Genomic DNA, 113,994 nt, shown 5'->3' on the forward strand with positions numbered 1-113,994 from the left:
GCGCGGCTTCTCATCGAGGGCCGGGCGCCAGTGATGCGTGCCCATCGAGAGCCCGAATACATTGGCGCAAGCCCACTTTGTCAATGTCGTAGATCCACGTTGCAAAAGCCAGGCTGACCATACATTTTTGTTGCCAGGCCTGATTCTCGATCGTTGTCTTCGACGCAGGCCGACGTTTAGCAGTGAGGTGCCAAGGATGTCGTTGAGACTTGCCAACCGTCTTGATGCGGAGCGTTTACAGCGCCTGATCGATGAAGCCTGCGGAACCGAACGGGCTGCCGCCGACCTGCTGGAAGAGCGACTGGAGCGTGCCGAGATTCGCGACCCGGACGAGATGCCCGATGACGTGGTCAGCATGAACAGCAAGGTTGTGCTCAGGGACGTCGACACGGACCGACTTCTGACGCGCACGCTGGTCTATCCTCATGCGCTGGCGACGACCGAAGATGGTCTATCGGTGATGGCGCCGCTGGGCGCCGAGCTGTTGACCCGTCGGGTCGGGGAAGAGTGGACGACCCAGGTGGCATTGGGCAAGCCAGGGCGCTGGCGGGTGGAAGAGATATTGTGGCAGCCGGAGCGAGAGCGTCAGTTTCATCGCTAGGGCTTGTCTGAAAAGTGCCTGCGCTCGGTAATACGGCGTTAAAAATCGGCTGGTGCGCCAGCCCGGTCAAAATGCTCATTTACACCCCGTAAACTGCGCTTTCTCACCGATTTTTGCCTTGTCTAACCTTCGCTCGTCGACTTTTCGGACAGCGCCTAGGTTTGTCTGAATCGCTGGGCTTGTCTAATGGGCTTGTTTAAAAAGCGCCTTCGTTCGTCGACTTTTCGCTCATCGACTTCTCGCTCAAGGCCCAGTGAGCAGCGCAGCCGCAGCCTTTGGCATCGCCTGGATGAGCAAAGGAGGAGGGAGATGGGCCGATTCACTCACCGGTTCTCAGGGTATGTCCTCGGGCTGGGGCTTTTCCTCGCGGGTACAGGCGTTGCCGTGGCCGATATTGTCGTGCGGTTCTCCGGGACTCAGGGCATTCCCTTCACCGCTCAGTGGGAGTGGACGGGCCCGGGGCAGGAGCACAGGAGCGGGACCTGGGCGGGACGAGCGCCTCGGGTAGAGCGCCTGCCCGACGGAAGGTTCAGCATGAGCGTCATCCAGCAGGCGTCCGGAGGCCGGCTGGAGGTGCTGGTCACCGGGCGCGGCAATCGTTCTTCCTCGTCCAGCAGTGGTGCCGGGGCGACGATGTTGTTCTCGTTGCAGTGAGCCTGGCCGCAAGGCCATGTCGTGATCGGTTCAGCGAGGCTCGAGCTCCCGGGGCAGACGGCTGCGATGTGAATTCTTAGTCATGGGGGGCGGGATGCCCAGGTGCTTGCGCGCCCAGTGTGCGGCCTCGGCGCGGTGATGCACCTTGATCTTCTTGAAGATGTTGTACAGGTGAGACTTGACCGTATGCTCACTCAGGAACAGTTGGGTGGCGATATCCTGGTTGGACGCGCCGTTGCCGATGAAGCCGAGAATTTCCAGCTCCCGCTGGGTCAGACCGGCGACGGGACGGTAGGTGTTGAACTGCTGTCGTCGGAAATATTCGAACATCTGCTGTAGCAGCGGACGCGACATCCACAGGGCGCCATCGAGGAGTTGGATGATTCCCTTGCAGATATTGTCCAGTTCGTCGCGGCGATAGAAGATGCCCTGAAGGTGCAATGACGCCAACAATTCAGCGGCTTGTTCCTGGTTGGCCAGGTTGAACGCCGCCAGCAGAATGTCGGGAAACTGTGCCTTGAGCTCGTGGCAGCGATGCATGTCGCTGTGCGATAGCTGATCGGCGTCCAGTAGCCACAGTTGCACACCAGGAGGTGAGTTCGACAGTTCCGCTTCCAGGCCGGACACCGCCTCCGGGGCAAGAGGACTGACCTGGCAGTCGAGTACCTGGCTCAGGTGATGGGTGAACAACTGCGACTGCACGTTGGGGTGCGTGATCAGCCGGACGATCGGACCTTCCTGAAGGGCAGACATCGTCCCCTCCCTGTTCCCATGCGATGATTGATCGTTATCGTTTTTTGGTGATGCCGATTTAGTATCGTTATCGATACTAATATGCTTGTAAATGACCATTGGGCGTGAACTTTGTCATTTCCGAAGAATGGTTTTTTTGATTCAGGTCGCAAAGGATGGCCGCTGAGCGCCGTGGGTCGTAGGTGTCAGCACGCTGAACTGTGCGCCATTCGTCGTCTAGTCCATCGGAATTCTCACGAGGGAGTGTGATGCCGCTGTCATTGTGGATGTCTCTGGCCGCCATCTGTGCCATGGGGGCCATGTCTCCTGGTCCAAGTCTGGCCCTGGTGCTTCGTCATACGCTGGGAGGGGGGCGCAGCTCCGGGGTGGTGGCGGCGATCGCCCATGCGCTGGGCGTCGGCCTCTACGCCTTGCTGACCGTGTGGGGACTGGGGGAGGTGATCGAACGCCATCCATCCGCCTTTCGCGTGATCACGATCGGTGGGGCACTGTATCTGGCCTGGCTTGGCATAAAGGCGCTGAGGGCCGGGCGTGGCGGAGCGCTGGGCGCCCGACCCACCGCCGCCAGTCACCGCGTCGCTGCGAGAGAAGGGCTGTTGGTTGCCCTGGGTAATCCCAAGCTGATCCTGTTCTTCGTCGCGCTGCTCAGTCAGTTTGTCAGCCCCGAAATGTCCTCGATCGAGCGTGCCATCATTGTGCTGACGGCGATGCTGATCGACGGTGGCTGGTACGTCATCGTGGCGTTGGGGCTGTCGCACTCCCGCGTGCTGCCCTGGCTCCAGGCTCGCGCCCACTGGATCAATCGCATCAGCGGGGTGCTGCTGCTGGGGCTGGCGCTGAGGGTGCTGGCGGGATAAGGCCGCCGCCGGCTGCGAGCATTTCGTGGGCGAGGCTGCCGGCGATGCCGGTTCATGCTGGCGCCGAGCGATGGAGGATGGCGTCCAGCGGACTTGCCGTCGGCAACACGCCATAGGCCGGGCTCGGGTGCCGGCCCAGGCGGGTGCGGCAGAAGGTATCCGCCACCTCGTGGGGCGCGTGCTGGACCAGCAGCGCTGCCTGGGTGCACTGGGCCAGCCACTGGGTCAGCCAGCGGGCCCTGGGCACCAGGTCTTCGCTGGTCTGTGGCTGAGGCAGCTGGGCCAAGGCGCGATCCAGATCCGGATGTCCACCTCGGGCATGCTCGAACAGCTGATACAGGGCCGCCATGGCCTCGGGGTGTCGCGCCATGACCCGCAGCACGTCGAGGCAGATCACGTTGCCGGACCCTTCCCAGATGGAATTGACCGGCGCTTCGCGGTAGAGCCGCGCCAGCGGTGCTTCCTCGACGTAGCCGATGCCACCGAGGCACTCCATGGCCTCTGCCATTAAGCCGGGGGCGCGCTTGTTGTGCCAGTACTTGGCCAGGCTCGGCAGCAGCCGGGCCAGGGCGCGCTCCTGCTCCTCCCCGCGGCTGGCGCCGTCGAAGGCCTGAGCGGTGCGCAGCATCAGCGCTACGCCGGCCTCCACCTCCAGCGCCAGATCCGCCAGTACCGCCCGCATCACCGGCTGCTCAGCCAAGGGCGCCCCGAAGGCATGACGCTGACAGGTATGCTGCCAGGCCTCGCGCCAGGCCTGGCGCATCATGCCCACCGGGGCGCTGGCGGCGTCGAGACGGGTCTGCTGAACCATTTCCAAGATGGTGGCGATGCCGCGTCCAGGGTCGCCGAGCGGGTGGGCCCAGGCCCCCCGATATTCGATCTCGGCGGAGCCATTGGCGCGATTGCCGCACTTGTCCTTCAGTCGCTGAATCTCGATGGCGTTGCGCTCGCCATCAGGGGCGAAGCGAGGCACCAGGAAGCAGCTGAGGCCTTCGTCTCGCTGAGCCAGGGTCAGGAAGGCGTCGGACATGGGGGCGCTCATGAACCACTTGTGTCCGTACAGGCGCCAGCCGTCCTCGCCAAGTTCGGCTCGGGTGGTGTTGGTGCGCACATCGCTGCCACCCTGCTTCTCGGTCATCGCCATGCCGAAGGTCAGGGCGTGCTTGTCGCTCGCCGGTAGGGCCCTGGAATCGTAGTCCTCGACGAGCAGCCCAGAGGCCCACCAATCCGGCAGTGAGCGTTCTCGACGCAGCACCGGGTAGGCGGCGTGGGTCATGGTCACCGGGCAGCAGATGCCGGTTTCGGCCTGGGTCAGCAGATAGAGTCCCGCCACGTGCGCCTGATGACCGCCGCGCCCCTCCTCCGTCCAGGCCATGGCGTGGACGCCACGGGTGGTAGCCAGGCGCATCAGCGCGTGGTAGGCCGGGTGGTAATCGACGACGTCGAGTCGGCGACCGTGACGATCGAAAAGTCGCAATGAGGGTGGGTGGCGGTTGGCCTCGTCACCCAGTCGCTGGGTCTCCGCACGACCGACATCCTGGCCCAGCAGGGACAGTCGGCAACTCACCCAGGCCGGCGCCAGATGGGCCAGCCAGAACTGAAGCACGGCGTCGTCGGCGAAGGCGTCGAAGGGAAGAGAGTACGGCTGATTGTCGACCCGGTGGCTCGCCAGGCCCTCTCGCGGAGCTTGGTCATGCATGGCCCTGTCCTGATGACGAAAGACCTGATATTCAGCATGGTGTGCTGTGCCCCTCGGGTCAAACGAGAGGGATGACGCAACGGGACGGGATGGGTAGTCTTGGGGCTTTCTCGGTGGAGCCCTTCGATGTGCCCTGTTTCCTCTTTCGACTCGGCTCCCACGGCCTCTGGCGTGACGAATGCTGGCGAGGCGTCCCCTGACAACCAGCGTGAGGCGCCCGCAGCGGTGATCGCCCGGGAGCGTGTGCAGGTGGTGGATGCCCGCAATCGTCCCTGTGGCAGCGCCTGGCGCGCAGAAATGCGCCGCTATCGGTTCTGGCACCGCGCCACCTACATCGTGGTACGCAATCGCCGTGGTGAACTATGTGTGCAGCATCGAACGCTGACCAAGGAAGCCTTTCCAGGCGGACTGGACCTGGCGGCGGGAGGCGTGGTCGGCGCCGGGGAGGCGGTCCACGTCTCGGCACGTCGTGAGCTGGCCGAGGAGCTCGGTATCCGCGCAGTAGCGCTGCGCCATTGCCTGGAGTTTCGCTACGATGAGGACGGGTATCGCATCTTCGGCAGCGTCTACTGCGTAGAGTGGGACGGCCCCTTGTCGCTGCAGGCCGAGGAGGTCGCCAGTGTGGCCTGGATGTCACCGCGTCGAGCCCTCGAGCTCGCCGGCGTGACGCCGGATACGCGGCTGGCCCTCGAGTTGCTGCTCGAGCGCGAGGGGGACAACTGAATGCCGCTTTGCCGCCAGGGCGTTGCGACTGGCGCAATGACGTCTGGCATGTCATCGTGAAGACAGCAAGCGCGAGTTCATCCCATGACCCTGCATGATGTCGAGTGCCGCACCCATAGCGGCGAGCCCTTCAACCTCCGCGCCCTGCGTGGCCAAGTGCTGCTCGTGGTGAATGTGGCGAGCAAGTGTGGCTTCACCCCTCAGCTGGCGGAGCTGGAGGCGCTCTATCGGGAACACCGCGAGCGCGGCTTCACCGTGCTCGGGTTCCCCTGCAACCAGTTCGCACGGCAGTCGCCGGAGTCCGCCGAGCAGTTCTGCGCTTTCGGTGAGCGTGAGTTCGGTGTCACCTTTCCCTTGATGGAAAAGGTCGAGGTCAATGGCGCCAAGGCCCATCCGCTGTTCAAACGCCTGAAGGCCGAAGCCCCAGGATGGATGGGGACGCGCGCCATCAAGTGGAACTTCACCAAGTTTCTGGTCGCCCGAGACGGCCGTGTGCTCAAGCGCTATGGGCCTCGCGATGGGGGCGACGCCATGATGCTGGACCTCGAGCGGGCACTGGACGAATCCTGACCTCTTTGGCGCTCAGCGTATGTCTCCTCCGCGCGCCACCACCAGCCGTTCCACCAGTTCGTTGTAGCGATGGCGCACCATCATGGTGGTCAGACCCGAGAACAGCGCCCAGAACTTGCGTCGCCAGCCCTTGAGGCGGAGGTTGTGGGCGACCAGACGGCGCATCAATTGGTGGTCATCGAACTTGCGCCACTCACCGGCGACCGACATCTGCTGACGCGACAATACCGGCGCCAGCTCGATCCGAAAGACCCATTCCAGGTCCTTGAGGGCGATACCGTCGCGCTCGATCACCTCGACCATCCGCGCATAGTCGGACTCTCTGGGCTCGCGTTCGAGCCACATGGGCGCCAGGGCAAGCCACAGCTCGCCGCGTTCATCGACCAGGGTCTGTGCATCCATCGGGCGGTCTCCTCAAGCGGTGGGCAGCATCCTGCCCGACCCCGTGCCGGTGGGCAAGAGAGCGACGCGATCGCCAGCAGAGCCGGACAGGGCCCTGGTGTGTTCAGGCGCAATGCGCGGCAAGGAAAAGCGCGGGAAGTCAGGGGCATGTGCACAAAGGCGGACAGGGCGGCGCTGTGCCGCTAGAATATCGCGACCACGCTCTACACATTGGATGGCTCTCCCTCGGGAGCCGCGAGTAACGAAGAGGTCTGTCGTGATCATCAAGCCCAAGGTACGCGGATTCATCTGCACCACCACCCATCCCGTCGGTTGCGAGAAGAACGTCCTCGAGCAGATCGAGGCGACCCGTGCGCGCGGCCTCGATGCATCCAAAGGGCCCAAGAAGGTGCTGGTCATCGGCGCCTCCAGTGGCTACGGTCTGGCCGCGCGCGTCACCGCGGCCTTCGGCTACGGCGCCGATACCCTGGGGGTGTTCTTCGAGAAGCCGGGCAGCGAGAAGAAGCCGGGCACGGCGGGCTGGTACAACTCTGCCGCCTTCGACAAGTTCGCCAAGCAAGAAGGGCTCTACAGCAAGTCCATCAATGGCGACGCCTTCTCCCACGAGGCGCGTGACAAGGCGATCGAGCTGATCAAGGCCGACATGGGCCAGATCGATCTGGTGGTCTACTCGCTGGCTTCCCCGGTGCGCAAGCTGCCCGATTCCGGCGAGCTCAAGCGCTCTTGCCTGAAGCCCATCGGCGAGACCTATCGCGCTACCGCCATCGATACCAACAAGGACACCATCATCGAAGCCCAGGTGGAGCCGGCGACCGAGCAGGAGATCGCCGACACCATCGACGTCATGGGTGGCCAGGATTGGGAACTGTGGATGGAGGCGCTGTCCGAGGCCGGCGTGCTGGCACCCGGCGCTCGCAGTGTGGCGTTCAGCTACATCGGTACCGAGATCACCTGGCCGATCTACTGGCACGGCGCCCTTGGCAAGGCCAAGGAAGACCTGGACCGGGCAGCCTCCGCCATCGATGACTCGCTCAAGCAGAGCGGTGGCGGCGCCAACGTGGCGGTGCTGAAGTCCGTGGTGACCCAGGCCAGTGCGGCGATTCCGGTCATGCCGCTGTACATCGCCATGGTGTACCGCGTGATGAAGGAGCAAAGTCTGCACGAAGGCACCATCGATCAGCTCAATCGTCTGTTCGGCGAGCGCCTCTACGGTGGCGAGGCGACCACCGATGACGTCGGGCGCCTGCGCCTGGACGACTGGGAGTTGCGTGACGATGTCCAGCAGGCGTGCAAGGACCTGTGGCCCCAGGTGACCAGCGACAACCTGTTCGACATCACCGACTACGCCGGCTACAAGCACGAATTCCTGAAGCTGTTTGGCTTTGAGCGCGATGACGTCGACTACGACGCCGACGTTGATCCTGTCGCCGAGTTCGACGTGGTGCAGCTGTAAACCAGAGGACTGCCGTTCGGCGATGAAGGAGGCCGCGACCGAGAGGTCGCGGCCTCCTTCGATGTGAAGCCCGCAGACCTTGGGTGTCGACCTGGTGTAGCCCATGCGCAACGGACATGGGCGCTGAATCTCGCAGATCAGTGGCGTAATATATGCCTCGCGCACACTCCTCGAGACCCCCCATGCCACACACCGTCAGCACAACACGTTCGCCGGATTTGCTTCGACAGGTCGGGGTCGTGGTCATGCCGGGGTTTTCGCTGCTGGCGCACGCCTGTGCCACCGAACCGCTGCACGTGGCCAACTTGCTGCACGGGCGAACCCTGTATCGATTGACCAGCTACGCCAGCGGTGGCGACGCGGTCACCAGCGCCTCCCAGCAGACGGTGTTGCCACGCGCCGCGCTGGGGGAGGCGGAGTCGCAGCCCGACATGGTGCTGGTGTGTGGTCCGGCCAAGCTGCCGGGGGGCATTCCTGATGACTTGGCCGCCTGGCTCAGGCGTCTGGCGGCGTCCGGGGTGGTGCTTGGCGGTATCGGCGGTGGCACCGAAGCCCTGGCCCGGCTGGGCCTGCTGGATGGCTACCAGGCAACGCTACCCTGGCAGCGTTTCGAGGCCTTCGCGGCGGCCCATCCCAGGGTGCGCCTGTCACAGCAGCTGTTCGAGATCGACCGCGACCGGATCACCTGCGGTGGGGGGACCGCCGCCATGGACATGATGATCACCCTGGTGGAAAGCCACCACGGCTCAGGCCTTGCCACTCGTATCTCCGAGTACTTCGTGATGGAGCGCATCCGCATGGGGGACGAGCCCCAGCAGATCCCCCTGCGTTCACGCCTGGCCCATGCGCCGGACAGCCTGGTCGAGGCGGTCCAGCTGATGGAAGCCAACATCGAGGAGCCGCTGTCTACCCATGAACTTGCCGAGCACCTGGGGATCTCTCGCCGTCAGTTGGAGCGGTTGTTCAAGAAGTACCTGAAGTCGGTGCCGAGCCGCTACTATCTGGACCTGCGCCTGCAGAAGGCCCGTCGAATGTTGCGCGATACCGACCAGCCCGCGGGCGAGATCGCCCTGCAGACCGGCTTTTCTTCTGCCGCCCACTTTTCCACGGCCTATCGCAACCACTTCGGCATGACCCCGAGAGAAGAGCGACTGGGCTGACGCTCGAGGCTTTCTGTATCCGGTATGTCTTCAGGCCTTGATGAGCGACGCTTGTCGGAATGGTCTGCTCCTGAGAGTAACGGCTGCTGTCTTCATCGTGCTTATCCCCTCCGTCGCGTTTCAGCTTCTCGCTCCGACCCTCTCGCTTCGCCCCTGCTCACCCCCGCATTTCTAGCCTCGTCTGCACTCGTCCCGTCTGCACTCGCCCCGTCTGTACGTGCTCCACTCGCCTCTGCGCTCTACATCATCTCCAGCACGACTCCTCTCGCTCCTTTCTCGCTCCTTTCTCCCCGGCTTCTGTCGTCCTATCGTTTCGCCTCTTGTTATCTCTACCGTTCACTGCCCGATGTGCCTACCCGCTAGCAATTGGCGTATTTCCTTCTTTTGCGTCGCCGAGTGCATAGACCGGCACAGCATTGGCACGTAAGGAATCTCCAATAAATGCTACATAGATACCGTAACTCCTGGAGCCGTTACGGCTTGTCCGCTGGCTGAGGTCAGGCAACGGCCAAGCAAATGGCTCTGCTTTCGTCCCGGGAATGTCGATGGGCGTGTCGATAGCGGCCCGGGACGAAAAAAAATGAAGAAGGCGTGTAAGAAAGTCGCAGGTAACACCTACCAACCACCATGAACAACAGACGAGTTGCTCGGAAGCCTGCCGCTAGTGAGGTCGGAATTCTGTGCATATTCGAATGAAACGTGAATGAAACGGTAGCAGCAAAGTGGAGGCGTCAGGATGCCATCCACGCAAACTAAAAAAGTGAAGACGGAGAGTTAGACATGAACCACACCACCATTTCTCGACTGGGTTTCTATGTGGCCCTGTACGGCGTCGTCGCCATTCTTTTCTGGATCGGCTTTTTCAAGTATCACCCCGATGAAGCTGCAGCGATCCAGGGCATTGTGGCCAGTTCGCCACTGATGGCCTGGCTCTATGATGTCGCCAGTGTCAATCAGGTATCAGCCGCGATCGGAACCGCCGAGATTATCGTCGGCCTGCTGGTAGCCGCCTATCCCATCTCGAAAAAAGCCGGCCTGGTGGGTGGTGCCTTGGCAAGCGTGATCTTTCTGACAACGACCAGCTTCCTGTTGACCACGCCGGGTGTACTGCACGTCAGCAGCCTGTCCGGTGACACCCTGGCGTTCCCGTCCCTGTTCGGAGGCTTCCTGGCCAAGGATCTGGTACTGCTTGGCGCTTCGCTGGTGATCACCGGCTCAGCCTGGCAGGCAGTGAGTGCAGAGCGTAGTGCACAGCATGCCAAGGACGACGCTCTGGTTGCTGATGCTGCATAGAAATGAAAGGGCTTTTCGGTCTCGGGAGTGTGGCTTTCCCGGGCTGGAAAGCCCGCTCCGCGCCTGGTCCCTTTGTGAAGGGGCGCTGGTGGAGGACATGGCTACCAAGGTGTGTGGGCGCAAGAGTCCGTGTCGGCGCACCTTTCCAATCAAGAAGTTTGGGTGAATTAAATCAGCAGCTTAAACGAATATTGTGCCTGAATGATTAGATGGACATATTTGCAATTGCCAATATGAGGGATGCCGATTAGATTTGATGTTGCCGGGTAACAAAACGTTACGACGAGAGTCGGAAAGACGGAAAGTGGTTAGACCGAAGATAGAAGTAGAGGGCAGAGTGTCGGCGCGTCCAGGAAGATGATCCCAAGGGATGCTCGATAACGCACAAAATATCAGAACGATTCAACGTCGAAACACTATCGACGACTCCAAGGAGAGTGACATGAAAACCAAAATGATCTTTGCCGCAGTGATGGCCTCCATGTTTGCCGCTGGCAGTGTCTATGCCATGGACTCCGACACCCTGCAAAAGCGCATGCAGGAAATCGAAGAGCGCAGCACCGAAGCCTCTGAAGAGCAGAAGGTCGAGGCCCTGGAGCAGGAAGTGGCTGAGCTCAAGGACCTGCTGCAAATGACCGTAGAGAGCCTGGAAGAGTCCCAGTAACACAAGCTGGAGAAAGACACGCTGGAACGCTGACGTAAAGGGCGCTCGCTCTGCAACCCGAGAGGATCGCCCTGGCAGCGCATGAACTAGCCAAAAGGACATGCAAGCGTGAAGGGAAATGTCGGTAAGGTGATAGAAAAGGCGTGCTCATCTTGATGACTCCCTTATCTACAGCGGCAGGGACGCCGTCTTGCCTTGCGGGTTTGAAGCGCTCTTTGGGTTGGTTGTGACAAGACGTTGGGCATCAATACGCTGGCGGTTTCCGCTGGGTAGATGCCGCCAGCCAAAAGCGCTAGTGGTCGAACCAATGTTCGGACTGTGCAAGTCTGGTCATGCAGAGCAAGCGTCGGTTGCGTGCTGAAATGGTGCCCTTTAGATTGATCTTGTCGATTTGTGAACAGTGTTTTTCGAACGGATATCGATGCCTGTTCGCCGACACGTGGACGTTCATGGACCGAGCGCCTCAAGGACTTGAGTCGAAGGATTGGCTCACTGGCCGCAGGGACGCGGTCTTGCAGAGCGATTGAAGCGTGACATTGGATGTCCGGCGGAAGAGCTCGGGAGTGGTCGTCGAAGCGCCTACCTGTCGGTGGCCGTGACGCACCTTGGCTTTCACTAACGTTGGTTGATTACCGCTTCCTGCCACCACCCGGCAGCGCCATCCAGGGGCGGCGGTCAGGACAAGTGGTCGAAGGATGTTCGACGAAAACGAGGAGAGAGACATGAAAACCAAGATGTTGGCAACTGCAGCGCTGGTCTCGATGATGGCCGTCGGCTCAGCCTTCGCCATGGATTCCGATACCTTGCAGAAAAACATGCAGCGGATCCAGGAGAATGCCGAAAGCGCAGAGCGCCAGGCCAAGATTGCAGCCCTCGAGCAGGAGGTTGCAGAGCTGAAGGAACTGCTGCGCGAGACCATCGCGGCGTTCCAGGAAGCGAATATGTAAGTCGTCAGCAAAGACGGCAGCAGTGTTGTCGCGTTTCGCGACCGCTACGTGAAAGGCTCACTCAGGTGGGCCTTTTTAGCGTTTGAAGGATGCTGCGTTCGAATGCCCCTGCGTTCATGACATGCTCAACCGTGGCTACGCTGCTGCGGTCTGCTGGTATCCAGCACTCGTCCATTGATGGGAGAAAGGTCAGGGCAGCCGATACCGATTCCTATGCTGGTGCCGATGGACGGAATCCTCGATAGTAACGTCATGTCCGAATCTGCCCCCTTCAGGGCCGGCCCTGTACTGCGCATCGCTGCTGCGGGGCACTAGTCTGCAATCTCCCCCCTTTGCTGGAGATTGGACATGACCACAGCACTTCTCGTCATCGATGTTCAGGCCTCGTTTCTCGCGCGCCCCTCCTGGGATGCCACTCGACTCGGTGATTGGCCGGAAGCTCAGCGCTCTTTGATCGATCTGGCACGCGAGGCAGGCATGTTGATGGTGCGAATCATCCATACGGAGCCGGGAAGCCAGGGCGCATTTGATCCCGACAATGGGTTGACCCGAGCCATGGAGGGCTTCGAAGACCCCGCTGATGTGACCTTTTACAAGACCGCCCACAACGCCTTCACCGATACAGGGCTGGACCGCTGGCTACGCGGTCGAGGGGTGTCTCGGCTATGGATCAGCGGTATTCGCACCGAGCAGTGCTGCGAGACCACCACCAGGGTGGCCTCCGATCTGGGATACGCAGTGGACTTCGTCAGTGAAGCGACCCTGACCTTTGCCATGCAGCGGGGAGAGCGAACCTTCAGCGCCAGCGACATCCGCGAGACATCGCCGAGCGGGTGGGGGTGAACGACGAACGTCAGCTGCGCCGGCTGTGGAAGCGCTTTGAAGCCGACACGCCTGCCCGGTGGCGCCGCCAGCATCGCCAGTGGACGCAGGCTCAGCCGGACTGATGTTCAGTAGGCCCAGGTTCTGCTGGTCGAGATTCGGCTGGTCGAGGTTCTTCTGGTTGAGGTTCGTCTGGTCGCGGTTTCGCTGGTCGAGGCTCGGCGTGGTCGGCCTTGGCGGCGATCAACGCACGAAACAACGAGCCCATCATCACCGGAGTGTCCCGTTCGATGACGAAGCCTGCCTGGTCCAGCAATGGCCGGGCCTGGCGAGTGATATCGGTGGCGATGGCGGATGTCAGCAGATTGAGCCCCCTGCGCGCCAGTCCCGAGGGTCGCTCGTCGCTCTGGAACTTGTCCATCACGCATAGCTGGCCGTCGCCTTTGAGGACGCGATGGGCCTCGGCGAGCCCCTTTGCCGGATCCGGCATCACCGCCAGGATCAGGTGCATCACCACCACATCGAAGCTGTTGTCGGCGTAGTCCAGCCGCTCGGCGTCCATGGTTCTGGCCTCGACGTCGATGCCAAGCCGACAGGCGCGATCCTTGAGACGCTTGACCATCGCCGGGCACAGGTCGCTGGCGTGGATCTCCAGGTCGCGCGGTAGCCACGGCAGGTCAAGGCCGGTGCCGGCCCCCACCAGCAGCACCTTCATCCCCGACTGCCAGCACACCTGATTCAGAGCGCGCCGCCGCGCCCTGGCAAAGGTACGCTGGGCCACCGTGTCGTAGACGGGGGCATAAAGCGAATAGCGCCAGCGGTTCCAGACGGTGGTGTTGAGCATGGCGGAGCCCCTGGAGGTGGTAGTGATCGGGTCAGGTCCTGCGGGAGTCTTCAGCCTAGACGAAGCCTGGGTAGGCGTCATGACGATGGTGCAAGGGCAGGGCGCAAGGACAGAGCTTTGTGAAAAAGCGGGTCCCATTGCTGAAAGCCGTGGAGCGAGGGCGTCCCTATACTCGAAGCATCGATCCATTTCATGCTTTGCAGTAGCGCGCAAGCTGCGCGCTCCCGTCCGACGACGGGCAACGCCAACCACAGCGGAGATCCCCGATGAGTCATACCCCGAGCCGTGCCGACTTCGACCAGTACATGGTGCCCAACTACGCTCCTCAGAAGGTCATCCCGGTGCGCGGCGAAGGCAGCCGTCTGTGGGATCAGGAAGGCCGCGAGTACATCGACTTCGCCGGCGGCATCGCGGTGAACTCGCTGGGTCACTGCCACCCGGTCCTGGTCGAGGCCCTCAAGGCCCAGGCCGACAAGCTGTGGCACCTGTCCAACGTCTACACCAACGAGCCGGCACTGGAGCTGGCCCGGGAGCTGACCGAGCGTACCTTCGCCGACAAGGTCTATCTGTGCTCTTCCGGTGGCGAGGCCAACGAGGCCGCACTGAAGCTGGCGCGTCGCTGGGCCCATGACAAGCACGGGGCCCACAAGGACAAGATCATTTCCTTCCGTCAGTCCTTCCATGGTCGCACCCTGTTCACCGTCAGCGTGGGTGGCCAGCCCAAGTACTCCCAGGGCTTCGGGCCGGTGCCCGGAGGCGTGCTCCACGCCGAGTTCAACAATCTGGACAGCGTGCGCGAACTGGTCGGCGACGACACCTGCGCCATCATGGTCGAGCCGATGCAGGGCGAGGGCGGCATCGTGCCGGCCACGCCCGAGTTCCTCCAGGGCCTGCGTGACCTGTGCGACGAGCACGACGCCCTGCTGGTGTTCGACGAGGTGCAGACCGGCGTGGGCCGCTCCGGCTCGCTGTACGCCTACATGGACTACGGCATCACCCCGGACATCCTGACCAGCGCCAAGAGCCTGGGCGGTGGTTTCCCGGTGGGCGCCATGTTGACCACCGATCGCGTCGCCCCGGTGCTGGTGCTGGGCACCCACGGTTCTACCTACGGCGGCAACGCCCTGGCCTCGGCGGTGGCATTGGCGGCGATTCGTCATATCGACACGCCGGAAGTGCTCGGTGGCGTCGCCAAGCGTCACGACCTGTTCCGCGAGCACCTGGAAGCGATCAACCGCAAGCACGGTGTGTTCAAGGAAATTCGTGGGATGGGACTGCTGATCGGTGCCGAGATGGCCCCCGAGTATGAAGGTCGCGCCAAGGACATCCTGCCGCTGGCCATCGAGGAAGGTCTGATGGCGCTGATCGCCGGCCCCAACGTGCTGCGCATGGCGCCGTCGCTGGTGATTCCCGAGGCCGACATCGTCGAGGGACTCGAGCGTCTCGAACGCGCCATCGCACGGATGGTCAGCGCGTCGTGAAAGGTGCCGATCAACATGAGCTGACGGGAGGGCATCCGATGCTGGCCGTTCGCCCTGTGCGGCTAGGTGACCTGCCGGCGCTGGAGCGCCTGGCGGGTTCCGCCCAGCCACGTTTGACCAACCTGCCGGCCCACCGTGATCGCCTGGAAGAGCGCATCGCGCGCTCCCAGCGGGCGTTTGCCAGTGAGGCCGAGGTGCCCGGCGACGAGCACTACACCTTCGTGCTCGAGGATCGCGAGCGGGGTGAGGTGGTCGGTACGGCGACCATCCGCGCCCTGGCCGGGGCCAACGAGGCGTATTACACCTATCGCCAGGAAACCCTGATCCACGCTTCGCAGCAGCTCAATGTTCGCCGTGAGGTGCCGACCCTGGCGCTGTCCCATGAGGTCTCGGACGCCAGCCTGCTGTGCGCGCTGTCGCTGGATCCGCGTTACAAGGGCACCAGCGCCGAGAGCCTGCTGCGCCGCGCCCGGCTGATGTTCATCGCCCAGTACCCCGAGCGCTTCGCCGAGGTGCTGGCGATGGCCTTCCCGGGGTATCTGGACGACGACGGCGAGTCGCCGTTCTGGAACAGTGTCGGTCGTCACTTCTTCGTGCGCGACTACCACGAGATCAACTACATCGCAGGCGTGCGCTCGAAGAGCTTCATCGCCGAGGTGATGCCGCAGTTCCCGCTGTACCTGGCGCTGCTGACGCCCAAGGCGCGCGCGGCCATCGGGCGCGAGCACCCGGCCCACGAGGCGGCGCTGGAAGAGATGCTGGCCGAGGGCTTCCTGCGTTCGCGCCACGTCGACCTGTTCGACGCAGGCCCGGTGATCAAGGGCGATCGCATGCGGCTCGAGTCCTTCCGTCGCGCCGCCTGGCACCCGGTACGCATCCGCCCCGAGCACGCTCTACCCGACGCCGAGCCTGCGATGGTCGCCAACCAGCGCCTGGACGGCTTCTGCTGCACGGTGGCGCGCTACGCGCTGTCGCCGACCGGCCAGCTGATGCTGTCGCCGGCCCACGCCGAACTGCTGGGTGTGGAAGAAGGACGTGCGGTGCTGGCGGCACCGCTGGGGCTGAGCGATGACGGGCTCGACCCGGGCTACGACGAGGGAGAGCTGTAATGCGCATGCGACCGATCATGGAAGGGGACCTGGACGAACTCCAGGCGCTGGCCCGGGAGACCGGCGTCGGCTTCACCTCCCTTCCCGACAACCGCGAGTTTCTGGCGGACAAGATCGCCTCCGCCACGAGCGCGTTCAACGAGCAGACCCCGGTGGACCAGCGTCTCTACTTCTTCGTGCTGGAGGACGAGGAGAGCGGGCATCTGGCCGGCTGCTGCGCCATCGAAGGGCAGGTCGGGCGTGAAGTGCCGTTCTACCACTACCGCGTGGGCACCCTGGCGCACTCGTCCAAGCAGCTCGACCTGCATCGCACCGTCGACACGCTGTTTCTGAGCTCGGATCACACCGGCGACGCCGAGGTCGCCTCGCTGTTCCTGCGCCCGGAGTTCCGGGGTGCCGATCGCCGCCATCAGCGCAATGGCGCGCTGTTGTCGATGATGCGTTGGCTGTTCATGGCCGAGTTTCGCGATCGTTTTCCCGAGAAGGTGCTGGCCGAGATGCGCGGACGCTTCGACGAGAACGGGCGCAGCGCCTTCTGGGACTGCCTGGGAGCCAACTTCTTCCCCATGGACTTCAACGAGGCGGATCGGCTGACCGGCCTTGGCCAGAAGAGCTTTATCGGCGAGCTGATGCCCAAGTTCCCGATTTATACGCCGTTTCTCTCGGAGCAGGCGCGTGCCTGCATCGGTCAGGTCCACGAGCACACCCGCCCGGCGCTGGCCATGCTCAAGAAGCAGGGGCTGCGCTGGGAAGGCTATATCGACATCTTCGACGGCGGTCCCACGGTCGAGGCCTACATCGACGACGTCAAGGGCGTGCGCTTGTCGCGGCACGTGCGTGTCGAGGTCGACCCCAACGCCGACAGCGCCGAGCGGCCCCAGTGGCTGGCGGCGACCACCCGCATGGCCGACTTCCGTGCCGCCTGGGTCGGACGTGGTCCCGACGCCGACGGCGTGCTGGTGCTCAATGACAACGAGGCGCGCAGGCTGGAGGTCGCCTCCGGCGACACCCTGCGCGTGCTGAATTCCGACGAGGAGGCGTGATGCAACCCACACAACAATTGCTTATCGATGGACAGTGGATGTCCGGCGACGCCGAGGCCTTCACCAAGCTCGACCCGATCACCGGCGCCGAGCTGTGGCAGGGCAAGGCCGCCAGCGACGAGCAGGTCGCCCAGGCCGTTGCCAGCGCACGCAAGGCTTTTCCCGACTGGGCATTGACCTCGCTTGAGCAGCGTGAGGCCCTGGTCGAGCGCTTCCGTGGCGTGCTTGAAAGCCACCGCGAGGACCTGGCGGCGAGCATCGCCCACGAGACCGGCAAGCCGCTGTGGGAAGCACGCACCGAGGTCGGCGCCATGATCGGCAAGGTGGCGCTGTCCATCCGTGCTCGCGAGGAGCGCACCGGCGAGCGCGAGCGTGACCTGGGTGACGCCCGAGCGGTACTGCGCCATCGCCCCCATGGCGTGATGGCGGTATTCGGTCCCTACAACTTCCCCGGCCATCTGCCCAACGGGCATATCGTGCCAGCGCTGCTGGCCGGCAATACCGTGGTGTTCAAACCCAGCGAGCAGACCCCGCTGACCGCCGATCTGACCCTGCAGTGCTGGCTCGAGGCCGGCTTGCCGGCGGGCGTCATCAACCTGGTCCAGGGCGCGGCCCAAGTCGGCCAGGCACTGTCCGCCGATGCCGGTATCGATGGCCTCCTGTTCACCGGCAGCGCCAAGGTCGGTGGTCTTCTGCACAAGCAGTTCGCCGGCCAGATGGGCAAGGTGCTGGCGCTTGAGCTCGGCGGCAACAATCCGCTGGTGGTCAAGGACGTGCCGGATGAGGACGCCGCGGTGCTGACCATCCTGCAGTCGGCCTTTCTGTCCGGGGGCCAGCGTTGCACCTGCGCCCGCCGCCTGATCGTGCCCGAGGGCGAGGCCGGTGATCGCCTGATCGCGGCCCTGAGCGGCGCCATCGAGCGCCTGCGCGTGGCCGAGCCCTTTGCCGAAGAGGCGCCGTTCTACGGTGGCCTGGTCAGCGTCGAGGCGGCCGAAGGGCTGCTCGCCGCCCAGGCAGACCTGGAGGCTCGCGGTGGCAAGGTGCTGTCGCGCATGCGCCAGGTCGAGCCGGGCACCAGCCTGCTGACACCGGGACTCGTCGACGTGACCGGGGTCGAGGTGCCGGACGAGGAACACTTCGGGCCGCTGCTCAAGGTCTACCGCTACCAGAGCTGGGACGACGCCATCGCACTCGCCAATGACACCCGCTATGGCCTGTCCGCCGGGCTGATCGGTGGGGAGCGGGCCGATTGGGACGACTTCCTGCTGCGCATCCGCGCCGGTATCGTCAACTGGAACCGCCAGACCACCGGCGCCTCCGGCGACGCGCCCTTCGGCGGCGTCGGCGACAGCGGCAACCATCGCCCCAGTGCGTATTACGCTGCCGACTACTGCGCCTACCCGGTCGCCTCCGTCGAGAGCGAAGCCCTCAACCTGCCCGAGAAACTGCCGCCGGGGGTGAGCCTGTGAGCGATATGAGCCAGCGGGACGTGGTCGAGGTCAACTTCGACGGCCTGGTGGGGCCGACCCACAACTACTCGGGGCTGGCCCACGGCAACGTGGCGTCGATGTCCCACGGCGGCCTGGTGTCCAACCCCCGCGAGGCGGCGCTGCAGGGCCTGGCCAAGATGAAGGCGCTGAAGGACGCAGGCTACGTGCAGGGCGTACTGCCGCCGCAGCAGCGCCCTGACCTGGGGGCGCTGCGCTCGCTGGGCTTTGCCGGCGACAACGGTCAGGTGCTGGCCCAGGCCGCCAGCCAGGCGCCGCAACTGCTGCGCGCGGTGTGCTCCGCTTCCAGCATGTGGACGGCCAACGCCGGCACCGTGACGCCGAGCCTGGATGCCGCTGACGGTCGAGTGCACTTCACCCCGGCCAACCTGCAGTCGAGCTTCCACCGCTTTCTGGAGCCGGAGACCACCGGTCGGGTGCTGGCGGCGATCTTCGCCGATCCCGCTCACTTCGCCCATCACCCGGTGCTGCCGGCGACGCCGGCGTTCTCCGATGAAGGCGCGGCCAACCACACCCGGCTGTGCGGCGAGCACGGCGAGCCAGGGGTGCACCTGTTCGTCTACGGGCGTCAGGCCTTCGGTGGTGACGGCGTCGAGCCGCGTCGCTTTCCGGCCCGCCAGACCCTGGAGGCCAGCCAGGCCATCGCCCGTCAGCACGGACTTGGCGAGCATCAGGTGGTCTACGCCCAGCAACATCCCGACGCCATCGATGCCGGGGTCTTCCACAATGACGTCATCGCTGTGGGCAACGGTTCGGTGCTGCTCTACCACGAGCAGGCCTTCCGTGACGAAGAGGCCACCCTCGATGCACTGCGCGAGAAGATGTCGACGCCGCTGATTCCGGTGCGGGTACCGCTTGAGGCGGTCAGCCTCGAGGATGCGGTGGCCTCCTACCTGTTCAACTCCCAGCTTCTGTCCAATGACGACGGCAGCATGACCCTGGTGGTGCCGGGGGAGTGTCAGGAGCGTGAGGCGGTGTGGCGGTGCATCCAGGATCACCTGCTGGCCGGCAACAACCCGATCGGCGAGGTGGTGGTCAAGGACGTCAAGCAGAGCATGCGCAACGGCGGTGGTCCGGCCTGCCTGAGGCTCAGGGTGGTGCTGAGCCAGGCCGAGCGCGAGGCGCTGTCCGGCCGGGTGCTGCTCGACGACGCCCTCTACGCTGACCTGGTCGCCTGGGTCGAGCGTCACTACCGCGAACGTCTGGCACCGGAAGACCTGGCCGATCCCAGGCTCGCCGAGGAGACATTGGCGGCGCTGGACGAGCTGACGTCCCTCCTCGCACTGGGCCCTGTGTACCCCTTCCAGGGGGCTGGCAACTGAGCACCGATGGGCTCAAATGAGCACGCGTATCCTGGTTGCTGTTTGTCGATTCGACCCCACCCCCCGGTGGGGTTTTTTATTGAGCGCGAGCGCCAGGTGGGCCTTTGCGTAGCGCTTCTGCCCAGGGCATGTAACGCAGCGAAAAGACCGCGTCCGGGTGGCAGTCGCTGCGGTGCTGACGGGGGCGTGCGGGCATTGCCTGGAAGTCGGATTCGGTCGCGCTGGTGCGGGCGAAGGCTTCGCGGACGACGCCGATGCGACAGCTCAGGGCGTCGCGGTAGGCCTGGCGCATGGGCGGATCCAGGTTGCGGGCGCCTTCGTCGTCCTGCCACCACACCTGCCAGCCGCTTTCGGCGATGTCCTCGGCCCAGGCCGCGTAGACCCCTGGCGTCACGAAGCCTCCGCTGAACATGCTCAGGTGCAGCGGGCCCGTCAGTTGTTGGCTGGCGCTGGCCAACTGGCGCGTCAGTTCCTGGCGTACGCCGGGTTCACGAAACAGCCAGTCATCGAGCTCCTCAGCCAGGTACCAGCCTACCGGCGTCAGCGGCCATTGGCGCTGGATCTGCTGCTGTCGGGCGTGGGCCTTGGCCAACTGCTGGTACCAGTAGTGACGGAAGCGGGCGTTGTCGGGGAGGGTTTCGTAGTACTCGGGGTCCTGATAGAGACCGATAATCAGCCCGAGACCCTGGCGTTCGGCGTCGATCAGGGCGGCGGCCAGCCAGCCATCGGCGCCACCGAAGGTCTCTTCGCCGTACTGGGTCCACTGCACGATCAAGGTGTCGACGCCGTTCTCGCGGGTACGCCGCCACAGCGTCTGCCACTGCTGTCGGCTGAGCGAGGCGTCGCGATTCTGAGGCTGATAGAACAGAGTTTCGCTGCGGTAGGCCTCGGCGGCTCTTGTCAGGAGGCTGTCGTCGGCGGCAGCGACCGTCCCCACGGGCATGGCAAGGACCACCGTCAGGGTCAGTGGCGCGATAATGCCAGCGAATGGGACTGGCACCGCGGTGCCTTTGAGGTGTCCGGCCACAAGAATGCTTGAGTTCATCACAGGCTCAGCTCCAGATGGATCATCCAGCCGTCGCGTTCCTGGTAGAGGTTGCCCCCCAGGGATTGCTGGTACTCGGTGGAGACGCTCAGCTTGCGGCGAAAGGCGTTGTAGTGATCCTCGTCGTACCACAACTCCCAGCGCAGTCCTGCGGCGAGGCGTACATCCTCGTCCCAGCCGGTGGTGTCGTGGCTGGTGGCCTGGAAACTGGCGTAGGGCATCAGCGTCTGGGCCGAACGGGTCGGCAGCTTGAAGGTGCGGCCCTGGCGGTAGCGGCCGAACAGCTGTACATCGCCACGTTGGGTCCACCAGGCGGCGTCGAGATAGAGCGAGCGCTCATTCCACTGCTCCTGGCTTACGCGCCATTCGCTGCTGTGATCGCCCTGATCCAGAAAGGAGCCGGTGGCTCTCAGCAGCAGATTGTAGTCGGTGTGCTCGCCATCGTTTTTCTGGGACTCGGCGAACATCTCGGCGTACAGGTTCAGGTTGTGACGGGCCAACGGCTTGGCCCGCAGTCCCAGGCCCAGGGAGCGTCCTCGCCCGTAGTCGTCACGATCATCGCCGCCGATGATGACCCTCATGTAGCCGGCCAGCTCCCGCCCCTGGTGGATCGGGTCGTGGCCAAGCGCGTGGTCCCATTGAACCACCTGGGTGTTGATATCGTGGCCGCTATCTTCGTCGTTATCGTGGTTCGATGAGTCACTGCGTATCCCCGGCGTCGGGCTGGTTGGCGACCAGCTGCTGGTCAGCGTGATCCGGTCGCGCCGCGTCAGCGTCTCGTGGGTCCTTCGCAGCCGGTAGCGGCGCTCGGCCATGGCCTCGAGGCTGTCCTCGCCCACCGCCAGGTCGAAGGGCTGCAGGTCGATGGCGTCCTCGATGCGCGTCATGGAGCGGGCGTTGTCGCCAATGGTGCTGTAGAGGTTCCCCAGGGTGGCGGCGCTGACGTAGTCTTCGGGATAGGCCTGGCGGGCGCGCTCCAGCAGCGCAATGGCCTCTGACCGAGCACCTGCTTCCTCCGTTGCAGCGAGCGTCAGTCCCAGCTCCCGGGCAAGCCTTGGCGAGCTCGGCGAGGCCGCCTGGGCCTCGGTCAGCCAGCGGCGTGCGAGGGTCGGGTCTCCGGCCTGGCGGGCCACTTGGCTCGCGCCTTCCAGGATGGCGGCGTCGGTCTTGGGCTTTCCGCCGGCGGCTGCCACTGCGCCTCTGGCCAGTGCCACGGCGCCGGCGTCGTCGTGGCGGGCCAAGGCGATGCGTGCGCCGAGCAGCCTCGCCTCAGGACTATCGCTATCCTCGGGCCACCAGCGCCAGGCGCCCTCGGTGTCGCCACTTGCCAGGGCACTGCGCGCGCCGGCCAGGCGGTCTGTCTGGTCGAGTTTGCCGTCGCTGGCGCCGTCGCGTTCGAACGCTCGCCACTGACGCCAGGCGGCGTCGGGGTCGCCGGCGGCAAACAGCGCGAACGCCAGGCGTTTGCGGGCCTGGATCTCTGGCTGCGTCATTGCAGCGGTCCCCGCGCCAGCTTCTGGCTGGCGCGGGGTGAGCTGTGTCAGCGCCCTCTGAAAATAGCCGGCGGCCTGGGCGGGCCTGTCTTGCGAGCAGATCCCGAGGGCCGCCCAGGGTGGCGTGCTGGCGTCGGCCACGCTGCGAACGACAGGGCAACGATCGTGGCGCGCAAGCTGCTCTAGCAGGTTGTTGCGCTCGGTATCGGCCAGTCGGGGCTGGCGTACCAGCGCTTCCAGCGTTGAATCGGTGACGCCGGCATTGTCGTCGGCGTAAAGCTGGGCCAGTCGCGCCAGTGAGGTCGCCGATAGCCGCTCGGGGGCAAGCTTGAAGGCTTGCTCCAGCAGTCGCCGGGCCGCCTGGGGCCGCTGTGATGCCAGATACAGATAGCTTGCCTGCTCAAGCGAGCCGGAATCGCCGGTCAGATGATAGTGCTGCTGCCATAGCTCGGCGGCCTCGGGGCGTCCCAGGCGCTGGGTCAACTCGGCGCGCTCGCGCAGGATCGCCGGCGTCTGTGGCTGACGTGTCAGCAGGCGCAGCGCCTTGTCATCCAGCCCGTCGGCGCGATAGCGATCCAGCAGCACCCGATCGCGTCGCTGGTGCCAGGCCTCCGGCAGTTCCGTGGTTTCCAGCAGTTCGAGGGCATCGAGACGATCGGCGAGTATCAGCCAGCTTTGCGGATCTTCCTTTGCGTCGCACTCGGTGAAGGTGCTCAAGGCCTCGGGGTCGCCATGATCGCTGAGCCAGCTCACCAGCGTCAGGCAATCCATGTCCTGGCGGCTGGCCATCTGGCGGACCCTGTCGGTGTCGCCCACTGCCAGCGAGGTCTGCAGCAGCTTGCGGGTGTCGCTGGCGTCCAGCTGATCCGACTGCTCCAGGGTGGCCAGCCAGCGCTGGGCGATCCCGGAGTAGCCCAGGGCGATGGCGCGATCGGCGCCTGCGCGCAGCACGAAATGGCGGACGTCGCCCTCGGGAAGCCTGGCGATCAAGGCATTGATGCCGCGTGCATCATCGGTCTGAATCATGGCGATCGACAGGCGTCGCCAGTCGTCGTCGTTCAGCGTATCTTCCATGGCGTGGGGCACCAGCGCATCGATCACGCCGTTCCAGTCCTGGATCTGCTCGGCCAGGGCGGCACGGTAGCGGTCCCGTGCCAGGGCGTCCTGCCGGGCGGGCACCGTAGCAAGCCATTCCAGTGCTGCCCGGGCGCCGCGGGTTGCGCGCAAATAGTTGGCATGGGCGCTCCACAGGGCCTCCCGGGCGCTGCCCGACGTTTCGCTGAGCCATAGCGTCAACTCGCCCTCGCTGGCGTGGCCGTCGGCGATCCAGGCCTGGCGCAGGGCATTGATCTGGACCGCCGCCACGTTGGCGTCCAGCGCCCCCAGCGCCGCCATGGCGCCATCCAGATTGCCCTGCTTCGCCAGTGCCTGGGCCAGCAGGCGATAGGCCTCGACGTTCTCGGGTACCTGACTGATCAGGTGCTCCATCAGCTGCTGGACTTGCGCCCAGTCGCGTTGTTCTGCTGCCCGGTAGGCCTTGTCGAGATAAGGGTAGCTGTGAAACTCCTCGAACTGGCTCAGCCCCCAGGCCGGTGGCTGAGCCAGCAGCTGAGCCAGCGACACGGCGATCAGCAGCGATATCGCCCTGGCCTTCATACCGCCACATCCTCGAGACTGCGGGCCGCCTGTCGGCGGTGGTCCGCCTGGAGCGCGAGTGCTCGCTCAAGGTCGTTCGATTCGATCATCCCGCGCGCGACAAGGAAGTCGCCCAGACGACCCTGTTCAGGATCGAAGTCGATCATCGCCTGGCCGAACAGGGCGGGTGTGATAAGCCCTTGCTCCAGCAACAGTTCTCCGAGCAGGTACTGGTGAGCGCAGTAACCATCGAGGCGTGCGGCGTCGGCGTCTGCATCCAGCTCAAGCAGCCGGTCCCGGTCGACGTCGCCAAGCTCTCCCAGGTACCAGTGGCGCAGGCCAAGGGTGACGCGTCCGAGCGGGACCAGACGCTGCTCGACAGGACGCTTGATGCGACGGCCAATGGCGCCGATGGCGACCGGACTCAAGGCGATCTCGGTGGCGATGATCAGGCTGTCGCCGCTCTCGCCGATGGGCAGCGTGGCGTAGCGCAGGGCGACATGCCGGGGCAGGGCGTCGATCAGCGCGGGCGACAGCACCAGCGGATGGATCTCGACGCTGGCGATGCCCCGCCGTCTGGCTTCAAGCCTGGCCAGCGTCGCACCGGACACCAGGTCTCGTGCAATCAGCTCCCTGGGTAGCCGACGTGCTCCGACTTCAACACCTATGCGCTCGATATCGCTCGCGGTGACAACGCCATCTTCGATCAACAGGGCTTCGAGAGAGACTTGCACGGCGTCGTCGAGCTGGGGGAAGTCGTGGGTGGTCTTGTCCCAGGCGAAGGTGCGGTGACGCGCCCGGGTGAAGAACAGCTTCCAGGCCCGCACGTTGGCCAGAAAGTTGACCAGATTGCTCCACAGCATGCGTGGAAAGGACAGCAGGCCCTGACGCCAGCCGTAGTAGATCTTGACGAAGTAGAAGCGCTGGAAGGCCCTGTTGACCAGCAGCAGACCATTGATGGTGAGCAGGGTCTCCAGCAGCCAGCCACCGAGGATCGACTGGAAGTGCCAGGCCTGTGGCGACAGCACGGCGTACAGCCAAAGCCCTGCCAAGATCAGCATCAGCAGGGTGGCGACCAGCGCCAGGGGGTAGGCCACCAGGCCACGACGGTCGCGCCACAGAAAGTAGTTGAGACGCCAGTTGGTGCGGCTCCAGCCCAGATGCTGATAACCCTGGAAGACGATACCGGTAATCCAGCGGGACTTCTGCCGGACCACCGCGCCCAGCGCCGTGGGGAAGTGCTCGCGCACACAGATCACCTTGCTGTCACGCTTCGACAGGCCGTGGGCGTGTTCGCGCCGAGGCGACAGCTCGTCGCGCTCGACGCTGTAGCGCACGAAGACACAGGAAAGCCCGCTCTCGTGCAGGCGAAAGCCGATATCGTAGTCTTCGGTCAAACTCCAGATGTCGAAGGTGATGCCGTCATTGAGCTCTCTCAAGTGGGCCAGCGCACGACGACTGAAGCAGGTGCCGACCCCGGCGCTGGGCACCTGGCCGCACATGGCCTCGCGAATCAGCACGTCCTTGCCGTGGTACTCGGAGAACTCGTCGATGTAGTGGCCGCCGGAGAGCTGGTACCAGCGTGGTCGGAAGGGGTAGACCGGGACCTGGATCAGGTCCTTGTCCGGCAGCAGATAGTTGTAAAGCCTAAGCTCCATCGGCGAAATGACGTCTTCGGCGTCATGCAGGATGCAGCCGGCAAACTCGATCCCGGCGGCCTTCTCGAAGCGCGCGATGGCCTCGATGATGTTGTTCAGACAGTCGGCCTTGCTGGTGGGGCCGGGGCGTACCGTGACCACCTTGTGCACGTTGCTGAAGCTCTGGCAGACCGCATCTACCTCGGCCTGGGTCTCGGGGTCGTTGGGGTAGGTGCCGACGAAGATCTGATAGTTCTCGTAGTCCATGGTACTGGCCATCAGCTGGGCCATCTGGCCGACCACGCCGACTTCCTGCCAGGCCGGCACCATGACCGCCAACGGTTTCTCCCGGGCCTGATACAGGCGCTCCTCGTTGGCCCTGGGGTTATCGCGATAGATCGACCAGTAGCGCCAGCTACGCCGGGTCCAGTAGATCAGATCGAGAAACAGATCATCGATGCCCATGGCCAGCATCAGCAGGCACAGCGTTATGGCGACGTACTTCAGGGCGTACAGCACATGGATGGTGGCGTCGACCAGCCACAGTGACAGCTCGGGGGATAACTCAGGCATCGCCGGCCTCGAGTGTCTCGACGGCGCGGACAAGCCAATCGTTGAGGTCTGCGATGATCTGCCTGGCGGCGTCGCCGCTACCGTAGGGATTGGGGATCGCGGCCATGCGCCGGCGCGCCTTTTCATCGTCGAGCAGGCGCGCCGAGGCGGCCACGATGGCATCGCTGTCACTGCCGGTGAGGATGACGGTACCGGCGCTCAGGGCATCGCTGCGCTCGGTGTGCTCGCGCATTACCAGCACCGGCACACCGAGGGCGGGAGCCTCCTCCTGGATGCCGCCGGAATCGGTGAGGATCAGACAGGCGCGGCCCATCAGCCAGACGAAGTCACGGTAGTCCTGGGGGGGTACCAGCAGCACGTTGGGGATGCCCGCCAGGGCGTGTTCGACGACGTCCTTGATCGCCGGGTTGAGATGGACCGGGTAGACCAGGTCGACGTCCGGGTAGCGAGCGGCGAGTGCGGCGATGGCGGTGCAGATGGTACGGATGCCATCGCCGTGGTTTTCCCTGCGGTGGCCGGTGATCAGCACCAGCCTGGCGTCGTCGCGCAGCGCGGCAAGCGGTGAGGGGGCTGCCGGGCGATAGCCTTGGCGGTCGAGGCGGTCTTTCATCCAGGCCAGGGCGTCGATGACGGTATTGCCGGTCACCAGGATGGAGTCCGGCGCCACCTGCTCACGCAGCAGATTGTGACGCGCCGACGCGGTGGGGGCGTAGTGGCGCTGGGCGATACGCGCCACCATGCTGCGGTACGCCTCCTCCGGCCAGGGCGACGCGATATTGCCGGTGCGCAGCCCGGCTTCCACGTGAGCCACCGGGACCCGCCGGTGGAAGGCCGCGAGGCTCGCGGCAAAGCAGGTAGCGGTATCACCATGGACCATCACCAGGTCGGGGGCCACCCGTGACATGTCCTGGTCGAGTGCCTGGATCATGGCCTGCATCAGACCGTTGAGGGTCTGCGCTGGTCTCATCACCGCCAGATTGCTGTCCGGCGTGAGGTCGAACAGCGACAGTGCCTGGAACAGCATCTCGTCGTGCTGGCCGCTGGCACACAGATGCAGTGACAGTGCCGGGCATGCCTGTATGGCCTGGGCGACCGGGGCCATCTTGATCGCCTCGGGACGGGTTCCAACAACGAGCATGACGACAGGCATGAGACGTCCCATGGGAGCGGAGTAAAGTATTCTTTGATTATCTCAGCATACTTCGGTGCGTACCGGGCGTTATCGCAGTGATCTAGGTCAACAAAAGGATATTTTTTGCCGAAAGCGGCGAGAGGGCGACACCTCGTAAGGGAGAGGCGGAGCGACTCTTGGGAGAGAGGGCGGCGGCGAGCTTGGGGAGAGAGGGCGGCGGCGAGCTTGGGGAGAGAGGGCGGCGGCGAGCTTGGGGAGAGAGGGCGGCGGCGAGCTTGGGGAGAGAGGGTGGCGGCGAGCCTGGAGAGAGGGCGGCGGAGAGCCTGGAGAGAGGGCGGCGGAGAGCCTGGAGAGAGGGTAGCGGCGAGCCTGGAGAGAGAGCGGCGGCGGGAATCGAATCCCGGGACGACCCAGTCAGCAAGTCAGCCGGTTTTGCAATGCACAAGGAAGTCGAGCACCTTGTGCTCGCTCATCTCGCAGGGCTTCAGTTGCCACCCACGAGCGGTCAGGTAGCCGTTGAGACTGACAATATCGTTGCCGCCCAACTCCCGCGCGAACACCTTGAGCGAGCGCCCTCGGTTGAAGGTGCGACGGGTCATGGCGTAGCGGCGCCCCTGGTAACAAACCTCGCTGTAGCCCTCGGGCACACCTTCGAGCAAGAGCGCCAGGTCGTCGGGCGTCAGCTTGTCGGCTGTCAGGTCGTCAGCAGCGGGATCTGAAGCCGGCTGCGGCCTGGCATCGGGCAAGTCTGGATGGGCCTTTGATGCTGCCGGCTTTCCAGTGGATGCTTGCGACATGGCATAGACCTCCGGGGCAATTGCTGCGGCGGCGAAGGGGCCGAGCGGTTATGCTGAGTCTACCCAAGTTTTCCCAGGCCAAGGAGGGATGCCCTGTGGCTGGAAGTAGTCTGTTAACCCTGATCGACGACATCGCCACCCTGCTCGACGATGTCTCGGTGATGACCAAGGTGGCGGCCAAGAAGACCGCCGGTGTTCTCGGCGACGATCTGGCGCTAAACGCCCAGCAGGTCACCGGCGTGGCGGCGGATCGCGAGCTGCCGGTGGTGTGGGCGGTGGCCAAGGGGTCGCTGTTCAACAAGTGTTTCCTGATTCCCGGCGCGCTGTTGATCAGCGCCTTCGTGCCCTGGCTGGTGACGGTACTGCTGATGCTTGGCGGGGCCTTTCTGTGCTTCGAGGGCGCCGAAAAGCTGGCTCACAAGTTCCTGCACAAGGAAGACGCCGAGCAGGAGCGCCAGGCGCGACTGGCGGCGTTGGCCGACGGCGAAACCGACATGAAGGCCTTTGAACGCGACAAGATCAAGGGCGCCATCCGCACCGACTTCATTCTCTCGGCGGAGATCATTGTCATCGCGCTGGGCACCGTCAGCGCCGCCCCCCTGAGCCAGCAGATCGCGGTGCTGGTGGCCATCGGCCTGCTGATCACCGTGGGCGTCTACGGCCTGGTGGCGGGGCTGGTCAAGCTCGACGACCTGGGGCTCTACCTGACGCAGAAGGACGGCGGCCTGGCACAGGCCCTGGGCCGAGGACTGCTCAAGGGCGCACCGCTATTGATGAAGGGATTGTCGATCTTCGGCACCCTGGCGATGTTCCTGGTCGGCGGTGGCATTCTTGCCCACGGCATCCCGGTGGTCGGGCACTGGATCGAGGGGCTGGCCGAGACCGAGGTAGCCCTTCCCGGCCTCGACGCCATCATGCACGGGCTGGTGCCAATGCTGGGGAACGGCCTGTTCGGCCTGGCCGTGGGCGCGGCTCTGGTCGCCGTCTGGACCGGCGTCCAGCGGCTTCGGGGCAAGGGACACTGAATGCCGATGCTGGTCGATCATGCTTCGTTCGGCCTGGCCGTGGGTGCTGCCCTGGTGGCCGTCTGGACCGGCATCCAGCGGCTTCGGGGCAAGGGCCACTGATCGCGGATAGGTAGACAGGGGCGGAGCGTGCTCCTGGCATCAAGCAAGAAGGGCGACCCGTGGGTCGCCCTTCTTGTGTGGTGGATGGCCCTTTCCTGGCTTTGCCGATGGCCCTTTCCTGTCTTTACTGATGTGGGGCCTAGCCGGTAGCGCGTCGGCGGGCCGCGACCAGGGCACGCAGGGCGTCCACCGTCAGGAATATCACCAGGCTTACCCCCATTACCGGCATCGCCAGTCCCAGCAGCAGCGCCACCAGCGAAATGAGCGCCAGCACCGACAGCGGCAATTCCAGCAGGGCCTGCCACAGCGTCTGGCTGTCGCGGGTCAGGGCACGGCGGCGCCACCACATGGCGTAGCCCCAGCCGACCATGGTCATGATGCCGATACCCAGGGAGGCCAGCAGCAGTTGGTTGGGCAGGCCGAAGAGGATGCCCATATGGCCGTCGATGCCCCAGCGGGTGAGCTTGGCCGCAGGCGGGTAGTCGTTGAAGCTCACCTGATCCAGCACCTGGAAGCTTTGCGGATGGATCGCCACCTCGTCCACCTGGGACGGCCAGCTACGGTCGATCTCGCGCACCTTCCAGGCCTGATTGTCGCCGGGCACCAGCAACTCGATCTTGCCGGCGTCGAGGCCTGCCTCACGGGCCTGGCGTTCGACCGCGTCGAAGGCCTCAAGCGACCCCGATACGGTCGGGTGAGCGCCGGGCATGGCGTGGTCGGCGTGTGCGTCGTAGGCGACGTCGTGGGCCTGAAGCGACTGGGACACCCGAGGCGTCCCCCAGCCTGCGGCCTTGAGCATGGTGAAGAAGTTGTCGCCGGCGTACTTCGACCAGGTCATGCCGGTGGCCGACAGGGCCAGCAGGCCGACCAGCAGGAACAGCCCCAACAGACTGTGGCGTCGGCGGGTGCGCAAGCGACGGGCGGTGCGGGTCTGCTTGCCGGGCTGCACTCGGGGCGAGGGGGTGACCGCCCAGATGGCCAGTCCGCCGAGGGCGGCGAGCCACATCCAGGAAGCGGCCAACTCGCTGTAGAGGCGGCCGGGATCGCCCTGCATCAGGCTGCGGTGGATCTGGTCGATGATCCGGCGTAGCGGCAGTACCCCACTGGTACCGTAGACAGTCATGTCGCCACGGATTTCGAGGCTTTGCGGGTCGACAAAGATGGCCCGGTGTTCGCCGGCATCAAGGCTTGGGTCTGCGAACATCACCCGGGTGGTGGCGCCGGGTTCGGGGGCCGGGCGCACGGCGCTGGGCAGGGCGGAATCATCGAGATAGTCCTGGGCCGCTGCAATCTGGCGTGACAATGGCCGGGCCAAGGTCGCGGAAGCGCTGTCCGAGCCGGTGGTCAGCGCGTCCCGGTACAGTGCCTGCTCCAGTGCCGGGGTCAGCGCATAGAGCGTGCCGGTGAGGGCGGCGAAGAAGATGAAGGGGCCGACCAGCAGGCCGATATAGAAGTGCAGTCGTATCACCAGCGTCTTCAGCGCCGGCGCAACAGGTTTCGCGTGCGTCGTCATGGTCATTCTCTTGAAGGCGGAGTTGCCGACGGCGATGCCGTTCGGTGGCTCTGGAGGCGGTGGCCTCGATGGATCACGACAATGACGCGGGAGGGGCGCGGGGAGTCGGACGCTGGAAGCGCCCGCTGACAACGGGGGGAATGCCTGCAGCACAACGTGCCGGCGGGGCCCGCGGCGCCAGGCTAACCAATACCAGCAACAGCAGGGCCAGCCACGGCACCTGGGCAAACAGTACGCAGTAGCCACAGGCGGCCAGGTGATGATGCCCGGCGTCACCGACCGCCCCCTCGGCGGCAGGCTCGGACGTGCTGTGCCCCTCTACTTCCGCGGCGCTCGGCGTGGGATCATGCTGGGCATGGCCTTGTCCGGTGCCTTGAGCCAGGCCTTGGTGGTGACCATGTCCATGGTGGAGTTGTCGACCGGCCTCGTCCTCCATCGCCAGGCCCTGGACCTGGCTGATCAGCGGGCCCACGAAGAGCATCAGCATGGCCAGCACCGCCAGCAGGCAGACCCGGCGCTGACGGCGGGGTCGGGAGCTCAAGAGACGAGCGGCTGAGGGCATGAAAGAGGCAACCTTAGCGATCGGGAATATGCAGACGGGCCACTATAGTGCAGCGCCTGGCGTTTGCCCACGGTGGAGGCATGCTCTTCCGAGGGACCTGTGCCGGCGGCAATGGGGGCACACGGGTCGATACCACCAGCCAGGGATCTATCGATGAGTGACGGCTACAAAGAGGGCGAAGGGACCGGTGACAGGATCGGCGGCGGGATCGATGAAGCAAGCGGTGAAGGCCTGCAACCGCATCCTGGGCCGGACCGAGAGGCGCCATCGCTTGGCAGTCAACGGCTGGATCGGCCGCTCCATGGGCCGTTGAACCAGTCTCGATGTCAGCCGTTGTCGCTGCGCTATCAGGCGCTGCTGGAGGAGGGACATCTGGTTGCCGATGCCGCCCAGGCCCGGGCGGTCGAGGCGCTGGACGCCTTGCAGCAGGAGCTCGCTGGCGGCGTGACGAGCCGGGGCCTGTACCTCTGGGGGCCGGTGGGTCGTGGCAAGACCTGGCTGATGGATCTGTTCGTCGAATTCAGTCCGGTGACGGTGCGTCGTTGGCACTTTCATCACTTCATGCGCTGGGTGCACCAGCGTCAGTTTTACTGGCGCGGACAGCCCGACCCGCTGGCAAGGCTCGCCGAGGAGCTTTCCGCCGAGGTCGGGGTGCTGTGTCTCGATGAGGTGTTCGTCGAGGACATCGCCGACGCCATGCTGCTGGGCGGGCTGATGCAGCACCTGTTCGCCAGACGCCTGACGCTGGTGGCCACCTCGAACCAGCCGCCGGCCGAGCTCTATCGCGATGGCTTCAATCGCGAGCGTTTCCTGCCGGCCATCGCCGCCATGCAGGCCCATCTTCAGGTGCTCGAACTGGATGGCGGTCAGGATCATCGCCGCCATCCCGGCGACGTTCACCAGCGCTATTTTGTGCGTAGGGCCGGCGACCCCGGCATCCTGTCCGAGCAGTTTGTTCGGCTGAGCGGCAGGGCGGCGACGCCCCGAACATTGGCGCTTGGCGGCCGCAAGCTGGAGGCCAGAGGCCTCGAAGGCCAGGTACTGTGGTGCGACTTCGCGGCCTTGTGCGAGGCGCCGCTGGCGGCGCTCGACTTTATCGCGCTATGTGATCGCTTCGATACGCTGTTGCTGGGGGAGGTGCCATGCCTGGCTTCCAGGCCTGACGAGGATGACAGCGACGGCAGAGTCGCGCCGGATCGGCAACCGGGCGCCCCGCGTCCCATCGCTCGTGGCACAGAAGACGCCAGTGAGCGGGTGGCCGCCGGTGATCGCGTACTGCCGCCGCTGGGGGCCAGGGACGACAGCGTGCGTCGCTTTATTGCCCTGGTCGACGAATGCTACGACCGCCGGGTACCGCTGGTGATCGAGGCGTCGGTGGCGATGGAGGAGCTTTATCCCGATGGCTATCTGGCGTTTGCCTTCCGGCGCACTCTGAGCCGGCTTGGCGAAATGCAGCTGGCGCGCTTCGGGCAGCGCCGGTTGCCTTGATCCTTGCGGCGTCAGCCTGGGCGAGGCCGCGATCGGCAGGCGCCGTCGAAAAGTGTCGGCAGGGACAATAACGCTCACAAGTGAACGGCAATAGACGGAAGTGGACAGCAATGGACGAAAATCGACAGATGAACGGGATCACCATCGAGCGCTTGAGCGCCGCTTCGCAACAGCTTGACCAGGTCGCCGACTGGACCTTTGACGCCTGGGGGCACCTGCATCCGGAGGCCGACATCGACGGCTGGCGCCAGGCGGTGGCTCAGATGTGCGGTCCGGCCGGGGTGCCCTCGGTGTTCGTGGCGATGAAGGAGGGACAGCCCCTGGGCACGGCGAGCCTGTCGCCGGATGACATGAGTATTCGCCGGGAACTGTCACCGTGGCTCGCCTCGGTCTACGTGCCGCCCGAACAACGCGGTCAGGGGCTCGCCTCCGCGCTGGTACGACGGGTGGAGCGGGAGGCCCGCGACCACGGCATCGAGTGGCTTCACCTCTACACGCCGGATCAGCAGTCACTGTATCGCCGGTTGGGATGGGAAGAACTCGAAGAGCTCGACTATCTGGGTGAGCGGGTCACCATCATGCGGCGGCGGCTGATTGATGGGTGAAGTGAAAAGGTCGGTCGGAGGATGGACTGTGCTCAAACAGTCTTTTACGGAAGTTATCTGATTGAATTGTTTATAAAAAACGAAGGTGTGTGGTGGGGTGGGCTAGCCGCTGGGTTTGCCGCAGGCTAGCCTTCGTCAGGAGTATGCCATCTACCTTTATGAGATCGACTGACCCGGAGATCATGCCATGGACAAGCACACCATCGAAGGCAAGTGGAAGGAACTGAGCGGTGCCGCCAAGGAAAAGTGGGGAGAACTCACCGACGACGAGATTCAGCAGGCCGAAGGCAACAAGGAAAAGCTGATCGGCATCATCCAGCAGAAGTTTGGCCTGGCCAGAGAAGAGGTGGAGAAGGAGTTTGACAAGCTCAAGGGTCGGCTCGATCAGTAGCGGCGAGTGCCGCGGGCTCTGTCGCCCGTGCGGGCAGGCAACGTCTTGTACCAGCGGGGAGTCATCGTGACTCCCCGTTGTTCGTTGTGGGTCAGGTCTGGTGTCCTCAGGTGCTCTCACCTTCCAGCAGGGCGAAGCCGACGTCGATCTGGCGTTCGGGGTCACGGCCCTCCAGACGGTCGATGATCTGCGAGGCGGCGAGCCGGCCGATGGCCTCGCGGGGGGAGGAGATGGTGGTCAGACGCGGCATCAGCGAGCGGCCGAAGGGCAGCCCGGTAAACCCGGCGATGGCGATGTCGTTGGGCACTCGCAGGCCCTGGCGCTGTGCGCCCAGCAGGGCGCCGCTGGCCATCACATCGTCGACGAAGTGGATCGCCTCGACGCCCGGGTGGTGGCGACGGACCTCGTCCAGCGCCGTGGCGCCAAGGTCGAAGTGGCTGTCCTGGTGCCACTCCATCAGCGGGGCCGCAAGTCCGGCCTTCTCGAGCCTGGTGCGGTGGCCGGCGTAGCGCTGGGCGGCGCGATAGTTGGACTCGAGCCGGGTGCCGGCGAAGACGATATGACGGTAGCCCCGAGCGATCAGATGATCGGCCATGGCGGCGCCTGCCTTTTCGTGGTCCATGCCGACGTTCATGTCCAGCGCCGGGCCCAGTTCCATGATTTCCACCAGCGGTCGAGGAAAACGTTCCAGCAGCGCGCTTAGCCCCGGCTGGTGGCGCAGGCCGGTGGTCACCAGGGCGGTGGGGGACCAGCCGAGAAAGGTGCGGATCAGCTCTTCTTCGCGCTGCATGCTGTAGTCGGTGTTGCCCAGCAGCATCTGGTAGCCGTGCTGGTCGAACTGTGCCTGCAGCCCCTGGATGACCTCGACGAACACCACATTGGACAGCGACGGCACGATCACCGGGATGAAGCGCGAGCTGGCCGAGGCCAGGCTACCGGCCACCATATTGGGCACATAGCCAACCTTGGCGATCGCCGCTTCAACCTTGTTGCGGGTGGTCTCGCGTACGCTGTCCGGGCGGTGAATCGCCCGAGACACGGTGATCGAGGAAACTCCAGCCTCACGGGCGACGTCGTCAAGCGTCGGGTTGTCCAGGCCCTTGCGGCGGCGGCGATCACCGCCCTGGGTCTCGTTCATCGGACTCTCCTTGATCGATGGCATCAGAGGGACGCCTGCCTTCCATGGTATGCCGAATGGGGCGCGCTGGCTCGCTCGTTCCCAGGCTGTCCCTGCGTCGCAGGTCAGTGGGGACATGGCCCAGCGCCTCGGCCTCGAGCGGCTGATGCCGAGCGCTTCATGCAGGGCAGCTTGGATCAAGCGCTGCACGCCTCGGGGCACCCATGGTCCCGACACCGGGACCCCTGCGGTAGTTAGACATTGGTCGATGTCTATCGCTTTCCTGCTTGTGCAGCAAGGGACTCTGGACTAAAAATGTTAGCGCTAACATTTTACAGGGCAGCAGCGGTGATCTTCACCCATCACCGCCGACCGGATTTCCTATCGTCCTGTTATCGGTATTGGTCGCTGGCCTTCGATGTGCCGGGTACAGATACCGCCTCCCTGCTCCTTCCGCAGATGAAGTCGAAGCAGGCCATACTCTTGTTTGTCGGCCCTGACGGCCTCGTTACCGGAGAGCAGCATGAGCGAATCATCCACGACATCCGCCGGATCCCCTGTCTGTGGCGTGGTGGGACTTGGCGCCATGGGCATGGGTATCGCCCGAAGCCTTCTGCGTGGCGGCCTTGAGGTGATCGGTTGCGACGTTTCCAGCGCCTCCCGTCAGGCCTTCGAGGAAGCCGGTGGCGAGGCGGTGGCGTCGGCCCGTGAGCTGGCGCCGCGCTGTGACGTGGTGCTGCTGGTGGTCGTCAACGCCGATCAGGTCGAGGCGGTGCTGTTTGGAGAAGATGGCCTGGCAGCGACGCTTGCGTCGGGCAGCCTGGTGATCCAGTGCGCCACCGTGGCGCCGAGTTTCGCCGAATCCCTGGGACGCCGACTGGCAGAGGCTGGGCTGATGATGCTCGACGCCCCGATCAGCGGCGGGGCGGCCAAGGCGGCCAGCGGAGAGCTGTCGGTGATGGCCTCCGGGAGTGCCGAGGCCTTCGCCCTGGCCGAGGCACCGCTTGGTGCCATGGCGGCCACGGTCCACCGGCTGGGTGACACGCCGGGGCCCGGCTCCAGCGTCAAGCTGGTCAATCAGCACCTGGCCGGGGTGCATATCGCCGCCGCCGCCGAGGCCATGGCGCTGGGCCTGAAGATGGGCATCGACGGTCGCGCGCTGTACCGGGTGATTACCCAGTCGGCGGGCAATTCGTGGATGTTCGAGAACCGGGTGCCGCACATTCTGGACGGCGACTATCACCCGCTGTCGGCCGTGGACATCTTCGTCAAGGACCTCAACATCGTCCACGACACCGGCCGCGAACTGCGCCTGTCGATGCCAGTGGCGGCCAGCGCCCTGCAGCAGTTTACCGCCGCCAGCGGCATGGGGCTGGGACGCGAAGACGACGCCGCGGTGGTCAAGGTCTACGCCGCTACCGCAGGGATCGCACTGCCCGCGGCCAATGACGACGACGCCGGATAAGGCCGCGTCGCAGCCGTGTTCCTCCCCTTTATTCACCGTATTTGACGAGGACTGACCATGACTCTGGTACTCGGCGCCATCGCCGATGATTTCACCGGCGCCACCGACCTGGCCAACAATCTGGTGCGCTCCGGCATGCGCACCGTGCAGATGCTCGGTGTGCCCACCGGCAAGCCGCTGCCTGAAGGTGTCGACGCCGTGGTCGTCGCGCTCAAGTCGCGCACCTGCCCGGTGGAGGAGGCGCTGGCCGACAGCCTGGCGGCGCTGGACTGGCTGACCGAACAGGGCGCACGCCAGGTCTTCTTCAAGTACTGCTCGACGTTTGATTCCACCGCCGAGGGCAATATCGGCCCGGTGGCCGATGCCCTGCTCGAGCGTCTGGGCGGCGATCAGACGGTGATGGTGCCGGCCTTTCCGACCACCGGACGCACGGTCTATCAGGGGCACCTGTTCGTCGGCGATCGTCTGCTCAACGACAGCGGCATGCAGGATCACCCGCTCAATCCGATGACCGACGCCGATCTGGTGCGGGTACTGGGCGCGCAGACGTCGCATGCGGTGGGGCTTCTGTCTCACTCGGTGATCCGCCAGGGCGCCGAGGCCTGTGCCAGCCACCTCGACCGCCTGGGAGGTGACAAGGTCCGCCACGTCATCTGTGACACCCTGGATGACGCCGATCTTGAGGTGCTGGCTGCGGCCTGCGTCGAGCTGCCCCTGGTCACCGGCGGCTCGGGCCTTGGCCAGGCGCTGCCCGCCGAGTATCGGCGCAAGGGCTGGCTTGAGGCGGTCGACGATGCGGCTCGGCTGGCCTCGGCCCAGGGACAGGCCCTGGTGCTTTCCGGTAGCTGCTCGCGGGCGACCCTGGCCCAGGTCGAGCACTTCCTCGAGCGCCATCCAGGGATCGCCCTGGACCCGCTGGCGCTGGCCGAGGGTGACGCACCCATCGCCGAGGCGCTGGACTTCGTGCGTCGCCACTATCAGGACTCGCCGGATGAACCGGTGCTGGTCTACGCCTCGGCTGCACCCGAGCGGGTCAAGGCCGCCCAGCAGCGCCTGGGCGTGGCCAAGGCGGGCGAGCTGGTCGAGCGGGCCCTGGCGACCCTGGCCGCCACCCTGGTGGACGAAGGTGTCGGCAGGTTGCTGGTGGCCGGCGGCGAGACCTCCGGTGCGGTGGTCTCGGCGCTGTCGCTGGACCAGTTGCATATCGGCGGGCAGATCGATGCCGGGGTGCCCTGGACCCAGGCCCGCGTCGGCGGGTCGACCCTGTCGCTGGCGCTCAAGTCCGGCAACTTCGGCGGCGTCGATATCTTCAGCCGCGGCTTTAAGGTGCTCAAGGAGATGAGCCAATGAGTGCACGTGACGTCAATCGTCTGCGCGAGCAGATCGCCACCTATGGCAAGTCGCTGTTTGACCGCGGCCTGACCATGGGCTCCAGTGGTAATATCAGTGTGCGCCTGGACGACGGCGGCTGGTTGATGACCCCGACCAATGCCTGCCTGGGACGACTCGATCCGGCCAGCATCTCGACGTTGTCGGCGACGGGGGAATGGCTCGATGGCGACAAGCCGACCAAGGAAAGTTTCCTTCATATGGCGATGTACGCCGAGCGGCCCCAGTCCGAGGCCATCGTCCATCTGCACTCGACCCACTCGGTGGCTGTATCCTGCCTGCCGGATGTGGACCACCACGACTGCATTCCGCCGCTGACCGCCTACTACGTGATGCGCGTCGGCCGCCTGCCGCTGGTGCCCTATCACGTGCCGGGGGACCCCAGCCTTGGCGACGCGGTACGTGGGCTCGCCGGCAAGCACAGCGCGGTGCTGCTGGCCAACCACGGCCCGGTGGTGGCGGGCAAGTCGCTGGAGGCAGCGGTCTACGCCACCGAAGAGCTCGAGGAGACCGCCAAGCTGTTCCTGCTGCTGCGCGGCCAGAATCCTCGTGGGTTGACCCCAGAACAGGTAGAGGAACTCGAAGCACGCTTCCCCCGCGACTGAACCGGGGCTATTGGCGTCGGCAATACCTCGATACTGGGCCCCCGACGCGAGGCCCGCACGACAATGACAATCAGGAGAGCGAGATGCCCCGCCTGGCCGCCAACCTCAGCATGATGTTCACCGAGCACGACTTTCTCGACCGCTTTGGCGCCGCCGCCAAGGCGGGCTTTACCGGCGTCGAGTACCTCTTCCCCTACGACTTCGAGGCGCACGAGCTGCGTGAGCGGCTCGACCAACATGGGCTGACGCAGGTGCTGTTCAACCTGCCTCCCGGCGACTGGGAGGCCGGCGAGCGAGGCCTTGCCAGCCTGCCGGGGCGCGAGGGGGAGTTCCGCGAGGGGCTCGAGCGTGCGCTCGACTACGCCGCGGCGCTCGACTGTCCGCGCCTGCATGCCATGGCGGGGCTGCTGCCGCAAGGCGCCAGCGAGGCCACCCGAGAGGCTCATCTGGCCACCTACGTCGACAACCTTTCCCATGCCGCCGAGGCCTGTGGCCGGGCCGGGCGTACCCTGTTGATCGAGCCGATCAACGGCCGCGACATGCCGGGCTTCCTGTTGCAGCGCCAGGAGCTTGCCAGGGAAGTAATCCAGCGCGTCGGCTCGCCCCACCTCCGGCTGCAGTTCGACCTGTACCACTGCCAGATCGTCCAGGGCGACCTGATCCGTACCCTGGAAGCCCAGTTCGACGTGGTGGGACACGTGCAGCTCGCCGGGGTCCCGGAGCGCCATGAGCCGGACCAGGGCGAGGTGAACTTTGGCCCGGTGCTCGAGCGTCTCGACGCCCTTGGCTATGACGGCTGGGTCGGCTGTGAATACCGCCCCGCAGGCGACACCGTAGATGGCCTGGGCTGGGCGCGCGCCCATGGTGTCGTTGCCAAATAACTCGCCGCCGAAGGAGGAGGGCTTCCATGCATGTCTTGATGACTGGTGCCTCTGGTGTATCGCTGGGGCTGCGCCCGGCGTGGGCCATCGTCCCTAAAGGAGGAGAACACCCATGCATATCTTGATTACTGGTGCAGCCGGCTTCCTTGGCCAACGTCTGGTTCAGGCGCTGCTGGCCAAGGGCGAGGTCAACGGCCAGCCGCTTTCGCGCCTGACCCTGGTCGACCAGAGCACGCCGCCTCACCCACAGGAGGCGGGCCAGGTGGCGGTGACGTCGACCGCTCGGGACCTCACCGAAGAGGGAGCCTGGGACGCCCTGCTGGATGGCGCCCCGGACGTGATCTACCACCTGGCAGCGGTGGTCAGTTCTGCCGCCGAGGCCGATCTGGAGCTTGGGCTAGCGGTCAACTTCGACGCCACCCGGGCGCTGCTCGACGGCTGCCGCCAGCGCGGCCTGGCCACGACCCGGGTGATCATGGCCAGCTCGGTGGCGGTGTACGGCGGCGAGTTGCCCGAGGTGCTCGACGACATGACCGCGCTGCGGCCCCAGAGCTCCTACGGCAGCCAGAAGGCCATGTGCGAGTTGTTGATCAACGACTACAGCCGGCGCGGCCTGATCGACGGTCTGGTGCTGCGCCTGCCGACCATCGTCATTCGGCCAGGCCGGCCCAACGCCGCGGCCTCGAGCTTTGCCTCCAGCATCCTGCGTGAGCCCCTGAACGGCGAGGCCGCGGTGTGCCCGGTGCCCACCGAGCTCGAACTGTTCGTGATGTCGCCTGGCAAGGTGGTTCAGGCGCTGGTCCACGGCGCCGAAGTCGCCGCCGATGCCCTGGGTGACTTCCGCGCCTTCATGCTGCCGGGTATCAGCGTAAGCGTGGCGGCCATGCTCGACGCGCTGGAGCGTCAGGGTGGCGCTCAGGCGCGGGAGCTGGTGAGTTTCGAGCCGGATGAGCGTATCCGCGCCATCGTCGAGAGCTGGCCTGGGCGCTTTCGTACCGACAAGGCTGAGGCCCTTGGCTTCGTCGGTGACAGCGACTTCGATGCCATCGTCGAGGCCTTTGTCGAGGATCAGGCGAAGCGCTAGCGGTGGGGAATCGGGGCTGACGGTGGTTGCCCAGGGTCTAGGGCTTGTCTGAAAAGTGCCTGCGCTCGGTAATACGGCGTTAAAAATCGGATCAAAATGCTCATTTACACCCCGTAAACTGCGCTTTCTCACCGATTTTTGCCTTGTCTAACCTTCGCTCGTCGACTTTTCGGACAGCGCCTAGCGCGGGGGCTTGGCGAGAGTTCTTGGCGAGAGCCCTTAGCGAGGGTGCCTAGCGTGGGTCTTCGGGGGTATCCAGGTCGCGCACCACGCCGGGATCATCGACGTCGATCTCGAGCAGTGCCTGGCGGTGGCGGTGCAGTAACGCTCGGGCGCCGTCCTGGCCGTGAAGCTGCGTCATCTCGTGCCAGAAGTCGCAGCCAACGATCACCGGGTGGCCGGGTTGGCCGTGAAAGCGCGGCCTGACCAGTCGGTCGGCCCTGGCGCTGGCGGCAAGCCGGCGGCAAGTTGGTGCCGAGATCCAGGCCATGTCGCCGAGCCATACCGCCGCTGCGGTGAGCTCAGGACGTTGCTGCTGGCGTTGCTGAAGCAGCCAGCGAAAGGCCGCCGACAGGCTGTCGCCAAGGGCGTCGCTGGGACGTTCAAGCGACAGCAGCTCGAGGTTGGCAGACGGTGCAAGGTCCCAATCGGCAAGGCTCTCGCCCGGCCCCAGCACCACCAGCCGCCGAGGGGTCAGTCTGGCCGCCGCCGCAAGGCTTGCCGCCAGCAGCCGGCGACCATCTTCGAGGCGTGCATGGCGCTTGTCCGCGGCGCCGAAGCGCCGTGAACGCCCCGCCGCCGCTACTACACAGATCAGCGGGGTGGCGTGGGACGGATGGCGGCCATCCTCACAAGAGGGGGTTGAAGCAGGAGTGCCCGACTGGCCGCTAGAGCGCATTGCGGTCCTTGCCCCGGCGTACCCGAACGATATCGGCCATCACCGCCAGGGCGATCTCCGCCGGGGTCTTGCTGCCCAGGTTCAAGCCGATCGGCATATGGATACGCGCGATCTCGTCATCGCTCAGACCACCGCTGCGGGATAGCCGCTCGGCCCGCGCCCGGGACGTCTGCAGCGATCCCATCACCCCGATGTAGAACGCCTCGGAGCGTACCGCCTCGATCATCGCCAGATCATCGATGCGCGGGTCGTGGGTCAGCGCCACCACCGCCGTGGCAGCATGGCAGCCACCTTCGGCGATAAAGCGTGACGGTAGGGTCGCCACCTTCTCGATGTTGCCGGAGGCGCCCCCGAGGTCATCGATAAAGGACTCCAGCATGCCTTCCCGAGGGTCGCAGACGATCACCTCGAAGCCGAGCCCCACGGCGAACTGGGCGCAGGCGACGGCCACCGGCGAGACCCCGGCAAGCAGCAGTCGGGCGGCCGGGCCGACGCGCAGTTGCGCACTGGCCTCACCATTCCCATCGACCAGAACGACGCGATCACCCAGGCCATCGTCCTGAGTGAGCGAGAGCGTGCCGGTGTCCAGGTCTACCCGGCGAATCAGCGGCTTGCGTCCTTCCAGCGCCGCCTCCAGGGCCGAGAAGTGCGCCAGTGCCGCCTGGTCGGGGGCGAAGCGTTCGACCAGCACATCGAGCACGCCGCCGCAGGGAAGGCTGGGCGCCGGGTAGTCGACGCCATCGCCGGCGCCGTAGCGCACCCGCCTGACCGGCGTATCGAAATCACCCTGCCCAAGGCGCTCAAGAAAGTCCTCCTCGACGCAGCCGCCGGACAGCGAGCCAACGTGATCGCCGTCACGGGTGGCAGCCAGCCAGGCACCGGGTTCGCGTGGCGATGAGCCATAGGTGGACAGCACCGTGGCCAGCCACAGGGTGCGCCCGTCGCGCAGCCAGGCGAGGGCACGTCGCACCACCGTAAGATCCAGATGTTGCATGGTCAGCGTGTCCTGTGTGTGACGAGCGCCACGCCATCAGCGTGGCGCTCGGGTGGCGGGTCAGGCCCCCAGTGCGGCCTTGAGAGCCTCCGGCCGCATCGGCAGGTCGCGCAGGCGCACGCCGGTGGCGTGAGCGATGGCGTTGGCGATGGCCGGTGCCACCACACAGGTGCCTGGCTCGCCTAAGCCGACCGGGGTGTGGTCGTTGTCGACGAATTCAAGGTCCAGCTCCGGCACCTGATGCATGCGCAGCGGCGTATAGCTGTTCAGGTTGAGGTCCGCAGGCCGGCCTTCGGCGTACTCGGTGCCTTCGTGCAGGGCCATCGACAGCCCCCACAGCAGCGAGCCCTCCAACTGGGCCATGGCACCGTCGGGATGGGCCAGGGTGCCGGCATCCACCACCGAGGTCAGCTTCTCGACCGTCACCTCGCCGCTGGCACGGTCCACCTTGACGCGGGCGACACAGGCCACCCAGGTCGGCATATGGCGTTCCTGGCCGAAGCTCAGTGCCACACCGAGACCGGTGTCCTCGGGCAGGGCGTCGCGCTCGCTCCAGCCGGCCTTGTCGAGCGTGCGTTCGAGGACTGTCTTGAGGCGCTCGGCGCCGCCGACGCTGTTGGGCGCCTCGCCGGCGTTGCGTCCTTCGGCCTTGAGCAGGTTCCGGCGGTACTCGGCAGGGTCCTGGCCGGCGGCCAGCGCCAGTTCGTCGATATGGCTCTCCACCGCCCAGGTGGTCCAGCCTGGCCCCACCGCGCGCAGATAGCCAGGAACGAAGGCCTCGTGGGCCTTGTGGTTCTGCTGGGCCCACACCCGCTGGGCGCCCAGTGCGTACCAGTGGTCGGCACCACTGATGGCGAAGGAATCGATCTTGCCGCCACCCTCGACGAATTCGCCGAGAAAACCGGGTGCGATATCGGCGGTGGGCCAGCCGGCGGCGGCGGCGTGTTCGCTGGCCTGGATGGCGCCGTCGGCTGCCAGGGCCGAGCGCAGCCGCTGCACCGAGGGTGAGCGCACGCAATCCATGCGACTGTCATCGGGGCGGGTAAAGACCATCTTGACCGGGGCATCCACGGCCTTGGCGGCCAGCGCAGCAGGCACGGCATAGTCGCCATAGAGACGGCGTCCGAAGCCGCCGCCCAGATAGTACTGGTGGAAGGTCACCTGGCTCTCGTCGACTTCCAGCGCCTTGGCCACCAGGGGTACCGCCACGGACTGCTGCTGGTTGCCGCAGTGGACGTGCCAGTGGCCGTCGCGCTCGACCACGGTGGCGTTGACCGGCTCGAGCTGGAAGTGCAGCACGCTGGACGTGGTGTAGGTGGCATCGATCAGCGACACGTCCTCGGCGGACGCGGCCTGCTCGAGGGTCGACGTCACCTCGCCGATATCGACGAACAGGGCGCCGTTGTCACGGCTCGGCGACTGGGTCAGACGGCGGCCTTCATCGAGGATATCGGCCTCGGTGATCGAGATGCCGGAGCCGTTTTCCCATTCAATCTTCAGCGCATCGGTGGCGCGCATGGCGGCGGAAAAGTTGTCGGCGATCACCGCCAGCCAGCCCTGGCACAGGCCCGAGGGGTCCTCCAGACGGATGGTCTGGCGATAGCCGGCGATAGACTGGGCCGCGCTGTCATCGATGGAGGTGGCGCGGGAGCCGAAACGGGTAGGCGGCAGCACCGGGCGGGCATAGAGCATCCCATCGACCTTGGCGTCGATGCCGAAGACGGCCTCGCCGGTGGTCTTGGCGGGGATGTCCTGGGCTCGGCCGGAGGTGCCCAGCACGCGGCGCTCGGAGGCCGGCTTGAGCTCGATGGCTTCAAGCTCTTCGGCGCTGTAGCTGCGCGACAGGGTGCCGCTGGCAACGATCTCGCCGTAGCCGATGCGCTTGTCGCCGCTGATGACCTGACCGTCACGGGCCTGGCAGTCGGCGGCGTCGACCTCGAGCAGGCGCGCACCTGCTTCGATCAGCGCCTGGCGTCCGGCGGCGCCGGCACGGGACAGCGGCAGGAAGCTGTGGTTCACCGACCAGCTACCCCCGGTGATCATGTAACCCCACTTGGGGTCGCTGTCGACGTATTCGATGGCGATCGTCGCCGGGTCGACCTCGAGTTCCTCGGCCACCAGGCGGGCCAGGCTGGTGCCCACGTGCTGGCCCATCTCGGCCTTGGTGCAGTGCAGGGTGACGTGACCCTGGGCGTCGATGGCGTACCACAGGGTCGGCTCGAAGCGACCCTTGGCCAGGGCCTCGCTGGCCGCGTCGGCGGCGCCGAAGGCCATGCCGGGCAGGCCAAAGGCGAGAACCGCGCTGGCGCCCAGGGTGCCGATCAGAAAGCCGCGGCGGCTAAGACCGGGGCCAGCTTGGCGATCGGTTGGGGACGTATCGCTGCGGACTGCGGAAGCGCCCCGATGGGCCGCCAGGGTGTCATCAAACCGGCTCATGGCGGGGCTCCTCGGCGCTGGTACGGGTTTCGCTGCGGGCAGCAGTAGCGGAGGCGGGATCGAAGGTCTCTACGCCGCCCTGCTGAAGCGAGGAGGCGCGTTTCACCGCGCGATGGATGCGCACGTAGGCCATGCAGCGGCACAGGTTGCCGCTCATGCCCTGGGTGATCTCGTCATCGCTGGGGGAAGGCTTGCGCTTGAGCAGATCGGCCGCCTGCATGATCTGACCGGATTGGCAGTAACCGCACTGGGGCACCTGCTCTTCTCGCCAGGCCTGTTGCAGCGGGTGGTTGCCGTCGGCGTCGAGGCCTTCGATGGTGGTGATCTCGGCACCTTCGGCGGCGGCCAGCGGCAGCACGCAGCTACGCGTGGCCGAGCCGTTGAAGTGGATGGTGCAGGCGCCGCACTGGGCGATGCCGCAGCCGAACTTGGTGCCGGTCAGGCCCAGGGTATCGCGCAGTACCCACAGCAGTGGGGTCTGGGGATCCACCTCGACGCTCACCGCTTCGCCGTTCAGGGTGAAGCTGGTCATGGGGGCTGGTTCCTCGCTGGTTTCATTGCGTAGCTTCAGGGTCCGTTGGTGCTTCTGATTTTTCTTGTATGCGTCCCTTTTACCCGTTCTTGAGGCAACAGGGGACGCGAGGACGGTCGGGATGCCGTAACTGGCACACCATCTGCCTCTTAATAAGCGATGTCGCGATACTATAGACCAGTCGACTAGTGGGCAACGTTGAATTCGGGAACGGGCGAAATGCGTGGATGGCGGTTACCGCAAAGGCGCCGGGGGCGTCTGGCGCCTCTCGTGGTGAGGGCTGCTTCTCGACATGAAGTTCAGGGCGTCAGTGAATCTAGCTCTCGCTGAGACGTCCATGGAGTGCGTCGACCTTGAGCATTTCGGGGTTCAGGCGAATGCCCAGCCCGGGTTCGCCGCTGACGCGGATCATGCCGTCCTCGACCGGCGGCAGGCCCTCGACGCAGTCGGCGTACCAGCCGTAGTAGAAGGCCCGTGTGAATTCCTGCTCGGCGACGTTGGCAAGCGCCATGGCCAGGTGGGTGGATACCGCCAGCGTCACCGGGCCGGAACAATCATGGAAGGCGATGGGGCGACCCTCGGCTTCGGCCAGGGCGGCGGCCTTGCGGGCGAAGCTGACACCGCCGCCCCAGGTCACGTCGATGATCGGGGTGTGGATACGTCCGCGATGCAGCAGGTCGCGAATCTGCCCCAGGCCGCCGAGGGTCTCGCCGCCGGCCAGGGGGACGCAGGTGTCGGCCAGCTCGCCGAGCTGGTCGAAGCGATCCATCCACAGCGGGTCCTCGATCCAGTCCGGGTCGATGGGGGCCAGCGCCTGGCAGATGGTGCGCGCCGCCGGCAGACTCCAGAGCCCGTGCAGTTCCGCCTTCAGGCGCATGCGATCGCCGTGGACGCGACGGATCTCCTCGAACGGCCACAGCGCACGATTGAGATCGGCGGGCGAGATGGACATGCCGTGGCGGGCGCCTTCGGCGAAGTCGAAGGGCCAGATCTTCATGGCGGATATGCCCATCTCGAGGAGCTCTGCGGCGAGCTCCGCCGGACGCTCGAGAAAGGCGTCCAGGTCCTCGTAGCGGGGAGACGCCCCGTCATCCCCCGAACCACCCTTGATGCCGAAGTTGTCCGGGCGTACCTCGGCGGACTTGGACACATAGTCGGGGCCGGCGCAGGTGTTGTAGAGCGGCACCCGCGCTCGAGTGGCGCCACCGAGCAGGTCATGCAGGGGCAGGCCGGCACGCTGACCGGCCAGGTCCCACAGGGCCACGTCGATGGCGGACAGCGCGCGGGTCTCGGCACTGGTGCCGCCAAAGCCCACGTAGGGTTGCATCTTGCGGTGCAGCGCCTCGATGCGGGTGGCATCCTCGCCCAGCAGCAGCGGGGCGAGGCGGCCATGAACATCGGCGTCGATGGCGTCGGTGCCGAACCAGCTCTCGCCCAGGCCCACCAGGCCGTCCTCGGTGTGGACGCGCACCCAGATCAGTGACGGACGAGCCGCAGGACGCAGGGTTTCGATACGCTGGATCTTCATGCTGGTCTCCGCAAGGTTCAGTGTTTCGCTACCGTTGATCGGCCCCGTTCGTCATCGCCGCAGACCGCTGCCGTTCTCTGCTGTTGTGTATCTTCAATGGCCACCCTCGCTGACGTCGCTTGATCCGCTCAGGCAGCTTGCGGGTGGCCGCCGTCAAATGGCGTGTGACGGAAGCATCATGGCTGCTTTGACTGTGATTCGCCGAGCAGACTGACCAATTCCGGGACCAGTCTTTCACCGTGGCCGGCATCGACGATGTCCTGGTAGAGCCGGGTGATCGCCTGGCTGAGCTGGCGCGAGGCGCCGAGGTCCTCGGACATGCTTTGATAGTAGCCCACGTCCTTGAGCGAGTTGGACAGGCTGAAGCGGAAGCCTGAAGGGTCGGCGTCGGTCAGGAAGGGACGCAGGCGTTCGAGCACCACGCCGCCGCCGCCACCGTTGCCCAGCACCTCGAGCAGCACGGCGTCGTCGATGCCGGCGCGTCGGGAGGCGGCGCTGGCCTCGGCCAGTACGGCGGTGAAGCCCAGCGAGACGAAATTGTGCAATAGCTTCAGGGTGTGGCCGGCGCCCACCGGGCCGCCGTGGGTGATGTGCTCGGCGAAGGCGCCAAACAGCGGCTTGAGCTCGTCAAACAGCGCCTGATCGGCACCGACGATCAGGTTGAGGCGGCCCTCGGCGGCCTCCTTCGGGGTGCGGGTCATGGCGGCGTCGACGAAACGGCCTCCGGCCTCGCGCACCCTGGCGTCGATGGCCTGGGTGGAGCTGGGGATGGCGGTGGAGCAGTCGACCACGATCTGGCCTGGCTTGAGCCCCTCCAGCACGCCGCCTTCGTCGAACAGCACGCTTTCCACCTGGGGGGTGCCGGTGACGCACAGGATCACCAGATCGGCGGTCTCGGCGACCTCGCGGGCGCTGGTCAGAGCGCTTGCCCCTTTGTCGATCAGGTCGTCGCTGGGCTGATTGCCGGGGTGATCGAGAAAGCTCAGGCGATGGTCCGCGCGCAGCAGGCTGGTGGCGATCCCGTGGCCCATCAGGCCGACGCCGATCAGGCCGACGTGAAGCGAGGTGGTCATGTCCCTTTCCTTGTGGTGGTGATGATGGTTGCTGGTCGGTGGTCGAGAGAAGCGGCCCGACACGCTCGGGAATTTCTTGTGTCAGGCCCAGGCTTTTCCAGCGACGTCTAGCCGTGATGAATCGCAATGGTCTTGATGCGGGTATAGCTCCTGAGCCCTTCAAAGCCCTTTTCGCGGCCGTGGCCGGAGCGGCCGACGCCGCCGAATGGGAGCTCGATACCACCGGCGGCGCCGTAGTTGTTGACGAACACCTGGCCCGAACGGATCGCCTTGGCCAGACGCAGTTGGCGGCCGCCGTCGGTGGTCCATACGCCCGCACACAGACCGAAGTCGGTGGCGTTGGCCAGGCGTGCGGCCTCGGCCTCGTCGGCGAAGGCCTGGACCACCAGTACCGGCCCGAACAGCTCCTCGCGGCTGACGCCGTGGCCTTGCGGCACCTGGGTCAACAGGTGGGGGACCACGAAGTGGCCGTCCCGGGGGGCGTCGTCGGCCAGGCGTCCACGGGCGGCGATGTGTATACCGTCATCCTGTGCCGCCTGGATCAGCGTCATCACCTTGTCGCGCTGGCGTTCATTGATCAGCGGCCCGCAGTCCGGGTCGTTCTCGCCGACGTCGCAGGTCAATTGCGAGAAGCGCTCGCTCAGTGCCGCCACCACCTCGTCGTGGATGCTCTGCTCCACCAACAGACGGCTGCCGGCGGAACAGGTCTGGCCGGCGTTCTGGATGATCCCGCGTACCACGGCGTCCAGGGCGCGTTCACGGTCGTCGTCGGCGAACAGCAGCTGGGGCGACTTGCCGCCGAGTTCCATGGTCACCGGCACGTGGTGCACCGCCGCCGCCTGAGTCACCAGGGTGCCGGTCTCCGGCGAGCCGGTGAACGACAGATGGTCGATGCCGGGGTGGGCGGCCAGGGCGGCGCCGGCTTCACGGCCGAGGCCAGGCACCAGGTTGAGCGCGCCTTCCGGCAGCCCGCAGTCGACGGCCAGCTGGGCCAGGCGCAGCACGCTCAGACAGGCGTCCTCGGCGGGCTTGAGCACGCAGGTGTTGCCGGCGGCCAGCGCCGCCGCCACGCAGCGTCCGAAGATCTGGGCCGGGTAGTTCCAGGGGATGATCTGGGCGCACACGCCCCAGGGCTCGCGCAGGGTCATCACCGCATAGTCGGGATCGAAGGGGATGGTCTCGCCGTGGAGCTTGTCGGCGGCGCCGGCGTAGAAGCGGAAGTAGCGCGCGCAGGCGGCGATGTCGCCCCGGGCCTGGCTGATCGGCTTGCCGGTGTCGGCGCACTCGAGGGCGGCCAGGGTCTCCCTGTCGGCGTCGATGGCCTGACTGAAGGTATACAGCCATTCACTGCGCGCCCGCGCCGAGAACGTCGACCACTGGCCAAGCTCGCCTGTGAAGGCTGCCCGGGCGGCGGCCACCGCAGCATCGACGTCGGCTGCGCTGGACGCGGCGATACGGGCGATGACTTCGCCGCTGGCCGGGCGCAGCACCTCGAGGGTGTCGGCGGTATCGACCCAGTGACCGCCGATCAGGGCGCCGGTGGGTGGAGTGAGGGGGAGGGCGTGCATGCTGTCGACTCCTGAGAAGGGGCGGAAGATGAGGTGGGCCCCGGCGCGGCCGGGGCAGTGATCGGTATCAGTAGAGCAGATCGACCAGGCCCAGCGAGATCCAGGGCATGTAGGTGATCGCCATCAGGCAGGCCAGGACCACCAGCACGAAGCGCGCAAGCCAAGGGATCAGCTCGTCGATGGACAGCTTGGCCACCGCGCAGGCGGCGAACAGATTGACCCCCAGCGGAGGGGTGAACATGCCGAGCGCCAGGTTGACCACCACGATCAGGCCGAAGTGCACCGGGTCGATGCCGTACTGCACGGCGATGGGGGTGAAGATCGGGGCCAGCACCAGGATCGCCGCCGAGGTCTCGACGAACATGCCGATCACCAGCAGCATCACGTTCACCGCCAGCAGGAAGCTGACCGGGCTCTCGAACACCTGGGTGACCCAGGCGGCAACCTCGCCGGGCAGCCCCGAGCGGCTGATCAGGAAGCTGAACAGCGCCGCCGCCGAGATGATCAGCATCACCGTGGCGGTGGAAATCACGCTCTGGCGCAGGATCGGCACCAGCTCCGACAGCGGCAGCTCGCGGTAGACCAGACCGCCGACGATCAGGGCGTAGAACACCGCCACCGCCGAGGCCTCGGTAGGGGTGAAGACCCCGCCATAGATGCCGCCGATGACCACCACCGGCATCAGCAGAGCGGCCCAGGCACGACGCATTGAGGTGGTGAAGGCGGCGCGATCCTCGCGGTCGCGCAGGCCGTAGCCGCGCAGCTTGCAGAAGATGTACAGAAACAGCAGCAGCGCCGAGCCGATCAACAACCCCGGACCGATACCGGCAATGAACAGGCGCCCGATCGAGGTGTCGGTGCTGACGCCGTAGAGGATCAAGGGGATGGAGGGCGGGATCAGTACGCCGAGCTCCGCCGAGGAGGCCTGGATCGAGGCCGCCAGCGGACGCGGGTAGTCGTGGGCCACCATCGCCGGAATCAGGATGGAGCCGATGGCGAAGGTGGTGGCCACGCTCGAGCCGGAAACCGCGGCGAACATCATGCAGGTCAGCACGCAGGTCATGGCGAGCCCGCCCTGGAGCCCGCCGACGATGGACTTGGCCAGGTCCACCAGGCGCTGGGAGATGCCGCCGGCGGCCATCAGGTTGCCAGCCAGGATAAAGAAGGGGATCGCCATCAGCGGGAAGTTGTCGATGCCGACGAACATCTGCTGGGGCACCATCAGCAGCGGAAAACGGGTGAAGAACTCGATACCGATCACCGATGCCAGCAGGATCGACACGGCGATCGGCACGCCCAGGGCGAACAGGATGATCAGCGATAGTCCGATGGCGGCGTTCATGGCTGCTTCCTCCCTTCGGTACCGGACGAGGTGCCTGTGTCAGGGCCAGGTCTGGATTCGGATTCAGGCACGTGGGCGGGGGCCTCGGCATCGACCACGCCGATGGTCTCGCGTCCGGTCAGCTGGGCGATCAGTCGAGTGATCACCGACAGCAGCGAAAAGGCGGCGCCGATCGGAATGGCGGCGTAGATCCAGGCGATCGAGATGCCGACGCCGGAGAGCATCTGGTTCTGCACGCGCAGCGTCATCTGATAGCCGTAGATCACCAGGATCGCCAGAACGATCATGCAGCAGGTGGCGATCAGTATCTCCAGCGCCTTGAGGGCGGAGGCCGGCACCAGCTTGTAGATCACTTCGACGGCCATCATGTAGCCGCCGCGAAAGGTCGCCGCGGCGCCCAGAAAGACGCACCAGATCATGGTGGAGCGGGCCATCACCTCCGACCAGGTGGAGGGGGCGTCGAACACGAACCGGGTCAGCACCTGGTAGAAGCCAAGGCTTACCGAGGCGATCAACATCAGCACCGCTGCGTAGAGGGCGACCTGGGAGATGGCCCGCTCGAGACGGAAGAACAGATCCAGCATGGGGCTTTCCTCATCGCGGGTAAGGCCCGAGGACGGGTCAGGCTTGACCGCCCAAGCGCTCGCCCACGGCAGTCAGCGAGCGCTCGGGCGGGAAGGTCAGTCGAGGATCAGTGGACGATCAGCTGCCGCAGTCGCTGGAGCGAATGCGATCGAGCATTTCCGAGCCGTACTCGTCGGTGTAGACCGAGTAGGAGGGCTCGACGGCGGCCTGGAACTGGGACTTGTCGATGTCATCGACCACGGTCATGCCCTTGGCCTTGAGTTCCTCGACTCCTTCGGTCTCGAGTCTCGACACCATCGCTCGCGTGGCCTCGGCGCCGGCCTGGGCGGCCTCCATGAACCAGCCCTTCTGCTCATCGGACAGGCCGTCCCAGAGGATCGGCGAGGCCAGCATGATGGCCGGAGAATAGACGTGGCCGGTCAGCGACAGGCGATCCTGGACCTCCCACAGATTGCCGGTGAGGATCACCGAGATGGGGTTTTCCTGGCCGTCCACGGTGCCCTGCTGCAGCGCGGTAAACAGCTCCGGGAAGGCCATCGGTGTCGGATGCACGCCCATCTCGTTGAACGCCGCCATGTGCATCTCGTTTTCCATGGTGCGGATCTTGAGACCCTGGGCATCTTCGGGGGTCTCGATGTCACGCTGGCTGTTGGTCATGTGGCGGAAGCCGTTCTCGGTCCAGGCAAGACCCACCAGATCGTGCTCGCCGATCTTGTCGAGCAGGTCCTGGCCGACCTCGCCATCCAGCACGCAGCGGGCGTGGTCGTAGTCCTTGAACAGAAACGGCAGGTCGAGCACGTAGGTCTCGGGGACGAAGTTGCCCAGCGGCCCGGTGGAGGTGACCACGGCGTCGATGGTGCCGATCTGCAGGCCTTCGATCATGGCGCGCTCGCCGCCCAGCGCACCGGAGGGCTGCTCGTTGACCGTGAATTCGCCGTCGGACAGCTCCTCCAGGGTCGCCTTGAAGGCATCGATACCCTCGGAGTAGTGAGAGCTGTCCGAGGTGGTGTGGCCGACGGTGATGGTCTGGGCGGCAGCCGCTGGCAGGGCAAACCCGGCCAGTGCCACGGCCAGCAGGCAGGGCTTGAGGTGAAAGGCGGGGCGGCGTGTTGCGTGGCGTACAGTCGTCGTCATTGTTGTTTCCTCTTTGCGGGATGACGCTTGGGTGTGGCCGTGCCCGGTGGCACGGCCGGATCAGTGCTCGTGGTCGGCCAGGGCTCGTCCTCGCCTTAGCCGCTCGAAGTAGTCGTCGCCACCGATCTGACCGCCCTTGAAGGCGATCTCTAGATCCTGGTAGCGCGGGTCGTCGCTGTGGGCCTGGCACAGCGGCGAACCCGGGGTGTCCGGCAGCGGCATCTTGACCGTCAGGGCATGGATGTTCAGGGCGGTGATGGCATGGCTCGAGGTGTCGCCGCCGGCCACGCACACCCGGGTCAGCCCCTGATCGTCCACCAGCGCCTTGAGCATCTCGCCGAGGGCCTTGCCGAGACTGTGGCGGCTGGATTCGGTGGCCAGGCTGTCGTCGTGGCTGTCGGGTCCCATGGCGGTGTGCAGGATGACGCTGCGGCCACTGCTCAGGGCATCCAGCGCCTTGAGGATGGCGGTGGCCATGGCTTCGTTGCGATGGGCGGGAATGGCCAGACTGCGAGCGTCGAGCTCGATGCGCTGAAAACCGGCGTGTTCGACCGCCCAGTGAATCTGGCGTGCGGTGGTGCTGGAGACGCTGCCGGAGACCACCGCGATGCGCTCGACCGTACGGGGCGGTGTAAAGTCGTTGCCCCCTTCCACCAGCCCCAGGCGTTGCCATTCGGCGAGCAGGGCATACTCGACGCCGGACGAGCCGACCACGAAGCCGCCCTTGCCGCCTTGCTGCTGCGGGCGAGTGCGCCAGAGTTGATGACCCACGGTCTGTTGATGGGTGGGTTCGAGCACGTCGAACAGCACCGCCGGATGCTCGGCGAGGGCGTGATCCACGCGTTCGTCGATATCCGGCAGGGCCAGGCTGGGCACATCGATCAGGCCGACCGGCAGAGTGGTCTGGGCGGCCAGGTGGCGGCGCAGGTCCGCCTCGTGCATGGGGGTGACCGGGTGGCGCGACATCACCGGGTGTCGATCGATACGGTAGATCTGATCCTGATAGGCGGCGTAGAGCTCTCCGAAGACGGTGTAGCGGCGCATCTGCGGCACCCCCACCACCAGTGGGATCGGTGTCTCGCCGAAGACGCCGCGCGCCACCTCCATGGCACAACCGATGCTGCCGACCTCGGGGCTGCTGTCGAAGGTCGAGCAGGTCTTGTAGTGGGTCAGCGCTGCGCCCTGTTCGGCCAGCCACTGGAAGGAACGCTTGAGCTCGCGGCGCATCCAGTCATTGGACTCGCTGCGGCTGGTGCCGGCCAGGCCCAGGGCACGGCAATGATCGAAGCGGGCGCGCTGCTCGGCGCTGGGGCGAGCGGTGAACAGCACACTGGGGACGCCCTGGCAGGCCAGGGCCTCGAGCGCGTCGGTGGAGCCGGTCAGGTCGTCGCCGTAGTAGGTCAGCAGCAGGTCGTTCATGGGCAGAAGGTCTCCAGAGCCTGGGCCAATTCGCCATGGTCACGGGCGTGGTCGGACAGCGAGATGCCGCGTGCAGCGGCGTCGTAGGCCTGGCGCAGGCTTCTGACGCCGGCGGCGATACCTCCAGGGTGGGCCATGATGCCGCCGCCTGCGGTGACGATCATGTCGCTGCCGCCCCCCATGGCGCGACAGGTGTCGATGGCCTGGCAGGCGGTCTGGTTGGAGGAGAACACCGGCATCACGGTGTGGGCCGGTCCCGGGGGCTCGAACAGCGGTGTCAGGCAGGCCCGGGCGCTGGCGGCGACACTGTCGTCGGACTCCGAGAACTTGTTGGCCAGACCATTGACGTGAAGGTGATCGACGCCGGCCAGGCGCCAGAAGGTCTGCCAGGCGGCGAAGTCCATGCCCAATAGCGGCTCCCGGCTGAACATGCCCCAGCCGGCGCGGTGGCCGTGGATGGGCAGCTCACAGTGGCGCCGCAGATGACTGACGCCGGCCAGACCCACCGCGTTCAGGGCGACCATCACACAGCTGCCGCCGGCGGCCAGCACGTGGTCGTGGTGCCGGCGCATCTCGTCGATCTCGCCGGTGATGTTGAAGGCCACCATGACCTTGCGTCCGGTGCGCTGCTCATGTTCGAGCACCAGCGGCATTATCGCGTCGACCCGCTCGGTGAACCGGCAGTGCGGGCCGTTGGCCTGGAGTTCATCGTCCTTGATGAAGTCGATGCCGCCATCCAGCAGTTCCTTCACCACCTCGGCGGTGGCATCGGCTGAGAGCCCGACGCTGGGCTTGATGATGGTGCCGATCAGGGGGCCCTGGTCGACGCCGCTGAGGCGGCGGGTACCGTCGATGCCGAACTGGGGCCCGGGGCAGGCCTCGGCAAAGGCGTGGGGCAGGCTGACGTCGAGCAGCCTGAGCCCGGAGAATTCCTTGAGTTCATACAGATTGCCGGCGAGGGTGGCCATCAGCGTGGTCAGTGACGGACCGAGGTTCTCAAGGGGCCAGGACAAACGCACCCGGGCACGCTGGTAGCGGGTGCCGGGCGGCTGGGGCCGGGTCGGCATGGGCAGCGAGGGCGCGTCGACGCTGTCGAGCAATTCGATGGACTCGACCCTGGCCGCATGACGCTTTCGAAAGTCATCGGTTTCCGCGGCCAGGCGGGTGAAGGTGCCGCAGGATTGCTCCCCGGCCATCACCTGGCAGGCCTGCTCCACCTCGAAGGGGGTCTCGATCAGGTAGCTGGCTTCGATTCGGTTCATGCCTGGCCTCTTGATACTCGCGATGGCGCTGTCGTCAGACTCTGTGGAGAGCGTGGCCCCTCAGGTGATGCGCTGAATGCTGTCGGCGATGGCGTCTGGTTCGAACACCCGCTTCCAGTCATCGCGCATCAGCATCGGCTTGCCGTTCTCGATCGCCTTGTTGCAGGCGTCCGAGAAAGCGCCGGGCTGCTCATCGAAGATCACCGCACCGAGGATGTTGAGATGGCCAAGCAGAAAGTCCCTGGCGCACTCATGGCTGACGCCTCGATCCACGACTTCGTCCATCGCTTCACGCATCACCGATAACAGTGTGGCACATACCGTTTCCGACAGACCGGGTTCCAGCAGCGCCATCTGTTCAACGCTGACGCGATGGCTGCGCCCGACGGGGGCATAGATGGTCCTGGCCACGGCCTCGCCGAGGGCAAAGTGGCGGTCATCGCCCTGCATCAAGGCGCTGACGATATGCTGGGTGGCGTGGCTGCCGCCGAAATAGTCGCGCTTGGCCTCGAGGGTGGTCTCGTCGTTGAAGATCGGGGGGTGGCAAGGGTGAGTGACGAAGTAGACCAGGTCGTCACGTTCGGGCAGATGGCCGGCGAAGGGGGCGGCGGCGTCCAGGCAGACCACCATGGTGCCGGCTTCGATCGACGGTGACAGCTCGGCGGCAATCTTCTGGATCAGGGTGTCGGGAACGGCCAGGATGACCACATCCGCGCCGGCCACCGCCTGCTCGGCGCTGTCGACGCACTCGATGTCGAGTTCGTCGCGAAGCCGTTGGCGGCCCTGTTCGCTGACCTCGACGTGACGCACGTCGAAGTCCGAAGTCTTGAGATTGCGGGAGAGGCGGGCGCCCATCTTGCCGCCGGCACCGATCAAGGCAATGGTCGTCATGGCCAGGTAACCTGTGTGAAAAAGTGGAAGAGGCAAGCTTTGCTGCAACTGGTATGATGACAATATAAGTGGCCGAGGCTGTCAAACACGACCTTGGTCGAGTGTCATGTTCCAGGCCCGCTGGCATGGGTATGCTGCGGGGCCTGGCGCCGCGAGGTAGAGGCCATGAGCGACTCGTTAAAAATTTCTCGCCGCAAACTGTCCGACGAGGTGTTCGATCGGCTTTATCAGCAACTGTTGAACGGCGACTATGCGCCGGGGGACAGCCTGCCCTCTGAGCGGGAATTGATGGATACCTTCGGGGTCGGCCGGCCGGCCATCCGCGAAGCGATGCAGGCGCTGGAGCGACTGGGGCTTGTGTCGATCCACCACGGGCAGCGGCCCAAGGTGCTGACGCCCAGTGCCGACGGCATGCTGGCCCAGATAGAACTGACCGCGATGCACCTGCTGTCGACCGAACCCGCCTCGCTCGAACACCTCAAGGAGGCGCGGCTATTCTTCGAGGTGGGCATGGTGGCGCGGGCGGCGCGGCAGGTGGGCGCCAAGGATCTGGCGCGCCTCGAGGCGCTGGTGGAGCGCCAGCGGGTGGCGTTGAACAAGGACATCGATGCCTTTATCGCGGCGGACATGGGGTTTCATGTTGCCATCGCCGAGACCACCGGTAACCCTATCTTCATCGCGGTCAGTCGGGCGATGTTCGAGTGGCTGGCCAGGTTCCATACCTCGCTGATCCACTGGAAAGGCAGCGAGCATGTGACGCTGGAGGAGCACGAGCGCATCCTGGCGGCGTTGAAGAACGGCGACGAAGGCGCCGCCATTCGCGAGATGACGCGTCATCTGGAAAGGGCGCGTTCGGTGTACGCTCCCAGTTGAGGGCGCATTGATCCCCGCTTTTGACGCTCGCCCCGGACGGGCGACACTTATCGAGAAGGAACGGGACCTTGGATAGTGATCTGGTCTACGCCCTGGACATGGCGGGGACGGTGGTCTTCGCCCTGTCGGGCATCTTGCTGGCGTGCCGCTCACGCATGGATCCCATCGGCATGCTGGTGCTGGCGGCGGTGACCGCCGTCGGAGGAGGGACCCTGCGTGATCTGGTGCTGGGTGTCGCCCCGGTGTTCTGGATCCGCGATCCGACCTATCTTTGGGTGATCCTGGCCACGGTGCTGTGCGCGCTGGTCGGATTTCACTATATCCACCGCCTCAATCGGGTGGTGCTGCCGGTGGCCGACGCCTTTGGTCTGGCGCTGTTCGTGATCATTGGTGCCAACAAGGCGATGCTGCTGGGGACCTCGGGGGTCGTGGCGGTGTTGATGGGGCTGTTTACCGGGGTGGCCGGCGGCATGATCCGTGACGTGCTGGCAAGGCGCGTGCCGATGGTGCTGTGTCGTGAGGTTTACGCCACCGCCGCCATCGCCGGCGGTGTGGTCTTCGTGGCTCTGGCAAGCCTTGGCACCCCCAGGCTTGGCATCCTGCTGTCGCTTGTCACCACCCTGGGGCTGCGGCTCGCGGCGATCCGCTGGCAGCTCGTGCTGCCGGTGCTGGCCTGGGTGGTGATCGAGCCATCTCCTGGCCAGTCGGCGTCGAGTCGGGCGGCGGATGCCGACGCCGCAGCGGTGCCTCCTGACCCGGCGGCGATGCCGGCCGATGGCAATGACACACCGCTGACATCGGCCCGCGAGACGGCATCGTCCGCCGACGTCGCGCGTCCCAAGATGCGGGTGAGGATGGTCTCCCGAAGCAAGGCTGCTCGCCTGTGGCCCGAGGATGAGGACGTCGACTGAGCGAGATCTGACGCGTTCGCTGGTTCGCGCTGTTCAACCGAGGTGGCAGGTGCCATGCTCTTGTTCAGTGAGCCGATGTAGTTATCCCCTGCATGGTGACAAGGGGGACGCCGCTCCCCCATGAGGGAGTGATGCCGACACTCTTGAGAAAAGGCCCGTACCGGCTTTTCTTCTACAGCGACGAAGGCGATCCACGAGAGCCGCCCCATGTTCACGTGGCGGCGGGCGATCAGGTCGCGAAATTCTGGCTGGATCCGGTCGAGTTGCAATCGAGCAAACGTCTGCGTGCCCATGAAATCACCCAGCTCTGTCGGCTGGTTGAACGGCACCAGGCAGAGTTTCTGGAGGCATGACATGCGTACTTTACGTCTTGAATCCGAACCCCTGGCAGTTGATGTGGCATTCTCCTCCGATGCATTTTGCGTCACCCTGAATGATGGGCGAGAACTTTCGATCCCGCTGGCCTGGTTTCCCAGGCTATTGCACGGCTCACGTGAACAACGTGAGCCGTGGGAGCTGATCGGCGGCGGAGAAGGGCTGCACTGGGAGGCCCTGGACGAAGATATCTCCGTGGCAGGTCTGTTGGCCGGTCGCGGTGATCAGACGCGCCGCCGCGAAAGCGTCGCTTGACCGGCCGTCTGGCTTGAAAACCACCATGAAGGGCGCTTCGGTGCGTCGAGCGTGCTTGTTCACGCTATTCGGTGCGATGACGCTGCTGCTGAGCGTCGCATCGCCGGCGCTGTTGTCATTGCCGAGCGACACTGCCGTCTTTGCCTCGACTCAGGTTTCTGAGCCGGCCTCTCGATCTTCTCCTGTCGGCCAATCTCCAGGAGCTGTTGGCGCAAATGTTGCTGTTGGCGAAAGCGGTGCTGCTGGCGAGAGTCGTACTATCGCCGAGAGGCGCGCCGCCGCCGAGATCCGTGCCGTCTATGAAACCTCCTTCGACCTTCTTCCCGCCGACAAGCAGCGCCACTACGCCCAGCGGTTGTGGCGGGTGACCGGTGACCCTGCCTACCTGTGCGCCAATCATGCCTACGGCCGACGTCTGCTCGATCAGCTCGCGCGTGACGCCTTCACCGTCGCGGACAGTGACCGGCTTCGCCAGCGCAATCGCGAGTTGCTGGCGGCCTACCCCGAGACCAGCCCCAAGCAGCGTCGGCGCAAGGCCATGCTGTCGGAACATGTCGACATGATGCTGCCTCGGGGCATCCTGTTTCGGCTGGCCCAGGCCCGCTACCACGGCTTGCTTGGACAGCTTTCCGAAGCTGACCGGCGCTTGCTTGTGCAGGCCGTGGGCGCCGTGGATTGGCGGGCCTTTCTGACCGACCCCGAGGTGCTGTCGGTGTATGCCGCCCAGGTGGCCAACCAGGCCGCCTTCCTGGCCCAGCTGGGGATCGTGGATCTGCGTGGCGAGCTCGCTCGGGCCTTTCGTGACCGCTATCCACCCGGACGGATCGAGGGACTGTCACCGGCGGAATATCGCAACTGGGTCTACGGCCTGACCCACTTCATCATCGCCGCGAGCCACTACTACCAGCGGATGCTGTCCGACGGCGAGCTCGATTGGGCGGTCGCGGCGTTGCTCGGCCAGGGAGAGGCGTTGTTGCAGGTCAAGGCCGATATCATCGCCGAGGTGGCGCTGTCGCTGCAGTTGGCAGGGCAGGCCGATCATCCGCTGGTGGCGGTGCTGCATGAAGCGCTGCTGGCACGACGGGATCCGCAGTCGGGCATCCTGCCCGCCACCGACGGCGGATTCGATCTGGGCGAAGGTGAGCATCGCAACGTGCTGGCGATCATGACGCTGGGGTGGGACGGGCGGTTGTATTCAGGGCCCCGGCTGGTCCTCAAGGACATCTCCGAGGAGCGTGACTGCCGACTGCCTGGGCGGTCCCTGGCAACGTCGCCCCTGGACTGAGTTGGAGGTCAGGTCGGAGGTCCGCTCAAGAGTCGGGTCGAGAGGCCAGACACTCGACCGACGCCTCGCTATACCCGGCAGCTCGACGTCGAGCGCCACAGGCTCCCCAGTCCGTCGAGGTGATCCCGGGTGGCGGGCAACTGGGCCCCCAGTGACTCGTGCAGACGGAGGTAAAGCGGCGTCAGCAGCGGATTGCGCTCGCGCTCGGCGCATTCGTTGTCGATGTAGTAGGCACGCCGGGTGCCGCAGTAGTGGATGGTGTCGCTCACCGGCTGGAAACGAAAGCCGGACAGGGTCAACAGCCGCGCCAGGGGAGGCTCCATCAGGGCGTAGAGGTGTCGCCGTGCGGTCAGGCCGGCAAGGGCGTGGGCGCTCAAGAACAGGCCGGTGACGATCAACGGAAATGCCTGGCGCTCCTCCGGAGGAAACTGTACCGGCAGCGTTTCTTCGCCCTTGCTTGGGGCCCGGAAAAGCCGCGAGATCGCCAGGCGAGAAATTTCGGCGATCTGGCGCCCGTCGTGCTGTCGCGGATGTAGCGAAGGCGCCGTGAAGACGCTGCGGGTGGCGTTCATCACCGGCAGGTCATCCGGACGATCGACGGGGGGAAATACCAGTCGCACGCAGCCCGCCGCCAGACCGCTTGAGCGATGTTCGACCAGGCAGTGGATGGCCTGTTCATCGAAGTCATCATGCTCCTGTTGCTTGTCACTGTCGCCTGGCAGGGCGTATTGAAGCTCACGTAGAAAGACGTCATGGCGCAGCGAATAGACCCGCTCCCTGTCCGCGACCGTCTTTACCAGGATTACCCGGAACTGGTCGGCGAACTGCTCCAGCAGGCGCTGTTGCCGGGATGGCCTCTCGGTGTCTGCTGCTGGCATGGGGGATCACCTCCGTGTTGTTATAGCCGGGCCGCAAAGGCCCGGCGGGCGCCCGGCTCCCTGCACCAGTACACCCTGTCTATGATAATACCCATTCAATATGCACTAGTTTACCGAATCGATGTCGATCACTGGATCGAAGGCGAAGACCTCTTTGAAGGGCACAGGACGGCCAAGGTGATACCCCTGGCCATAGGTGATGTTGTAGGACGACAGCAGCGGGATCAGCGCCTCCTGGTCGACGAACTCCGCCACGGCCTGTTTGCCGAAGCCGGTGGCGATGTCCGACACCGCCTTGACGATGACGCGGCTGTCGGGATTGGTCGCCAGGCTGCGGATGAAGGAGCCATCGATCTTGATATAGTCCACCGGCAACTGGCCCAGATAGTGGAAACTCGAGAAACCGACGCCGAAGTCGTCCAGCGCGGTCCGACAGCCTAGATCACGTACGCTCTGCAGCACCCCGCGGGCGGTGGAGAAGTCGGTGACGGCGGCGGTCTCGGTAACTTCCAGCACCAGATGATGGGGATCGGCCTGACTGACCGTCAGCAGGTTGGCCAGGTACTGCTTCAGCCCTTCGTCGTGGAGCGACTGTCCCGACAGGTTGACCGCCAGGCTGATGCCCTCGAGCCTCGCCAGGGCATGCACGCAGTGATGCAGCACCCAGCGATCGATGGCCACGATCTGGCCTGAATGTTCGGCCACCGGGATGAAGCGTGCCGGTGATATCAGGCTGCCATCGTCGTCGCGCATGCGCAGCAGCACCTCGTAGTGGCGGATCGAGCGATCCTCCAGCCGCACGATGGGCTGCACCATCAGCACGAAGTCACCCTCCACCAGGGCTCGGCGAATACGGTCGACCCAGTAGACACGCTCGTTGAGCTCATCCCGGGCGTTTTCCAGAGTGGCCAGCAGGTGCCAGCGTTGCAGGTTGCTGGCCTTGGCCTTGTACATGGCCACGTCGGCGCTGGCCATCAGGTCGGCGGGGGTGGCGCCCTCGGTGGGGAAGGGGACGATACCGATGCTCGCAGTGACCCGGTGGCGACGTCCTTCGGCGACGAACCCGAGGCTCTCGAACAACTGGTTGAGGTGCTGGGCGACGCGGATCGCGTGGTCGTCGTCGACCCCAGGCAGCAGCAGGGCGAACTCGTCGCCGCCGAGGCGCGAGATGACCCCTCGGTGGGCGTACTCCTGCTGCAGCAGGCGGGCCACGGTATGCAGCATGCGATCCCCGGCATGATGGCCGCTGAGCTCGTTGACCTCCTTGAACTGGTCAAGGTCCAGCAGCATGACCACACCCTGCTCGTCACGGGCCAGGGCCTTGCGCAGCGACTCCAGGAAGAAGCGACGATTGTAGAGCTCGGTCAGCGGATCGCGCTCGGCGAGCCAGGTCAGTCTGGCCTCGGCGGCTTTGCGCTCGGTGATATCAAGTCCCACCGATATGCGTGCCAGGGAGGCTTTGGCACCGCTCTTCAGCGGGCTGTGGTACCAGATGATGGTGCGTGGCTCCCCATCGGGAAGGGTCAGGGTGCGTTCTTCCTGATGCACGGGCTGACTGGGCTCGCTGTCCCCCGGGCCTGCGCCGAAGATGTCGTCGAAACGACGCCCCAGCAGTTCCTGGGAGGGGCAGCCGAGCTGGTCCTTGAGGTAGTCGTTGACCATGTCGATGCGCCCCTCTTCGTCCAGCGTGAGGATATGCACCTGGGCGGTATCGATCAGATTGCTGACAAAGTCCCGCTCCCTGGCCAATTCATCGATACGACGTGCCAGCTCATCCCCCCGCTGAGCCACCTGGCGCTGCAGGCGCTCGAGCTTGTCGGCCAGCGTCAGGGTGCTGGATTCCAGCACGTCGATCTCGTCTGGCAGGCGACGTGGCGCCAGCGGCAAGGCTTCGCGCGCCTGGGAAAAGCCACCACTGGCCAGCGGCGGCAGCACCGAGGCCACCCGGCGCAGTCGAGCCATGGGACGCAGCAGGATCGCCAGCAGCAGGAGTTCGGCAGACAGCCAGCCAAACAGACTGGCCATCATCTGGGTCCGGGTATCCAGCTGGATGGCATGGATCTGGGTGGTGATGTCCGAGATCAGCACGAAATAGGCGGGTGCACGAGCCCCGGAGGACGAGGTCAGCGGGACGGCGGAAAGCTCCAGATGACGTCCCTGCTGCTCCAGGCGCAGGGGTTCCTGCGCCAATGCCTCGAGGGAACCTTTTCGGCTTGCCTGGTGCAGCAGCGGCAGGCTCTGTGAGGCGTTGGTCACCGCCTGTACCCGTCCCTTCCAGCCGTCCAGTCGACGTGGTTCAAAGGCGGCTTCGGTGGCGCTGGTATCGACGCTGATCAGGGCGACCTCGCTGGTGGATATCTCGCGAGTCTGGCGGGCGACGTCCGCCAACGAGCGAGACAGCAGCAGGGTGCCTGCGCTGCCGCCGTCGGCCAGTATCGGGACCACGGCATACTGGCGGCACTCGGGAGAGCACTCGAGCGGCGACAGGGGGAGCTCCCGGGACATGACGCTTTCCACCCAGCGACGATAATGAGGCGGCGGCGACTGGCCTGGTTCGAGCCCCAGCGACATGACCGCACGGGTGCGATCATCGTAGACCAGCATCTGTTCGATACCCGCCTCCAGCTGGAGCGAGGGCCACAGTGAGGCCAACGCAGGGGACAGCGCCTCGGGCGGTGACGGCGGGGCCCCCTGCTCCAGCGCAGGGCCCAGGTCGGGCGAGGCCGCGATCAGTCCCGCCAGCTGCTGCAACCCTTTTTCCGAACGGCGGATGGCGAACTCGAGCTCACGCTGCTGGCGCTCGATCTGCTCCTGGCGCGTGGCGGTGAACTGACGTGTCAGGTTGGTGTGAGACAGGTAGGTGAACAGCACTGCCAACGCCACCAGCAAAAGGCTGGTGAGGGTGACCACTCGCCATGTGAGGCCCAGGCGAAGGCGCTCGGGGCGTGACGGGCTGGTAACCGGCATCAGAACCTCAACGAGAGCTGGAAGAGCCACATGTTCCAACGTCGCTCGGTGTCTTCAGGATCTGGATTATCCTGAACCGGCAGCCAGGCGGTCCCGTCCACATAGTGATATTCGCCCGCCAGCATGACCCGTGAATGGGGCTGCCATTGCAGACCGAAGGTCCAATCATTGGCGTACTGGGAGTGGGCCGGACCACGGCCTTCGCGTTCGTAGTCGGTGCCGTTGCGGTCGTCGCGGTCGTTGACCAGGCTGTCGTAGCGGACCAGCCAGCGCCAGTCGTCGAGGAAGCGCCGGCGATATTGCACGTACCAGCTTTCACCCTGGTTCTCGTTGTCCTCGAAGGCGTCGAAGCCGGTGAGGCTGACGTCGCGCAGCGCGTACTCCGCGGTCAGGCTCCACAGCTCGGCGTTGTATTGAGCAGAGAAGATCCACGGCTGGAAATCGAGCTTGCCGTCTCCGGGAAAGGCACCGGGGGAATCGTAGTCGGCCTTGACCGAAGCCGCGCTGACGGCAAATACCATGCGACCGCCGTCGTGTTCGTAGCGCACCTGGCCTACCGCCGAGGTGTCGGCGTCGAAGGAGCCGGGCAACACATCGAGCCCCAGCACCTCTTCCACATCGTCATCCACCTGCGCCTGGCCGACACCCAGCTGGGCATGGATCACTCCGTTGTCGATGCGCTCTTCGTGGTAGAGGCTGACGCCGTCGGCAGACAGCCCCAGGGAACGGGTGCGGTCGAAATAGATCGACTGTGGCAGCAGAATGCTGGGGCGGGTAAAGGCCACGTCCCGGGTCTGGTTGTAGAAGCCGAAGGGGTTCTTGAAGCGCCCGACCTGAATACCGAAGGTGCGATCCCGGTCGGACAGCATCTGCCAGTCGACGATACCGTAGTCGAGTTCCACCGAACCGTTGTCGACCTCGCCGGCGCGCCGGCTCAGGGCCTGGGCGGCCAGCAGCAGGTTCTCGGTGGGTCGGATGGAGGCGTTGATGCCGAGCTCCGTGTAGTCCCAGCTGCCGCCACTATCGCTGCTGTCGCCGAACATGTTGTTGTCGTCGGTGATCACCAGCGCCTGGCTCAGAAAACCGTGCACCTGGAAGGTGTCCAGGGGGGACGCCTGTGCGGTGGACACCAGCAGCAGCGGCACCAGCAGCGAAGGCGCCAGCAGCCCCAGGCGGCAACCCACCGACCTAATCCCTGGCAATGGCTTGGACGCGCTCATCCAGATACTCCCTTTCGATGTAGCCGATGGCTCCGGGGGTGGTGGCCACCGTGTCGATCATGTCTTGCTGACTGCGCACACGATGTGGCGCCTGCCCGGTACCCGAAAAGACGATGCGGTCCCACGCCAGCTGCAACTGGTGAGGATAGACAGACAGCCATTCCTTGACGAAGGTGGCGTGGACGGGGTCATCACTGGCCAGGACGTACACCTCCGCGCCTTGCCCGCTGGGCCAGGTGCGCAGGCGCATGGCAAAGATCGCCCGCAAGGTATCGCGGTCGAGCTCGCTCAGGGCAAGGCCAGGATGAGAAATGACCACCACCTCGTCTGCGGTCTTTCCCCACGCAGCCGTGCTGGCCAGCCCTCCGGAGATCAGGACCGTCCAGATGCAGAACAGGAGGCGAAGAGATAACCGACGCATCAACGCAGCCTCTCTGCAGCCTCGATGGAGGACAATCGCCACCTGGAGAGTGGCATCCACTGTGTCATAGTGCTCCGGATTCCCTGCATGGCTTCCTTGCGACGTCGCATTTCTTGGGCTTGGCCGCAGAAAAACGCTCTTTATAGGTAGATAGCCAGATGTCGTTACGCATCAAATGCGCCCAGCTTGTGCATTAACAAGCTTATCCTAAGGTGAGTCACTGTGGGGGAAAAGAGAGGTAGTAAAGAGTTTATGCCACCAACGCAAGGCGATGTGGTGCTTGCGAAGGTGGCATGGCAGAGAGAGGGACGGCCGGGATTCAGCCCTGAATGGCGAAGCTGGCCTGGTTCAACCACAGGTGCGCCGCGACGCTGGCGGCGTAGCCCAGCGCGATCACCGGGGCCCAGCGCAGGTGGCCCATGAAGGTGTAATAGCCGCGTGCCTGGCCCATCAGCGCGACGCCAGCAGCGGAACCGATCGACAGCAGGCTACCACCGACGCCAGCGGTCAGGGTGATCAACAGCCAGTGGCCGTGGGACATCTCTGGCTCCATGGTCAGTACCGCGAACATCACCGGAATGTTGTCGACCACCGCCGAAATGACACCGAGCGCGATATTGGCCCAGGTCGCGTCCCACTGGTTGTACATCACGTCAGACAGCAGTCCGAGATAGCCCATGAAGCCAAGACCGCCAACGCACATGACGACACCATAGAAGAACAGCAGGGTGTCCCACTCAGCCCGGGCGACCCGGTTGAACACATCGAAGGGGACCACGCTGCCGAGTTGCTCGAGCTTCTTCCAGTCGCCCTTCTGGGTATAGACGGTGCGCTTGCGGTCCAGCGACTTGGGCAGGCTCTTGCGCAGATAGAAGCCAAAGAACTGCAGATAGCCCAGTCCGGTCATCATGCCAAGCACCGGCGGCAGGTGCAGCAGGGTGTGGCAGGCAACGGCGGTGGCCACCGTGAGCAGGAACAGGACGATGATGCGGCGTGCCCCACGCTTGAGCTCCACCGTCTCCTCGAGGCTGTCCGGGGTGCGATTGTGGATGAAGAAGCTCATCACCACCGCCGGGACCACAAAGTTGATCAGCGAGGGAATCAGCAGTTCGAAGAACTCCTGAAATTCGATCAGGCCGGCCTGCCAGACCATCAGGGTGGTGATGTCGCCGAAGGGGCTGAAGGCGCCACCTGCGTTGGCTGCGACCACGATGTTGATACAGCAGAGATTGATGAAGCGCTTGTCACCTTCGGCCACCTTGGTCACCACCGCACACATCAGCAACGCCGTGGTCAGGTTGTCGGCGATCGGCGAGATGACGAAGGCAAGGCCGCCGGTGAGCCAGAACAGGGTGCGGTAGCTGAAGCCTTTCTGGACCATCCAGGAACGCAGGCCATCGAAGATCCGGCGCTCGTCCATGGCGTTGATGTAGGTCATCGCTACCAGCAGGAACAGCATCAGCTCGGAGAATTCCAGCAGCGTCATATGGAAGGCATGCTCGGCCTCATCCGGCATACCGGATTGCACGTAGGTCCAGCCGATCAGCGCCCAGATAAGGCCTGCCGCCACCAGCACGGGCTTGGACTTGCGCATGTGCAGCTTTTCTTCCGCCATCACCAGGGCGTAGGCCAGCACGAAGATGGCCACCGCCAGAAAGCCGGCGAAGGAGCCGGTGAGGTCGAGTTCTCCGGTCACCGCCTGGCTGGCTCCCGCCAGGGTGAGCCCCATCAGCAGCAGAGCGGCGAGGACGAGCCAGCGACCCGGTCGTCGTATCCTCTTGTTGTCATAATTATGCATGACGATGTCATCCTGAAAGTGAATGAGAAAGGGAGAAATCGACGTCGAGACTACCACAGCGTTTTGCACTGCAATATGCTGCCAAAGGCGCGCTGGAATGCACCTTTGGTAGGAGTAGTGAGGCCCTGTCCGGTTGTCGGGGCAAGAATCTGTGCTAGTTGATGCCGGCGGTGCTCATCTCGGCAGGTTCTGTGGCATCATGCTCGCCTGGAGAGCCTCCGGGAGCTCCATCTTCAGTTTCAGCCAGGCGCCTGCTCCATGTTTCTTGATGACTACCACTCCTGCGTCGATGATCGCATCGTGATTTCCGCTGACCAGGCGAGCCGCTTCGCCAAGTGCATAGCCGGCGACTTCAACCCCATTCACACACCGGGCGCACGGCGGTTCTGCGTACCGGGCGACCTGTTGTTCGCTCTGGTGCTGAAGCGTTTCGGACTGTCGCCGCACATGAACTTTCGCTTTCTCGCCATGGTGGGGGCGGATCGGGCGCTCAGTTTTCGCGAGGAAGGCGACCGGGTGATACGGGTGCTGGACGATGACGGCAAGTGCTATCTGGAGGTCGAACGGCGCGGAGAGGTGACCTTCGACGAGAGCGTCGTCGAAGCCTTCACGCGCTGCTACGTGGCGTTTTCGGGAAAGAACTTTCCTCACTACATGAAGCCGCTGATGGAAGACTGCGGTGTCATGTTCAATCCCAAGCGGCCGCTGGTGATCTACGACAGCATGGGCTTTTCGCTGACGCGACTGGATGCGCTGGAGCCGGCGTTACGGCTGCTGGATTCCCGCCTGGAGGTCATCGGCAAGCGCGGTGACGTGCACCTCGAGTTCGCCATCGACGCCGCTGGAGAAAGTATCGGTCATGGTGGCAAGAAGCTGGTGGTCAGTGGCCTGTGTCCCTATGACGCCGAGGCCATGGACGACATCGTCGACCAGTTCTACCAGTTGAAGCGGGATCACGCCGGCACTCCCTGCTGAGTCCGGGCCGGACCTGACGGCCGGCTGCTGGTATCGCCGGCGTCGGGAGCGACACCTTCTTCATGGGCAGGCAGGCACCTTTCGTACCAGCCAAGCCCTAGGCGCTGCCCGAAAAGTCGACGAGCGAAGGTTAGACAAGGCAAAAATCGGTGAGAAAGCGCAGTTTACGGGGTGTAAATGAGCATTTTGACCGGGCTGGCGCACCAGCCGATTTTTAACGCCGTATTACCGAGCGCAGGCACTTTTCAGACAAGCCCTAGCCCAGCAGCCCCCTGACCAGCCCCAACGCCAGAAACGCCAGCACCAGTGCCCACACCGGCAGCCGCTTCAGCAGCACGAATCCTGCCACCACGATCGCCACGTCGAGGGTCGAGACGATGGCGCTTTGCCACACCGGATCGATGAAGGCGGCCCCCAGTAGCCCGACCACAGCGGCGTTGGCACCGCTCATGGCGGCCCTCAGGCGAGGGCGACGGCCGAGCCGTTGCCAGGCCGGCAACAGCCCGATCACCAGCAGGGCCCCGGGAAGGAAGATGGCGACCAGCGCCAGGGCGCCCGCCCACACGCCGCCGGCAACGCTGCCCAGATAGGCGGCGAAGGTGAACAGCGGCCCCGGAACAGCCTGAGCGGCGCCGTAGCCAGCCGTAAACTCCTGAGTCGAGACCAGCCCGCGGCCGACCACCTCGGCGTCCAGCAGCGGCAACACCACATGGCCCCCGCCAAACACGAGTGCGCCGGCGCGATAGAAACCGTCGGCCAGCGTCGTCCAGGCGTTGGGCGAGAGCCAGTGCAGCAGGGGCAGCCCTCCCAGCAGCAGCGCGAACAGCACCAGGGCAACGGGACTCACCCAGGACGCCAGCGATGGTGCCGGCACGCCAGCGTCGTCGGTCGACGTTGGCGTCGCGCCTTCCAGCAGCAGGAGACCTGCCAGGGCTCCCAGCACGATGACCGCCACCTGGGCGCCGATGCCGCCGACGACCAGCATGATGGCAAGCGCCACCAGTGCCATCCCGGCACGGGGAAGATCCGGGCAGAGGCTGCGGGCCATGCCGGTCAGGGCCTGGGCGACGACCACCACGGCGACCAGCTTGAGCGAGTGGATCAGCGCTTCGCCAAGGGCGCCGTCCATGGCACCGGCACCATAGGCGAAGGCCATCATCGCCAGTGCCGAGGGCAGGGTGAAGGCGAGCCAGGCCAGCAGGGCGCCGACCAGGCCGCCGCGGATCAGTCCGATGGCGAGCCCCACCTGGCTGCTGGCCGGGCCGGGAAGAAATTGGCACAGCGCCACCAGTTCGGCGTAGGCGGATTCGCTCAGCCAGGCCCGGCGCTTGACGAAGACCTGATGAAAGTACCCGAGATGGGCGACCGGACCGCCGAAGGACGTCAGCCCGAGGCCAAGGAAGGTCAGAAAGATATCCAGGTGGCGTCGCGGCTGTTGTCGGAGGGGTTGTTGCGATTGTTGAGGGCTGTGTTCCATGACGTCACCGCGAAAAGTGGCAGTCCAGTCTGGCACCTCGAGGTGACAGTGAAATGAAAGGAGATAACGGAAGGCAGGTGGCATGGACAGGGGGCGTCATGCCCCCTCTCTGTCTGCGCTCTGTCTCCAGTCTATCTCAACTCAATCTCCGCTCTATCTCCGCTCTATCTCCAGTCTGGCCGACTAGCCCTTCGGCCAGGGCCTCATCCCACCAGTCAGCCAGCGCCGGTACTTTTCAGGCAAGCCTTAGGCGCTGTCCGAAAAGTCGACGAGCGCCAGTACTTTTCAGACAAGCCCTAGCGCAGGTAGAGGCGGCCCTGTTCATACAGACTGCGGCAGTCGCTGGCGTCGTGGAAGCGATCGGCGTCGATATTGCCGCTGGCAACCCCGGGGCCGGCGAAGCGAGGATCATCGCACTCACCGTCGTGACTCCACTGGCTGCCGTCGTCGCCCCACTCGATCTCGCCACCGACATAGCTGCTCGATGCGCTGGCAGAGGCGCCGGCCGACGCTGCACTGCTGGTGGACAGCGACTCGGATACCACCAGGGTCGCGGGTGCCAGCTGGCCGCTGCCATCGTAGCTGCCGACCCAGACGTTGTAGTTGCCGCTGGGGGGCGAGGTCAGTACCACCGCCGGATCGGTGCCGTCGGCGTCATCGCTGCAGTGCCAGATGCCGCTGGCGTCGTAGACCACCAGGGTGGTATCGCTGGCCGAGGTGGCGGCGATCTTCAGCGGATAGCTGCCGGCGGTGTAGTTGATGTCCACATCCGGAGCCTCGGCGTTGACGAAGCCGGCGCAGTCGGCGCTGACCACACTGGCCCGGGTATTGCCGCCGGCCATCACGTCGAGGGTCTGGGGATCCGGCTGGAAGCCGGCGCTCAGGGTCAGGGTGGAATAGACCGGAGCGGCGGACCAGTCGAGCTGCTGGGCCACGGCAGGCTTGCTGGTGGACATGCCGGCGCAGGCGGTGGTCAGCAGAGGAAGCGCCAGAATGAGGGAGGTACGTGCGAAGGGGGGCATCGGATGTCCTTGGATGAGCGTTGGATGGCGACGGGGCGAATGAGACACCAGGTCAGTCGAACGAGGGGGCAGTCGAATGGACGGACGACATGACAAGAGCGACGCCCGAATTTCAGCGCACGCCCGGTCCTTAGCATAAAAAACCTGGATATCGGATACCACTTAATAAGCACTCACTAGCTCTGGGCGATAGTGCTGTGCTGAATCGGCGCATCAGGCTGAATCAGCAAAAAGTACGCTGAAAGTGTGTTCTACAGGCGTGGTACTGTGATTCATGGAAATTTGAGAGCAGGCGATGGCGTCGGGGGTCTTCGGAATGGGCCCGCGCAGGGCACCCGGGAATCCGGTTCGGTCTTCGCCAGCACTCGACGAGACCGTCATCTTCCCGACACGCAGAGGATGCTGCCGATGGATACCCCCCGTACGGAGCGAATCTCGATCTACCCCTTGACCACCCGCGTAAGAGTGGACGTCGAAGGCCAGGTCCTGGCCGACACCCTGCACGCGCTGGAACTCACCGAACCGGGCTACCCGCCACGTCTCTACCTGCCTCGCAGCGACGTCGACATGAGCCGTCTGGTGGAAAGCGACACCCGGACCCACTGCCCGTTCAAGGGTGACGCTCGCTACTTCCATGTGGAGGTCAACGGCCGCCGTTACGAAGATTCGGTGTGGAGCTACGAACAACCCCTCGATGGCGTCCAGGCGATCCGCGCCCACCTGGTATTCGATCCCAGGGTGGCGACCGCCAGCGTCGAATCCTGAAGAGGGGCCGCTTGGCGATAGAGAGCCCTGTCAGGCGGTCAGGCGGTCAGGCTGCCAGGAACTGGTCAGCACAGCGCCAGCGGCACTTCCTGGGCCTCGAAGGCCAGCAGCCATTGCTTGCGCCCCATGCCACCTGCATAACCGGTCAGACTGCCATCACTGCCGATGACCCGGTGGCAGGGCACCACGATGGCGATGGGATTGCGTCCGTTGGCCGCGCCCACCGCCCGGTGGGCTCCCTTGCGGCCGAGTCCTTCGGCGATCTGGGCGTAGCTTCGGGTCTCGCCGAAGGGGATCTCCGACAGCGCCTTCCACACCTGACGCTGGAAGTCGGTGCCATGGGGATCCAGCGGCAGCGAGAAGCTCTGGCGTCGCCCCTGAAAGTAGTCATCAAGTTGTTCGCGGCAGGCGCGAGTGTGCTCCGAGGGGCGAGTCGTGATGGTCTCGGCCCGGCCGACGTCGATAAAGTCGAGTCGGGCGACGCCGCCAGCGGTAGCGGCGATGACGATGGCTCCCAGAGCGTCGACCTCGGGCGGATGGTAGACCTCGAGTCCAGCGAAGGCGTCGAGACAGGCGATGGGATCAAGGGTCGTTGTCATGGTCATGACTCCAGAGTTGCAGCAGCAGATAGCTGCGCCAGGGGCGGGCCTTGTCAATGTCGATGCCGATGTCGCTGTCGCCCCCAGCCAATGAAGGGGGGGACAGGACGCGTCGAATCACGGCGTCACCGGCGAGCCAGACATCGGGGTCGCTTTCGCCCCTTAGACGGGCGTAGCCGGCGGTCCAGGGGCCGATGCCGAGAATGTCCTCCCAGTGCGGAGGATTGCGCTCGTCACCTGCCACCGCCTCGGCCAGGCGTCGAAGCGTCTGGCGTCGGCTGTCGGGCATGCCGAGAAAGGCAAGCGGCGAGCCTGCCAGCGACGCCGCGCTCGGAAAGTGGCGGCCACCGTCCGGGGTCCTCTCGCCGAGGGCATCGACCAGCGTCTGGGTCAGGGCGCGCGCCTGGACGAGGCTGACCTGCTGGCCGAGTACGGCGCGAACGGCAGCCTCGAAGGGTGACCATAGCCCAGGCAGGCGCAGGCCTTCCACCAGCGGCAGAACGGGAGCCGCGTCGCGCAGGGTCGCGTCGATCAATGAGGGGGTAGCGTCCAGGTCGAGCATGCGCCGAATATTGGCGATGACGCCGGTCACCTGATTCAGATCGTCGATGACCAGTTCGACACGAAAGCCATGGCGTTCGGGCTGATGGAAGGCGGTGAAGTGCCCACGGGCGCTACGCCAGCGGAAACGTCGGCCGTAGTGATCGTCGCCGACCCACTCGAGACCGCGGATCGCTCGGCGAGCGAAGAAGTCGCGCAGCGTGGCGAAGGCGTAAGGGGGACGATAGCCGAGGGTCAGGCTCAGGCACTGGCCGAGCCCCTGCCCTGTGTCCTTGCGCGTGCTGGTGCTCGACACGCGCCGGCGGATATCACGGGGGCTGAGTCCGATGCGCTCGCGGAACACCTCGTTGAAGCGTCGTACGCTGCCGAAGCCGCTGGCCAGCGCGACCTCGCCGATGGTCAGGCTCGATTCATGCAGCAACTGTTTGGCGAACAGACAGCGACGATGCTGCGCATAGCCCGATGGCGAAATGCCCAGGTGGCGCTGAAACAGCCCTCGCAGATGGCGAGCCCCGATACCGAGCCGTGCGGCCAGGGCCTCGACCGAGTCACCATCCAGCGCGCCCTGGTCGATCAGCGCAAGCGCTCGCTTGAGGGTGGTGTCACTACCTTGCCAGGCAGGCGAGCCCGGGGCGCTGTCGGGACGACAGCGCAGACACGGTCGGTAACCCGCCTGGAGCGCGCCCAGCGCACTTTCGTAGTAGCGCACGTTGTCTTCCCGCGGCAGTCGCGCCGGACAGATGGGCCGACAGAAGATACCGGTGGTCAGCACCGCCACGAAGAAGCGACCGTCGAAGCGTGGGTCCCGACTGAGCCGGGCTCGTCGCAGCGTCGCGAGATCAAGCGTCATGGGGTGGGATGCGCGGGCGCCTGATGCGTGGCCCGGGGCGCCTGGCTGGCGGGTGGCGTTCAGGTTGGTGGACGGCGCAGGCATGTCCCTCTCCCAGACGGTATGCTTGAGGACAAGTCTATCGCGTCCTTGTCCCCACAATGGCGGAAATCGGCACTCACTGGAAGATCGTTGTCCCCCCCGCACAGGAGAACCGCATGTCGCTACCCTTGACTCGCCACAATCGTCCGCGTCAGGTGCTTGACGCCATCGAGGCAGCCAATACCGGTCTCAGGGAAGACGACCGGCAGGCCAAGTTCGACAAGATCGCGGCCTCGCCCTACGCCTTCTTTCGAGGCACCAATCATCTGTACTGGGCCGATGTCTGGCATGACTGGCGCTTTTCGCTCTACGGTGGTCAGGTCGACACCCAGACCTGGTTGCAGGGTGACGCCCACGCCTTCAACTTCGGCGCCTATGGCCACCACGATGACCACGTGCGCTACGGCATGGACGATTTCGACGACTCGCTGATCGGTGACTATCAGTATGATCTCTGGCGCCTGGCCATCAGTCTGGTGCTGGACGCCCACGACAATCAGGGTCTTTCGCCCAAGGCGCTGCGCCGTGGTCTCAAGCACCTGGTGCTTGCCTACCATCGGGAGCTTGCCGACCATCGCCGAGGCGAGACCCCAGGGTACGTCAATGTGGAGAGCGCCAAGGGGCCGCTCAAGCCGTTCATGCAAAAGGTCGAGCGCAAGAAGAGTCGGGCCAAGATGCTCGACAAGTGGACCCGGCTCGACGATGACGGCCGCCGGCTCGAGCGTGAGGGCAAGCTGTCCAACCTGCCTGCCCACCTGGACAGCCAGTTGCGCAAGGCCATCAACGAGGAGTATCGCGATACCCTGAAAGGCGAGCGCAGCGAGTCCGAGGACGAGCACTTTCGCATCAAGGACACCGCGCGGCGTCTGGATGCGGGCACCGGTTCACTGGGACTGGACCGTTTCTACGTGCTGATCGAGGGTGGCAAGGACCACGAGCACGACGATGTCATTCTCGACGTCAAGGAGCAGCCTGGGCCGGCCGGGCTGGTGCTGATGAGCGAGGCCGGCAAGCGCGCCTGGAAGGCGACCTTTCCCCATGAGGGCATTCGCCATGCCGCCGCTTTCCACGCCATCGCCGAACACCCGGATATCTACCTGGGCTGGCTGCACCTGGGCGACAAGGTGTTCTCGGTGCGCGAGCGCTCGCCCTACAAGGAAGACTTTCCTACCCACAAGCTGAAGGGCGGCAAGGACTATCGCCAGCAGGTAAAGCAGTGGGGTGGCATCCTCGCCCGCGAGCACCTGCGCGGCGCCGCTGCGCTGACGCCGGACGATCCGGGCCGTTTTGCCCGGGCGGTCGGCCGGCGGGTCGACGGTCACCTCGATCAGGTGGTCGAGATGGTGACCACCCTGGCGCACAGCTACGCGCGTTGTGTGGCCCAGGACCATCAGACCTTTGTGCAGTCGCGCAAGGATCGGCAGTGAGGCCTGGCCTGGCTCAGGTCTGCCCGCCCGGCTCCAGTGGCTCGCGGGCAGGGCCTCGATAGACCCGCGCCAGGGTCCGCGTCATCAGCTTGCGTGACAGACCCGGCACCAGGCGCATGCCAAGGGTGGCCAGGCGTGCCTGGCGGGTCGGCACGATCAGGTAGTCACCCTTGTGCAGTCCCCTGAGGGTATCGTCGGCGATGGCGTCCAGGCTGGCCTTGGGGATGGACAGGGTCTGGGCGCGATTTTCCGGCGTCCGGCCCTGTTCAAGGGTGTCGACCATGGGCGAGTCGAACTCGCCGGGGCACACCAGCTGTACCCGGATGCCCTGGGGCGCGAGCTCGTAGTAAAGCGACTCGGTCAGCCCCACCAGGGCGTGCTTGCTGGCGCAGTAGGGGGTGTAGCCGAAGACCCCGGTCAAGCCCGCCACCGAGGCAATATTGATCAGCCAGGCCGCGGGGGCATTGCCCTTGTGTCCGTGCTGGCGCCCGCCCTGGGCCGCCAGGAACGGCAGCGCCGCCCGAGTGGCGTTGAGCGGGCCGAAGTAGTTGACCTCCATGACCTCGCGAAAGTCCCGCTGGGTCAGTGTCTCGAAGTAACCCTCGCGCATTACCCCGGCGCAGTTGATCAGACCGTCGATGGCGCCGCTGTCGGCGGCGATGGCGGCCATGGCCTCCTGCGTCGCGGCGTTATCGGTGACATCCGCCGCCCGACAGTGAACCCGCGCCGAAGGTGACTCGCCTTGTAGCGTGTCGAGTGCGGCGCGCAGGCGCTGCTCGTTGCGGGCGACCAGGGTGACCCTTGCGCCCTCGCGTATCAGCCGCTGGGCCAGCGCCAGGCCCAGACCGGAGGAACCTCCGGTGATGACGAAGTGACGATGTTCGAACATGGTGTCTCCCGAGCAGGTGGTGAAAACCCGGATGTCTGCCCGGGTCCGCTGAACCGACGCCTTCTTCACTGATCGCTGTGAGGCGGTTGTCCCCTCGTTGCCTGAACGGCCGAGGTGGCGATGGGAAAGGTCGGGGTAAAACTGTCCATCAGCGAGAACAGGGTCTGCAGCGTGGCGACGTCACCCGTTGTCGTGATGTTGCCGGCGGCGATCTCGTCGCCCAGCGATGCCTGTCCGAGCAGCACACGGTTGAGCACCTCGCGATCGAGGGTCAGGCTCAGATCCGCATCGTCTCCGGTGGCATCCTGGCGGTGGCGCAGTACCGCGTTGGCCAGGTTCAGGCGGTAGTGCCGATCGCTATCGCTGAAGTGCCAGTCGATGGCCAGGCTCAGCCCTTCCGCAGCCGGACCATTGAGGCGTACTGCCAGCAGGTCGAACACCTGCTCTATGGGCAGGGCTGCGATCATGTCCGGTGACGCTGTGGTGACGGCGTTGGCGGTGTCGATGCCATTGCGTAGTTCACGTGCTCCGGTGAGGTAGATATTACGCCATGGCCCGGACTCCGCCTGGTAGCCAAGCTGTTCGAAAACGTCTGCCTGAAGCGCTCGCGCCTCGCTCAGTTCGGGCGCGGACATCACCAGATGATTCAACAGCATGGCCGCCCAGCGGTAGTCGCCGTCGGCGTAGGCCTGGCGACCTTGCTCCAGCACGGCCTGGGCGCCGCCAAGGGCGTCGACGTAGCGTTCTCCCGCCCGCGCAGGAGGCAGCGGGTCCAAGGTTGCGGGGTTGCCGCTCCAGAATCCCAGGTAGCGCTGGTAGATGCCTTTGACGTTGTGTTCCACGGTGCCGTAGTAGCCGCGATTGAACCATTCGCTGGCCAGGCTTTCCGGCAGACGGATGGCATCTGCGATCTCGTCTCGCTTGTAGCCCAGGTTGGCCAGGCGCAGGGTCTGGTCATGTAGATACTTTAGCTGGTCGCGTTGCTTTTCGATGTAGTTGCGCACCTGCTGCTGGCCCCATCGCGGCCAGTAGTGAGAGGTGAAGACTACGTCGGTCCTGTCGCCAAACAGGGCCAGGGTATCGTCCAGGGCGCGTGACCAGCCCAGGGCGTCACGTACCTTGGCGCCGCGCGGCGTCAGTAGGTTGTGAAGCGAGGCATTGAGGTTCTCTGCCCCCATCAGGGCGCGTGTCTGGGGAAAATAAAACATCATCTCGGCGTCTGCCTCTGCCGAGGGAGTCAGCTGGAACTCAATCTCGACACCATCGACGTTCAGCGTCTGCCCGGTCTCGGTGATCTCCTCGGTAGGTTCGATCAGAGTGAAAGTGCCGCGGGCGACTCCCTTGCCAAGGCCATTATCCACCTGTTGTCTTGGTCCGCGCGGCAAGCCCATGGCGTGCATGTATTGGGACCGCCTGCTCATGGTATTGCCCAGCAGCACCATTTCGCTGGCGACGTGTTCGGTGAAGTGTTCCGGTGCGATCACTCGGACCTCGCCGTCGTCGACCTGCTGCTGGCTGATGACGCCCTTGACGCCGCCGAAGTGGTCGGGATGGGAGTGGGTATATATCACTGCGGTCACCGGGCGCTCGCCGAGCTCTCCGTTGACCAGCGCCATGGCGGCGGCGGCGGGTTCGGTCATGGTCATGGGATCGATGACGATCCAGCCGCGTTCGCCGCGAATCACGCTCATGGTGGTGAGATCGAAGCCCCGCACCTGATAGATGCCGTCAACCACCTCGTAGAGTCCCGGGGTATTGTTGAGCTGGGCCTGGCGCCACAGGCTCGGATTGACCGAGTCTGGCGCCTCGTTGTTGAGGAAGTCCTGGTAGACCGCTACGTCCCACACGACATGGCCGTCGTCGGCGCGGATCACCAGTTCAGGGGTGGCCTTGATCAAACCGCGGCTGGCATCATCGAAGTCTGCGCGGTCATTGAAGTCGAGCAGTTCCCTGATGGCCTGGTTGGCTGCACGGGTGGCATCGCTTGCTGGGTTGGGGGCAATGCTGTCTTGAGTCTGGGGCTGGGCCTGAGCTGCGGGAAGGTTCAGAGATAGGACGATGGCGGTGGCCAGCAGGGTGGTACGGAATGGGCGAGACGTCATGCGGGGTTCCTCTTGTGTTTGTCGTGTGGTGCCTGGATGCCGCTTGCCAGGCGCGCGGGTGGATGTGAACGCAGGTCGGGCCGCTGTCGGCGCGGTCCATGCCGGCGCGATAGCCATCTCAGAAGTCCACCCTGAGGCTGGCGGTGACATAGTCGAAATCGGTGTCGGCGTAGGGGGTATTGCCACTGCCCGACCAGCGCAGTTCGGCGTGGTAGCGGTCCTGAAAGTCGGCCTGCAGGCCGACGCTGCCGAACAGCCGGTCCTCGACAAAGTTGAGGTCGTAGGACCAGCCGGACACGTCGTGACCGAACAGCGCGTAGGGGGTCAGGGTCAGGCCTGGGAAGACGTCGGGATAGATCAACTGGCCGCGCAGGCGATAGCCCCAGGAAAAGTCGCTGGCGTAGCCATCGCCGGAGCAGGCGCGACCGCGATAGGCCGGATTGGCGGTGGCGATCTGGCAGCCTGCCTCGCTGCCCTGGGCCAGATCGGTGCCGAACAGGTCACCCTTGGTGTAGCGACGCTCGTCGAGGCTTGGCAGGTCATGGACATACTTCATGCCGGCCTCGCCGACCAGCACAAGCGCCTTAGCGCCGAGCACGCCGGGGACCGGCTGGATGGCACCTAGGGTCAACTGGGACACGTCGTAGCGATCGAAGCCGCGAAAGGTGCCGCCCGGCGCCGTGTCTCGCGCCGCCTGGGCCAGGGTGATGTCTTGACCGATGGCGGCGGAAAGAAACTCCGGATCGGCGATGAAAGCGGCGATCAGGTCGGCGGTGGCCAGTTGCAGCGGCTGGTCATGGCGAAAACTGTACTCGCCGAAGACCTGGGTCGCCTGGCCGAATCTGGTGTGAAAGCCAAGACCGAACACCTGGATATCTTCCGGGTAGTCGGCGAAGTACTGCATGTTGCGTGAACGCTCGTAGCTCGAGTCCGTCGGCGGTCGCCAGCCCGGCGACAGGCCACTGTCGTCGGGACCTGCGTAGCTGTCGGAAATGACGCTGGCATAGGGGCGCCGGGAGTGGATATTCATGGCGTAGCCCGAGACGGTGGTGTGCTCGTTGGGTGAATAGCTCAGGCGCACGCCGAGCTGGCCGTCGTCCTCGGGCGTGTCATCGGGTCCGCGATCCACGTAGAGATCGCCCTGATAGCCCGCTCTGTCGTCGGGACCACGTGGCACAGCACCGCCACAGCCATCGGCAATATAGTCGTAGGAGCTGAAGGCCGTTCCGCAGCCATCCAGCGATGACTTGTCCCAGTCGAGTTGATAGAAGGCGCCGACTTCCCAGCGTTCATCGAGCGCCAGTTCCGCCGTCAGCAGGCTGGTGGCCAGGCGCAGGTTGTCGCCCGGCATGCGCAGTGCTGCAGGACGGTAGGGGTTGATGGTATTGATTCCATTGATGAAGAACTTGCTCTCGCCCCAGGGCAGATACTGATCGCCGAGGGTTAGTGTCAGATCGTGGCCGGCTGGTGCGAAGTCGCCATAGACGTAGGCCTCGGTGAAGGTAGTGCCCTTGAAACGGGCCAGTCGGTGGTAGTTGTCGTCGTCCAGCGGCTCGTTGCGATCGTAGCCATTGGCGAGGCTGCCGAAGGGCACCGAGTGATGTTCCTGGTGAACGTCATACCAGGCCTTGCCGGCAATGCGCGCTCCCAGGTTGCGATACTCGAGGTCGAGCTGGGTGGTCAGGATCACCGGCATCGAGGTAAGCTCGCGGTCGGCGTAGTTTGCGCGGCCATCGTCGATATTGCGTGCGCCGGTCGGGTTGTAGCCGCTGGCGCCGGGGTCGGCGGCCTCGGCGTTGCCCTGGAACAGAAAGTCCTGGTCCGAGGACTCGGCGCGCCAGATCGAGCCGATACTCAGCGAGCCAGAGAGCTCTGCGCGCAGTTCGCCGAGCTCGGCGTCCAGGGCGATGGCCGAGGACGTCTGAAGTCCACCGACCAGGGCGGTAAACACCAGGCACAGGGGGATCGGGCACACACCATCGGTGTGCGCATAGGGTTCGAGGGACATGGTTCGTCTCGTTGTAGTTGTATGTCAGAGACAGGCTGGCGTAAGGCTGCCTGGGGAACTAAGCCTGGCTATTCTCGTTGCGGGTGTTGGCACCAGCGACAGGGAGTCGGGAAGGCCTCGAGGCGGGCCTTGAGAGAGGAGAGATCGACATCGCCCGGCACCCTGATCTCCGCCACCAGGCCGAGGGTCGCATCCTGGCATGCCGTGATTCGAGCCACCCCGGGCCCCAGTTCGGCGTCGGCGATCTCGCCATAGACCCGGGTGACCGCGTCCTGACGCAGGGCCGGCTTGAACACCTTGCCCACCGCCGTCAGCGGAATGCTGTCGAGGATCCAGATGTTCTTGGGGATGGCGGCCTTCTCGGCCAGGTGGGCCTGACAGTGACTGAGCAGGTCGTCCTCGTTGACCTGGCGATTGGGCTGCAGGCTGACGTAGGCCACCGGCAGTTCGCCGACCCGGTCGCAGGGCTTGCCCACGGCAGCGGCCATCTGCACCGCAGGGTGGCGGTAGAGCGCGTCTTCGATCATCTGCGGATCGATGTTGTGCCCCCCGCGGATGATCAGATCCTTGGCGCGCCCGGTGATCCACAGGTAGCCGTCGGCATCCTGGCGGGCCAGGTCGCCGGTGTTGAACCAGTCATCCTCGACCCAGATGTCGCGGTTCTGTTCGGGCCTGGAGTAACCGTCGAAGACGTTGGGACCGCGGATCAACAGCGTCCCGATCTCGTTGACCTCACAGTCGCGCAGGTAGCGGCCCTGGTCGTCGAGGGCGACCACCCGGGCACCGGTATAGGGCAGCGCCAGGCCCACCGATCCGGTGCGACGCTCGCCCTCGAGCGGGTTGGCCATGCTGCCGCAGGTGCCCTCGGTCATGCCGAAGCCCTCGATCAGCGAGATGCCGGTCAGCTCCTCGAAGTGGCCGTGGACCGCCCGGGGCAAGGGCGCGCCGCCACTCAATGCACTTTCGAGGCTCGATACCTCGGCGTCGCCGAAGGGCACCTCGAGCAGGCGAGAGAAGATCGCCGGCACCGCACTGAAGAAGCTGACCCGGTGGTGCTCCACCAGCGACCAGAAGTTGTCGACCAGGCCGGGGCTGCGGAAGCCGCCCGGGGTGGCCAGCAGGATCTCGGCGCCGATCATCAGCGGCACCAGGCCGGTGATCAGTACGGCGTTGACGTGAAACAGCGGCAGGCCACAGAGGATCACCGCGTCCTCTCGGTGGCGAAACAGCATCTGCATCATCGCCGCGTTGGCCACCTCGTTGGCGTGGCTATGGGGTGCCAGCTTGGGCAACCCGGTGGTGCCCCCGGTGTGGAACAGCGAGGCGCGCTCCTCGGGGTGAATCTTACGTTCATTGATGAGCCGATCGGCGGGGGCCCGATCGAGGCAACGGTCGAAGTCCTCGCACCAGTCGGCGGCGTCGGGCAGCGGCAGACGTTCGCGCAGAGCGCGGGCTTCGTCATCGCCGAGAAAGCGCGCGGCATCGACGTACAGCACCTTTTCGAGGCTCGGTACCCGGTCCTTGATGGCTTCCACCTTGTCCCAGATGTCGCTGCCCGGAAAGGGCGCCAGCGCCACCAGCACTCGGGTGCCGGCGGCGTTCATGATGCCGGCGATATGCTCGGGCTCCAGCATCGGGTTGATCGGGTTGACCACGCCGGCCGCCTCGCCGCCCCACAGGGTGAAGTGGGTCTGGGGCAGGCTCGGCAGCAGAAAGGACACCACGTCGTCTGAGTCCACGCCGAGGCGGTGAAAGGCGTTGGCAGCCTGCACCACACGGGCAAGAAACTCGGCGTAGGTGTAGCGCTGCCCCTGCTGCTGGGTCGTGGCGTCCATCACGAAGCGCAGCGCGGTGGCGTCGGGTCGGCGCCTGGCGCTGATCTGAATCAGCTCGAGGGTGCTGTCGGGCAGCTCCAGCGAGGCCCACGGGGTCGCCTCGATGACCTCGATGTCGGCGCGATCGCGAATCGCCGGAAAACGGCGAATCCGCTCGAGATAGGAGGGCAGGGGCGAGGCTGCGGCGGAAGCGGTGTCGATGGTCATCTTGGTTTCTCGAGGCGTCGCGGCGTCAGGATCAGGCGCGACAGCAGCAATCGTAAGTGTTGTTGTTGAACGTGCTAGCGGACCAGCCACTGCATCAGTTTGAGGACCTTGTGGGTGGTGCTGGTGTAGGGCGGTATCAACAGTTTCATGCTGTCGACAGGGCCCTGACGGTAGACCGGGCGCATCTTGGAGAAGGTGATGAAGCCGTCGCGGCCGTGGTAGTGACCCATGCCGCTGTCACCCACGCCACCGAACGGCAGGTCATGCTGGCCCACGTGCAGAAGGGCATGGTTGACCGAGACGCCACCCGACTGGATACGCTCGATGTAAAGGTCCACCAGCGCCCTGTCCTGGGAGAACGGATACAGCGCCAGCGGACGAGGACGTGCGTTGATGTAGTCGATGACTTCTTCTGGCTGGCGGTAGGTCTTGACCGGCAGCAGTGGGCCGAAGATTTCGCGCTGCATGATCTCCATGTCATCGGTCACGTCCAGCACCAGGTGCGGGGCGAACTTGCGGGTCTCAGGGTCGCTTGGCTGTTGCGACAGGGGAATCACCCGCGCGCCCTTGGCCCTGGCGTCCTCCAGGGTCGCCTCGAGTCGGGCGAAGGAGGCGTCGTCGATGATCGAGGTGTAGTCGGGACTAGAGAGGTCGGGGTAGCGGTGTCCGACGATGCCCTTGGCGGTGTCGACCAGGGCATCCACGCTACCTTCCGGGAGGAACAGGTAGTCCACCGTGGTACAGATCTGGCCGGCGTTGAGCAGCTTGACGAACAGGATTCGCCGAGCGGCCTCGGCCAGGGAGAAGTCCGGGGCGATGATTGCCGGCGCCTTGCCGCCCAGTTCCAGGGTGACCGGAGTCAGGTTGTCGGCGGCGTTGGCCATGACCTTGCGCCCGGTGGCGGTGGACCCGGTGAACACCAGATGGTCGAAGGGCAGGCGGGTGAAGTGAGGCCCCAGCTCGCCGTCGTCGGCGAAGAACTTGAGCTTTTCCTCGGGGAAGTAGTCGGGGCTGAGGTCGATCAGCAGTTGGGCCAGTCGGGGAGAACGATCCGACATCTTGACCAGCGCCCGGTTGCCGGCGGCGAAGATGCCGATCAAGGGGGCGAGGCTCAAGTTCAGCGGAAAGTTCCAGGGCACCAGTACACCGACGACGCCCAGCGGTTGCGGGATAACGCTGTTGCGTGCACCGAAGTAGAGGCTGTGGTCGACCCGCCGGCGCTGGGGCTTCATCCACGACTTCAGGTGCTTGATGGCGTCCTTGATATCGCCGAGCACCACCACGAACTCGCAGAACAGGGTCTCCTCGCGGGAGCGATTGCCGAAGTCGTCGCTGATCGCCTGGACGAACGCCTCCTGGTGGTCCTTGAGCATGTTGGCCAGGGCCTTGAGGTGGCCGATGCGCTCCCGGTAGCTTGGCACCGGCGCCGCCAGATAGGCGCTTCGCTGCTGGTGGAAGGACTGCTCAAGCTGATCGAGGATGCGGGGATCGGGTGACATCAGGGGGGCATTCATGCGTCGACTCCAGAGGTCGCGGTGGTCGTTGTGGCGGCGTCGCTGGCAATCAGGCCATGCAGGTCGCCGTGGCCGTCCAGCGCCGAGCAGGAGCCCGGCAGGGGCTTGGAAAAGTGGACGCGCGACACCTCGGCGGCCCGTCCTTCATCGAACACAGGCTCCTCTGCCCAGGCGTACTCCGCCAGGGCGAGGATGGTCAGCGAAGGGTTCACCCCCAGGTTGCCGGGAATCAGCGAGCCATCGATGACCCTCAGATTGTGGTAGCCGAAGGCGCGACCGCGATCATCGACGACGCCATCCTCGGCGCTGGTGCCGATGGCGACGCCGCCCATCAGGTGGGCGGTGCTGGGGGCGCCGGAGAGCACTTCGGTGGCCACGTTGCCGGCCTCGCCGCCACCGGCGGCCTCGACGAAGTGACGCGCCGCCTCGTGGGCGATGGGGAAGTAGTTCGACAGCGCCCGGTCATCCTTGTCCTGGTATACCGACCAGCCGGGCTTGAACATGGTGTACCAGGGGCGCTGGCTCTTCAGGTGGACGTAGGTGTCCCTGGTCTGCATCACCAGAAAGATGATCGAGTGTTTCGACTTGCCCACCGGGTTGAGCATTCGCAACGTGGTCAGCGGCTGGCGCAGGATATTGATCAGCATGCTGACCGAGCGCGGCACCTGACCATGGGTGTCGGTCAGCGGTACGGCGCTCTGCAGCGCGAAGGTGGCGTCGCCGTAGCGGGGGAAGCGGTTGATCTCGATACGGGTCTCGTCGTCGGGGTCGAACATCGAGGTGATGGTCGGGCCGTGGCAGATTTCCTGGGGCTGGCCGCTGGCGTCGGCGAACCTGGCGGTGTTGACGATCAGCGTCTCGGAGTTGGTGCGGACCTCTCGTCCCAGGCGCGATGACAGCCGGGGCAGGGTCTGGTCCTGGTCCCTGGCCTTGAGCAGCAGCGGGATGGTGCCGAATACGCCGGCGGACAGCACCAGGCCCCGGCAGCGCAGCCGGTAGGGCTTCTTGGCGAACCAGGCGGTGGAGGACTGCACCGTGATCTCGTAGCCGGCGCTGCCGTCGCGCTGTCCCTTGGCATCAGGCAGCGCCTCGATGCGCGTGACCTCACTCTCGGCGCGTATTTCCACGCCGTTGCGTTCGGCAAACCACAGGTAGTTCTTGACCAGAGTATTCTTGGCGTTGTGGCGACAGCCCATGGTGCAGCCGCCACAGTATTGACAGCTGTTGCGCTCGGGGCCGTCGCCGTCGAAGTAGGGGTCGCCTCGCTTGGCGCCGCTGGCGTCGTCGGGGTCCTCGGGAAACAGCACCCCGGTATTGACCGTCTGGTAGGTGTGTTCGCGGCCCATGCGCCTTGCGGTTTCCTGCAGCGCTTCGTCGGCGGCGTTCTCGTAGTGGCTCTTGGTGACACCGAGCATGCGCTGGGCCAGGCCGTAGAAGGGCGCCAGGCGTTGCTTCCAGTCGCCATGGACCCGGGTCCAGGACTCGGCGGCAAAGACCTCGTCCTTGGGGATCAGGTGCACATTGGCATAGACCAGCGAGCCGCCGCCGACGCCGACGCCGTGCAGGGCGGTGATCTTGCGGGTCAGGCTGATCTGCAGATTGCCGGTCAGACCGAGCCTGGGGGCCCACAGGAATTTTTTCAGGTTCCAGGAGTTGTCCGAAAATTCCTCGTCCTTCCAGCGCCGGCCCTTCTCCAGCATCAGCACGCGATGGCCCTTTTCCGAGAGCCTCAGCGCGCTCACCGAGCCACCGAAGCCGGTGCCGATGATGATCTGGTCATAGTCGAAACGGTCGTCTTGGCTGGACGTCATGGACTGGCCCCTCACGCTGTCGTTGTTGTCTACACCGAGCATAGTGAAGGCAGGGCCGAGCGGATTGACCGAAGGCGCGCGCTATTTGACAGATCGCGCAATATCGAGCGTTTCGGTCTTATGCTTTCGTCGCCATTGGGCCGGACTCTCGCCCATGATTCGCTTGAAGCTGCGGGTCAGGGCGCTCAATTGGCTGTAGCCAAGCAGGTCGGCGATCTCGGTCAGGCTCAGCTGGGTGTCGAGCATGTAGACCCGAGCGCTGCGCATGCGCACGCGATCGAGCAGCTGCTGGAAGCTCAGGCCGCGCTTGAGCAGGCGGTCCTGGAGGGTACGTGGTGGTACGTCCAGGGCCTGGGCCACGGCCTCCAGGCTGACCTGATCGAGCGGCAGCAGGTTGGTGATGATCCACTCCACCTTGCTTTCGATGTCGTCCCAGCGATGACGGTGCATCAGGGAGTTGATCAGGTGCCGCAGGGCCGGACTGCCTCCGGCGATGGCGTGGTCGAGACAGCTGCGGTCGAACACCAGGGTGTTCTCGGGATGATTGAAGCGCAGCGCCGAGTGCAGTTGCTGGGTGTAGGGTTCGAGGTCTCGTGGTTCCTCGCCGCACAGGTAGACGGCGCGCAGCTTGATCGGCTCGCCGTAGAGAAAGGTGAGGATGTTGTAGGCACCCATCAAGGTATTGTCGTTGTGCTGGCGCGATGGGGCGCTGCGCCCGGGCACACGATAGGTGAAGTGGTAGTAGGCCTGGTCATCGCGCTCCTCGAGACGCACATCGAGTCCTTGCACGTGGCGGCCGATTTCCTCGGCCACGGTGACCATCGCCTCGCGCAGGGTGGCGCACTGCTGGATCAGCAGGCCCACCATGCCCAGCATCGAGATATTCTGGTAGCGCCCCAGCAGCAGGCCGAAGTGACGACAGCCGCTCATCTGGGCACCCAGTTCGAGCAGGTCGATCTTGGTGGCCACCGGAATCAGGCGGTCCGGCCGGTCGAGGTAGTCCGGCGGCAACGACAGTCGTGCCAGCGCCTGGTCGGCATCGACACCCTGCTCGTCGAGCAGGGTACGGTAGCCGGTCAGGGCCGCGGCACGCACCATGGGCTGCATGGGGGTATCTCCGGGACAGGGTGAGATCAGTATATCGCTCTGTGCGCGGGGCCGCGCTTGGTCAAAAGATATAGATGCCAGGCGTCTAATATGCCGAAGCGGGAGGTGCTGGAATACGCCGGCGGCGCCCCGCAGGGCGCCGCCGATGATGGAGCGAATGTCGAGCTGCACCGAATAGGCGTCCCGGACTCAGCGATAGGTGTCCTTGAAGCGATCGCGCAGCTGATTTTTCTGCACCTTGCCCATGGTATTGCGCGGCAGGCTGTCGACGAAGAATACCCGCTTGGGCTGCTTGTAGCGGGCCAGCTTGTCGCTCAGCGCGGCGATGACGTCGGCCTCCTCGGGCGAGGCGCCTTCGGCGGGCACCACCACCGCGGTCACCCCTTCGCCCAGGTCAGGGTGGGGCAGGCCGATGACCGCGGATTCGGCGACGCCGTCCATCTCGTCGATATGCCCCTCGACCTCCTTAGGGTAGACGTTGTAGCCGCCGGAGATCACCAGATCCTTGTCGCGTCCGACGATCTGCATATAGCCTCGCTCATCGATCTGGGCCAGGTCGCCGGTGATGAAGAAGCCATCTTCCAGCAACTCCTCGGCGGTCTTCTCGGGCATCCGCCAGTAGCCCTGGAACACATTGGGGCCACGCACCTCCAGCATGCCGATCTCGCCCTGGGGCAGCGGCGTATGGTCACCACCCTCACGGTCGGTGATGCGTACCTCGACGCCGGGCAGCGGCATGCCCACGGTGCCGGCGATGCGATCACCGTCGTAGGGGTTGGAGGTGTTCATGTTGGTTTCGGTCATGCCGTAGCGCTCGAGGATGGCGTGGCCGGTGGCGGCCTCGAAGGCCTCGTGGGTCTCCGCCGTCAGCGGCGCCGACCCCGAGGTGAACAGACGCATGCGGGCGGTGGCCTCGCGGGTCAGGCGGGGATCCTTGAGCAGCCGGGTGTAGAAGGTCGGCACCCCCATCATGGTGGTGCCTTCGGCCATTTCCTCGAAGATGACGTCCGGGTCGAACTTCGCCAGGAAGCGCATGCTGGCGCCGGCCATCAGGATCACGTTGCAGGCCACGAACAGCCCATGGGTATGGAAGATCGGCAGGGCATGGATCAGCCGGTCGTGCTCGTCGAAGCGCCAGGCCTCGACCAGCGACTCGGCGTTGGAACCAAGATTGCGATGGCTCAGCATGGCGCCCTTGGAGCGGCCGGTGGTGCCGGAGGTGTAGAGGATCGCGGCCAGGTCATCCGGCCCGCGCTCGAGCATCTCGGTGACCGGTGTGGCCGCCTCGGCGGCCTCCATCAGGCTACCGTCGGCGGCGGTGCCCAGGGATTCGACTCGGGCGCCACCGCAGGAGGCAGCGACCTCGCGGGCGGCCGTGAGTGAATCCGGGCGGCAGACGAACAGGGCGGGTTCGGCGTCACCGAGGAAGTAGCGAATCTCCTCGCTGGTGTAGCCGGTATTGAGCGGCAGGTAGACTCCGCCGACCTTGAGGCTCGCCAGGTACAGAAGGATCGCCTCGGGGCTCTTGTCGACCTGGACGGCGACCCGGTCACCGGGCCCCACGCCGAGCGCGACCAGCGCCCCGGCGAGCCTGGCCACCGCTTCCAGCGCATCGCTGTAGCGGTAGTCACGGCCTTCGCGGGTGGTGATGAAGGGCGCGTCGCCACGCTCGGTCATGCGCTTTTCAAAGGTGGCAAAGAGGTTGTGATTCATGTGACGGGATCTCCCTTCAAGTGCTTGCGGGCGCGACGACGCTGGTCCCTGACCTGAGACGAGCAGGCCACCTTGCCTTCGGTGGTGTAGCGCTCATGGTTGCCTTCGATGTCGTCGAGCACGTAGAGATAGTTGACCATCAGTGAGCCGAACTGTGACAGCCCCCGGCGAGAGGTATCACCGAGCCAGTTGATGCGGTGCAGTTCGGCGCCATTGCCGAGATGGAAGCGGGCGACGGTATTCAGCGGAAGATTGCGCGCGTTGCGCTCCTTGGTGAGGTAGTGAGCGGCCAGCGGCTTGATCACCTCACCCAGGGCCTTGCTGCGCTCGGGGTCCTCGAGCCAGTCGTCCTGATCGAGCTCGGCCAGCAGGGCGCGGGTGTCGTCGTCGAGGCGACCGCGTTGGTCCTGGCGCTCGGCGTCCAGCCAGGCGCGAAAGCCGGGTACCGGTGACAGGGTGACGAAGTTCTTCAGCCGCGGCAGTTCCGACTTCAGCTCCTTGACCACCTGTTTGATCAGGAAGTTGCCGAAGGAGATGCCGCGCAGGCCGACCTGGCAGTTGCTGATGCCGAAGAAGGCCGCACTGTCGGCGTCTTCGGCCTCGATGGCCTCATGGTTGGCGTCCAGGATCGGCTGGATGCGCTCGGGCATGCCGCGGGTCAGGGCCACCTCCACGAAGATCAGCGGCTCGTCGCCGATGGCCGGGTGAAAGAAGGCGAAGCAGCGCCGGTCGCGGGCGTCGAGGCGCCTGCGCAGGTCGTTCCAGTCGCAGATCTCGTGCACCGCCTCGTAGCGGATGATCTTCTCCAGTACCGCCGCCGGGGTGTTCCAGTCGATCCGCTTGAGCACCAGAAAGCCACGATTGAACCAGGACGCGAACAGGTGGGCGAAGTCGGCATCGAGCGCCTCCAGCGCCGGGAAGGCCTTGAGCCGGGGCAGCAGGTCCTCGCGCATGCGCACCAGCTCATAGGTGCCGCCGGCGGTCAGGTTGAGCCGGCGCAACAGCTCCTGGCGCTCGGGTTCGCACGCCTCAAACAGTCGCTGCAGGTCGACATTGCCGCGACTGTCCCGGTAGCACTCGTAGGCGCCGTCGACGGCCTCGGGATCGGCACTGAACTGCTCGGTGAGGCACTGAAAGAAGCGCGTCTTCTCGTCTTCATCGAGGCAGCTGTAGCCGTCCAGGGCCTGGCCGGCCAGGGCGATGCTGGAGGCCTCGCCATCGCTTTCCAGAAGCTTGCGACAGGCGTCGATCACCTGGGTATGTTCCAGCGGCGGGCCATCGCCCCGGCGTCTTAGCAAGGCGTCACGCTGGGTGATACTGGAGAACAGTTCCTGCAGAAAGCTGAAGTTCATCGGGGACATCTCCTCGGGGCTGGGCCAGGTGGGAGCGGGCCTGGTGGCCCGCTGGTCACACGCGTCGGCGTCGGGATCATCCGGCGCTCTCCATGATCAGGTCCGGCAGCCAGGTGGCGATGCCCGGGAAGAAGCACAGCAGCACGATGCCGAGCACCATGCACAGGGCGTAGGGCAGGCTGCCGAGCAGGATGTCCTTGAGCGCGATATCCGGCGCGATCCCCTTGATGATGAACAGGTTAAGGCCCACCGGTGGGGTGATCAGGCCGATCTCCAGGTTGATGGTCAGGATCACCGCGAACCAGTAGGGATCGAAGTTGGCCGCCAGAATGATCGGCAGCAGGATCGGCGCGGTCATCACGATCACCGCCACCGGCGGCAGGAAGAAACCGGCCACCAGCAAGAAGACGTTGATGATCCCCATCAGTACCCAGCGATTGACCTCCAGTGACGCGATCGCCTCGGCCACCGTCTGGGTGATGAACAGCGACGACAGGGCGTAGGCGAAGATCTCGGCGCAGGCGATGATCAGCATGATCATCACGCTCTCGCGCAGGGCGTCGCGCATGATGGTGGTCAGCGGTTTCACCTGCCACATGCGGTAGACCACGATGGCCAGGGCGAGACACAGGAAGGCCCCGGCGCCGGCCGCCTCCGAGGGCGTGGCGACGCCGCCGTAGAGGGCGAACAGGATACCGCTGACCACCACCAGGAAGGGCAGCACCCGCACCAGCGCCTTCATGTTGGTCTCGACGTTTTTGGCGACGGTGTCCTTGAGCTCGCGGGCGGCGTCGGCGACGGGGCTGGGGGTGTCATAGCCACCGGCCAGCTTGCACGCGATCAGCGTCCAGGCCATGAACAACAGCGCCAGCATGATGCCGGGCAGGGCGCCGGCGATGAACAGCCGTCCGATCGAGGTCTCGGTGGAAATGCCATAGACGATCATGGTGACCGAGGGCGGAATCAGGATGCCCAGGGTGCCGCCGGCGGCGATGCAGCCAGCCGCCACGCCGTCGGGATAGCCGCGCTTGCGCATCTCGGGGATACCCAGCTTGCCGATGGCGGCGCTGGTGGCAGGCGACGAGCCGGACAGGGCGGCGAAGATCGAGCAGGCACCGATATTGGAAATGGCCAGTCCCCCCGGCACCTTGCCGAGCCACAGGTCCAGCGAACGGTAGAGGTCGCGGCCGGTGGGGGAGGAGGCCACTGCAGCGCCCATCAGGATGAACATCGGAATCGCGACGAAGCCGAACGACGCCAGGCTGCCGAAGAAGGTCTCGCCGAAGTAGGTCAGCTCGCTGACGCCCCGGTCCATCACCAGGGCGGCGAGGGACACGCCGCCGAGGGCGAAGGCGATGGGCGTGCCGATGGCCATCAGCACGAACAGGGCGGTAACGATAAGGATGCCACTGGTAACTGGATCCATCAGCGTGCTCCTCCCAGTATTTCCGCCAGGTACTGCAGCGCCAGCAGGGTCGAGCCCAGTGCCAGCGGCACCAGCGCCGGCCACAGCGGCGGATTCCACACCGTGCCGGTGGTCCAGCCTCCGTGGTAGGCCTCCAGCAGGTAGAGCCAGGAGCCGTAGGCCAGGGCGATGCAGAAGGCCAGGCCGCACAGCGAGGCGATCAGGTTCATGGCGCACTTGATGCCGCCCTTGAGCGCATCGGGCAGCACCGTGACCGCCACCTGGCCGCCGGTCAGCAGCACATAGGGGGCGCCCAGCAGCATCGCGCCGGTGATCGAGAAGATCGCGAATTCGGTCTGCCAGGTGGTGCTTTCACCGAGCAGGTAGCGCACGAAGATCATGTGGCAGACGGCCAGCACCCCTGCAAAGAGGGCGGCGCCGGCCACCACTGCCATAGCGATGGATAGCCGATCCATCAGCCGACAGAAAGCGCCCACCGGGCCGGAGGCATGTCGCCGGGAACCGGGGGCTGCGGGTGCAGAGACGTGGGGGGGAGAGTGGGACGGTGTGTGTGACATGGAGCCTCCGAGGTGACACAACAGCGACGAACGACGAGGCGCGGCCAGCGGCCGCGCCCACCTCGGTCTATTCCACCGCCAGGGCGGCGTCGATCAGTGCCTGGCCGTTGTCGACGTTCTCGGCAAAGCTCTTGTAGGCGCTCTCTTTCGCTACCTCGAGCCAGGCGTCGTAGTCTTCCTGGGACATCTGGACCACTTCGACGCCGTTTTCCTCGAACACTTCCACCATGGTCTGGTCGAGCTGGGCGGCCTGCTCGGCGAAGTACGCCTCGGCCTTCTCGCCAGCGTCGATCAGTGCCTGCTGCTGCTCCTCGTTGAGCCCGTTCCAGCTCTGCTCGGAGATCAGGATCGGCTCGTACATGAACCACAGGGCGTTCTCGCCTGGCGCCGTCAGGCAGCTGACCTGCTCGTAGATACGATAGGAGACGAAGGAACCCGACGAGGTGTTGGCGCCGTCGAGCACGCCGGTCTGCATGGCGGTATAGATCTCCGACGAGGGCATCGAGGCGATGGAGGCGCCGGCGGTGGCCAGCATCTCGTCGAACGCCGGGCCAGCCGCACGCATGGTCTGGCCCTGCACGGTGTCGGGCGAGGTGATGCACTGCTGGTTGGAGGCAAAACCGCCGGCCAGCCAGGCGTCGGCCAGCACGCGAGCGCCGGCGTCCTCGATCACCTGCTTGATCATGTCCATGAACTCGGAGTCGTTGAGGCGCTGGGCACGCTCATGATTGCGCACCAGACCCGGCATCAGGGTGGCCGAGAACTCGGGGTGGCGACCGCTGGCGTAGTCCAGCGGCAGCGAGGTCATGTCCAGGCGGCCGCGTACCAGCGCGCCCCACTGCTCCTTGGCCTTGAACAGCGACTGACCGGGATAGACCTGCAGGGCCAGGTCGACGCCGGCGGCTTCGACCTCCTTGGCCATCAACTGGACCATTTCGTCGCGCACGTCGCCCTGGCCACCGGGAAACTGGTGGGACACGCGCAGGGTGGTCTCGGCGCTGGCAATGGACGCGCTGGCGGTGGCGATGGCGGCGACGGCGAGAACAAGAGCTTGGCGTTTCATGGTGACTCCTCGAGGCGTTGTTGTTGTGATGATTGTTGTAGTGGGTGTTGTAGCGAGCGTGATGATCAGTGTTGTGGTGGTGGGATAAACGCGCCGAGGTCGGCGCGGGGGATAGAGGTCAAACATTTTTTATCTGCTATGATGTATACATCAATAGCCAGCATGTATATTCCTGTCAATTCGTAGGGCTTAGACCATGGTGGAGTGAGGGCGCCGAGGGGTCAGTCGCATCAGGACAGGATATGCTGGAACGATTCGAGTTCAGCCAAGGGACAGCCAGGGGACAGCCATATGAGCAAGAAGCCCTCCAACGCCCAGCGTCTGCGGGACTCTCTCGAGGACGACATCATCAATGGTCGGCGCACACCGGGTGAGCGACTGGACCCCGAAGAGCTGTGCCGGACCTACCAGGTATCGCGTACCCCGGTGCGCGAGGCCATCCAGCAGCTGGTGGCCAGTGGCCTGGTGACCGTCTACCCCAAGAAGGGCACCTTTGTCGCCAGGCTAGGGCTCGAGCGACTGATCGAGATGTTCGAGGTGATGGCCGAACTCGAGGGCATGTGCGGTCGACTGGCGGCGCGGAGAATCTCAGCCGATGAACTCAAGGCCCTGCGCGACGCCTTCGAAGGATGTCGCCGCGCCGGCGAGACCGGTGACAGCGACGACTACTACTACGAGAACGAAGCCTTCCACAGCGTCATCTATCAGGCCAGCCACAACGCCTTCCTGGCCGAAGAGGCCCAGACCCTCAAGCAGCGGCTCAAGCCCTATCGACGCCTGCAATTGCAGGTGCGGTCACGCATGCAGAGCTCGCTCGATGAACACCGTGAGGTGCTCCAGGCGATCGAAGCCGGTGATGCCGAGAGCGCCGAGCGCATCCTGCGTGACCACGTGCTGATCCAGGGCGAGCGCTTCAGCGACTTTGTCTCCAGCGTGCGCAAGCTGGAGGAGGGTGGGGGCGAGTCGCGACGCGCCACTGCCTCGAACTAGCCGGGCTCTGCCGTACCGGGATGGTGGTGTCGCAAGCAATGTCGCTTGACGACCACCACAGGCAGGGCCGAGGGTAGTCGGCATCCCACTTGCCAGCCTGAGGTAGCAGCCCATGTTTCCTGCCTTTTCCGGGCGCTATGCGTCCCTGCCCGATCGTATGCGCGCCGAGATGGCGCCCACCCCTGTGGCGGCGCCGCGTCTGCTGGCCTTCAATCGTCCGCTGGCCGAGGCGCTGGGTTTCGACCTTGACGCCTTCGACGCGACCCGTGCCGCCGAGGTGCTTGGTGGCAACGCCGTGCCCGACGGAGCGACGCCGATCGCCGCGGCCTACGCCGGGCATCAGTTCGGCAACTTCGTGCCACAGCTCGGCGATGGTCGGGCGATCCTGCTGGGCGAGCTAGCCCATCGTGACGGCGGCCTGCGTGAGGTCCAGCTCAAGGGCGCCGGGCGCACGCCCTTTTCCCGCGGCGGCGATGGTCGCGCGCCGATCGGGCCGGTGCTGCGCGAGTATCTGGTGTCAGAAGCCATGGCCGCACTGGGGGTGCCCACCACCCGGGCGCTGGCGGCGGTGGCCAGCGGCGAGCAGGTGGTGCGCCAGATGGTGGAGCCCGGAGCGGTGCTGACCCGGGTAGCCTCGAGCCATGTGCGGGTAGGCACCTTTCAGTACTTTGCCGCCCGCCGTGACAGTGAGGCGCTGTCGCTGCTGGTGGACTTCTGCATCGAGCGACACTACCCCGAGCTGGCCGACTTGCCCGAGGCCGAGCGCGCGCTGGCGCTGCTCGAGGCGGTGGTCGAGCGCCAGGCCAGCCTGGTCGCCCAGTGGAAGGGGCTCGGCTTTATTCATGGGGTAATGAACACCGACAACTGCGCGATCTCGGGGGAGACCATCGACTATGGTCCCTGCGCCTTCATGGACGCCTTCCACCCGCACAGGGTGTTCAGCTCCATCGATGAGCGCGGCCGCTACGCCTGGGACAACCAGCCGGCCATCGCCCAGTGGAACCTGGCGCGCCTGGCCGAGACGCTGCTGCCGCTGATCAGTGACGATCAGGAGCGAGCGGTGGCGCTGGCCACCGAGGCCATCGAGGCCTTCGCCGAGTGCCATGACGACGCCTGGACGGCGGTGCTGCGTGCCAAGCTGGGGCTCGGGGCTGAAGACTCGCAAGGCCAGCCGGAAAGCCGCTCGACCGATGGGCAGGGGGGGCAGGTGGCAGACGAGGACCTGGCCCTGGGCGAGGACTTCCTCAAGGCCATGGAAGAGGGCAACGCCGACTTCACCCTGAGCTTTGCCCATCTGCCCCGGGCGCTGGCCGGCGATGAGGCAGCGCTTGCCGAGGGCTTCGAGCGCAGTGGCAGGCTCGAGGCCTGGCTGCCGCGCTGGCGCGAGCGTCTGGCCCGTGAAGGCGTCGCCGACGAGGTCGTCGGCGCGCGCCTGGCGGCGGCCAACCCCCAGGTGATACCGCGCAATCATCTGGTCGAGAAGGCCATTCGCGCCGCCATCGATGACGACGACCTGAGCGTATTCGAGACGCTGCTCGCCGCCGTGACCCGGCCCTACCAGACCCCGGACGATACCAGCCTGCTGGCCCCGCCCGGGCGCGACGAGCGGGTGCTCAGAACCTTCTGCGGTACCTGAGGGGCCCCACCGTCGCCGCCGGTGGGCTGCTCGCCAGCAGGACTTACGCCGACAGAACTTTCGCCAGCAGGGCTCGCGCCGGCTACTGCGGTGCCTGGCTGGCCTGCAGGGTGCGCGTCAGCAGTGCCCGCAGGGCGGCCGGGCGCACCGGCTTGAGCAGCAGCTGGTAGCCGCCGCGGCGGACCTCTTCGGCCACCTCCTCGGTGCGGTCGGCGGTGATTACGATACCGGGCACCGCGCCGGTCAGGCGCTCGCCTAGGGCGTCCAGCGCCATCAGGCCGGTGACCTCGTTGTCCAGGTGATAGTCGGCGAGGATGGCGTCGGGGTCGTCGTCCAGATGGCGCAGCACCGACTTGGCGCCACCGATGGAGGTCGCGGTGAACACCTCGCAGCCCCAGCCCGACAGCATCGCCTTCATGCCCTCGAGGATCAGCGACTCGTTGTCGATGCACAGGATGCGCTTGCCGTCGAGCTTGCTGGCGACCTTGCGCGCAGGCCGGGAGTCGGTGTCCTCGGCCGGGGCCTTTGCCTCGACCCTGGGCACGCTGACCGAGAATACCGTGCCCACGCCGACCCAGGAGCGCACCCGGATGGGGTGGTCGAGTACCCGGCTCATGCGGTCGGCGATGGACAGGCCGAGGCCCAGTCCCTTCTCGCTTTCCTTGTGGCGCGAGGCCTGATCCAGGCGACGAAACTCCTGAAAGATCTCGGCCTGCTTGGCCTCGGGGATGCCGGGGCCGCTGTCCCATACCTCGATCAGCAGGCGCTCACCGCGCCGGCGAATGCCCAGCAGCACCCGGCCCTCCTGGGTGTAGCGGATGGCGTTGGACAGGAAGTTCTGGATGATTCGGCGCAGCATCTGGCTGTCGCTGTCCACCCACAGGGCCGACCCCACCACCTTGAGATCCAGGCCGCGGTCTTCGGCCATCACCGCAAACTGGGCCTGCAGCGGGCGCAGGATGTCGGTCAGCGCAAAATGGCTGCGTCTGGGAGTCAGCGCGCCGGCGTCCAGCTTGGAGATGTCCAGCAGGGTGCCGAGCAGCTCTTCGGCGGACTGCAGCGAGCTGTCGATATGGCCGATGGTGCGCTTCATGTCCTCGGCGCCCATGTCCTGGGACAGCGCCGAGGTAAACAGCCGCGCCGCGTTGAGCGGCTGCAGCAGGTCATGGCTGGCTGCGGCCAGGAAGCGCGTCTTGGAGGCGTTGGCGTCTTCGGCCACCTGCTTGGCCTGGCGCAGGGCCTGCTCGGCCTCGGCGCGTACCCGGTTTTCCTGGCGCAGCGCGGCGTTGGCTTCGGACAGGGCCAGGGTGCGCGAGCGTACCCGCTCCTCCAGGGTCTCGTTGGTTTCCTTGAGGGCGATCTCGGCCCGCCGGCGTTCGGTGATGTCCTGGTAGAGCGCGAAGAAGCCGAGGATCGCGCCGCTGTCGCCGAAGTGCGGAGTATAGGTCACCAGCATGTAGCGCAGGCCTTCGTTGGTGATCTCGAGCGACACCTCGAAGCTGACCCTTTCGCCACTCAGGGTGCGCTGAATCCAGGGAATGCGCTCCTCGGCCATGGTCTCCGGAATCACCTGGGTCACCTTCTTGCCGATGACCTCGTTGCGGTTGATGTTGAAGGCCTGCTCGTAGGCACGGTTGGTAAAGAGGTAGCGACACTCCCGGTCGAAGTAGGCGATCAACGCCGGCACGTTGTCGGTATAGATGCGGATATTGTTTTCCGAGCGGATCAGCGCTTCTTCGGTGCGTTTCTGCTGGGTGATGTCCTGATAGGTGTAGACGAAGCCGCCACCGGGCATGGGGTTGCCCTGGACCTCCAGCACGCTGCCGTCCTGGCGATATCGCACGTAGCGGTGGGGCTGGCCCTCGCGGATGTTGTCGAGCAGCAATTCCACGTGCTCTTCCGGGTCGCCGGGGCCGTACTCGCCGTTATGGGCGTTGTAGCGGAAGATGCGGTCGATCGGGGCGCCGACACGGATCAGGTGGTCAGGGAAGCGGAAAAGCTCCAGATAGCGCTGGTTCCACACCACCAGGCGCAGGTTCTGATCCACCACGCTGATGCCCTGGTTGATGTTCTCGATGGTGGCCTGGAGCAGGGCGCGATTGAACTCCAGCACCTGGGAGGCCTCATCGACGATGGAGATGACGTCGGAGATGCCGATGCCACGCCCCTGCAGCGCCGAGTTGACGACGATCCGCGCCGACGAGGCGCCCAGCACCGAGGCCAGAAAGCGCTCGGTGAACTGGATCACGTCGATGGACGCTCGGGCACTGTCTTCCAGCGCCTTGCCGTTGCGCCGGGCGTAGTCCGAGAAGGCGCGGTCGACCTGGCCGGCGCTGAGGAAGCGCTGGCACAGCACCTTCAGGTCGCCGACCGTGGTAGCCCCGGTCCAGGGGCGATTGACCGAGGTCTGGCGGGTCTCGACGCTGTCGACGAACAGCGACGCCTGAATCCGTTCCACCACCCGCTGAGGGGTTACCTGGGAGACAAAGATGTAGGCCACCAGGTTGACCCCCAGCGACAGCATCACGCCGTGGGTAAAGCTGTCACCCACGTGCAGGCCGAACAGCGAGGTCGGTGACAGCCAGGCGATCCCCAGCGGCCCACCCTGGAGCCAGCCGGAGGGCAATACTCCGGCGTTGATCATCGCTGGCAACAGCAGGGTGTAGGCCCAGATGGCGAAGCCCGCGTTCATGCCGACGATGACCCCCAGGCGATTGCCGCGCTTCCAGTAGAGCCCGCCGATCAGCGCCGGGGCGAACTGGGCGGCGGCGGCAAAGGACAGCATGCCGATGGAGGCCAGCGAGGTGAATTCGCCGATCAGCTGATAGAAGCCATAGGCCATGGCCAGGATCACGGCGATGGTAATGCGCCGTGCCCGCAGGACCAGGCGGCCGTAGTCGCGGGCCTTGGTGTCGAACCAGCGCATGCGGAACAGCGCCGGGATGACGATCTCGTTGGAGATCATGATCGAGACCGCCACGGCGGCGACGATGACCATGCCGGTGGCGGCGGAGAAACCGCCGATAAAGGTCAGCAGGGCCAGCCAGCTCTGGTTGGCGGCCATCGGCAGCGACAGCACATAGGTATCGGGTGATACGTCGGTGCCGGCGAAGATGGTCAGGCCGGCGGCGGCCAGCGGCAACACGAAGAAGGCGAACAGCACCAGGTACAGCGGGAACATCCAGCGCGCGCGGGCGGCGTCGTCGCGGTGGGTGTTCTCCACCACGGTGACGTGAAACTGGCGCGGTAGACACAGGATCGCCAGCATGGCCAGCAGGGTCTGGGCCCAGAAGCTCTGGCCGAAGTCCTGCTGGGCCAGTTGCCGCTGCAGCTGCAGGTGGGTGTCGGCCCGGGTCATCAGGTCCTGCAGGCCATCGAACATGCCCCAGGTGACGTAGGCGCCGAGGATCAGGAAGGCCACCAGCTTGACCAGCGACTCGAAGGCCACCGCGTGGATCAGGCCCTCGTGGTGCTCGGTGGCGTCGGTATGGCGGGTACCGAACAGGATGGCGAAGATCGCCATGACGATGGCCACATAGAAGGCGGTGTCACCGAACAGCGGCGCCTGGGTGATGTCGGAGGCGTCGGTGAGCACGGCAAAGGACGTGGACACGGCCTTCAACTGCAGGGCGATGTAGGGCAGGGTGCCGATCAGCGCGACCAGGCTGGCGAAGGCCGCCAGAGACTGGGTCTTGCCGTAGCGAGAGGCGATGAAGTCGGCGATCGAGGTGACGTTCTGATGCTTGGCGACCCGCACCATCTTGGCCAGTACCGGCCAGAACAATAGAAGCGTCAGCACCGGACCGACGAAGATGCTGGCGAACGACCAGCCGGAGGTCGCCGCCTGGCCCACGGCGCCGTGGAAGGTCCAGGAGGTGCAGTAGATCGCCAGCGCCAGGCTGTAGACCAGCGGGCGACGATGGCTGGCCCCCAGGTGGCGTGCACGACGATCGCCGCGCCAGGCGATGGCGAACAGCACGGCGATGTAGAGCAGTGAAACAGCGATCAATAGCCAACCGGCAAACATGGGCACCTCCTCGACGTCAGCGGCCATTCTAGGGCATTGGCGGCCTGCTCGGCAGGGGCGCAGCGTGGTTGCCTCGATTCGGGCGCCTGAAGCGCGAAGCATTGACGGAATTTTGCGCCATCAAGGGAAAGGCATTGCCTTGTCTCAAGGCCTTGAATCGCGACTAAGGTGGATTGCACCTTTGTAGTGATAGACCATCGGCTAATATTCCAGAAAAGTTTATAAGTTGCTGAAATATTTGATGTAACGATTTCTTTGGTGCGGTGCATTTATGCTTTTCGACTAAAGTTATCGTTCCAGGAAAGACCATTTTGTCTAGTCTGCTTCTCGAGCCTTTGTGTCGTCTTTGCGGCGGCATTTGGCGATCAAACCACTTCTTGAGGGTAGCCTTATGCTAGACAAGAGCGCACAGGCCTACTGGAAACGAAACATACGAACCATCCTCGGCTGTCTGGCCGTATGGTTCATCGTCTCCTATGGCTTCGGCATTCTGCTGGTGGATGTACTCAACAATATCCAGTTCTTTGGCTTCAAGCTCGGCTTCTGGTTTGCACAGCAGGGATCCATCTACACCTTTATCGTGCTGATCATTTTCTATGCCTGGAAGATGAACAAGCTCGATGAAGAGTACGACGTCCACGAACAGTGACACCCGCAAAATAACGTCAATGAACGGGAATTGATTCCATGGATGTACAACTACTTACCTATATATTTGTAGGGGCGTCCTTCGCGCTCTACATCGGTATCGCGATCTGGTCGCGTGCCGGGTCTACCAAGGATTTCTACGTCGCCGGCGGCGGCGTCCACCCTGCCGCCAATGGCATGGCTACCGCAGCAGACTGGATGTCGGCGGCTTCCTTCATCTCCATGGCGGGTCTTATCGCCTATCTGGGTTACGACGCCTCGGTCTACCTGATGGGCTGGACCGGTGGCTACGTCATGCTGGCCATGCTGCTGGCGCCTTACCTGCGCAAGTTCGGCAAGTTCACGGTGCCAGACTTTATCGGTGACCGTTACTACTCGAATATCGCCCGTACCGTGGCGGTCATCTGCGTTATTTTCGTGTCCTTTACCTATGTCGCCGGTCAGATGCGCGGCGTCGGTATCGTCTTCGCCCGTTTCCTCGAGGTCGAGGTCAATCTGGGCGTGGTCATCGGCATGGTCATCGTGTTCTTCTACGCGGTGCTCGGTGGCATGAAGGGCATCACCTACACCCAGGTGGCCCAGTACTGCGTGCTGATCACCGCCTTCATCGTGCCGGCGGTGTTCCTGTCGATCATGATGACCGGCCACGTGCTGCCGCAGACCGGGCTCGGTGCCACCTTCGTCGATGCCGCCGGCAACGACAGCGGCCAGTACATTCTCGATCGTCTCGACGGTCTGCTGACGGATCTGGGCATCACGCCCTACACCGACGGCAGCCAGCCGATGATCAACGTGTTCTTCATCACCGCCGCCCTGATGTGCGGTACCGCGGGTCTGCCCCACGTCATCGTGCGCTTCTTCACCGTGCCTCGGGTGCGTGACGCCCGGGTCAGCGCCGGCTGGGCGCTGGTGTTCATCGCACTGCTCTACACCACCGCTCCGGCGGTCGGCGTGTTCGCCCGCACCAACATCATCGAGACGGTACACGAGACCAGCTACGAAGAGGCACCGGCCTGGTTCAAGAGCTGGGAAGGCGTGGGCCTGATCGGCTGGCTCGACAAGAACGACGACGGTCGTGTGCAGATGGGGCCGGGCGCACCGTTCGAGGGCAAGCCGACTTTCGAAAGCGGCCCGCTGGAAGAGGAAACTCCTGGCGAGCACGGGCAGCGGGTGGTGACCAATACGCCTACCGACAGCCCCAACGAGGTCTATATCGACCGCGACATCATCGTGCTGGCCAACCCCGAGATCGGCGGCCTGCCGGCCTGGGTGATCGCCTTGATGGCCGCCGGTGGCGTGGCCGCGGCGCTGTCCACCGCAGCCGGTCTGTTGCTGGTGATCTCGGCGGCTGTGTCCCATGACCTGATCAAGAAGCAGATCAATCCCAACCTCAGCGAGAAGGGGGAGCTGCTGGCGGCGCGTAGTGCTGCTGCGGTGGCGGTGGTGGTAGCCGGCTACTTCGGCATCAACCCGCCGGGCTTCGTGGCCCAGGTGGTGGCCTTTGCCTTCGGTCTTGCTGCCTCGTCCTTCTTCCCGGCGATCCTGCTTGGCATCTTCGACAAGCGCATGAACCGCGAAGGGGCCATCGTCGGCATGGTGCTGGGTCTGAGCTTCACCTTCATCTACATCGTCTACACCAAGTTCATCAACACCGATCCTTCGATCTGGTGGTTCGGCATCTCGCCGGAGGGTATCGGTACCCTCGGCATGATCCTCCACTTCGTTGTGGCCTTCGTGGTCTCGCGGGCAACCGCGGCACCGCCGGAGCACATCCAGGAACTGGTGGAGAACGTGCGTGTGCCGAGAGGCGCGGGTGAGGCCCACGCTCACTAGAGCGGGCCATCAGGCAGGGGCGTCGGCCCACCATCCGTCGCCCCCTGCCAGACGACAACACTCCCCGACCCCGGCCTCGCCGGGGTCGGTCATGGAGCAGACATGATCGACATCGACTTCACTCATCCACCGTTTTCATTGCTCGACGAGGCCGAGCGCGAGCGGGTCCTGGGCGGGCTGGATATCGCCTACTACGGGCGGGATGACGTGATCCTCGATGCAGGGCAGTCCGGCGAGTTCGTCTTTGTGATCCACAAGGGCGAAGTCGCCGAACTGGACCCGGCCGAGGGCCCCGCCGGGGGGCGCATCGGCCACTACACCGGGGGCGATCTGTTCGGTGCCATCAGCGTGATCAACGGCCAGAGCCGTTACCGCTTCGTCGCCGAAGAAGAAAGCCTGTGTTATCTGATGCCGCACACCTTGTTTCTGTCGCTGTGCGAGAACAACGCCGCCTTCTCGGACTACTTTCACCAGCGCCTGATCAGCAAGACGCGCTTGCTGGCCGAACGTCGCGCCGAGGGCGGGGTCACCCTGGCCGGATTCATGCTCGCCCGGGTGAACGAGTGCATGCGTGAACCGCTCAAGGTCGGCTCGACGACATGCATTCGCGACGCCGTGCTGACCCTCAAGGACAAGGGCGCCGACAGCCTGCTGGTCGAGACGCCCGATGGTCCTGGCATGCTGACCAAGACCGACCTGCTCGAGGCCCTGGTGCTGGAGGGGTGCGACGGTAATGCCGAGGTCGGTGGCATCGCTCATCTGTCGCTGGTGACGGTGGACGAAAGCCAGTACCTGTTCGAGGCACTGATCGAGATGACCCGCCACAAGGTGGCCAGGGTGGTGGTGCTTCAGGGCCAGCGGCTGATCGGTGTCGTGGAGCTGACCGATGTGCTCAGCTTCTTTTCCAGCCGCAGCTACGTGGTCAGCCTGCAGGTCGAGCAGGCGACGACCCTGGCCTCGCTCAGCGAAGCAAGTCAGCGTGCGCCGGAGCTGGTCGAGGCGCTGATGGCCCAGGGGGTACGCATGCGCTTCGCCATGGGCATGCTGTCGGCGCTCAATGGGCGCATCATCAGCAAGGCCTGGCACTTCTCGATGCCGGCCCCTCAGCGCGAGCGCGCCTGTCTGCTGGTGCTCGGCAGCGAAGGGCGCGGCGAGCAGATCCTGAAGACCGACCAGGACAATGCGCTGATCCTGGCCGATGACCAGCAGTGGGACGAGCTCAGCGCAGATACCGCGCGGTTCACCAGCGTGCTCGACGATCTGGGCTATCCGCGCTGCCCGGGCAACATCATGGTCTCCAACCCCCAGTGGGTCGGCACCCTTGCGCAGTGGCGCGCGCGCATTCGTCGCTGGGTCAGCGAACCCGACGGAGAAAGCCTGATGCGTCTGGCAGTGCTTGCCGACGCCTCGGGGGTGGCCGGTGACTTTGCCCTGGTGGACCGACTCCACGACGTGCTGATCGAAGAAACACGGGGCAATGAACTGTTGCTGACCCATCTGGCGAGGGGGGTGTTGCGGTTCTCGACGCCCTTGACCCTGTTTGGAACGCTGAAGAAGCCCGAGCACGGCGTCGACATCAAGAAGGGCGGCATTTTTCCGATCGTCCATGGTGTTCGCACCATGGCGCTGGAGTGCGGGCTGCGCGAGACCTCGACCCACGACCGGCTGGCGGCGCTGGCGTCACTCGGTCGCATCGAGCGAGTGGTGGCGGAGGATCTCGGCGAGGCGTTGTCGCTGTTCTGTGAGCTGCGGCTTCGGGCGCAGCTGGCCTACCGGCGCGACGATGCCCGGGCCACGGACGCCCCGGACAGGGTGGTGGTGCAGTCGCTCAATTCGCTGGAGCGGGACTTGCTGCGCGAGGCGCTGCACCTGGTCAAGGAGTTCAAGGCCAGCCTGTCCCACCGCTATCACCTGGAGTATGCATGAGTGTCGAGGCAGCCCCCCAGGGCAAGCTGCCTTGGCGTCAATGGTTTCGCTTGGGAGAGTACCCGATGCTGAGAGCGATCAGGCGTGTGGCCGACAGGCGTCGGCAGGCCGATGGCGATTTCGCCTGGCTGTTCAATCCCTATACCGGCGATGAGCTGGTGTCCCTGGACTGCGAAACCACCGGTCTGGATACCCGTCATGCGGAGCTGGTGTCCATCGCTGCGGTACGCATTCGTGACGATCGCGTCTTGACCAGCGAGTCGCTGGACCTGCGGCTCGCGCGTCCTGCCAGCCTGAGTGGAGACTCCATCTGCATCCATCGCCTGCGAGGGGTCGACCTGGAAGGCGGCCTCGAGGTGCGCGAGGCCTTGACGACGCTGCTGGAATTTATCGGCAATCGCCCATTGGTCGGCTGGTGTATCGACTTCGACCTGGCCATGCTGGATCGCTACCTGAAGGCGGAGTTTGGCTTCTCGCTGCCCAACGCCACCATCGACGTGGCCCAGCAGTACCGCAAGCGGCTGCGCCGAAGTCACCCGGAAATCGAGGTGCAGCCGACCTTTGAACAATTGGCAGAGCGACTGGGAGTCCCGATCATGGGACGCCATACGGCCCTGGGCGACGCCGTCACCACGGCGCTGATGCATCTGCGCCTGGAGAGCGGGGCACTCACGGCGTCATCGCGCTGACCCGTTGCCGTCATCCGCGCTGACCCGGTGCCGCCCGCACCGGCAACCATTCACCTGCAAGGAGATCCTGTCATGAGTCTGCACGCCATGTTGACCCTTCTCGAGCCCACGCTGCTGGCGCTGGGCCTGGTCTCGGTGCTGGTGGCCTACCTCCAGTACTATCGCCGTACCCGGGACCTGTGGGGCATGGTCAAGTTCTGGGAGAAGCGACTGACCCTGACCGTGCGCGAGTTTGGCTGGCAACGTGCCGGCATCCTGCTGCTGTTGCTGGGCGTGGTGGTGCGCTATCTGCTGGCGCTGAACGTCGTCTAGGGCCTGGCTGACAGGCACTTGCGTTCTTCGACTTGCCAGACCAGACCAGGCCACGACGCGCAAGGGCGCCACTACGGCGGTGTCGTCCTTGGCGGTTTCCGATGTGCTGCCGACGAAAAGCCTCTCCCGTATTGTCCTCGCCGGGGTAAGCGGTCGCTGACCTCTTCGCCACTAAAGCGTCCGGATGGTAGACTGGCGCCTCTTTCATTTTCAGCCGTGATGTCCCGCTCCCATGTCGCCACAGTCCGCCTCCGCCACCCTGTTCGATCCCCGTACCCCCGAGGATGACCATCTCTCGATCGATGCCGGTGTCAGCCCGGCCGACCCTGCTGCGGATGGCGATCAGACGGAAGCCCAAGTTCAGGCCAAGGCACGGCGTGAGTTCAACAAGCTGCAGAAGCGCCTGCGCCGCCAGGCCGGTAACGCCATCATCGAATACGGCATGATCCAGGAAGGCGACAAGATCATGGTGTGTCTGTCTGGTGGCAAGGACAGCTACACCATGCTCGAGATCCTGCGCAGCCTTCAGCGCAACGCGCCGGTCAACTTCTCGCTGGTGGCGGTGAATCTGGATCAGAAGCAGCCGGGCTTTCCGGAGCATGTGCTGCCGAACTATCTGGACAGTATCGGCGTGGACTACCACATCCTCGAGCGCGACACCTATTCGGTGGTGAAGGAGAAGACGCCGGAGGGCAAGACCACCTGCGCGCTCTGCTCACGCCTGCGGCGCGGCTCTCTCTATGGCTTCGCCGAGGAGATCGGGGCGACCAAGATCGCCCTGGGCCACCACCGCGAGGACATTCTCGAGACGCTGTTTCTGAACATGTTCTTCGGTGGCAGCCTCAAGGCGATGCCGCCCAAGCTGCTCTCCGACGACGGCAAGAACATCGTCATCCGCCCGCTGGCGTACTGCCGCGAGGCCGATATCCAGGCCTACAGCGAGGCGATGGAGTTCCCGATCATCCCGTGTAACCTGTGTGGTTCCCAGCCCAACCTGCAGCGCCAGGTGGTCAAGGAGATGCTGGCCGAGTGGGAGGTCAAGCATCCCGGGCGCCTCGAGAGCATGTTCAAGGCGGTGACCAATGTGGCGCCGTCGCAGCTGGCGGATCGGCAACTGTTCGACTTCGAGGGGCTGGAGGCCGTACAGGCCGAACGCCAGGCCCGGCGCATCGACGTGGTGGATGCCGGCTGATCTCGCCAACAGCGAATGTGCATGACGCCATGACAGCAAAAGAGGCCGCATCTCCGGATGCGGCCTCTTTCTTGTCACACGCCATCTATTACGCTTTGCTTTCCAGATCCTGGGTACCGGGCGCTGCTGGCCAAGCCCGGCACACTGCCGCCAGGCCCGCTCAGGTAACTTCGGTGTCGGCCAGGGTCGACAGCGCGGTCAGGTCGAGGATATTGACCTCACGTCCCGATACCGCCACCAGATCCTGCTGCTGGAAACGCCCGAGGATACGGCTGACCGTTTCCACCGCCAGCCCCAGGTGATTGCCGATGTCGGCGCGGGACATGGACAGGCGGAAGCTGAACGGTGAATAGCCGCGGCGGCGGAAGCGGTCCGACAGGCCGAGGAAGAAGCAGGCCAGGCGCTGATCGGCGGTCTTGCGTGACAGCAGCTGCATCATCCGGCGGTCCTCTCGCAGCTCCTTGCTCAGGGTGCGAAACAGCTGGGCACGCAGCTCCGGTAGGGTCTGGGTCAGCGCATCGAGGCGGTCGAAGGGAATCTCGCACACCGTGGTGGTCTCCAGCGCCACCACGCTGCCGGGATAGCGGCCGTCGTCGATGCCATCCAGACCAACCAGTTCACTGGGCAGGAAGAAGTTGGTCAACTGAGCTTCGCCGCTGCCTTCGGTGGTGATCTGCTTGAGACTCCCCGATCGGACCGCGAAGACGCTGGTGAAGCGATCTCCCTGCTCGACCAATCGTGTGCCTTTCTTGATCGGCGGGTGACGACGGATGATGGAATCGAAGCGCTCGAGGTCGGCGGTCTCCAGCGACAGCGGAAGGCACAAGGAACTCAGGCTGCAGGACTCACAGCGAGTCTCATGCAGCATGGGACGCCGCCGATCTTGGGCCGTAGGACTCATTCGCAGCTCCTGTGGATCTGGGATCGATATTGACTGGGCCATGGGGAGAACAGACGTCGCCCGTACAGCACGTTGATGGCACTATTCTACACCCTCAGATCAGCTAAAAGTGGCGTCTACCTCTTTAGGATTAATAACTTAGAGGTAGGATGCGTCATTGGTGCAGCCCAGTCCAAAGTTGCCAGACGGCAAAGGCGATGATCATGCCAGCGGCGACAAGGCGTGTTGCCCGATGCGCCAGCAGGGCCTGCATTTGTCTGGCGGCGAGGCCCGTCACCACCAGCGCCGGAAGCGTACCAAGACCGAAGCTCGCCATCAGCAGTGCGCCCTCGAGGGGCTCGGCCCGTGCCAGGCTCCAGGCCAGCATCGAGTACACCAGGCCACAGGGCAGCCAGCCCCAGATGGCGCCCAGCGCCACCGCCTGGGGCAGACGCACCACCGGCAACAGGCGTCTGCCTGCGGGTTCCAGGTACCTCCAGAGGTGACGTCCCAGTGCCTCGACGTGACGCAGGCCTTTCCATAGATCGGCAATGTAAAGCGCCATCAGGATCAACATCAGGCTGGCGACGATCTGCATCAGGCCACGCAGGGTCGGCGAAAGGCCGATCACCGAACCCAGGGCGGCAACCAGAGCGCCCGCCACACAGTAGCTGGTGATACGACCTACATTGTAGCCGAGCACAAGTGTGCTCACCCGCCAAGGTTGACGCATGCTGGGTGGGATGGCAAAGGTCAGGGCGCTCATGATACCGCCGCACATGCCAATACAGTGTGCACCGCCGAGCAGGCCAAACACGAAGGCCGCCATCATGGGAGGCAGTTCCAGGCCGGTAGGGTTCACTCAGGCCCTCTGGACGATGGACCACGATCGGATGTCTGCGCAGGCGTTTCGGAAGAGGAAGCGCCGTCATCGGCACCGCGAGTGTCGTCCTCATCCTCGAACAGGATGCGATAGGCGGGGCCTTCGAGGTCCTCGAACTGGTCGTTGCGCACCGCCCAGAAGAAGGCCCAGACCGCCAGGCCCAGCAGGATCAACGACAAGGGTATCAACAGGTAAAGGATGCTCATGGGCCGGGGCTTGCGGTGACGGGTGAAGGCGTCGCGGTCCGCCTGGTGCGTCCACGTCGCAGACGCAGGGCATTAGCGATGACCAGCAACGAGCTGAGTGACATGCCGATGGCGGCAAGCCAAGGGGGCACGAAGCCCAGCGCCGCTGCGGGCAGCGCCACGACATTGTAGAGCACCGACCAGGACAGATTCTGGCGAATGATGCGACGGGTCTGGCGGGCCACCTCGATGGCTTCGACGATACCCGTGAGCGGTTCGCCCAGCAATACCAGATCGGCGCGGGTGCGGGTGAGGTCGCTGGCCCCGGCCATGGCGATGGCAAGGTCGGCGCCGGCCAGTACCGGCACGTCATTGATGCCATCACCGACCATAGCCACCTTTTCACCCTGTGCCTGTCGCGCCTTCAAGTGCCCGAGCTTGTCCTCGGGGGTGGCCTCGCCACGCCACTGATCGACGCCCAGTGTGCGGGCAAGCTGGCCAACGTTGACGGCGCGGTCGCCCGACAGGATCTCGATGGCAAGCCCTCGCTGGGCGAGGGCGGCGAGGGTCTCGGCGGCGTCGTCACGGGGCTGATCGTCGAGCTTGAACCAGGCCTGGGGCTTGCCTTCGCAGGCCAGCAGCAACCAAAGCCCTGCGCCAGGGAGCTCAGGAACGGGTTGGCCCAGGCAGGCAAAATGCGGCTGGCCCAGTCGCCAGCGCTGGGCGTCGATCACGCCTTCCACGCCCTGACCCGGGTGATTGCGCAGTTCGCTGGCCTGGCAGCTGGCGTCGCGCCAGTCAGCGAAGGCGCGGGCGATGGGGTGCTCCGAGCCGGTCTCCAGTGCCGCCGCCAGTGCCAGATGACGGCGCTTGGCGGCAGCGTCCATCTCGCCATTGGTGGCGCTTCCTTCGTCGTCGCTCAGCGGCCGGTGTTCGGCGAGTTGCATGCGCCCCCGGGTCAGGGTGCCGGTCTTGTCGAAGACGACGCGATCGAGACAGGCCAGGGTCTCCAGCGCATCGGCTCGGGTCACCAGTACCCCGGCACGTCTCAGCCGGCCGTGGGCCACGGTCAGGGCGGTGGGGGTCGCCAGCGCCAGGGCGCAGGGGCAGGTCACCACCAGTACCGACAGGGTGATCCACAGGCTGCGGCTCGGGTCGATCAGGCTCCAGACCAGCGCCACCATGGCGGTGATGACCAGCAGGTTCAACACGAAGCGATGGGCCACCTGCTCGGCCAGGCGGGCGATACGTGGACGATGGGAGAAGGCACGGTCGGTGAGATCGAGAATGCCGGCGGCGCGAGTGTCGTCGCCGATGCGGGTGACCATCACTTCGATCGGGCTGTCCATGCACAGGGTACCTGCGTGCACGGTATCTCCCTGGCGACGCAGGCAGGGCAGCGATTCGCCGGTCAGCAGCGACTCGTCGATCTGGGCCAGGCCCGAGGTCAGGTTGCCGTCCGCGGGGATCTGGGCGCCGGGGCTGACCCGAACCCGGTCACCCGGGACCAGCCGACTGGCGGGGATGACGCGTTCATCGCCCTGCTCGTCGAGGCGCACCGCGGCGCTCGGCAGGGCGCTGGCCAGGGCATTGCCGCTACGGCCGTAGTGGGTACGGGCGCGAGACTCCAGGTAGCGTCCGAACAGCAGGAAGAAGGTGAACATGCTGACCGAGTCGAAGTAGCGGTCACCGGAGTCGCTCACGACCGACCAGGTGCTGGCGACGAAGGCACCACTGATGGCTAGCGCCACCGGCACATCCATGCCCAGCACGCGGGTTCGCAGATCACGCAGGGCGCCGACGAAGAAGGGTTTGGCCGAGTACAGTACCACCGGAGTGGTCAGCGCCAGCGATAGCCAGGCAAACAGGCGCTCGAACTCGCTACTGAGATCACCGCCGTCGACGTAGTGCGGGATGGAAAACATCAGCACCTGCATCATGCCGACGGCCGCCACGATCAGGCGCCTTATCATCTGGCGCGACTGTTGCTTGAGCCGCTGCTGGGCCTGGTCCGGCTCGTAGGGCTGGGAGGGATAGCCGATGGCAGCCATCTCGGCCAGCAGGCGCGACAGCGACAGGCGTTCGGGATCCCAGCGCACCTGAAGGCGATGCTGGGAAAGATTGACAGCGCAGCTCTCCAGGCCGTCGAGGGCATTCAGGCGGTGTTCGATCAGCCAGGCGCAGGCGGCGCAGGTGATGCCATCCACCGCCAGGGTCGCTACCTTGGTGTCGCCATCCTGACGCACGAAACGATCCTGCAGGCCCGGATCGTCGAATACCTGATAGCGGGCCTCGTCGGCGGGTGTCGGCGATGGGCGCTCCGGCAGGGCGGTGCGAAAGCGATAGTAGCTGTCCAGGCCGCCGCCGACGATGGCCTGGGCCACCGCCTCGCAGCCCGGGCAGCACAGCGGATGGCGCTGGCCATCCAGGGTGATCGACCAGGGTGCTGTGGCCTCCACCGGAGCGCCACAGTGGTAGCACGAGGCCGCCATCAGAGTCCCGGTGTCAGGCGCACGGTGGTCTCCCGCGGGAACTCTGCCTCGCCGGTCAGGCGCCATTCAGGCTGTCCTGACGCGCCTTCTGCGTGGGGCTGCAGCTGAAGGTACCAGCGATAGCGCAGATTGCGCTCCAGGGTGCCGACGTAGTGGCCTTCACGGGTGTGGGTCAGCACCAGGGCCCGGTCGCGGGCGCCATCGGTGGGGAACTTCAGCGCCAGATCCAGCCGTTGGGGGCGTTCGTCGCCATCGAGTGTTACCACCACGTCGCCGGTGGTGGCGTCGATGCGCAGCTCGGCCGCCAGCCCCAGCGCCTCGGCACGTTGCTGCTTTTCGAGCTGGACGTTGATGGCCAGACCTTCCTTGTAGTAATCGTCCGGCACCGAACCGTCGAAGTAGCGGATCGAGAAGGCCAGGTAGACCATGCTGAAGGTGACCGACGACAGCAGCAGGGCGATCAGGAACCAGGGCCAGAACTGCTTGTACCAGGGCGGCACCTGGGGATCGGACAGGGACATCAGGGGGTAACTCCTATAAAGCGGCTTTCACGTTCGATGGCCACGGACGGATCGTCCTCGGCGAGGACGCGAACGCTGATATCGGCACTGCGTTGTTCCATCTGATCAGGATTCACGCTCAAGGTCATCACCAGTTGGCGGGACTGGTTGGCGGGAACCTCGATGGCGGTGGTGTCGCTCTCGAGACCCTCGATGCCGGCTACCTCGATCACGTAGCGATGAGGGCGGTTGTCGAGGTTACGCACGGTCATGGCGTAGGAGTTGGCGATGCGTCCATCGGTCAGTGTCTGGTAGAGCCGAGCGCGATCGCGCTCCACATCCACATCCAGCGGTGTGCGGTCGGCGATGGTCCAGACGAACAGGCCGATCATCACCACCAGGGCGACCAGGTAGCCGATCAGGCGTGGTCTCAACAGGTGGGTCTTGTTGCCGTCGAGGGCGTGCTCGGTGGTGTAACGCACCAGGCCACGGGGGTAGCCCATCTTGTCCATGACGCTGTCGCAGGCGTCGATGCAGGCGGCGCAGGTGATGCACTGGTACTGCAGACCGTCGCGGATATCGATGCCGGTCGGGCAGACCTGAACACAGAGGTCGCAGTCGATGCAGTGGCCAAGGCCCTGCTCTGCCGGGTCGGCGTTGCGCTTGCGCGGGCCGCGAGGCTCCCCGCGGTGGTAGTCGTAGGACACGATCAGGGTGTCGCGATCGAACATCACCGACTGGAAGCGGGCGTAGGGGCACATGTACAGGCAGACCTGCTCGCGCAGCCAACCGGCGTTCAGGTAGGTGAAGACGATAAAGAAGCCGACCCAGAAATAGGACCAGCCGCTGGCCGAGAGGGTGGCAAGATCCAGCACCAGGCCACCGATCGGGGTGAAGTAACCGACGAAGGTGATGCCGGTGGCCGCCGAGATGATCAGCCAGATGGCGTGCTTGGCGCTCTTGCGCCAGGCCTTGTCGGCGTCCCAGGAGCGCTTGTCGAGCTTGATGCGACGATTGCGCGGCCCCTCGATGCGGTGCTCGACCCAGATGAACAGGAAGGTCCAGACGCTCTGGGGGCAGGTGTAGCCGCACCATACTCGACCGGCAAAGACAGTGATGAAGAACAGGCCGAAGGCGCAGATGATCAGAAGCCAGGACAGCAGCACGAATTCCTGGGGGTAGAAGGTGGCGGCGAAGATATGAAATTCGCGCCCTGGCAGATCAAACCAGACCGCCGGTCGATCACCCCAGGGAATCCAGGGCAGCAGCAGAAAACCGAGCATCAGCGCCCAGTTGGCGACCCGACGGACACGCTGGAACACGCCTTTGATCTCGCGTACGTAGATGTGCCGGCGGCTCTCGTACATGCTCTGGCTGTCGGGGGAATGGTGCGACACCGCAGGGTCGGTGACGTCGTGGGCAGGGATCTTGTCGCTCATGGCAGACTCACATCGCGTCGATGGGGCCGAAGCCCCAGTCTAGCGATTGACGGGTAGGTGGGTGGCGAGTGCGGCCAAGCGCCGCACTCGCCGCGGGAGCGATCCCGCTGGGGTCACTACTGACTCTGGTCTTGATTCTGGCTCAGACCATAGACATAGGCGGCGACCAGGTGGACCCGCTCCTCGCCGATGTAGGCGGCCTGCGCCGGCATATGGCCATTGCGGCCGTTGCGCAGCGTCTGACGCACGGAGTCGGCCAGGCTCTGGCCCGGTGCCTGGTACAGCCAGCTGTCGTCGGTCAGATTGGGCGCGCCCAGCGCCTGGTTGCCGGTACCGTCAGGCATATGGCAGGCGGCACATACCGAGGTGAAGACGGCGCCGCCTTTTTCGGCACGTTCGGCGTCCTCGGCCTGGCCGGACAGCGACAGCACATGCTGGGTCAGGTTCTCGATATTGTCCGCGCCGAGCTGCTGCCATGACGGCATCAGGCCATTGCGTCCGTTGTTGATGGTGGTGACGATGTGCTCGGGCTCGCCGCCGTAGAGCCAGTCGTCGTCGGTCAGATTGGGGAAGCCGTAGCCGCCCTTGGCGTTGGAACCGTGGCAGATGGCGCAGTTGTTGAGGAAGATGCGCTCGGCCACCTGCATGGCGTCACCGTCCTGGGCGAGTTCCGGGATGGGTACCTGCTGGTACTTCTCGAAGATCGGCGCAAAGCGCTCTTCGGCCTGGGCGACCTCTTCCTCCCACTGACCTTCCTGGCTCCAGCCCAGCACACCGGCGAAGTTGCCGAGGCCCGGATACAGCACCAGATAGCCCAGGGAGAAGATCACCGTGGCAACGTAGAGCTGAAACCACCAGCGAGGCAGCGGGTTGTCGTATTCGTCGATACCGTCGGCGGTGTGGCCGGTGGTCTCGACAGTGCCGTCGGCGTCAGGGCGCTTGTCGGTCTTGCGGTTGGCCCACAGAAGCCAGAACGCAAAGCCGATGGTGCCGAGCGTGATGACGATGATCCAGGCACTCCAGAAGCCTGAGAGGGCATCACCCCAAAGCGTATTCATGTGTTCTTCTCTCCCCTGTCCTCTCGGGAATCGGCCTGTCGCTCGGCCGTGCGGTCACGATTCGGTTGTTCGTCGTCGTCGGCGAACGGCAGCTGCGCCGCCTGATCGAACTCGCGCTTGCGGCGGCTCGAGTAGGCCCAGGCCACCAGGCCCAGGAAGGCGATCAGCAGGATGCCGGTCAAGATGCCGCGAAAGGTTCCGATATCCATGGTTACGGGCTCTTCGCCGAGCTGGGCAACACCGTGCCAAGCTGCTGCAGGTAGGCGACCAGGGCGGTGATTTCACGCTCACCGCGGACCTCGCTGGTGGCGTTGGCGATCTGCTCGTCGGTGTAGGGCACGCCCAGTTTCTGAAGGGTGCGCATCTTGGCCGGGGTGTCCTCGCCGTCCAGGGTGTTCTCGAACAGCCAAGGGTAGGCCGGCATCACCGATTCCGGCACCACGTCCCGCGGGTTGTAGAGGTGGGCACGATGCCAGTCGTCACTGTAGCGACCGCCGACGCGGGCCAGGTCCGGGCCGGTGCGCTTGGACCCCCACAGGAAGTTGTGCTCGTAGACGGATTCACCGGCCACACTGTAGTGGCCATAGCGCTCGGTCTCGGCACGGAAGGGGCGAATCATCTGCGAATGACAGCCGACGCAGCCTTCGCGGCGATAGATGTCCCGGCCTTCCAGTTCCAGTGCGGACAGTGGCTCGAGGCCTTCGACCGGCTCCGTGGTCTGCTTCTGGAAGAACAGCGGTACGATCTCGGCCAGGCCACCGAAGCTGATCACCACCAGCACCAGCACCGCCATCAAACCGACGTTCTTTTCTATGATCTCGTGTTTCATGTCAGTCTCGGTCCTTCGTTGACTCAGGCGGTCTGGGGCAGGGGC

96 protein-coding genes and 2 pseudogenes (1 of these 98 only partly in view) are annotated in these 113,994 nt (G+C 65.1%); 41 read left to right on the forward strand and 57 right to left on the reverse strand.

The window, feature by feature from the left end; translation table 11 throughout:
- Positions 1–196: 196 nt before the first annotated feature.
- Together C9F12_RS03390 and C9F12_RS03395 are read left to right on the forward strand one after the other, a co-directional pair.
- Positions 197–601, forward strand: coding sequence for a GreA/GreB family elongation factor (locus C9F12_RS03390; protein ID WP_045992777.1), 405 nt, complete (start codon positions 197–199; stop codon positions 599–601).
- 309 nt (positions 602–910) lie between these two features.
- Positions 911–1,255, forward strand: coding sequence for a hypothetical protein (locus C9F12_RS03395; protein ID WP_108448000.1), 345 nt, complete (start codon positions 911–913; stop codon positions 1,253–1,255).
- A gap of 30 nt (positions 1,256–1,285) precedes the next feature.
- Here the strand turns inward: C9F12_RS03395 and C9F12_RS03400 are convergent, their stop codons facing one another.
- The gene (locus C9F12_RS03400; RefSeq protein WP_108131263.1) at positions 1,286–2,008 is read right to left on the reverse strand and encodes a response regulator transcription factor; all 723 of its coding nucleotides are present in this window, start codon (positions 2,006–2,008) and stop codon (positions 1,286–1,288) included.
- Positions 2,009–2,256: 248 nt separating this feature from the next.
- Between C9F12_RS03400 and C9F12_RS03405 the strand changes: the two genes are divergently transcribed.
- A complete protein-coding gene (locus C9F12_RS03405) occupies positions 2,257–2,865 on the forward strand; it encodes a LysE family translocator (protein ID WP_083970155.1) in 609 nt (202 codons plus the stop codon).
- A 52-nt stretch (positions 2,866–2,917) separates the two neighbouring features.
- Here C9F12_RS03405 and C9F12_RS03410 read toward each other — a convergent pair whose 3' ends face one another.
- Positions 2,918–4,564: an acyl-CoA dehydrogenase family protein gene (locus tag C9F12_RS03410; protein ID WP_108448001.1), complete on the reverse strand. Its 1,647-nt coding sequence runs from the start codon at positions 4,562–4,564 to the stop codon at positions 2,918–2,920.
- 171 nt (positions 4,565–4,735) lie between these two features.
- Here C9F12_RS03410 and C9F12_RS03415 point away from each other — a divergent pair, with 171 nt between their 5' ends.
- Both C9F12_RS03415 and C9F12_RS03420 read left to right on the forward strand, forming a co-directional pair.
- Positions 4,736–5,287 carry an NUDIX domain-containing protein gene (locus C9F12_RS03415; protein ID WP_231498436.1) on the forward strand — a complete coding sequence of 184 codons (552 nt, stop codon included), beginning with the start codon at positions 4,736–4,738 and terminating at the stop codon, positions 5,285–5,287.
- Between the two features lie 84 nt (positions 5,288–5,371).
- On the forward strand, positions 5,372–5,857 hold the full coding sequence (locus tag C9F12_RS03420) for a glutathione peroxidase (RefSeq protein WP_045990894.1): 486 nt from the start codon (positions 5,372–5,374) through the stop codon (positions 5,855–5,857).
- Between the two features lie 12 nt (positions 5,858–5,869).
- Here C9F12_RS03420 and C9F12_RS03425 read toward each other — a convergent pair whose 3' ends face one another.
- Positions 5,870–6,259 carry a hypothetical protein gene (locus C9F12_RS03425; RefSeq protein ID WP_108131267.1) on the reverse strand — a complete coding sequence of 130 codons (390 nt, stop codon included), beginning with the start codon at positions 6,257–6,259 and terminating at the stop codon, positions 5,870–5,872.
- Positions 6,260–6,515: 256 nt separating this feature from the next.
- Between C9F12_RS03425 and fabV the strand changes: the two genes are divergently transcribed.
- From fabV to C9F12_RS03455, 6 genes are all read left to right on the forward strand, one after another.
- On the forward strand, positions 6,516–7,712 hold the full coding sequence (gene fabV, locus C9F12_RS03430) for an enoyl-ACP reductase FabV (protein WP_108448002.1): 1,197 nt from the start codon (positions 6,516–6,518) through the stop codon (positions 7,710–7,712).
- Positions 7,713–7,894: 182 nt separating this feature from the next.
- The gene (locus C9F12_RS03435) at positions 7,895–8,872 is read left to right on the forward strand and encodes a GlxA family transcriptional regulator (protein WP_181248576.1); all 978 of its coding nucleotides are present in this window, start codon (positions 7,895–7,897) and stop codon (positions 8,870–8,872) included.
- Between the two features lie 780 nt (positions 8,873–9,652).
- On the forward strand, positions 9,653–10,165 hold the full coding sequence (locus C9F12_RS03440; protein WP_108448003.1) for a DUF417 family protein: 513 nt from the start codon (positions 9,653–9,655) through the stop codon (positions 10,163–10,165).
- Between the two features lie 442 nt (positions 10,166–10,607).
- Positions 10,608–10,829, forward strand: coding sequence for a hypothetical protein (locus tag C9F12_RS03445; RefSeq protein WP_045990898.1), 222 nt, complete (start codon positions 10,608–10,610; stop codon positions 10,827–10,829).
- Between the two features lie 722 nt (positions 10,830–11,551).
- Entirely contained in the window at positions 11,552–11,776 is a 225-nt protein-coding gene (locus C9F12_RS03450) for a hypothetical protein (RefSeq protein ID WP_124802861.1), read from the forward strand.
- Between the two features lie 348 nt (positions 11,777–12,124).
- A complete protein-coding gene (locus C9F12_RS03455) occupies positions 12,125–12,619 on the forward strand; it encodes an isochorismatase family protein (RefSeq protein ID WP_108448004.1) in 495 nt (164 codons plus the stop codon).
- 211 nt (positions 12,620–12,830) lie between these two features.
- On the opposite strand, the pseudogene C9F12_RS03460 reads toward C9F12_RS03455, so the two are convergent.
- A pseudogene (locus C9F12_RS03460) lies at positions 12,831–13,442 on the reverse strand (class I SAM-dependent methyltransferase); the annotation flags it as partial.
- Between the two features lie 266 nt (positions 13,443–13,708).
- Between C9F12_RS03460 and C9F12_RS03465 the strand changes: the two are divergent.
- The 5 genes from C9F12_RS03465 to astB are packed head-to-tail and all read left to right on the forward strand — an operon-like array spanning position 13,709 to position 19,905.
- Positions 13,709–14,923: an aspartate aminotransferase family protein gene (locus C9F12_RS03465; RefSeq protein WP_108448006.1), complete on the forward strand. Its 1,215-nt coding sequence runs from the start codon at positions 13,709–13,711 to the stop codon at positions 14,921–14,923.
- A gap of 38 nt (positions 14,924–14,961) precedes the next feature.
- Entirely contained in the window at positions 14,962–16,032 is a 1,071-nt protein-coding gene (locus C9F12_RS03470; RefSeq protein WP_108131271.1) for an arginine N-succinyltransferase, read from the forward strand.
- Positions 16,032–17,075 carry an arginine N-succinyltransferase gene (gene astA / locus C9F12_RS03475; protein ID WP_045990904.1) on the forward strand — a complete coding sequence of 348 codons (1,044 nt, stop codon included), beginning with the start codon at positions 16,032–16,034 and terminating at the stop codon, positions 17,073–17,075. The genes C9F12_RS03470 and astA overlap by 1 nt, the downstream gene beginning before the upstream one ends.
- Positions 17,075–18,544: a succinylglutamate-semialdehyde dehydrogenase gene (gene astD, locus C9F12_RS03480; RefSeq protein WP_108448007.1), complete on the forward strand. Its 1,470-nt coding sequence runs from the start codon at positions 17,075–17,077 to the stop codon at positions 18,542–18,544. Before astA ends, astD begins: the two co-directional genes overlap by 1 nt.
- 5 nt (positions 18,545–18,549) lie before the next feature.
- The gene (astB, locus tag C9F12_RS03485) at positions 18,550–19,905 is read left to right on the forward strand and encodes an N-succinylarginine dihydrolase (protein WP_108448175.1); all 1,356 of its coding nucleotides are present in this window, start codon (positions 18,550–18,552) and stop codon (positions 19,903–19,905) included.
- 76 nt (positions 19,906–19,981) lie between these two features.
- Here astB and C9F12_RS03490 read toward each other — a convergent pair whose 3' ends face one another.
- The 5 genes from C9F12_RS03490 to C9F12_RS03510 form a co-directional block, all read right to left on the reverse strand.
- Positions 19,982–20,848, reverse strand: a complete 867-nt coding sequence (locus C9F12_RS03490) for a DUF4434 domain-containing protein (protein ID WP_108448176.1) — start codon at positions 20,846–20,848, stop codon at positions 19,982–19,984.
- Positions 20,849–20,949: 101 nt separating this feature from the next.
- Positions 20,950–24,099 carry a tetratricopeptide repeat protein gene (locus tag C9F12_RS03495; protein ID WP_108448008.1) on the reverse strand — a complete coding sequence of 1,050 codons (3,150 nt, stop codon included), beginning with the start codon at positions 24,097–24,099 and terminating at the stop codon, positions 20,950–20,952.
- Positions 24,096–26,288 (reverse strand): glycosyl transferase family protein, encoded by a 2,193-nt coding sequence (locus C9F12_RS03500; protein ID WP_205254621.1) that lies wholly within the window; start codon positions 26,286–26,288, stop codon positions 24,096–24,098. The genes C9F12_RS03495 and C9F12_RS03500 overlap by 4 nt, the downstream gene beginning before the upstream one ends.
- Positions 26,281–27,426 carry a UDP-N-acetylglucosamine 2-epimerase (non-hydrolyzing) gene (gene wecB / locus C9F12_RS03505; protein ID WP_240184158.1) on the reverse strand — a complete coding sequence of 382 codons (1,146 nt, stop codon included), beginning with the start codon at positions 27,424–27,426 and terminating at the stop codon, positions 26,281–26,283. Before wecB ends, C9F12_RS03500 begins: the two co-directional genes overlap by 8 nt.
- A gap of 416 nt (positions 27,427–27,842) precedes the next feature.
- Positions 27,843–28,217 (reverse strand): hypothetical protein, encoded by a 375-nt coding sequence (locus C9F12_RS03510; RefSeq protein ID WP_240184159.1) that lies wholly within the window; start codon positions 28,215–28,217, stop codon positions 27,843–27,845.
- A 95-nt stretch (positions 28,218–28,312) separates the two neighbouring features.
- Between C9F12_RS03510 and C9F12_RS03515 the strand changes: the two genes are divergently transcribed.
- Complete coding sequence (locus C9F12_RS03515; RefSeq protein WP_108131280.1) at positions 28,313–29,242, forward strand: DUF808 domain-containing protein; 930 nt, start codon at positions 28,313–28,315, stop codon at positions 29,240–29,242.
- A 241-nt stretch (positions 29,243–29,483) separates the two neighbouring features.
- Here C9F12_RS03515 and C9F12_RS03520 read toward each other — a convergent pair whose 3' ends face one another.
- Together C9F12_RS03520 and C9F12_RS03525 are read right to left on the reverse strand one after the other, a co-directional pair.
- Positions 29,484–30,857, reverse strand: a complete 1,374-nt coding sequence (locus C9F12_RS03520; protein ID WP_108448010.1) for a PepSY domain-containing protein — start codon at positions 30,855–30,857, stop codon at positions 29,484–29,486.
- Positions 30,858–30,930: 73 nt separating this feature from the next.
- Positions 30,931–31,419, reverse strand: coding sequence for a DUF2946 family protein (locus C9F12_RS03525; RefSeq protein ID WP_108448011.1), 489 nt, complete (start codon positions 31,417–31,419; stop codon positions 30,931–30,933).
- Between the two features lie 153 nt (positions 31,420–31,572).
- Between C9F12_RS03525 and zapE the strand changes: the two genes are divergently transcribed.
- The 3 genes from zapE (at position 31,573) to C9F12_RS03540 (ending at position 33,903) form a co-directional block, all read left to right on the forward strand.
- Positions 31,573–32,907 carry a cell division protein ZapE gene (gene zapE, locus C9F12_RS03530; protein WP_108448012.1) on the forward strand — a complete coding sequence of 445 codons (1,335 nt, stop codon included), beginning with the start codon at positions 31,573–31,575 and terminating at the stop codon, positions 32,905–32,907.
- Positions 32,908–33,017: 110 nt separating this feature from the next.
- Positions 33,018–33,512, forward strand: a complete 495-nt coding sequence (locus C9F12_RS03535) for a GNAT family N-acetyltransferase (RefSeq protein ID WP_240184160.1) — start codon at positions 33,018–33,020, stop codon at positions 33,510–33,512.
- Between the two features lie 187 nt (positions 33,513–33,699).
- Positions 33,700–33,903: a CsbD family protein gene (locus C9F12_RS03540; RefSeq protein ID WP_045990910.1), complete on the forward strand. Its 204-nt coding sequence runs from the start codon at positions 33,700–33,702 to the stop codon at positions 33,901–33,903.
- 106 nt (positions 33,904–34,009) lie between these two features.
- Here C9F12_RS03540 and C9F12_RS03545 read toward each other — a convergent pair whose 3' ends face one another.
- Positions 34,010–35,041, reverse strand: coding sequence for a LacI family DNA-binding transcriptional regulator (locus C9F12_RS03545; protein WP_045990911.1), 1,032 nt, complete (start codon positions 35,039–35,041; stop codon positions 34,010–34,012).
- 502 nt (positions 35,042–35,543) lie between these two features.
- Between C9F12_RS03545 and ltnD the strand changes: the two genes are divergently transcribed.
- The 5 genes from ltnD (at position 35,544) to denD (ending at position 40,444) form a co-directional block, all read left to right on the forward strand.
- Positions 35,544–36,485 carry an L-threonate dehydrogenase gene (gene ltnD / locus C9F12_RS03550; RefSeq protein ID WP_108448013.1) on the forward strand — a complete coding sequence of 314 codons (942 nt, stop codon included), beginning with the start codon at positions 35,544–35,546 and terminating at the stop codon, positions 36,483–36,485.
- Positions 36,486–36,542: 57 nt separating this feature from the next.
- Entirely contained in the window at positions 36,543–37,835 is a 1,293-nt protein-coding gene (otnK, locus tag C9F12_RS03555; protein ID WP_108448014.1) for a 3-oxo-tetronate kinase, read from the forward strand.
- Positions 37,832–38,479, forward strand: coding sequence for a 3-oxo-tetronate 4-phosphate decarboxylase (gene otnC / locus C9F12_RS03560; RefSeq protein WP_045990915.1), 648 nt, complete (start codon positions 37,832–37,834; stop codon positions 38,477–38,479). Before otnK ends, otnC begins: the two co-directional genes overlap by 4 nt.
- A gap of 83 nt (positions 38,480–38,562) precedes the next feature.
- A complete protein-coding gene (otnI, locus tag C9F12_RS03565) occupies positions 38,563–39,360 on the forward strand; it encodes a 2-oxo-tetronate isomerase (protein WP_108448015.1) in 798 nt (265 codons plus the stop codon).
- A 112-nt stretch (positions 39,361–39,472) separates the two neighbouring features.
- Positions 39,473–40,444: a D-erythronate dehydrogenase gene (denD, locus tag C9F12_RS03570; RefSeq protein WP_108448016.1), complete on the forward strand. Its 972-nt coding sequence runs from the start codon at positions 39,473–39,475 to the stop codon at positions 40,442–40,444.
- A gap of 232 nt (positions 40,445–40,676) precedes the next feature.
- On the opposite strand, the gene C9F12_RS03575 is transcribed toward denD, so the two are convergent.
- The 13 genes and pseudogenes from C9F12_RS03575 to C9F12_RS03635 form a co-directional block, all read right to left on the reverse strand.
- Positions 40,677–41,342 (reverse strand): NTP transferase domain-containing protein, encoded by a 666-nt coding sequence (locus tag C9F12_RS03575; RefSeq protein WP_108448017.1) that lies wholly within the window; start codon positions 41,340–41,342, stop codon positions 40,677–40,679.
- Complete coding sequence (locus C9F12_RS03580) at positions 41,332–42,336, reverse strand: XdhC family protein (protein ID WP_108448018.1); 1,005 nt, start codon at positions 42,334–42,336, stop codon at positions 41,332–41,334. Before C9F12_RS03580 ends, C9F12_RS03575 begins: the two co-directional genes overlap by 11 nt.
- Positions 42,337–42,396: 60 nt before the next feature.
- Complete coding sequence (locus C9F12_RS03585) at positions 42,397–44,772, reverse strand: molybdopterin cofactor-binding domain-containing protein (RefSeq protein WP_108448019.1); 2,376 nt, start codon at positions 44,770–44,772, stop codon at positions 42,397–42,399.
- Between the two features lie 85 nt (positions 44,773–44,857).
- A pseudogene (locus C9F12_RS03590) lies at positions 44,858–45,304 on the reverse strand ((2Fe-2S)-binding protein); the annotation flags it as partial.
- 316 nt (positions 45,305–45,620) lie between these two features.
- Positions 45,621–46,832 (reverse strand): mandelate racemase/muconate lactonizing enzyme family protein, encoded by a 1,212-nt coding sequence (locus C9F12_RS03595; protein WP_108448020.1) that lies wholly within the window; start codon positions 46,830–46,832, stop codon positions 45,621–45,623.
- Positions 46,833–47,008: 176 nt separating this feature from the next.
- Positions 47,009–47,905: an NAD(P)-dependent oxidoreductase gene (locus tag C9F12_RS03600; protein WP_108448021.1), complete on the reverse strand. Its 897-nt coding sequence runs from the start codon at positions 47,903–47,905 to the stop codon at positions 47,009–47,011.
- Positions 47,906–48,012: 107 nt separating this feature from the next.
- On the reverse strand, positions 48,013–49,473 hold the full coding sequence (locus C9F12_RS03605) for an aldehyde dehydrogenase family protein (protein ID WP_108448022.1): 1,461 nt from the start codon (positions 49,471–49,473) through the stop codon (positions 48,013–48,015).
- Between the two features lie 67 nt (positions 49,474–49,540).
- Positions 49,541–50,815 carry a TRAP transporter large permease gene (locus C9F12_RS03610; protein ID WP_045991767.1) on the reverse strand — a complete coding sequence of 425 codons (1,275 nt, stop codon included), beginning with the start codon at positions 50,813–50,815 and terminating at the stop codon, positions 49,541–49,543.
- The gene (locus C9F12_RS03615) at positions 50,812–51,399 is read right to left on the reverse strand and encodes a TRAP transporter small permease (RefSeq protein ID WP_108448023.1); all 588 of its coding nucleotides are present in this window, start codon (positions 51,397–51,399) and stop codon (positions 50,812–50,814) included. The genes C9F12_RS03610 and C9F12_RS03615 overlap by 4 nt, the downstream gene beginning before the upstream one ends.
- A gap of 118 nt (positions 51,400–51,517) precedes the next feature.
- Entirely contained in the window at positions 51,518–52,534 is a 1,017-nt protein-coding gene (locus C9F12_RS03620; RefSeq protein WP_045991765.1) for a TRAP transporter substrate-binding protein, read from the reverse strand.
- 60 nt (positions 52,535–52,594) lie between these two features.
- Positions 52,595–53,953: a four-carbon acid sugar kinase family protein gene (locus C9F12_RS03625; protein ID WP_108448024.1), complete on the reverse strand. Its 1,359-nt coding sequence runs from the start codon at positions 53,951–53,953 to the stop codon at positions 52,595–52,597.
- Positions 53,950–55,215 (reverse strand): ribulose-bisphosphate carboxylase large subunit family protein, encoded by a 1,266-nt coding sequence (locus C9F12_RS03630; protein WP_108448025.1) that lies wholly within the window; start codon positions 55,213–55,215, stop codon positions 53,950–53,952. Before C9F12_RS03630 ends, C9F12_RS03625 begins: the two co-directional genes overlap by 4 nt.
- A gap of 60 nt (positions 55,216–55,275) precedes the next feature.
- Positions 55,276–56,106, reverse strand: coding sequence for a phosphogluconate dehydrogenase C-terminal domain-containing protein (locus C9F12_RS03635; RefSeq protein ID WP_108448026.1), 831 nt, complete (start codon positions 56,104–56,106; stop codon positions 55,276–55,278).
- A 165-nt stretch (positions 56,107–56,271) separates the two neighbouring features.
- Here C9F12_RS03635 and nanR point away from each other — a divergent pair, with 165 nt between their 5' ends.
- The 5 genes from nanR to C9F12_RS03660 all read left to right on the forward strand — a co-directional run bounded on the left by nanR (position 56,272) and on the right by C9F12_RS03660 (position 59,805).
- Entirely contained in the window at positions 56,272–56,979 is a 708-nt protein-coding gene (gene nanR, locus C9F12_RS03640; RefSeq protein ID WP_045991761.1) for a transcriptional regulator NanR, read from the forward strand.
- A 98-nt stretch (positions 56,980–57,077) separates the two neighbouring features.
- Complete coding sequence (locus tag C9F12_RS03645) at positions 57,078–57,890, forward strand: trimeric intracellular cation channel family protein (RefSeq protein WP_108448180.1); 813 nt, start codon at positions 57,078–57,080, stop codon at positions 57,888–57,890.
- A gap of 131 nt (positions 57,891–58,021) precedes the next feature.
- On the forward strand, positions 58,022–58,243 hold the full coding sequence (locus C9F12_RS03650) for a DUF4160 domain-containing protein (RefSeq protein ID WP_108448027.1): 222 nt from the start codon (positions 58,022–58,024) through the stop codon (positions 58,241–58,243).
- A 1-nt stretch (position 58,244) separates the two neighbouring features.
- Positions 58,245–58,520 (forward strand): DUF2442 domain-containing protein, encoded by a 276-nt coding sequence (locus tag C9F12_RS03655; RefSeq protein WP_108448028.1) that lies wholly within the window; start codon positions 58,245–58,247, stop codon positions 58,518–58,520.
- A gap of 55 nt (positions 58,521–58,575) precedes the next feature.
- Positions 58,576–59,805: a DUF3541 domain-containing protein gene (locus tag C9F12_RS03660; protein ID WP_162816379.1), complete on the forward strand. Its 1,230-nt coding sequence runs from the start codon at positions 58,576–58,578 to the stop codon at positions 59,803–59,805.
- A gap of 68 nt (positions 59,806–59,873) precedes the next feature.
- On the opposite strand, the gene C9F12_RS03665 is transcribed toward C9F12_RS03660, so the two are convergent.
- The 5 genes from C9F12_RS03665 to nhaD form a co-directional block, all read right to left on the reverse strand.
- Entirely contained in the window at positions 59,874–60,683 is an 810-nt protein-coding gene (locus C9F12_RS03665; protein WP_052704270.1) for a PEP-CTERM/exosortase system-associated acyltransferase, read from the reverse strand.
- Between the two features lie 105 nt (positions 60,684–60,788).
- Entirely contained in the window at positions 60,789–63,650 is a 2,862-nt protein-coding gene (locus tag C9F12_RS03670; RefSeq protein ID WP_108448030.1) for an EAL domain-containing protein, read from the reverse strand.
- Positions 63,650–64,870, reverse strand: a complete 1,221-nt coding sequence (locus C9F12_RS03675; protein WP_231498440.1) for a hypothetical protein — start codon at positions 64,868–64,870, stop codon at positions 63,650–63,652. The genes C9F12_RS03670 and C9F12_RS03675 overlap by 1 nt, the downstream gene beginning before the upstream one ends.
- On the reverse strand, positions 64,839–65,351 hold the full coding sequence (locus C9F12_RS03680; RefSeq protein ID WP_240184161.1) for a substrate-binding domain-containing protein: 513 nt from the start codon (positions 65,349–65,351) through the stop codon (positions 64,839–64,841). The genes C9F12_RS03675 and C9F12_RS03680 overlap by 32 nt, the downstream gene beginning before the upstream one ends.
- A gap of 259 nt (positions 65,352–65,610) precedes the next feature.
- Complete coding sequence (gene nhaD / locus C9F12_RS03685) at positions 65,611–67,089, reverse strand: sodium:proton antiporter NhaD (protein ID WP_045991758.1); 1,479 nt, start codon at positions 67,087–67,089, stop codon at positions 65,611–65,613.
- A gap of 258 nt (positions 67,090–67,347) precedes the next feature.
- On the opposite strand from nhaD, the gene C9F12_RS03690 reads away from it, so the two are divergent.
- Positions 67,348–68,064, forward strand: coding sequence for a DUF3581 family protein (locus C9F12_RS03690; protein WP_108448031.1), 717 nt, complete (start codon positions 67,348–67,350; stop codon positions 68,062–68,064).
- A 256-nt stretch (positions 68,065–68,320) separates the two neighbouring features.
- On the opposite strand, the gene chrA is transcribed toward C9F12_RS03690, so the two are convergent.
- On the reverse strand, positions 68,321–69,541 hold the full coding sequence (gene chrA / locus C9F12_RS03695) for a chromate efflux transporter (RefSeq protein WP_108448032.1): 1,221 nt from the start codon (positions 69,539–69,541) through the stop codon (positions 68,321–68,323).
- 296 nt (positions 69,542–69,837) lie between these two features.
- Positions 69,838–70,563 carry a hypothetical protein gene (locus C9F12_RS22720; RefSeq protein WP_205254623.1) on the reverse strand — a complete coding sequence of 242 codons (726 nt, stop codon included), beginning with the start codon at positions 70,561–70,563 and terminating at the stop codon, positions 69,838–69,840.
- Between the two features lie 408 nt (positions 70,564–70,971).
- On the opposite strand from C9F12_RS22720, the gene C9F12_RS03705 reads away from it, so the two are divergent.
- A complete protein-coding gene (locus C9F12_RS03705; RefSeq protein WP_045992174.1) occupies positions 70,972–71,328 on the forward strand; it encodes a DUF427 domain-containing protein in 357 nt (118 codons plus the stop codon).
- A gap of 65 nt (positions 71,329–71,393) precedes the next feature.
- Here C9F12_RS03705 and C9F12_RS03710 read toward each other — a convergent pair whose 3' ends face one another.
- Both C9F12_RS03710 and C9F12_RS03715 read right to left on the reverse strand, forming a co-directional pair.
- Positions 71,394–71,927: a methylated-DNA--[protein]-cysteine S-methyltransferase gene (locus C9F12_RS03710; RefSeq protein WP_108448033.1), complete on the reverse strand. Its 534-nt coding sequence runs from the start codon at positions 71,925–71,927 to the stop codon at positions 71,394–71,396.
- The gene (locus tag C9F12_RS03715; RefSeq protein ID WP_240184162.1) at positions 71,911–73,422 is read right to left on the reverse strand and encodes an AlkA N-terminal domain-containing protein; all 1,512 of its coding nucleotides are present in this window, start codon (positions 73,420–73,422) and stop codon (positions 71,911–71,913) included. Before C9F12_RS03715 ends, C9F12_RS03710 begins: the two co-directional genes overlap by 17 nt.
- Before the next feature lie 113 nt (positions 73,423–73,535).
- Here C9F12_RS03715 and C9F12_RS03720 point away from each other — a divergent pair, with 113 nt between their 5' ends.
- On the forward strand, positions 73,536–74,846 hold the full coding sequence (locus C9F12_RS03720) for a DUF2252 family protein (protein ID WP_108448034.1): 1,311 nt from the start codon (positions 73,536–73,538) through the stop codon (positions 74,844–74,846).
- Positions 74,847–74,859: 13 nt separating this feature from the next.
- On the opposite strand, the gene C9F12_RS03725 is transcribed toward C9F12_RS03720, so the two are convergent.
- The 12 genes from C9F12_RS03725 to dctP form a co-directional block, all read right to left on the reverse strand.
- Complete coding sequence (locus tag C9F12_RS03725) at positions 74,860–75,735, reverse strand: SDR family oxidoreductase (RefSeq protein WP_108448035.1); 876 nt, start codon at positions 75,733–75,735, stop codon at positions 74,860–74,862.
- Between the two features lie 65 nt (positions 75,736–75,800).
- A complete protein-coding gene (locus C9F12_RS03730; protein ID WP_205254624.1) occupies positions 75,801–77,837 on the reverse strand; it encodes an alkyl sulfatase dimerization domain-containing protein in 2,037 nt (678 codons plus the stop codon).
- 118 nt (positions 77,838–77,955) lie between these two features.
- Positions 77,956–79,845: a DUF1302 family protein gene (locus C9F12_RS03735; RefSeq protein ID WP_108448036.1), complete on the reverse strand. Its 1,890-nt coding sequence runs from the start codon at positions 79,843–79,845 to the stop codon at positions 77,956–77,958.
- Between the two features lie 68 nt (positions 79,846–79,913).
- On the reverse strand, positions 79,914–81,887 hold the full coding sequence (locus C9F12_RS03740; protein WP_108448037.1) for an acyl-CoA synthetase: 1,974 nt from the start codon (positions 81,885–81,887) through the stop codon (positions 79,914–79,916).
- 74 nt (positions 81,888–81,961) lie between these two features.
- Entirely contained in the window at positions 81,962–83,401 is a 1,440-nt protein-coding gene (locus C9F12_RS03745) for a coniferyl aldehyde dehydrogenase (protein WP_108448038.1), read from the reverse strand.
- Positions 83,398–85,212, reverse strand: a complete 1,815-nt coding sequence (locus C9F12_RS03750; RefSeq protein WP_108448039.1) for a GMC family oxidoreductase — start codon at positions 85,210–85,212, stop codon at positions 83,398–83,400. Before C9F12_RS03750 ends, C9F12_RS03745 begins: the two co-directional genes overlap by 4 nt.
- A gap of 81 nt (positions 85,213–85,293) precedes the next feature.
- Positions 85,294–86,319 carry an AraC family transcriptional regulator gene (locus C9F12_RS03755; protein ID WP_045992169.1) on the reverse strand — a complete coding sequence of 342 codons (1,026 nt, stop codon included), beginning with the start codon at positions 86,317–86,319 and terminating at the stop codon, positions 85,294–85,296.
- A 189-nt stretch (positions 86,320–86,508) separates the two neighbouring features.
- Entirely contained in the window at positions 86,509–88,032 is a 1,524-nt protein-coding gene (locus C9F12_RS03760) for a malonyl-CoA synthase (protein ID WP_108448040.1), read from the reverse strand.
- Complete coding sequence (locus tag C9F12_RS03765) at positions 88,029–89,384, reverse strand: malonyl-CoA decarboxylase (protein ID WP_108448041.1); 1,356 nt, start codon at positions 89,382–89,384, stop codon at positions 88,029–88,031. The genes C9F12_RS03760 and C9F12_RS03765 overlap by 4 nt, the downstream gene beginning before the upstream one ends.
- A 76-nt stretch (positions 89,385–89,460) precedes the next feature.
- Entirely contained in the window at positions 89,461–90,810 is a 1,350-nt protein-coding gene (locus C9F12_RS03770; protein WP_108448042.1) for a TRAP transporter large permease, read from the reverse strand.
- Entirely contained in the window at positions 90,810–91,367 is a 558-nt protein-coding gene (locus C9F12_RS03775) for a TRAP transporter small permease (RefSeq protein WP_197037048.1), read from the reverse strand. Before C9F12_RS03775 ends, C9F12_RS03770 begins: the two co-directional genes overlap by 1 nt.
- A gap of 67 nt (positions 91,368–91,434) precedes the next feature.
- A complete protein-coding gene (gene dctP / locus C9F12_RS03780) occupies positions 91,435–92,430 on the reverse strand; it encodes a TRAP transporter substrate-binding protein DctP (protein ID WP_108448043.1) in 996 nt (331 codons plus the stop codon).
- A gap of 291 nt (positions 92,431–92,721) precedes the next feature.
- On the opposite strand from dctP, the gene C9F12_RS03785 reads away from it, so the two are divergent.
- Positions 92,722–93,420, forward strand: a complete 699-nt coding sequence (locus tag C9F12_RS03785; RefSeq protein WP_108131312.1) for a GntR family transcriptional regulator — start codon at positions 92,722–92,724, stop codon at positions 93,418–93,420.
- A gap of 112 nt (positions 93,421–93,532) precedes the next feature.
- Positions 93,533–95,056 carry a protein adenylyltransferase SelO gene (locus C9F12_RS03790; RefSeq protein ID WP_108448044.1) on the forward strand — a complete coding sequence of 508 codons (1,524 nt, stop codon included), beginning with the start codon at positions 93,533–93,535 and terminating at the stop codon, positions 95,054–95,056.
- Between the two features lie 82 nt (positions 95,057–95,138).
- Here the strand turns inward: C9F12_RS03790 and C9F12_RS03795 are convergent, their stop codons facing one another.
- Positions 95,139–99,083: a NahK/ErcS family hybrid sensor histidine kinase/response regulator gene (locus tag C9F12_RS03795; protein WP_045992161.1), complete on the reverse strand. Its 3,945-nt coding sequence runs from the start codon at positions 99,081–99,083 to the stop codon at positions 95,139–95,141.
- 391 nt (positions 99,084–99,474) lie between these two features.
- Between C9F12_RS03795 and C9F12_RS03800 the strand changes: the two genes are divergently transcribed.
- From C9F12_RS03800 to ttcA, 6 genes are all read left to right on the forward strand, one after another.
- Complete coding sequence (locus tag C9F12_RS03800; protein ID WP_045992160.1) at positions 99,475–99,732, forward strand: DUF4212 domain-containing protein; 258 nt, start codon at positions 99,475–99,477, stop codon at positions 99,730–99,732.
- A 38-nt stretch (positions 99,733–99,770) separates the two neighbouring features.
- The gene (locus tag C9F12_RS03805) at positions 99,771–101,564 is read left to right on the forward strand and encodes a sodium:solute symporter family protein (protein ID WP_108131315.1); all 1,794 of its coding nucleotides are present in this window, start codon (positions 99,771–99,773) and stop codon (positions 101,562–101,564) included.
- A gap of 102 nt (positions 101,565–101,666) precedes the next feature.
- Positions 101,667–103,490: a DUF294 nucleotidyltransferase-like domain-containing protein gene (locus tag C9F12_RS03810; RefSeq protein ID WP_108131316.1), complete on the forward strand. Its 1,824-nt coding sequence runs from the start codon at positions 101,667–101,669 to the stop codon at positions 103,488–103,490.
- Positions 103,487–104,179: a 3'-5' exonuclease gene (locus C9F12_RS03815; protein ID WP_345840267.1), complete on the forward strand. Its 693-nt coding sequence runs from the start codon at positions 103,487–103,489 to the stop codon at positions 104,177–104,179. The genes C9F12_RS03810 and C9F12_RS03815 overlap by 4 nt, the downstream gene beginning before the upstream one ends.
- A gap of 72 nt (positions 104,180–104,251) precedes the next feature.
- Positions 104,252–104,491, forward strand: coding sequence for a hypothetical protein (locus tag C9F12_RS03820; RefSeq protein ID WP_239452527.1), 240 nt, complete (start codon positions 104,252–104,254; stop codon positions 104,489–104,491).
- Between the two features lie 232 nt (positions 104,492–104,723).
- The gene (gene ttcA / locus C9F12_RS03825; RefSeq protein WP_108448045.1) at positions 104,724–105,683 is read left to right on the forward strand and encodes a tRNA 2-thiocytidine(32) synthetase TtcA; all 960 of its coding nucleotides are present in this window, start codon (positions 104,724–104,726) and stop codon (positions 105,681–105,683) included.
- A gap of 160 nt (positions 105,684–105,843) precedes the next feature.
- On the opposite strand, the gene fnr is transcribed toward ttcA, so the two are convergent.
- The 10 genes from fnr to ccoN all read right to left on the reverse strand — a co-directional run.
- On the reverse strand, positions 105,844–106,584 hold the full coding sequence (gene fnr / locus C9F12_RS03830) for a fumarate/nitrate reduction transcriptional regulator Fnr (RefSeq protein ID WP_045992157.1): 741 nt from the start codon (positions 106,582–106,584) through the stop codon (positions 105,844–105,846).
- A gap of 154 nt (positions 106,585–106,738) precedes the next feature.
- On the reverse strand, positions 106,739–107,425 hold the full coding sequence (locus C9F12_RS03835) for a sulfite exporter TauE/SafE family protein (RefSeq protein WP_108131317.1): 687 nt from the start codon (positions 107,423–107,425) through the stop codon (positions 106,739–106,741).
- On the reverse strand, positions 107,422–107,652 hold the full coding sequence (ccoS, locus tag C9F12_RS22880) for a cbb3-type cytochrome oxidase assembly protein CcoS (RefSeq protein ID WP_231498447.1): 231 nt from the start codon (positions 107,650–107,652) through the stop codon (positions 107,422–107,424). The genes C9F12_RS03835 and ccoS overlap by 4 nt, the downstream gene beginning before the upstream one ends.
- A complete protein-coding gene (locus tag C9F12_RS03845; RefSeq protein ID WP_108448046.1) occupies positions 107,649–110,123 on the reverse strand; it encodes a heavy metal translocating P-type ATPase in 2,475 nt (824 codons plus the stop codon). The genes ccoS and C9F12_RS03845 overlap by 4 nt, the downstream gene beginning before the upstream one ends.
- The gene (locus C9F12_RS03850; RefSeq protein ID WP_108448047.1) at positions 110,123–110,644 is read right to left on the reverse strand and encodes a FixH family protein; all 522 of its coding nucleotides are present in this window, start codon (positions 110,642–110,644) and stop codon (positions 110,123–110,125) included. The genes C9F12_RS03845 and C9F12_RS03850 overlap by 1 nt, the downstream gene beginning before the upstream one ends.
- Positions 110,644–112,062 (reverse strand): cytochrome c oxidase accessory protein CcoG, encoded by a 1,419-nt coding sequence (ccoG, locus tag C9F12_RS03855; RefSeq protein ID WP_239452526.1) that lies wholly within the window; start codon positions 112,060–112,062, stop codon positions 110,644–110,646. Before ccoG ends, C9F12_RS03850 begins: the two co-directional genes overlap by 1 nt.
- A 116-nt stretch (positions 112,063–112,178) precedes the next feature.
- Entirely contained in the window at positions 112,179–113,120 is a 942-nt protein-coding gene (gene ccoP, locus C9F12_RS03860) for a cytochrome-c oxidase, cbb3-type subunit III (RefSeq protein ID WP_045992152.1), read from the reverse strand.
- The gene (locus tag C9F12_RS03865) at positions 113,117–113,329 is read right to left on the reverse strand and encodes a CcoQ/FixQ family Cbb3-type cytochrome c oxidase assembly chaperone (RefSeq protein ID WP_045992151.1); all 213 of its coding nucleotides are present in this window, start codon (positions 113,327–113,329) and stop codon (positions 113,117–113,119) included. The genes ccoP and C9F12_RS03865 overlap by 4 nt, the downstream gene beginning before the upstream one ends.
- A gap of 2 nt (positions 113,330–113,331) precedes the next feature.
- Positions 113,332–113,949, reverse strand: a complete 618-nt coding sequence (gene ccoO, locus C9F12_RS03870; RefSeq protein ID WP_108131320.1) for a cytochrome-c oxidase, cbb3-type subunit II — start codon at positions 113,947–113,949, stop codon at positions 113,332–113,334.
- A 23-nt stretch (positions 113,950–113,972) separates the two neighbouring features.
- Positions 113,973–113,994, reverse strand: the 3' portion of a protein-coding gene (gene ccoN, locus C9F12_RS03875) for a cytochrome-c oxidase, cbb3-type subunit I (protein ID WP_108448048.1). Its footprint extends 1,403 nt past the window's final position; only the last 22 of its 1,425 coding nucleotides appear in the window; its start codon lies beyond the right edge, outside the window — the gene reads right to left on this strand; the stop codon is at positions 113,973–113,975.

The sequence above is a fragment of the Halomonas sp. BN3-1 genome, assembly GCF_003056325.1.
GTDB classification, from domain to species: domain Bacteria; phylum Pseudomonadota; class Gammaproteobacteria; order Pseudomonadales; family Halomonadaceae; genus Halomonas; species Halomonas litopenaei.

Excerpts from the sequence above, each read along its gene's own strand:
- C9F12_RS03390 (WP_045992777.1), top strand. The coding sequence starts at position 197 with ATGTCGTTGAGACTTGCCAACCGTCTTGATGCGGAGCGTTTACAGCGC.
- C9F12_RS03395 (WP_108448000.1), top strand. The coding sequence starts at position 911 with ATGGGCCGATTCACTCACCGGTTCTCAGGGTATGTCCTCGGGCTGGGG.
- C9F12_RS03400 (WP_108131263.1), bottom strand. The coding sequence starts at position 2,008 with ATGTCTGCCCTTCAGGAAGGTCCGATCGTCCGGCTGATCACGCACCCC.
- C9F12_RS03405 (WP_083970155.1), top strand. The coding sequence starts at position 2,257 with ATGCCGCTGTCATTGTGGATGTCTCTGGCCGCCATCTGTGCCATGGGG.
- C9F12_RS03410 (WP_108448001.1), bottom strand. The coding sequence starts at position 4,564 with ATGCATGACCAAGCTCCGCGAGAGGGCCTGGCGAGCCACCGGGTCGAC.
- C9F12_RS03420 (WP_045990894.1), top strand. The coding sequence starts at position 5,372 with ATGACCCTGCATGATGTCGAGTGCCGCACCCATAGCGGCGAGCCCTTC.
- C9F12_RS03425 (WP_108131267.1), bottom strand. The coding sequence starts at position 6,259 with ATGGATGCACAGACCCTGGTCGATGAACGCGGCGAGCTGTGGCTTGCC.
- C9F12_RS03435 (WP_181248576.1), top strand. The coding sequence starts at position 7,895 with ATGCCACACACCGTCAGCACAACACGTTCGCCGGATTTGCTTCGACAG.
- C9F12_RS03440 (WP_108448003.1), top strand. The coding sequence starts at position 9,653 with ATGAACCACACCACCATTTCTCGACTGGGTTTCTATGTGGCCCTGTAC.
- C9F12_RS03445 (WP_045990898.1), top strand. The coding sequence starts at position 10,608 with ATGAAAACCAAAATGATCTTTGCCGCAGTGATGGCCTCCATGTTTGCC.
- C9F12_RS03450 (WP_124802861.1), top strand. The coding sequence starts at position 11,552 with ATGAAAACCAAGATGTTGGCAACTGCAGCGCTGGTCTCGATGATGGCC.
- C9F12_RS03455 (WP_108448004.1), top strand. The coding sequence starts at position 12,125 with ATGACCACAGCACTTCTCGTCATCGATGTTCAGGCCTCGTTTCTCGCG.
- C9F12_RS03465 (WP_108448006.1), top strand. The coding sequence starts at position 13,709 with ATGAGTCATACCCCGAGCCGTGCCGACTTCGACCAGTACATGGTGCCC.
- C9F12_RS03470 (WP_108131271.1), top strand. The coding sequence starts at position 14,962 with ATGCTGGCCGTTCGCCCTGTGCGGCTAGGTGACCTGCCGGCGCTGGAG.
- astA (WP_045990904.1), top strand. The coding sequence starts at position 16,032 with ATGCGCATGCGACCGATCATGGAAGGGGACCTGGACGAACTCCAGGCG.
- astD (WP_108448007.1), top strand. The coding sequence starts at position 17,075 with ATGCAACCCACACAACAATTGCTTATCGATGGACAGTGGATGTCCGGC.
- astB (WP_108448175.1), top strand. The coding sequence starts at position 18,550 with ATGAGCCAGCGGGACGTGGTCGAGGTCAACTTCGACGGCCTGGTGGGG.
- C9F12_RS03490 (WP_108448176.1), bottom strand. The coding sequence starts at position 20,848 with ATGCCCGTGGGGACGGTCGCTGCCGCCGACGACAGCCTCCTGACAAGA.
- C9F12_RS03495 (WP_108448008.1), bottom strand. The coding sequence starts at position 24,099 with ATGAAGGCCAGGGCGATATCGCTGCTGATCGCCGTGTCGCTGGCTCAG.
- C9F12_RS03500 (WP_205254621.1), bottom strand. The coding sequence starts at position 26,288 with ATGCCTGAGTTATCCCCCGAGCTGTCACTGTGGCTGGTCGACGCCACC.
- wecB (WP_240184158.1), bottom strand. The coding sequence starts at position 27,426 with ATGCTCGTTGTTGGAACCCGTCCCGAGGCGATCAAGATGGCCCCGGTC.
- C9F12_RS03510 (WP_240184159.1), bottom strand. The coding sequence starts at position 28,217 with ATGTCGCAAGCATCCACTGGAAAGCCGGCAGCATCAAAGGCCCATCCA.
- C9F12_RS03520 (WP_108448010.1), bottom strand. The coding sequence starts at position 30,857 with ATGACGACGCACGCGAAACCTGTTGCGCCGGCGCTGAAGACGCTGGTG.
- C9F12_RS03525 (WP_108448011.1), bottom strand. The coding sequence starts at position 31,419 with ATGCCCTCAGCCGCTCGTCTCTTGAGCTCCCGACCCCGCCGTCAGCGC.
- zapE (WP_108448012.1), top strand. The coding sequence starts at position 31,573 with ATGAGTGACGGCTACAAAGAGGGCGAAGGGACCGGTGACAGGATCGGC.
- C9F12_RS03535 (WP_240184160.1), top strand. The coding sequence starts at position 33,018 with ATGGACGAAAATCGACAGATGAACGGGATCACCATCGAGCGCTTGAGC.
- C9F12_RS03540 (WP_045990910.1), top strand. The coding sequence starts at position 33,700 with ATGGACAAGCACACCATCGAAGGCAAGTGGAAGGAACTGAGCGGTGCC.
- C9F12_RS03545 (WP_045990911.1), bottom strand. The coding sequence starts at position 35,041 with ATGAACGAGACCCAGGGCGGTGATCGCCGCCGCCGCAAGGGCCTGGAC.
- ltnD (WP_108448013.1), top strand. The coding sequence starts at position 35,544 with ATGAGCGAATCATCCACGACATCCGCCGGATCCCCTGTCTGTGGCGTG.
- otnK (WP_108448014.1), top strand. The coding sequence starts at position 36,543 with ATGACTCTGGTACTCGGCGCCATCGCCGATGATTTCACCGGCGCCACC.
- otnC (WP_045990915.1), top strand. The coding sequence starts at position 37,832 with ATGAGTGCACGTGACGTCAATCGTCTGCGCGAGCAGATCGCCACCTAT.
- otnI (WP_108448015.1), top strand. The coding sequence starts at position 38,563 with ATGCCCCGCCTGGCCGCCAACCTCAGCATGATGTTCACCGAGCACGAC.
- denD (WP_108448016.1), top strand. The coding sequence starts at position 39,473 with ATGCATATCTTGATTACTGGTGCAGCCGGCTTCCTTGGCCAACGTCTG.
- C9F12_RS03575 (WP_108448017.1), bottom strand. The coding sequence starts at position 41,342 with ATGCGCTCTAGCGGCCAGTCGGGCACTCCTGCTTCAACCCCCTCTTGT.
- C9F12_RS03580 (WP_108448018.1), bottom strand. The coding sequence starts at position 42,336 with ATGCAACATCTGGATCTTACGGTGGTGCGACGTGCCCTCGCCTGGCTG.
- C9F12_RS03585 (WP_108448019.1), bottom strand. The coding sequence starts at position 44,772 with ATGAGCCGGTTTGATGACACCCTGGCGGCCCATCGGGGCGCTTCCGCA.
- C9F12_RS03595 (WP_108448020.1), bottom strand. The coding sequence starts at position 46,832 with ATGAAGATCCAGCGTATCGAAACCCTGCGTCCTGCGGCTCGTCCGTCA.
- C9F12_RS03600 (WP_108448021.1), bottom strand. The coding sequence starts at position 47,905 with ATGACCACCTCGCTTCACGTCGGCCTGATCGGCGTCGGCCTGATGGGC.
- C9F12_RS03605 (WP_108448022.1), bottom strand. The coding sequence starts at position 49,473 with ATGCACGCCCTCCCCCTCACTCCACCCACCGGCGCCCTGATCGGCGGT.
- C9F12_RS03610 (WP_045991767.1), bottom strand. The coding sequence starts at position 50,815 with ATGAACGCCGCCATCGGACTATCGCTGATCATCCTGTTCGCCCTGGGC.
- C9F12_RS03615 (WP_108448023.1), bottom strand. The coding sequence starts at position 51,399 with ATGCTGGATCTGTTCTTCCGTCTCGAGCGGGCCATCTCCCAGGTCGCC.
- C9F12_RS03620 (WP_045991765.1), bottom strand. The coding sequence starts at position 52,534 with ATGACGACGACTGTACGCCACGCAACACGCCGCCCCGCCTTTCACCTC.
- C9F12_RS03625 (WP_108448024.1), bottom strand. The coding sequence starts at position 53,953 with ATGAACGACCTGCTGCTGACCTACTACGGCGACGACCTGACCGGCTCC.
- C9F12_RS03630 (WP_108448025.1), bottom strand. The coding sequence starts at position 55,215 with ATGAACCGAATCGAAGCCAGCTACCTGATCGAGACCCCCTTCGAGGTG.
- C9F12_RS03635 (WP_108448026.1), bottom strand. The coding sequence starts at position 56,106 with ATGACGACCATTGCCTTGATCGGTGCCGGCGGCAAGATGGGCGCCCGC.
- nanR (WP_045991761.1), top strand. The coding sequence starts at position 56,272 with ATGAGCGACTCGTTAAAAATTTCTCGCCGCAAACTGTCCGACGAGGTG.
- C9F12_RS03645 (WP_108448180.1), top strand. The coding sequence starts at position 57,078 with ATGGCGGGGACGGTGGTCTTCGCCCTGTCGGGCATCTTGCTGGCGTGC.
- C9F12_RS03650 (WP_108448027.1), top strand. The coding sequence starts at position 58,022 with ATGCCGACACTCTTGAGAAAAGGCCCGTACCGGCTTTTCTTCTACAGC.
- C9F12_RS03655 (WP_108448028.1), top strand. The coding sequence starts at position 58,245 with ATGCGTACTTTACGTCTTGAATCCGAACCCCTGGCAGTTGATGTGGCA.
- C9F12_RS03665 (WP_052704270.1), bottom strand. The coding sequence starts at position 60,683 with ATGCCAGCAGCAGACACCGAGAGGCCATCCCGGCAACAGCGCCTGCTG.
- C9F12_RS03670 (WP_108448030.1), bottom strand. The coding sequence starts at position 63,650 with ATGCCGGTTACCAGCCCGTCACGCCCCGAGCGCCTTCGCCTGGGCCTC.
- C9F12_RS03675 (WP_231498440.1), bottom strand. The coding sequence starts at position 64,870 with ATGAGCGCGTCCAAGCCATTGCCAGGGATTAGGTCGGTGGGTTGCCGC.
- nhaD (WP_045991758.1), bottom strand. The coding sequence starts at position 67,089 with ATGCATAATTATGACAACAAGAGGATACGACGACCGGGTCGCTGGCTC.
- C9F12_RS03690 (WP_108448031.1), top strand. The coding sequence starts at position 67,348 with ATGTTTCTTGATGACTACCACTCCTGCGTCGATGATCGCATCGTGATT.
- chrA (WP_108448032.1), bottom strand. The coding sequence starts at position 69,541 with ATGGAACACAGCCCTCAACAATCGCAACAACCCCTCCGACAACAGCCG.
- C9F12_RS22720 (WP_205254623.1), bottom strand. The coding sequence starts at position 70,563 with ATGCCCCCCTTCGCACGTACCTCCCTCATTCTGGCGCTTCCTCTGCTG.
- C9F12_RS03705 (WP_045992174.1), top strand. The coding sequence starts at position 70,972 with ATGGATACCCCCCGTACGGAGCGAATCTCGATCTACCCCTTGACCACC.
- C9F12_RS03710 (WP_108448033.1), bottom strand. The coding sequence starts at position 71,927 with ATGACAACGACCCTTGATCCCATCGCCTGTCTCGACGCCTTCGCTGGA.
- C9F12_RS03715 (WP_240184162.1), bottom strand. The coding sequence starts at position 73,422 with ATGCCTGCGCCGTCCACCAACCTGAACGCCACCCGCCAGCCAGGCGCC.
- C9F12_RS03720 (WP_108448034.1), top strand. The coding sequence starts at position 73,536 with ATGTCGCTACCCTTGACTCGCCACAATCGTCCGCGTCAGGTGCTTGAC.
- C9F12_RS03725 (WP_108448035.1), bottom strand. The coding sequence starts at position 75,735 with ATGTTCGAACATCGTCACTTCGTCATCACCGGAGGTTCCTCCGGTCTG.
- C9F12_RS03730 (WP_205254624.1), bottom strand. The coding sequence starts at position 77,837 with ATGACGTCTCGCCCATTCCGTACCACCCTGCTGGCCACCGCCATCGTC.
- C9F12_RS03735 (WP_108448036.1), bottom strand. The coding sequence starts at position 79,845 with ATGTCCCTCGAACCCTATGCGCACACCGATGGTGTGTGCCCGATCCCC.
- C9F12_RS03740 (WP_108448037.1), bottom strand. The coding sequence starts at position 81,887 with ATGACCATCGACACCGCTTCCGCCGCAGCCTCGCCCCTGCCCTCCTAT.
- C9F12_RS03745 (WP_108448038.1), bottom strand. The coding sequence starts at position 83,401 with ATGAATGCCCCCCTGATGTCACCCGATCCCCGCATCCTCGATCAGCTT.
- C9F12_RS03750 (WP_108448039.1), bottom strand. The coding sequence starts at position 85,212 with ATGACGTCCAGCCAAGACGACCGTTTCGACTATGACCAGATCATCATC.
- C9F12_RS03755 (WP_045992169.1), bottom strand. The coding sequence starts at position 86,319 with ATGCAGCCCATGGTGCGTGCCGCGGCCCTGACCGGCTACCGTACCCTG.
- C9F12_RS03760 (WP_108448040.1), bottom strand. The coding sequence starts at position 88,032 with ATGAATCACAACCTCTTTGCCACCTTTGAAAAGCGCATGACCGAGCGT.
- C9F12_RS03765 (WP_108448041.1), bottom strand. The coding sequence starts at position 89,384 with ATGAACTTCAGCTTTCTGCAGGAACTGTTCTCCAGTATCACCCAGCGT.
- C9F12_RS03770 (WP_108448042.1), bottom strand. The coding sequence starts at position 90,810 with ATGGATCCAGTTACCAGTGGCATCCTTATCGTTACCGCCCTGTTCGTG.
- C9F12_RS03775 (WP_197037048.1), bottom strand. The coding sequence starts at position 91,367 with ATGTCACACACACCGTCCCACTCTCCCCCCCACGTCTCTGCACCCGCA.
- dctP (WP_108448043.1), bottom strand. The coding sequence starts at position 92,430 with ATGAAACGCCAAGCTCTTGTTCTCGCCGTCGCCGCCATCGCCACCGCC.
- C9F12_RS03785 (WP_108131312.1), top strand. The coding sequence starts at position 92,722 with ATGAGCAAGAAGCCCTCCAACGCCCAGCGTCTGCGGGACTCTCTCGAG.
- C9F12_RS03790 (WP_108448044.1), top strand. The coding sequence starts at position 93,533 with ATGTTTCCTGCCTTTTCCGGGCGCTATGCGTCCCTGCCCGATCGTATG.
- C9F12_RS03795 (WP_045992161.1), bottom strand. The coding sequence starts at position 99,083 with ATGTTTGCCGGTTGGCTATTGATCGCTGTTTCACTGCTCTACATCGCC.
- C9F12_RS03800 (WP_045992160.1), top strand. The coding sequence starts at position 99,475 with ATGCTAGACAAGAGCGCACAGGCCTACTGGAAACGAAACATACGAACC.
- C9F12_RS03805 (WP_108131315.1), top strand. The coding sequence starts at position 99,771 with ATGGATGTACAACTACTTACCTATATATTTGTAGGGGCGTCCTTCGCG.
- C9F12_RS03810 (WP_108131316.1), top strand. The coding sequence starts at position 101,667 with ATGATCGACATCGACTTCACTCATCCACCGTTTTCATTGCTCGACGAG.
- C9F12_RS03815 (WP_345840267.1), top strand. The coding sequence starts at position 103,487 with ATGAGTGTCGAGGCAGCCCCCCAGGGCAAGCTGCCTTGGCGTCAATGG.
- C9F12_RS03820 (WP_239452527.1), top strand. The coding sequence starts at position 104,252 with ATGAGTCTGCACGCCATGTTGACCCTTCTCGAGCCCACGCTGCTGGCG.
- ttcA (WP_108448045.1), top strand. The coding sequence starts at position 104,724 with ATGTCGCCACAGTCCGCCTCCGCCACCCTGTTCGATCCCCGTACCCCC.
- fnr (WP_045992157.1), bottom strand. The coding sequence starts at position 106,584 with ATGAGTCCTACGGCCCAAGATCGGCGGCGTCCCATGCTGCATGAGACT.
- ccoS (WP_231498447.1), bottom strand. The coding sequence starts at position 107,652 with ATGAGCATCCTTTACCTGTTGATACCCTTGTCGTTGATCCTGCTGGGC.
- C9F12_RS03845 (WP_108448046.1), bottom strand. The coding sequence starts at position 110,123 with ATGGCGGCCTCGTGCTACCACTGTGGCGCTCCGGTGGAGGCCACAGCA.
- C9F12_RS03850 (WP_108448047.1), bottom strand. The coding sequence starts at position 110,644 with ATGTCCCTGTCCGATCCCCAGGTGCCGCCCTGGTACAAGCAGTTCTGG.
- ccoG (WP_239452526.1), bottom strand. The coding sequence starts at position 112,062 with ATGAGCGACAAGATCCCTGCCCACGACGTCACCGACCCTGCGGTGTCG.
- ccoP (WP_045992152.1), bottom strand. The coding sequence starts at position 113,120 with ATGAATACGCTTTGGGGTGATGCCCTCTCAGGCTTCTGGAGTGCCTGG.
- C9F12_RS03865 (WP_045992151.1), bottom strand. The coding sequence starts at position 113,329 with ATGGATATCGGAACCTTTCGCGGCATCTTGACCGGCATCCTGCTGATC.
- ccoO (WP_108131320.1), bottom strand. The coding sequence starts at position 113,949 with ATGAAACACGAGATCATAGAAAAGAACGTCGGTTTGATGGCGGTGCTG.